General features: G+C 74.7%; 105 protein-coding genes and 3 tRNA genes (2 of these 108 cut by a window edge). 66 read left to right on the top strand and 42 right to left on the bottom strand.

Annotated elements, in window-relative coordinates; all coding sequences use genetic code 11:
- Both O2W15_RS03905 and sepH read right to left on the bottom strand, forming a co-directional pair.
- Window positions 1-1028 carry the 5' portion of an ABC transporter ATP-binding protein gene (locus O2W15_RS03905; protein WP_269178439.1) on the bottom strand. Its footprint begins 796 nt before the window's first position, so 1028 of the gene's 1824 nt are visible here — the first part of the coding sequence; it begins with the start codon at window positions 1026-1028; its stop codon lies beyond the left edge, outside the window.
- A 68-nt stretch (window positions 1029-1096) separates the two neighbouring features.
- Window positions 1097-2113 carry a septation protein SepH gene (gene sepH, locus O2W15_RS03900; RefSeq protein WP_269178438.1) on the bottom strand — a complete coding sequence of 339 codons (1017 nt, stop codon included), beginning with the start codon at window positions 2111-2113 and terminating at the stop codon, window positions 1097-1099.
- A 286-nt stretch (window positions 2114-2399) separates the two neighbouring features.
- Between sepH and O2W15_RS03895 the strand changes: the two genes are divergently transcribed.
- The 3 genes from O2W15_RS03895 (at window position 2400) to O2W15_RS03885 (ending at window position 7650) form a co-directional block, all read left to right on the top strand.
- Window positions 2400-4184 (top strand): N-acetylglutaminylglutamine amidotransferase, encoded by a 1785-nt coding sequence (locus O2W15_RS03895; RefSeq protein WP_269178437.1) that lies wholly within the window; start codon window positions 2400-2402, stop codon window positions 4182-4184.
- Window positions 4185-4322: 138 nt separating this feature from the next.
- Window positions 4323-6179, top strand: a complete 1857-nt coding sequence (locus O2W15_RS03890) for a S9 family peptidase (protein ID WP_269178436.1) — start codon at window positions 4323-4325, stop codon at window positions 6177-6179.
- Between the two features lie 7 nt (window positions 6180-6186).
- Window positions 6187-7650 (top strand): circularly permuted type 2 ATP-grasp protein, encoded by a 1464-nt coding sequence (locus O2W15_RS03885; protein WP_269178435.1) that lies wholly within the window; start codon window positions 6187-6189, stop codon window positions 7648-7650.
- Window positions 7651-7677: 27 nt separating this feature from the next.
- Here O2W15_RS03885 and galE read toward each other — a convergent pair whose 3' ends face one another.
- From galE to O2W15_RS03825, 12 genes are all read right to left on the bottom strand, one after another.
- Window positions 7678-8649 (bottom strand): UDP-glucose 4-epimerase GalE, encoded by a 972-nt coding sequence (galE, locus tag O2W15_RS03880; RefSeq protein WP_269178434.1) that lies wholly within the window; start codon window positions 8647-8649, stop codon window positions 7678-7680.
- Window positions 8646-9356, bottom strand: a complete 711-nt coding sequence (locus O2W15_RS03875) for a PIG-L deacetylase family protein (RefSeq protein ID WP_269178433.1) — start codon at window positions 9354-9356, stop codon at window positions 8646-8648. The genes galE and O2W15_RS03875 overlap by 4 nt, the downstream gene beginning before the upstream one ends.
- Window positions 9356-10564, bottom strand: coding sequence for a glycosyltransferase family 4 protein (locus O2W15_RS03870; RefSeq protein ID WP_269178432.1), 1209 nt, complete (start codon window positions 10562-10564; stop codon window positions 9356-9358). Before O2W15_RS03870 ends, O2W15_RS03875 begins: the two co-directional genes overlap by 1 nt.
- Window positions 10561-11391: a sugar phosphate isomerase/epimerase family protein gene (locus tag O2W15_RS03865; protein WP_269178431.1), complete on the bottom strand. Its 831-nt coding sequence runs from the start codon at window positions 11389-11391 to the stop codon at window positions 10561-10563. The genes O2W15_RS03870 and O2W15_RS03865 overlap by 4 nt, the downstream gene beginning before the upstream one ends.
- Window positions 11388-12845 carry a YcaO-like family protein gene (locus tag O2W15_RS03860; RefSeq protein ID WP_269178430.1) on the bottom strand — a complete coding sequence of 486 codons (1458 nt, stop codon included), beginning with the start codon at window positions 12843-12845 and terminating at the stop codon, window positions 11388-11390. Before O2W15_RS03860 ends, O2W15_RS03865 begins: the two co-directional genes overlap by 4 nt.
- On the bottom strand, window positions 12842-13726 hold the full coding sequence (locus tag O2W15_RS03855; protein WP_269178429.1) for an MBL fold metallo-hydrolase: 885 nt from the start codon (window positions 13724-13726) through the stop codon (window positions 12842-12844). The genes O2W15_RS03860 and O2W15_RS03855 overlap by 4 nt, the downstream gene beginning before the upstream one ends.
- Entirely contained in the window at window positions 13723-14739 is a 1017-nt protein-coding gene (locus O2W15_RS03850) for a Gfo/Idh/MocA family protein (protein ID WP_269178428.1), read from the bottom strand. The genes O2W15_RS03855 and O2W15_RS03850 overlap by 4 nt, the downstream gene beginning before the upstream one ends.
- Entirely contained in the window at window positions 14736-15779 is a 1044-nt protein-coding gene (locus tag O2W15_RS03845; protein WP_269178427.1) for a methyltransferase domain-containing protein, read from the bottom strand. Before O2W15_RS03845 ends, O2W15_RS03850 begins: the two co-directional genes overlap by 4 nt.
- A gap of 13 nt (window positions 15780-15792) precedes the next feature.
- Complete coding sequence (locus O2W15_RS03840) at window positions 15793-16695, bottom strand: hypothetical protein (RefSeq protein ID WP_269178426.1); 903 nt, start codon at window positions 16693-16695, stop codon at window positions 15793-15795.
- Window positions 16692-17942, bottom strand: a complete 1251-nt coding sequence (locus O2W15_RS03835; protein ID WP_269178425.1) for an inositol-3-phosphate synthase — start codon at window positions 17940-17942, stop codon at window positions 16692-16694. The genes O2W15_RS03840 and O2W15_RS03835 overlap by 4 nt, the downstream gene beginning before the upstream one ends.
- A 336-nt stretch (window positions 17943-18278) precedes the next feature.
- A complete protein-coding gene (gene serC / locus O2W15_RS03830) occupies window positions 18279-19394 on the bottom strand; it encodes a phosphoserine transaminase (protein ID WP_269178424.1) in 1116 nt (371 codons plus the stop codon).
- Window positions 19395-19423: 29 nt separating this feature from the next.
- Window positions 19424-20560 carry a citrate synthase 2 gene (locus O2W15_RS03825; protein ID WP_269178423.1) on the bottom strand — a complete coding sequence of 379 codons (1137 nt, stop codon included), beginning with the start codon at window positions 20558-20560 and terminating at the stop codon, window positions 19424-19426.
- Between the two features lie 143 nt (window positions 20561-20703).
- Here O2W15_RS03825 and pdxH point away from each other — a divergent pair, with 143 nt between their 5' ends.
- Genes pdxH through O2W15_RS03810 form a run of 3 tightly spaced genes read left to right on the top strand, consistent with a single transcriptional unit; the run spans window position 20704 to window position 23983 of the window.
- Entirely contained in the window at window positions 20704-21351 is a 648-nt protein-coding gene (gene pdxH, locus O2W15_RS03820; protein ID WP_269178422.1) for a pyridoxamine 5'-phosphate oxidase, read from the top strand.
- Window positions 21348-22772: an MFS transporter gene (locus O2W15_RS03815; protein WP_269178421.1), complete on the top strand. Its 1425-nt coding sequence runs from the start codon at window positions 21348-21350 to the stop codon at window positions 22770-22772. Before pdxH ends, O2W15_RS03815 begins: the two co-directional genes overlap by 4 nt.
- Window positions 22773-22801: 29 nt before the next feature.
- Complete coding sequence (locus O2W15_RS03810; protein ID WP_269178420.1) at window positions 22802-23983, top strand: glucose-1-phosphate adenylyltransferase family protein; 1182 nt, start codon at window positions 22802-22804, stop codon at window positions 23981-23983.
- Window positions 23984-24023: 40 nt separating this feature from the next.
- Here O2W15_RS03810 and O2W15_RS03805 read toward each other — a convergent pair whose 3' ends face one another.
- Window positions 24024-24803 carry a UdgX family uracil-DNA binding protein gene (locus O2W15_RS03805; protein ID WP_269178419.1) on the bottom strand — a complete coding sequence of 260 codons (780 nt, stop codon included), beginning with the start codon at window positions 24801-24803 and terminating at the stop codon, window positions 24024-24026.
- A 50-nt stretch (window positions 24804-24853) separates the two neighbouring features.
- Here O2W15_RS03805 and O2W15_RS03800 point away from each other — a divergent pair, with 50 nt between their 5' ends.
- Both O2W15_RS03800 and O2W15_RS03795 read left to right on the top strand, forming a co-directional pair.
- Window positions 24854-25762 (top strand): ABC transporter ATP-binding protein, encoded by a 909-nt coding sequence (locus O2W15_RS03800; RefSeq protein ID WP_269161527.1) that lies wholly within the window; start codon window positions 24854-24856, stop codon window positions 25760-25762.
- Complete coding sequence (locus tag O2W15_RS03795) at window positions 25759-26961, top strand: ABC transporter permease (protein WP_269178418.1); 1203 nt, start codon at window positions 25759-25761, stop codon at window positions 26959-26961. Before O2W15_RS03800 ends, O2W15_RS03795 begins: the two co-directional genes overlap by 4 nt.
- 66 nt (window positions 26962-27027) lie before the next feature.
- On the opposite strand, the gene O2W15_RS03790 is transcribed toward O2W15_RS03795, so the two are convergent.
- On the bottom strand, window positions 27028-27945 hold the full coding sequence (locus O2W15_RS03790) for an SMP-30/gluconolactonase/LRE family protein (protein WP_269178417.1): 918 nt from the start codon (window positions 27943-27945) through the stop codon (window positions 27028-27030).
- A 55-nt stretch (window positions 27946-28000) separates the two neighbouring features.
- Here O2W15_RS03790 and ppc point away from each other — a divergent pair, with 55 nt between their 5' ends.
- A complete protein-coding gene (gene ppc, locus O2W15_RS03785) occupies window positions 28001-30805 on the top strand; it encodes a phosphoenolpyruvate carboxylase (protein WP_269178416.1) in 2805 nt (934 codons plus the stop codon).
- 52 nt (window positions 30806-30857) lie between these two features.
- Here the strand turns inward: ppc and O2W15_RS03780 are convergent, their stop codons facing one another.
- Entirely contained in the window at window positions 30858-31988 is a 1131-nt protein-coding gene (locus O2W15_RS03780; RefSeq protein WP_269178415.1) for an aminotransferase-like domain-containing protein, read from the bottom strand.
- 34 nt (window positions 31989-32022) lie between these two features.
- Window positions 32023-33420: an FAD-dependent oxidoreductase gene (locus O2W15_RS03775; RefSeq protein ID WP_269178414.1), complete on the bottom strand. Its 1398-nt coding sequence runs from the start codon at window positions 33418-33420 to the stop codon at window positions 32023-32025.
- Window positions 33421-33501: 81 nt separating this feature from the next.
- Here O2W15_RS03775 and O2W15_RS03770 point away from each other — a divergent pair, with 81 nt between their 5' ends.
- Window positions 33502-33810, top strand: coding sequence for a putative quinol monooxygenase (locus O2W15_RS03770; RefSeq protein ID WP_269161533.1), 309 nt, complete (start codon window positions 33502-33504; stop codon window positions 33808-33810).
- A gap of 46 nt (window positions 33811-33856) precedes the next feature.
- Here O2W15_RS03770 and O2W15_RS03765 read toward each other — a convergent pair whose 3' ends face one another.
- A complete protein-coding gene (locus O2W15_RS03765) occupies window positions 33857-34834 on the bottom strand; it encodes an AraC family transcriptional regulator (RefSeq protein WP_269178413.1) in 978 nt (325 codons plus the stop codon).
- A 76-nt stretch (window positions 34835-34910) separates the two neighbouring features.
- On the opposite strand from O2W15_RS03765, the gene O2W15_RS03760 reads away from it, so the two are divergent.
- The gene (locus tag O2W15_RS03760; RefSeq protein ID WP_269178412.1) at window positions 34911-35648 is read left to right on the top strand and encodes an SDR family oxidoreductase; all 738 of its coding nucleotides are present in this window, start codon (window positions 34911-34913) and stop codon (window positions 35646-35648) included.
- 39 nt (window positions 35649-35687) lie between these two features.
- Here the strand turns inward: O2W15_RS03760 and O2W15_RS03755 are convergent, their stop codons facing one another.
- The 3 genes from O2W15_RS03755 to O2W15_RS03745 all read right to left on the bottom strand — a co-directional run bounded on the left by O2W15_RS03755 (window position 35688) and on the right by O2W15_RS03745 (window position 38386).
- On the bottom strand, window positions 35688-36497 hold the full coding sequence (locus O2W15_RS03755; RefSeq protein WP_269178411.1) for an Fpg/Nei family DNA glycosylase: 810 nt from the start codon (window positions 36495-36497) through the stop codon (window positions 35688-35690).
- Window positions 36498-36640: 143 nt separating this feature from the next.
- A complete protein-coding gene (locus tag O2W15_RS03750; protein WP_269178410.1) occupies window positions 36641-38008 on the bottom strand; it encodes a cryptochrome/photolyase family protein in 1368 nt (455 codons plus the stop codon).
- 57 nt (window positions 38009-38065) lie between these two features.
- Window positions 38066-38386 (bottom strand): GNAT family N-acetyltransferase, encoded by a 321-nt coding sequence (locus O2W15_RS03745; RefSeq protein ID WP_269161538.1) that lies wholly within the window; start codon window positions 38384-38386, stop codon window positions 38066-38068.
- A 690-nt stretch (window positions 38387-39076) separates the two neighbouring features.
- Between O2W15_RS03745 and O2W15_RS03740 the strand changes: the two genes are divergently transcribed.
- From O2W15_RS03740 to O2W15_RS03725, 4 genes are all read left to right on the top strand, one after another.
- Window positions 39077-40336: a quaternary amine ABC transporter ATP-binding protein gene (locus O2W15_RS03740; RefSeq protein ID WP_269178409.1), complete on the top strand. Its 1260-nt coding sequence runs from the start codon at window positions 39077-39079 to the stop codon at window positions 40334-40336.
- A complete protein-coding gene (locus tag O2W15_RS03735) occupies window positions 40329-41327 on the top strand; it encodes an ABC transporter permease (protein WP_269178408.1) in 999 nt (332 codons plus the stop codon). Before O2W15_RS03740 ends, O2W15_RS03735 begins: the two co-directional genes overlap by 8 nt.
- Window positions 41328-41426: 99 nt before the next feature.
- Window positions 41427-42353 (top strand): glycine betaine ABC transporter substrate-binding protein, encoded by a 927-nt coding sequence (locus tag O2W15_RS03730; RefSeq protein WP_269178407.1) that lies wholly within the window; start codon window positions 41427-41429, stop codon window positions 42351-42353.
- 149 nt (window positions 42354-42502) lie between these two features.
- Window positions 42503-42578: transfer RNA gene (locus O2W15_RS03725), tRNA-Arg, on the top strand.
- 5 nt (window positions 42579-42583) lie between these two features.
- Here O2W15_RS03725 and O2W15_RS03720 read toward each other — a convergent pair.
- Window positions 42584-43246 (bottom strand): potassium channel family protein, encoded by a 663-nt coding sequence (locus tag O2W15_RS03720; RefSeq protein ID WP_269178406.1) that lies wholly within the window; start codon window positions 43244-43246, stop codon window positions 42584-42586.
- Complete coding sequence (locus O2W15_RS03715; protein WP_269161543.1) at window positions 43239-44609, bottom strand: TrkH family potassium uptake protein; 1371 nt, start codon at window positions 44607-44609, stop codon at window positions 43239-43241. Before O2W15_RS03715 ends, O2W15_RS03720 begins: the two co-directional genes overlap by 8 nt.
- 140 nt (window positions 44610-44749) lie before the next feature.
- Here O2W15_RS03715 and O2W15_RS03710 point away from each other — a divergent pair, with 140 nt between their 5' ends.
- From O2W15_RS03710 to O2W15_RS03665, 10 genes are all read left to right on the top strand, one after another.
- Window positions 44750-45193: a hypothetical protein gene (locus tag O2W15_RS03710; protein ID WP_269161544.1), complete on the top strand. Its 444-nt coding sequence runs from the start codon at window positions 44750-44752 to the stop codon at window positions 45191-45193.
- 29 nt (window positions 45194-45222) lie between these two features.
- Window positions 45223-45516 carry a hypothetical protein gene (locus O2W15_RS03705; protein WP_269178405.1) on the top strand — a complete coding sequence of 98 codons (294 nt, stop codon included), beginning with the start codon at window positions 45223-45225 and terminating at the stop codon, window positions 45514-45516.
- Window positions 45517-45564: 48 nt separating this feature from the next.
- On the top strand, window positions 45565-45903 hold the full coding sequence (locus O2W15_RS03700) for an ArsR/SmtB family transcription factor (protein ID WP_269178404.1): 339 nt from the start codon (window positions 45565-45567) through the stop codon (window positions 45901-45903).
- On the top strand, window positions 45900-46373 hold the full coding sequence (locus tag O2W15_RS03695; RefSeq protein ID WP_269178403.1) for an SRPBCC family protein: 474 nt from the start codon (window positions 45900-45902) through the stop codon (window positions 46371-46373). Before O2W15_RS03700 ends, O2W15_RS03695 begins: the two co-directional genes overlap by 4 nt.
- A gap of 134 nt (window positions 46374-46507) precedes the next feature.
- Window positions 46508-47548, top strand: coding sequence for an ABC transporter substrate-binding protein (locus tag O2W15_RS03690; RefSeq protein ID WP_269178402.1), 1041 nt, complete (start codon window positions 46508-46510; stop codon window positions 47546-47548).
- Window positions 47549-47553: 5 nt separating this feature from the next.
- Window positions 47554-48621: a FecCD family ABC transporter permease gene (locus O2W15_RS03685; protein WP_269178401.1), complete on the top strand. Its 1068-nt coding sequence runs from the start codon at window positions 47554-47556 to the stop codon at window positions 48619-48621.
- A complete protein-coding gene (locus tag O2W15_RS03680) occupies window positions 48618-49433 on the top strand; it encodes an ABC transporter ATP-binding protein (RefSeq protein ID WP_269178400.1) in 816 nt (271 codons plus the stop codon). Before O2W15_RS03685 ends, O2W15_RS03680 begins: the two co-directional genes overlap by 4 nt.
- Window positions 49434-49543: 110 nt before the next feature.
- Window positions 49544-50254, top strand: a complete 711-nt coding sequence (locus O2W15_RS03675; RefSeq protein ID WP_269161551.1) for a response regulator transcription factor — start codon at window positions 49544-49546, stop codon at window positions 50252-50254.
- 51 nt (window positions 50255-50305) lie between these two features.
- A complete protein-coding gene (locus tag O2W15_RS03670; RefSeq protein WP_269161552.1) occupies window positions 50306-50680 on the top strand; it encodes a hypothetical protein in 375 nt (124 codons plus the stop codon).
- 28 nt (window positions 50681-50708) lie between these two features.
- On the top strand, window positions 50709-51155 hold the full coding sequence (locus tag O2W15_RS03665) for an SRPBCC family protein (protein WP_269178399.1): 447 nt from the start codon (window positions 50709-50711) through the stop codon (window positions 51153-51155).
- Window positions 51156-51167: 12 nt separating this feature from the next.
- Here the strand turns inward: O2W15_RS03665 and O2W15_RS03660 are convergent, their stop codons facing one another.
- Window positions 51168-52172, bottom strand: a complete 1005-nt coding sequence (locus O2W15_RS03660; RefSeq protein WP_269178398.1) for an ion channel — start codon at window positions 52170-52172, stop codon at window positions 51168-51170.
- Between the two features lie 178 nt (window positions 52173-52350).
- Here O2W15_RS03660 and O2W15_RS03655 point away from each other — a divergent pair, with 178 nt between their 5' ends.
- From O2W15_RS03655 to O2W15_RS03645, 3 genes are all read left to right on the top strand, one after another.
- A complete protein-coding gene (locus tag O2W15_RS03655; RefSeq protein ID WP_269178397.1) occupies window positions 52351-53196 on the top strand; it encodes an NAD-dependent protein deacetylase in 846 nt (281 codons plus the stop codon).
- Window positions 53193-53492, top strand: coding sequence for a biopolymer transporter Tol (locus tag O2W15_RS03650; RefSeq protein WP_269178396.1), 300 nt, complete (start codon window positions 53193-53195; stop codon window positions 53490-53492). The genes O2W15_RS03655 and O2W15_RS03650 overlap by 4 nt, the downstream gene beginning before the upstream one ends.
- A 77-nt stretch (window positions 53493-53569) precedes the next feature.
- The gene (locus tag O2W15_RS03645) at window positions 53570-54484 is read left to right on the top strand and encodes an MSMEG_6728 family protein (protein ID WP_269178395.1); all 915 of its coding nucleotides are present in this window, start codon (window positions 53570-53572) and stop codon (window positions 54482-54484) included.
- A 32-nt stretch (window positions 54485-54516) separates the two neighbouring features.
- Here the strand turns inward: O2W15_RS03645 and O2W15_RS03640 are convergent, their stop codons facing one another.
- Genes O2W15_RS03640 through O2W15_RS03630 form a run of 3 tightly spaced genes read right to left on the bottom strand, consistent with a single transcriptional unit; the run spans window position 54517 to window position 56143 of the window.
- Window positions 54517-55389, bottom strand: coding sequence for a phosphotransferase (locus O2W15_RS03640; protein ID WP_269178394.1), 873 nt, complete (start codon window positions 55387-55389; stop codon window positions 54517-54519).
- On the bottom strand, window positions 55386-55787 hold the full coding sequence (locus tag O2W15_RS03635) for a PaaI family thioesterase (protein WP_269178393.1): 402 nt from the start codon (window positions 55785-55787) through the stop codon (window positions 55386-55388). Before O2W15_RS03635 ends, O2W15_RS03640 begins: the two co-directional genes overlap by 4 nt.
- Entirely contained in the window at window positions 55784-56143 is a 360-nt protein-coding gene (locus tag O2W15_RS03630) for a VOC family protein (RefSeq protein WP_269178392.1), read from the bottom strand. The genes O2W15_RS03635 and O2W15_RS03630 overlap by 4 nt, the downstream gene beginning before the upstream one ends.
- A 99-nt stretch (window positions 56144-56242) precedes the next feature.
- Between O2W15_RS03630 and O2W15_RS03625 the strand changes: the two genes are divergently transcribed.
- Both O2W15_RS03625 and O2W15_RS03620 read left to right on the top strand, forming a co-directional pair.
- On the top strand, window positions 56243-56800 hold the full coding sequence (locus O2W15_RS03625) for a YbaK/EbsC family protein (RefSeq protein WP_036336221.1): 558 nt from the start codon (window positions 56243-56245) through the stop codon (window positions 56798-56800).
- A 20-nt stretch (window positions 56801-56820) separates the two neighbouring features.
- The gene (locus tag O2W15_RS03620; protein WP_269161561.1) at window positions 56821-56970 is read left to right on the top strand and encodes a hypothetical protein; all 150 of its coding nucleotides are present in this window, start codon (window positions 56821-56823) and stop codon (window positions 56968-56970) included.
- Window positions 56971-57051: 81 nt separating this feature from the next.
- Here O2W15_RS03620 and mscL read toward each other — a convergent pair whose 3' ends face one another.
- The 3 genes from mscL to O2W15_RS03605 form a co-directional block, all read right to left on the bottom strand.
- Complete coding sequence (gene mscL / locus O2W15_RS03615; RefSeq protein ID WP_269161562.1) at window positions 57052-57471, bottom strand: large conductance mechanosensitive channel protein MscL; 420 nt, start codon at window positions 57469-57471, stop codon at window positions 57052-57054.
- Between the two features lie 46 nt (window positions 57472-57517).
- Window positions 57518-58174 carry a Flp pilus assembly protein CpaB gene (cpaB, locus tag O2W15_RS03610; protein WP_269178391.1) on the bottom strand — a complete coding sequence of 219 codons (657 nt, stop codon included), beginning with the start codon at window positions 58172-58174 and terminating at the stop codon, window positions 57518-57520.
- A 110-nt stretch (window positions 58175-58284) separates the two neighbouring features.
- Window positions 58285-58677 carry an FmdB family zinc ribbon protein gene (locus tag O2W15_RS03605; protein ID WP_269178390.1) on the bottom strand — a complete coding sequence of 131 codons (393 nt, stop codon included), beginning with the start codon at window positions 58675-58677 and terminating at the stop codon, window positions 58285-58287.
- A gap of 177 nt (window positions 58678-58854) precedes the next feature.
- Between O2W15_RS03605 and O2W15_RS03600 the strand changes: the two genes are divergently transcribed.
- Both O2W15_RS03600 and O2W15_RS03595 read left to right on the top strand, forming a co-directional pair.
- Window positions 58855-59337 (top strand): MarR family winged helix-turn-helix transcriptional regulator, encoded by a 483-nt coding sequence (locus O2W15_RS03600; protein WP_269161565.1) that lies wholly within the window; start codon window positions 58855-58857, stop codon window positions 59335-59337.
- A 42-nt stretch (window positions 59338-59379) separates the two neighbouring features.
- The gene (locus tag O2W15_RS03595) at window positions 59380-60408 is read left to right on the top strand and encodes an LLM class flavin-dependent oxidoreductase (protein WP_269178389.1); all 1029 of its coding nucleotides are present in this window, start codon (window positions 59380-59382) and stop codon (window positions 60406-60408) included.
- A gap of 43 nt (window positions 60409-60451) precedes the next feature.
- Here O2W15_RS03595 and O2W15_RS03590 read toward each other — a convergent pair whose 3' ends face one another.
- The 5 genes from O2W15_RS03590 to O2W15_RS03570 all read right to left on the bottom strand — a co-directional run bounded on the left by O2W15_RS03590 (window position 60452) and on the right by O2W15_RS03570 (window position 65406).
- Window positions 60452-61036, bottom strand: a complete 585-nt coding sequence (locus O2W15_RS03590; RefSeq protein WP_269178388.1) for a hypothetical protein — start codon at window positions 61034-61036, stop codon at window positions 60452-60454.
- Between the two features lie 115 nt (window positions 61037-61151).
- Window positions 61152-61874, bottom strand: coding sequence for an AAA family ATPase (locus O2W15_RS03585; protein ID WP_269178387.1), 723 nt, complete (start codon window positions 61872-61874; stop codon window positions 61152-61154).
- 133 nt (window positions 61875-62007) lie between these two features.
- Complete coding sequence (locus O2W15_RS03580) at window positions 62008-63525, bottom strand: carboxyl transferase domain-containing protein (protein ID WP_269178386.1); 1518 nt, start codon at window positions 63523-63525, stop codon at window positions 62008-62010.
- Window positions 63522-64763, bottom strand: coding sequence for a CaiB/BaiF CoA transferase family protein (locus O2W15_RS03575; protein ID WP_269178385.1), 1242 nt, complete (start codon window positions 64761-64763; stop codon window positions 63522-63524). The genes O2W15_RS03580 and O2W15_RS03575 overlap by 4 nt, the downstream gene beginning before the upstream one ends.
- A gap of 67 nt (window positions 64764-64830) precedes the next feature.
- On the bottom strand, window positions 64831-65406 hold the full coding sequence (locus O2W15_RS03570; protein ID WP_269178384.1) for a 5-formyltetrahydrofolate cyclo-ligase: 576 nt from the start codon (window positions 65404-65406) through the stop codon (window positions 64831-64833).
- A 27-nt stretch (window positions 65407-65433) separates the two neighbouring features.
- Between O2W15_RS03570 and O2W15_RS03565 the strand changes: the two genes are divergently transcribed.
- The 5 genes from O2W15_RS03565 to O2W15_RS03545 all read left to right on the top strand — a co-directional run bounded on the left by O2W15_RS03565 (window position 65434) and on the right by O2W15_RS03545 (window position 69607).
- A complete protein-coding gene (locus tag O2W15_RS03565; protein ID WP_269161572.1) occupies window positions 65434-66378 on the top strand; it encodes a UTP--glucose-1-phosphate uridylyltransferase in 945 nt (314 codons plus the stop codon).
- Between the two features lie 107 nt (window positions 66379-66485).
- Complete coding sequence (gene glp / locus O2W15_RS03560) at window positions 66486-67973, top strand: molybdotransferase-like divisome protein Glp (RefSeq protein WP_269178383.1); 1488 nt, start codon at window positions 66486-66488, stop codon at window positions 67971-67973.
- A 1-nt stretch (window position 67974) separates the two neighbouring features.
- Window positions 67975-68592 carry a GNAT family N-acetyltransferase gene (locus O2W15_RS03555; protein WP_331253861.1) on the top strand — a complete coding sequence of 206 codons (618 nt, stop codon included), beginning with the start codon at window positions 67975-67977 and terminating at the stop codon, window positions 68590-68592.
- Window positions 68593-68769: 177 nt separating this feature from the next.
- The gene (gene sepX, locus O2W15_RS03550) at window positions 68770-69468 is read left to right on the top strand and encodes a divisome protein SepX/GlpR (RefSeq protein ID WP_269161701.1); all 699 of its coding nucleotides are present in this window, start codon (window positions 68770-68772) and stop codon (window positions 69466-69468) included.
- Between the two features lie 65 nt (window positions 69469-69533).
- A tRNA-Ala gene (locus tag O2W15_RS03545) sits at window positions 69534-69607 on the top strand.
- A gap of 185 nt (window positions 69608-69792) precedes the next feature.
- Here the strand turns inward: O2W15_RS03545 and O2W15_RS03540 are convergent.
- Window positions 69793-71316: a dolichyl-phosphate-mannose--protein mannosyltransferase gene (locus tag O2W15_RS03540; protein WP_269178382.1), complete on the bottom strand. Its 1524-nt coding sequence runs from the start codon at window positions 71314-71316 to the stop codon at window positions 69793-69795.
- 54 nt (window positions 71317-71370) lie between these two features.
- Here O2W15_RS03540 and rsmI point away from each other — a divergent pair, with 54 nt between their 5' ends.
- Window positions 71371-72210, top strand: coding sequence for a 16S rRNA (cytidine(1402)-2'-O)-methyltransferase (gene rsmI, locus O2W15_RS03535; RefSeq protein ID WP_269178381.1), 840 nt, complete (start codon window positions 71371-71373; stop codon window positions 72208-72210).
- 58 nt (window positions 72211-72268) lie between these two features.
- On the opposite strand, the gene O2W15_RS03530 is transcribed toward rsmI, so the two are convergent.
- Window positions 72269-73141: an endonuclease domain-containing protein gene (locus O2W15_RS03530; RefSeq protein WP_269178380.1), complete on the bottom strand. Its 873-nt coding sequence runs from the start codon at window positions 73139-73141 to the stop codon at window positions 72269-72271.
- A gap of 127 nt (window positions 73142-73268) precedes the next feature.
- On the bottom strand, window positions 73269-74378 hold the full coding sequence (locus tag O2W15_RS03525; protein WP_269161577.1) for a magnesium and cobalt transport protein CorA: 1110 nt from the start codon (window positions 74376-74378) through the stop codon (window positions 73269-73271).
- 154 nt (window positions 74379-74532) lie between these two features.
- Between O2W15_RS03525 and O2W15_RS03520 the strand changes: the two genes are divergently transcribed.
- From O2W15_RS03520 to O2W15_RS03425, 20 genes are all read left to right on the top strand, one after another.
- The gene (locus O2W15_RS03520; protein ID WP_269161578.1) at window positions 74533-75189 is read left to right on the top strand and encodes a hypothetical protein; all 657 of its coding nucleotides are present in this window, start codon (window positions 74533-74535) and stop codon (window positions 75187-75189) included.
- A gap of 46 nt (window positions 75190-75235) precedes the next feature.
- The gene (gene metG / locus O2W15_RS03515; protein ID WP_269178379.1) at window positions 75236-77056 is read left to right on the top strand and encodes a methionine--tRNA ligase; all 1821 of its coding nucleotides are present in this window, start codon (window positions 75236-75238) and stop codon (window positions 77054-77056) included.
- A 37-nt stretch (window positions 77057-77093) separates the two neighbouring features.
- Window positions 77094-77966: a TatD family hydrolase gene (locus O2W15_RS03510; RefSeq protein WP_269178378.1), complete on the top strand. Its 873-nt coding sequence runs from the start codon at window positions 77094-77096 to the stop codon at window positions 77964-77966.
- Between the two features lie 48 nt (window positions 77967-78014).
- The gene (locus O2W15_RS03505) at window positions 78015-78848 is read left to right on the top strand and encodes a hypothetical protein (protein ID WP_269178377.1); all 834 of its coding nucleotides are present in this window, start codon (window positions 78015-78017) and stop codon (window positions 78846-78848) included.
- A gap of 346 nt (window positions 78849-79194) precedes the next feature.
- Window positions 79195-80295, top strand: a complete 1101-nt coding sequence (locus O2W15_RS03500) for a resuscitation-promoting factor (protein ID WP_269178376.1) — start codon at window positions 79195-79197, stop codon at window positions 80293-80295.
- The gene (gene rsmA / locus O2W15_RS03495) at window positions 80186-81178 is read left to right on the top strand and encodes a 16S rRNA (adenine(1518)-N(6)/adenine(1519)-N(6))-dimethyltransferase RsmA (RefSeq protein WP_269178375.1); all 993 of its coding nucleotides are present in this window, start codon (window positions 80186-80188) and stop codon (window positions 81176-81178) included. The genes O2W15_RS03500 and rsmA overlap by 110 nt, the downstream gene beginning before the upstream one ends.
- 67 nt (window positions 81179-81245) lie before the next feature.
- The gene (locus tag O2W15_RS03490) at window positions 81246-82214 is read left to right on the top strand and encodes a 4-(cytidine 5'-diphospho)-2-C-methyl-D-erythritol kinase (protein WP_269178374.1); all 969 of its coding nucleotides are present in this window, start codon (window positions 81246-81248) and stop codon (window positions 82212-82214) included.
- A 127-nt stretch (window positions 82215-82341) separates the two neighbouring features.
- A tRNA-Gln gene (locus O2W15_RS03485) sits at window positions 82342-82417 on the top strand.
- Window positions 82418-82468: 51 nt separating this feature from the next.
- Window positions 82469-84004 carry a bifunctional UDP-N-acetylglucosamine diphosphorylase/glucosamine-1-phosphate N-acetyltransferase GlmU gene (glmU, locus tag O2W15_RS03480; protein WP_269178373.1) on the top strand — a complete coding sequence of 512 codons (1536 nt, stop codon included), beginning with the start codon at window positions 82469-82471 and terminating at the stop codon, window positions 84002-84004.
- Entirely contained in the window at window positions 84001-84981 is a 981-nt protein-coding gene (locus O2W15_RS03475; RefSeq protein WP_269161586.1) for a ribose-phosphate diphosphokinase, read from the top strand. Before glmU ends, O2W15_RS03475 begins: the two co-directional genes overlap by 4 nt.
- A 400-nt stretch (window positions 84982-85381) precedes the next feature.
- The gene (locus O2W15_RS03470; protein WP_269161587.1) at window positions 85382-86077 is read left to right on the top strand and encodes a 50S ribosomal protein L25/general stress protein Ctc; all 696 of its coding nucleotides are present in this window, start codon (window positions 85382-85384) and stop codon (window positions 86075-86077) included.
- A gap of 95 nt (window positions 86078-86172) precedes the next feature.
- Entirely contained in the window at window positions 86173-86760 is a 588-nt protein-coding gene (pth, locus tag O2W15_RS03465) for an aminoacyl-tRNA hydrolase (protein WP_269161588.1), read from the top strand.
- A gap of 222 nt (window positions 86761-86982) precedes the next feature.
- Window positions 86983-88488 carry a sugar transferase gene (locus tag O2W15_RS03460; protein ID WP_269178372.1) on the top strand — a complete coding sequence of 502 codons (1506 nt, stop codon included), beginning with the start codon at window positions 86983-86985 and terminating at the stop codon, window positions 88486-88488.
- A gap of 208 nt (window positions 88489-88696) precedes the next feature.
- Window positions 88697-90019 carry a DUF1972 domain-containing protein gene (locus tag O2W15_RS03455; protein ID WP_269178371.1) on the top strand — a complete coding sequence of 441 codons (1323 nt, stop codon included), beginning with the start codon at window positions 88697-88699 and terminating at the stop codon, window positions 90017-90019.
- Complete coding sequence (locus O2W15_RS03450; protein ID WP_269178370.1) at window positions 90019-90774, top strand: CDP-alcohol phosphatidyltransferase family protein; 756 nt, start codon at window positions 90019-90021, stop codon at window positions 90772-90774. Before O2W15_RS03455 ends, O2W15_RS03450 begins: the two co-directional genes overlap by 1 nt.
- Complete coding sequence (locus tag O2W15_RS03445; protein WP_269178369.1) at window positions 90771-91478, top strand: hypothetical protein; 708 nt, start codon at window positions 90771-90773, stop codon at window positions 91476-91478. Before O2W15_RS03450 ends, O2W15_RS03445 begins: the two co-directional genes overlap by 4 nt.
- A gap of 255 nt (window positions 91479-91733) precedes the next feature.
- Window positions 91734-96272, top strand: a complete 4539-nt coding sequence (locus O2W15_RS03440; RefSeq protein WP_269178368.1) for a PKD domain-containing protein — start codon at window positions 91734-91736, stop codon at window positions 96270-96272.
- A gap of 182 nt (window positions 96273-96454) precedes the next feature.
- Window positions 96455-97849 (top strand): oligosaccharide flippase family protein, encoded by a 1395-nt coding sequence (locus tag O2W15_RS03435; RefSeq protein WP_269178367.1) that lies wholly within the window; start codon window positions 96455-96457, stop codon window positions 97847-97849.
- Complete coding sequence (locus O2W15_RS03430) at window positions 97846-99942, top strand: glycosyltransferase (RefSeq protein WP_269178366.1); 2097 nt, start codon at window positions 97846-97848, stop codon at window positions 99940-99942. Before O2W15_RS03435 ends, O2W15_RS03430 begins: the two co-directional genes overlap by 4 nt.
- Window positions 99939-100889 carry a glycosyltransferase family 2 protein gene (locus O2W15_RS03425; protein ID WP_269178365.1) on the top strand — a complete coding sequence of 317 codons (951 nt, stop codon included), beginning with the start codon at window positions 99939-99941 and terminating at the stop codon, window positions 100887-100889. The genes O2W15_RS03430 and O2W15_RS03425 overlap by 4 nt, the downstream gene beginning before the upstream one ends.
- Before the next feature lie 7 nt (window positions 100890-100896).
- Here O2W15_RS03425 and O2W15_RS03420 read toward each other — a convergent pair whose 3' ends face one another.
- A complete protein-coding gene (locus tag O2W15_RS03420; RefSeq protein WP_269178364.1) occupies window positions 100897-101916 on the bottom strand; it encodes a glycosyltransferase in 1020 nt (339 codons plus the stop codon).
- A gap of 68 nt (window positions 101917-101984) precedes the next feature.
- Here O2W15_RS03420 and O2W15_RS03415 point away from each other — a divergent pair, with 68 nt between their 5' ends.
- Entirely contained in the window at window positions 101985-103070 is a 1086-nt protein-coding gene (locus O2W15_RS03415) for a glycosyltransferase family 4 protein (RefSeq protein ID WP_269178363.1), read from the top strand.
- A gap of 45 nt (window positions 103071-103115) precedes the next feature.
- Here the strand turns inward: O2W15_RS03415 and O2W15_RS03410 are convergent, their stop codons facing one another.
- Window positions 103116-104141 carry a glycosyltransferase family 4 protein gene (locus tag O2W15_RS03410; RefSeq protein ID WP_269178362.1) on the bottom strand — a complete coding sequence of 342 codons (1026 nt, stop codon included), beginning with the start codon at window positions 104139-104141 and terminating at the stop codon, window positions 103116-103118.
- Window positions 104138-106495, bottom strand: coding sequence for a hypothetical protein (locus O2W15_RS03405; protein WP_269178361.1), 2358 nt, complete (start codon window positions 106493-106495; stop codon window positions 104138-104140). The genes O2W15_RS03410 and O2W15_RS03405 overlap by 4 nt, the downstream gene beginning before the upstream one ends.
- A gap of 240 nt (window positions 106496-106735) precedes the next feature.
- On the opposite strand from O2W15_RS03405, the gene O2W15_RS03400 reads away from it, so the two are divergent.
- The 7 genes from O2W15_RS03400 to O2W15_RS03370 form a co-directional block, all read left to right on the top strand.
- Window positions 106736-108244 (top strand): polysaccharide biosynthesis tyrosine autokinase, encoded by a 1509-nt coding sequence (locus O2W15_RS03400; protein ID WP_269178360.1) that lies wholly within the window; start codon window positions 106736-106738, stop codon window positions 108242-108244.
- Window positions 108241-108807, top strand: a complete 567-nt coding sequence (locus O2W15_RS03395) for an arsenate reductase/protein-tyrosine-phosphatase family protein (RefSeq protein WP_269178359.1) — start codon at window positions 108241-108243, stop codon at window positions 108805-108807. Before O2W15_RS03400 ends, O2W15_RS03395 begins: the two co-directional genes overlap by 4 nt.
- A gap of 181 nt (window positions 108808-108988) precedes the next feature.
- Entirely contained in the window at window positions 108989-109465 is a 477-nt protein-coding gene (locus O2W15_RS03390) for an adenylyltransferase/cytidyltransferase family protein (RefSeq protein WP_036341044.1), read from the top strand.
- Window positions 109462-110226: a polysaccharide deacetylase family protein gene (locus O2W15_RS03385; protein ID WP_269178358.1), complete on the top strand. Its 765-nt coding sequence runs from the start codon at window positions 109462-109464 to the stop codon at window positions 110224-110226. The genes O2W15_RS03390 and O2W15_RS03385 overlap by 4 nt, the downstream gene beginning before the upstream one ends.
- Before the next feature lie 137 nt (window positions 110227-110363).
- Window positions 110364-113909 (top strand): transcription-repair coupling factor, encoded by a 3546-nt coding sequence (gene mfd, locus O2W15_RS03380; RefSeq protein ID WP_269178357.1) that lies wholly within the window; start codon window positions 110364-110366, stop codon window positions 113907-113909.
- Between the two features lie 59 nt (window positions 113910-113968).
- A complete protein-coding gene (locus tag O2W15_RS03375; RefSeq protein WP_269178356.1) occupies window positions 113969-114961 on the top strand; it encodes a SurA N-terminal domain-containing protein in 993 nt (330 codons plus the stop codon).
- Window positions 114962-114965: 4 nt separating this feature from the next.
- Window positions 114966-115343 carry the 5' portion of a MazG family protein gene (locus O2W15_RS03370; protein ID WP_269178355.1) on the top strand. Its footprint extends 546 nt past the window's final position, so 378 of the gene's 924 nt are visible here — the first part of the coding sequence; the start codon lies at window positions 114966-114968; the stop codon falls past the right edge of the window.

The raw sequence follows: 115343 nt of genomic DNA, 5'->3' as shown, positions 1-115343 counted from the left end.
GCGGCGGGCCGGGCGCCGAGGGAGTCGGTGACGGTCAACGGGGCGTCGAGCAGCTCGCCGATCCGGTCGCAGGCGCTGGCCGTCTCCTGCGCCTGCGCGAGCAGGAAGCCCAGGGAGAGGATCGGCCACAGCAGCACGGTGAACAGCGCGACGAAGCCGATCAGCCCGCCGACGGTCAGGGCGCCGCTGCTGACCGCCAGCGACCCACCCACCAGGATCACCGCAAGGGTGATCTGCGGCTGGAACTCGAACAGGCACCAGATCAGCGCCAGCGTGCGGACCTTGCCCAGTTCCAGGTCGCGCAGCCGCAGGGCCTTGCGGTCGTAGCGGCCGAAGACCATCCCGCTGCGGCCGAGGGACTTGACCACCCGGATGCCCTGGACCGCCTCCTCCACGTCGGTGGCCAGCTCGCCCTGCTCGTCCTGCACCAGCCGCGACTCGGCGTTGTACCGCTTCTCCAGCCGCAGCCCGAAGAAGACCAGCGGCAGGGTCGTGGCCAGCACCGCGACGCCCAGCGGCCAATAGGTGACCACCAGCAGCACGCCGACGACGACGCAGGTGAGCAGGTTGACGATCAGGAAGACGGCGCCGAAGCCGACGAAGCGCCGGATGGTGGAGACGTCGGAGGTGGCCCGGGACAGCAGCTGACCGGAGGACCAGTGGTCGTGGAAGGCGACCGGCAACCGTTGCAGCCGCTGGTACAGGGTGTCGCGGAGGTCGCGCTCGATCTGCAGGCTGCTGATGTTCATCGCCCAGCGGCGCAGGAAGAAGAGGGCTGCCTCGGCGACGCCGAAGAGCAGCGCCAGGGCGAGCAGCGGGATCAGGGCGGAACGGTCGCCACGGGCGATCGGCCCCTCGACGATGGCCGGCGTGAGCAGCGGGACGGCCAGCTGGGCGAGGGTGGCGAGCAGTGCGCCGGTGAAGGTGAGCGCGATGAGCCCGCGGTAGGGACGGGCGAAGGGCAGCAGCCGGGTGAGCGCCGACAGTCGGCCCCGGGTGTCGTCAGCGGGGGCGGCGGTCTCGGTCATGGCCGGGTCAGGCTATGCCGGGGGACCGACAGGGACGAGCCAATTGCGCCGACGGCCTCCCACCTTCGTCAGCGGTTGCGGCGGACCCCGAAGACGATGTCCTCCCAGGCGGGGATGCGGGCGCGCGGGTCCTCGTCCTCGTTGTCGAGCAGCGAGCCCAGCACCGCGGTGTCCTGGCTGTCGGGGTCGACGGCGTCGTAGGCGCTCCGGCGGGGGAGCCCGTCGTCCGGGCCGTCGCCGGACGGGAGCACGTCGGCGTGGAGCACCTCGGCGGGGAGCGCGTCGACCTGGTCGCCGTCGGCCGGTACGGCGTCCCGGGCCTCGTCGTCCTGGGCCTCGTCGGCCGGCCGCTGGTCGTCCGCGTCGCCGTGGTCGCCGTCGGCCGGCTCGGCGTCGGGCTGCGCCTCGTCCTCGCTGTGCTCGTCACCGCGGACCACCGAGATGCCCCGGCGGGAGACCGGTGCGGCGGGCAGACCGGCCGGGACGTCCGGGACGACCCGGACCAGCCGGGTGCCCTCGGCGAAGTCCATCGTCGTGGCGTCGACCGGGGTCACCGTCCGGGCGGGGATGTCGTAGCTCCAGCGGGTGCTGCCGGACTTGTGCCCGGCCTGCCAGTCCGCGCGCACCTGCCAGGTGCCGTCCTCGGCGCGGTGCGCGTCCCAGCCGACGGTCTCCAGGTCGGCGCCCAGCAGCCGCAGCCGCTCGGACATGAACTGCTCCAGCGGCACGCTGGGCGTCCCCTCGGACAGCCGCACCCGCGCGCCGCGGGCCTGCTCGGCGACCCGGGTGCGCTCCTGCAGCACCGGGTGGGCGAAGCGCATGATCCGCTCGACCCGCGTGCCGGAGGCGTGTGCCACCTGCTCGGGGGTCTCGCCGGCCCGGATGCGGGCCTGGATGACCCGCGGGGGCAGGTCGTGGGCCACCTCAGCCGGGGGATGGGCCGGGGCGCCGGCCCGCAGCAGCTGCCGCAGCCGGTCGTCCACGGGCAGCTCGAAGCGCTCGTCGTCGGTCGAGTCGGGCGCGTCCGCGGCGAGCACCAGGTGCGTGCCGTCCTCGGAGAGCGCCACGAGGCGCAGTGAGCGCATGGGAGCGACCTCCAGGAGGGTTCGGTGCGGTTCGCAGACCGACGCAACGCTAACGGCGGACCCTCGGGCCCGCGCCGCCGACACGCCCGGTACGGCGCGTCGGCTCGACAACGGCCCCCGAGACCTCCTCGCGCTCACCGGGAGCCCGGTCGCCGCACCTCGCCGCAACGACCAGAATGGACACCTCGGCAGCCTGCGGACCCGCTCGGCCACGTGCCGAGGGGACGGCGGGACAGCGAGCCGGCGCAGCGCGGCGCCGCACCACAGGAACAGGGGAGGGGCGCACGTGTGCGGCATCTCGGGTGAGGTCCGGTTCGACGGCGGCGTCGCCGACATGGCGGCGGTCAGCGCCATGTGCGACCAGCTGCAGCGACGGGGGCCCGACGGCTCGGGCGGCTGGCAGGCCGGGCCGGTGGCGCTCGGGCACCGGCGGCTGAAGATCATCGACCTGACAGACGCGGGCGCGCAGCCGATGGTGGACGCGGAGCTCGGGCTGACGATGGTCTTCAACGGGATCATCTACAACTACAAGGAGCTGCGCGCCGAGCTGCAGGGCGCCGGGTACCGCTTCTTCTCCACCTCCGACACCGAGGTCGTGCTCAAGGCCTACCACCGCTGGGGCGCGGCCTGCGTCGAGCGGTTCCTGGGGATGTTCGCCTTCGCCGTCGTCGAGCGGGACTCCGGCCGGGTGGTGCTGGCCCGCGACCGCTTCGGGATCAAGCCGCTGTACCTCAGCCGCGGGCCGGGCCGGGTGCGGTTCGCCTCCTCGCTGCCCGCGCTGGTGCGCGCCGGGGGCGTGGACACCAGCATCGACCCGGTCGCGCTGCACCACTACATGTCCTTCCACGCCGTCGTCCCGGCGCCGCGCACGATCCTGGCCGGGGTGGGCAAGCTGCCGCCGGCCACGGTGCGCACCTACGAGCCCGACGGCCGGGAGTCCGACTGGGAGTACTGGCGCCCGGTGCACGAGCGGCGCTCCGAGTTCGCCGGCCTGTCCGCCGTCGAGTGGCAGGAGCGGGTGCTGGAGTCGCTGCGCGTGGCGGTGCGCCGGCGGATGGTCGCCGACGTCCCGGTGGGCGTGCTGCTGTCCGGGGGCATCGACTCCAGCCTCGTCGTCGGGCTGCTGGCCGAGGAGGGGCAGAAGGGCCTGGCCACGTTCTCGATCGGCTTCGAGGCCGTCGGCGAGCGCTCCGGCGACGAGTTCGTCTACTCCGACGTCGTCGCGGAGACCTTCGCGACCGACCACCACCGGCTGATGGTGCCCAGCGCCGACGTGCACGCCGGCCTCGACGGCGCGGTGGCCGCGATGAGCGAGCCGCAGGTCAGCCACGACGCGGTCGCCTTCTACCTGCTCTCCCAGCAGGTCAGCCAGCACGTCAAGGTGGTGCAGAGCGGCCAGGGCGCCGACGAGGTGATGGCCGGCTACGACTGGTACCCGCCGCTGGACGGCGTCCCGGCCGAGCAGGCCGTCGACGCCTACGCGCGGCACTTCGTCGACCGGTCGCACGCCGAGCTGGCCACCCAGCTCGCCGACCGCTGGATGGTGACCGACGACGTCAGCCGGGCGCTGATCGCCGAGCACTTCGGCCGGCCCGGCGCGGAGACGACGCTGGACAAGGCGCTGCGGCTGGACTCGACGATCATGCTGGTCGACGACCCGGTCAAGCGCGTGGACAACATGACGATGGCCTGGGGCCTGGAGGCCCGGGTGCCGTTCCTGGACCACGAGTTCGTGGAGCTGGCCGCCGCCGTCCCGCCGGAGCTCAAGCTCGCCCACGGCGGCAAGGGCGTGCTCAAGGACGCCGCCCGCAAGGTCATCCCCGCCGACGTGATCGACCGGCCGAAGGGCTACTTCCCGGTGCCGGCGATCACCGACCTGCACGGCGACTACCTGGAGACGGTGCGCGCCGCGCTGCACGCACCGGAGGCCCGGGAACGCGGCCTGTTCCGCACCGACTACGTGGAGCGGCTGCTCGCCGACCCGAACAGCCACCGCACGACCCTGGGCGCCAACCAGCTGTGGCAGGTCGGGCTGCTCGAGCTGTGGCTGCAGCGGCACGGCATCCGCTGACCTGACGTGGCCGTGCTCACGGCGCGGCGAGGAACAGCACCACGCCGTCCGTCTGCTCCACTCGGGGCTGACGGACGGCGTGCTGCGGTGTGGCACCCGTCGCGCCGCCCGACCGATCCCCGACCGAGGAGGTGTGCCGTGACCGACGTCCTGCGCAAGACCGGACTGTCCACCGAGGTGCGCCTCGCCGTCGCCGAGATCGCCGGCGCCCCGGGTGCCTGGTGCCCCAGCCTGGCGCCGACGGGGGACCGGGTGGCCTACGTGAGCGACCGCTCCGGCGTCCCCCGGCTGGAGGTCGCGGCGCTGGACCAGCAGACCCCGCCGGCGGTGCTCTCCGGTGCCGAGGAGGAGGTCGTCTCGGTCGCGTGGTCGCCGGACGGCGGGTGGCTGGCCTACCTGGTGAGCCCCGGCGGCTCCATCTGCGCGCAGCTGTGGGCGGTCCGGCCCGACGGCACCGACCGGCACCTGGTCGCCGGGCAGGACCCACGCGCCACCGTCTTCGCCGGCGGGTGGACCGCAGGTGGCCACTACGTCTGCTCGATCGCCCCCGGGGACGGCCCGGGCGCCGACGTCGTCCTGGTCGACGTGGTCAGTGGCGCCCACCGCACCCTGGCCACCGGCGGCTTCCTCGCCGTCACCGCGGTCTCCGCCGACGAGCGGACGGTGCTGGCCCGGCGGGGTCCGCGCGGGCACCGGCACATCGTGCTGGTCGACGTCGCCACCGGCGACCAGCAGCGGGTCATCCCGCTCGACGCCCCGGGTGGCGGCGCCTCCGAGGACGGCCGGTTCGCCCCGGACGGTTCCGCGGTCTTCCTCCGCGCCGCGCTCCCGGCCCGGCCCGGGCTGCCGCGCAGCGACCGCACGGGGCTGGTCCGGGTCCCGGTGGACGCCGGTCGGCAGCCGGGCCCGGCCCAGGTGCTCATCGCCCGGCCCGACGCCGACCTGGACTCCTACGCCGTGCGCGCCGACGGCACGGTGCTGTGCGTCTGGAACGCCGACGGGGTCACCGAGCTGGAGCTCCGGGAACTGGCCGAGGGCGGCCTGCTGCGCACCGTGCCGCTGCCGCAGCCGGTCATGCCCGGCTGGTCGCTGGCGGCCGACGGCGGCACCCTGCTGGCCGAGCTGACCGGCCCCACGTCCCCCCGCTCGCTGTGGTCGGTCCCGCTGGACGTCGACGGGGAGCCGGTGCCGCTGCCCAGCACGCCCCGCCACCCCGACCCGCGCCTGCTGGTCACGCCGGTCCGGCTGCGCTACCCGGCCGCCGACGGCACCGAATTGGACGGCTGGCTGTACACGCCGCCGGGGGTGGCCGGCCCCAACCGCACGGTGGTGAGCTTCCACGGCGGCCCGGAGGGGCAGGAACGCCCGGACTACCACCCGGTGGCGCAGGCGCTGGTCGCGGTCGGGCTGACCGTCTTCGCGCCGAACGTGCGCGGTTCGGGCGGGCAGGGCCGGGCGTTCATGGCCGCCGACGACCTCGCTGCCCGGGAGGCGTCGTTCACCGACGTCGTCGCCACCGTCGAGCACCTGGTGGCCGAGGGGATCGCGCTGCCGGGTCGGGTCGGGTCGCACGGCTGGTCCTACGGCGGCTACCTGACGCTGGTGGCGCTCACCCGCTGGCCGGACCTGTTCGCCGCCGGCGCCACGCTGGCCGGGATGAGCGACCTGCGCACCTTCTTCGCGGGCACCGAGCCGTGGATGGCGGCGGCCTCGGTCACCGAGTACGGCGACCCGGTGACCGACCGGGACATGCTGGCCGCGATCTCCCCGATGACCGTGCTGGACCGGCTCCGGTCCCCGGTGCTGCTCACCCACGGCGACCGGGACACCAACGTGCCGGTGCTGGAGTCGATCCAGGCGCACCAGGAACTGACCGCGCTCGGTGCGCCGGCCGAGTTGCTCCTCCTGCGGGGCGAGGGTCACACGATCGTGGGACGGGAGAACGTGCTGCACCTGTCGGAGCGGGTCGCCGAGTGGTTCGATCGCTGGCTGTGACCCCGCGATGACCGACGCCTCCGGCGTCTTCGCGCGCTACCCGGGCTCGGCGGACGACGAGGCGACGGGTGTGCGGCGGTCGGCCTACCGCCCGGTGCTGCAGGCGCTGGACGACCTCGGTGCCGACGGGATCGGCGCGGTCGTGGACGCGATCGACCGGGAACGCCGGTCGCGCGGGGTGGTGGCCGGCAGCTACGTCGACGGCCGGTTGCACGAGCGGCCGCTCCCGCTCTGCCCGGTGCCCCGCGTCGTCCCGGCCGCCGACTGGGCGCACGTCGCGCGCGGCGCCGAACAGCGGCACCGGGCGCTGAACGCCTTCCTCGCCGACGTCTACCGCCCGGCCGGACGGCGGCGCACCGACCCCGACCGGCACCCGGAGGTGGTCCGCGCCGGCATCGTGCCGGCGTGGGTCGTCGCCGCCAGCCCGGGGCTCCGCGCGTCGGCGGCCGGCCTGGCCGTGCCCGGTCAGCAACGGGCCACCGTCGCGGGTCTGGACCTGCGGCACGGTCCGGGGGGCTGGGTGGCGGTCTCGGACGACCTGCGGACGCCGACGGGCATCGGCTACGCCCTCAGTGACCGGGCCAGCAGCCGGGCGGCGCTGCCGGAGCTGCACGCCGCGGCCGAGGCCGCCGGGCTCGCCGACCCGGGCGAGGCGGTGCCGCTGCTGCGGGCAGCGCTGGCCGAGGCCGCACCGTCGGCGTGCACCGGGACGCCGCAGCTGGCCCTGCTGTCGGAGGGGCCGCGCAGCACCAGCTGGTTCGAGCACCGGCAGCTGGCCGCGGCGATGGACGTCCCGATCGCCACGCCGGACACCCTCTGGCCGACCCGCGGCGGGGGAGTGGCGGTGCAGGTGGACGGGCAGCGGCTGCGGGTCGACGTCCTCCACCTCCGGCTGGACGAGGCCGGGCTGGCCGCGCACCTGACGCCGAGCGGGGCGGCACTGGACGTGCTGCTCGGTGCCGCGGTGCGGGCCGGGGAGCTGGCGCTGGCCAACGTGCCGGGCAACGGCGTGGCCGACGGCGAGGCCACCTACCGGTACGTGCCGGAGCTGATCCGGTTCTACCTCGGTGAGGAGCCGGTGCTGGACACCGTGCGCACCTGGCTGCTGGCTGACGACGCCGAGCTCGCTGAGGTGCGCGACCGGCTGCACGAGCTGGTCGTGACGCCGGTCGACGGGTACGGCGGTCGCGGGGTGGTGGTCGGTCCGCGCTGCTCGGCGGCCGAGCTGGCCGAGCTGTACGCCGAGGTGGCGGCCACCCCGCACCGCTTCACCGCCCAGGAACCGCTCGAGGTCTCCACGGTGCCCACCGTCGTCGACGGCGCGCTGGCGCCCCGCGTCGCCGGGCTGCGGGTGTCCACCGTCGCCGGCGCCACCACCCGGGCACTGCCCGCACCGTGGACCCGGGTGGAGCTGGCCGAGGGCTCCGGCGTGCTGGACGGCAGCAAGGACACCTGGCTGCTGCCCGGCTGACCCGCCGGAGGACCCGGCGCCGACCGGTCAGCCCGGCTGGAGCAGGCGCCACGCGGTCCAGGCGCTGGCGATCATGTCCCGCAGGCCGAGCCGGGCGCGGAAGCCCAGCTCCCGTTCGATCCGGTCGACCGCGGCCACGACGCTGGCCGGGTCCCCGGGCCGGCGGCCGGCGACGGTCGGCGTGGTGTCCGCTCCGGTCACCTCCGCGATGACGCGGAGCACGTCGCGCACGCTGCAGCCGGCTCCGGTGCCCACGTTGTAGGTGCCGCCCGCCGAGCCGGCGCTCAGCGCCCGGGCGGCAGCCAGGTGCGCGGCGGCGACGTCGGACACGTGCACGTAGTCCCGGACGCCGGTGCCGTCGGGGGTGGCGTGGTCGTCGCCGAACACCACCGGCGGCGTGCCGGCGTCCAGGGCGGCGAAGACCATCGGCACCAGGTTGGCCGCACCGGTGTCCCCGAGCCGGGGGTGCGCGGCGCCGGCCACGTTGAAGTAGCGCAGCGAGGTGGCGGCCAGCCCGTGGGCGGTGGCGCAGTCGCGCAGCACCCACTCGCTGACCAGCTTCGTCTGCCCGTAGGGCGAGAGTGGGCGGCACGGGACGTCCTCGGTCACCGGGTCGGTGTCCGGGGCGCCGTAGACGGCAGCGCTGCTGGAGAAGACGAACCGGCCCACGCCCGCGACCTGGCAGCTCTCCAGCAGCGACACCAGCCCCTCGACGTTCTCCGCGAAGTAGCGGAGCGGGTCGGCCACCGACTCGGCGACCGCCTTCTTGCCGGCCACGTGGACCACGCCCTGCACCGCGTGCTCGCCCAGCACCCGGTCCACCAGGGCGCGGTCGCGGACGGTGCCGACGACCAGGGGCACCCCGGGCAGGCGTTCGAGCCGGCCGGGGTCCCCGCTGGACAGGTCGTCGAGCACGACGAGGCGCTCACCGGCCGCGGCCATCGCGTGCACCACGTGCGCCCCGATGTAGCCGGCTCCGCCGGTGACCAGCCAGGTCATGCCCGGACCGCCAGCACGTCCCGCGCCGCCTCCCCGGTCAGCAGCACCTCGGGCAGTTCGGCCAGCGCGGCCCGCATCCCCGCCTCGCCACCGAACTGGAAGCCCAGCTGGCTCCGGTAGCACGCGCAGGCGTCGGCGCGCCGGTCCGGCAGCTGCGGGAGCTGCACGGGGGACAACCCGCCGGGCAGCGCCGCGCCGGGGACCGCATCGGGCCGGCGGAGCACGTAGGGGCTGTCCCGCCACCACAGCGTCGGCCGGTCCAGCGCCGCGACCGCGCGCAGCACCTGCAGGTGGTCGACGTGCGCACCGAGGGCCTGCGGGGCCAGCCAGAGGTCGGCGTCCAGGCCGGTGAGCTGCCCGGCGACCTCGCGCCACACGTCGTCGCCGGGGTGGACGCCGGCGAACAGGTCGGCGGCGCTGGTGTAGCCGCGGTGCGGTGCCTCGGGCAGGTCCAGGTCGACCGCCGTCACGCCGAGCACGGCCGTCGCGGCGGCGTTCTCCGCCCGGCGCAGGGCCAGGTAGTCGACGTCGGGGCCGAGGCCCTTGTCCAGCTGGCAGGCCAGCGCGAAGCCGGTGGGGTCGGGGACGCTGCGGGTGAAGCAGGTGAGCACGGTGACCTCGTGCCCCGCCTCGGCCAGTGCGGCGAGGGTGCCCCCGGCGGAGAAGGCGGCGTCGTCCAGGTGCGGGCTGACCGCGAGCACGCGCATCAGAGCAGGTGCGCCGCGGACCGGAAGCGGCAGCTCTCGTCCACCGTGGTCGGCGACGTCCAGTCCAGGTCCGGCGCCGTGCCGGCCAGCTCGGTGTAGACGTCGTCGATGCTGCGCGCGAGCACCGGCCAGGAGTACAGCCGGCGCACCTCCTCCAGCGCGGTGGTGGCCAGCCGGGTGCGCAGCGCGGCGTCGCCGAGCAGCCGGTCCAGCTCCGTGCGCAGCCCCGCGACGTCGCCGGGGGCGTGCAGCAGCCCGTTCTCCTCGTGCCGCAGGCAGTCCACGACGCCGACGCTGTCGGTGCTCACCGTGGGCAGCCCGCTGGCCATCGCCTCCAGCAGGGTGTTGCTGAACCCCTCGCTGTAGGTGGGGCTGACGAACACGTCGGCGGTCCGGTACACCGCCGGGGCGTCGTCCGGGGGCACGTAGCCGAGGAACGTCGTGCGCCCGTCGGCCCGGGCCCTCGCCTCGTCCAGGTCCGGGCCGATGCCGGAGACGACCAGCCGGACGTCGTCGGGCAGCGCCTCCAGCAGGTCGAGCACGCCCTTGCGCCGGTCGACCCGGCCGTGGAACAGCAGCACCGGCGGGTCGGCCAGGCTGCCCAGCGGCCGGTCGCCCGGGGTGAACCGGCGGGTGTCGGTGGCGCCCGGGACGATCTGGAAGCGCGCCGGGACGGTGCCCAGGTTGCCCACGACCTCGTCCCGGAAGCTGGCGCTGCCGATCAGCACGGCGCCGGCGTGGTCGAGCACGGTGTGCATGGCGTCGGCGTGCGTGCTGCAGCAGGTGCCCACCCAGTGCCCGTCCCCGCCCTGGATGCTCACCAGGTTCGGCACGCCGGTCCGCCGCGAGGCCTCCAGCACCGCCAGGCCCGGGGGGTAGCCGTACTGGGCGTGCAGCACGTCGAAGGGCCGCTGCTCGTGCAGCTCCACGACGGTGCGCACGACCTCCTCGATGTCGCCCTCCCAGTCCGCGGGGACGACGGTCTCGCCGCGGCTGGGCAGGGCGTGCACCTCGACCCCTGCCGGCACCCGGTCGGCCGGCGGCACGCCACCGCCGTAGACCCGGGTGCCGGCCTCGTCGTCCCGGTACTGGCTGACCAGGGTGACCTCGTGGCCCAGCGCGACCAGCTCGCGCAGCAGGTTCTCCGCGTACACGCTCATGCCGCTGACCGCCGGCCAGTACCGGCGGCTGACGAAGCAGATCCTCATGACTCGGCCTTCCGCAGCAGCTCGATGGAGCGGGGCACCATCTGGTGCGCCCGGTGGCCGTCCCGCGAGAGCTCGAGGGTGACCAGGCGCTGGTACTCGCACGCGCGCAGCGCGGCCAGCACGGCCGGCAGGTCGACGTCGCCCTCGTCGAGCGGGAGGTGGTCGTGCACGCCGCGGCGCATCCCCTCCACGGCGACCGTGCCGAGCTGGGCGGCGAAGGCGGCGACCGCCTCCTCCGGGGCGTACCGGCCGCTGACCACGCAGTGCCCGGTGTCCAGGGCGAGGGTCAGCCCCGGCACCTGGGCGGCGAGGGTGGCCCAGTCGTCGGCGTCCTCGACGAGCATCCCCGGCTCCGGCTCGACGGCCAGGGCGTAGGAGCGTCCGCCGTGGCTGTCGACCAGCGCGCGGACGCCGTCGACCAGCCAGCGCCAGGCGTCGTCCCGGTCGACCCCCGGCTGCGGCACGCCGGCCCAGAAGCTCACCGCCTCGGCCTGCAGCACCTCGGCCAGGTCGCAGGCCAGGCGCAGGTAGGCCAGCCGGCGCTCCCGGCCCTCGGGGCTGGGGTTGACCAGCGTGGGCTCGTGCTTGACCCGCGGGTCGAGCAGGAAGCGCGCGCCGGTCTCGACGACCACGCCCAGCCCGAGGGAGTCGCAGCGGGCCCGCACCCGCGCGGCCTGGGCGAACGCGTCCGGGGCGAACGGGTCGAGGTGGTGCACGTCCAGGGTGAGGGCCACCCCCGCGTAGCCGGTGTCGGCCAGGAAGGACAGGGCGTCGTCCAGCCGGTGCGAGGTCAGGCCGTTGGTGTTGTAGGCGTACCGCAGGCTCACGAGGCCACCGCCAGCGCCGCCACGTGCCGGCCGGGTTCGCGGTAGAGCGCGTACAGCTCCCCGACGGCGCGGTCGGCTCCGGCCCGGTCGAACCACGCCGGGCCGCCCAGCCGGTCCTCCGCCTCGGCGGTGAGGTGCACCCGTGCCCAGCCGCCGGGGTCCGCGCCGACCACGGCGAGCCCGGCGCCGGGTGCACCACCTGCCGCCTCGCCGCGGTCCAGCAGCCGGCGCACGCCGCGCTCGCCGATCCGGCCGTAGGACATCGTCTCGGCCTCTAGGCCGGGCACCAGCACCTTCGCCGCGACCGCCTCACCCTGGGAGGGCTGCAGGTCGACCAGCACGTCGAGGCCCTCAGCGGTCAGGGTCGCGACGGGGTCGCCGCTGCGGGTGGGCAGGTCGGTCAGCGCCACGGTGCTGCGCTGGGCGAGCACCGAACCCCGCAGCAGGTCGGTCAGCCGGTCGGTGCCGAGCCGGGTCCACCCGAGCATCGCCTGCAGCGCCCGGTCCTCCTCGACCATCCGCTCCGGCGGGTGGCCGTGCAGCCACTGGTCCAGGTAGCCCGGCGGGGTCGCCGCGGTGACGGCGTCCAGCGGGCCGTGCATGAACGCCTTGCGGCTGCGGGCGGCGGCGAACTCGTACAGCGCCTTGCGGACGGCGGCGTCCCGGTCGGGGGAGGCGGCCTCCCCGCAGGCGGTGACCATCATCGGGGCGGGCTCGGAGCCGTCCCGCGAGCAGCCGACGGCGTACACGTCGACGACGCCGTGCTCGGTGCTGGCCAGCTTGACCAGGACGTCGATGCCCGCGGCGTCGAGCCGGTCGAGCAGCGCCAGGGCGTCGGGGTCGCGCAGCCCGGCCAGGTCGACCACCACGCCCTGGTCCAGCGCCCGGAACGCGGTGGCGTTGCCGTCCCGCTGCAGCAGCTCCAGCACCGCGTGGGTGACCGCCCGGTCCGCGTCGAACGCCGCTCCCTGCCCGTTGGTGATCACCGTGGTGAGCCAGCCGCCGGGCGGCGGGTCGCCGGGCAGCTCCTCGGGGGCGGAGACCACCAGCTCCGCGGGCACGAGCACCTGCTCGCCGTCCCGGGTGCGGCTCATCGGCAGCCACTGCAGCGGCCGGTCGTCGTCATAGGAGCTGCCGGCCTCCAGGCAGAGCGTGCGGGGGTCGGCCACCCGGTCGCGGCCCTCGGTGCGGGCCAGCTCGCGGTAGGAGCCGTGCACCCGGTCGAGCCCGGCGTGCGCGCGGATGGACAGCGCCATCTCCGCCATCTCGCCGAGCGCGCCGGTGCGGGCCTCCTCGCGGGTGGCGCCGTACCCCAGCCCGCTGCCGCCGGGGTGCGCCGGTGACGTGGCGAGGAAGGCGCTGTGCAGCGGCACGTCGAGGACGTCCAGCCCCTCGATCGGGAACTCCTCGATGCCCGGCGGGAACGAGTCCAGGTACCGCTGGGCGGTGCTCACAGCTCGGCCAGCGCGATCGGGGCGGCGTCCGGCCGCCCGGCGAGCAGCCGCTGCACCAGGTGGACGACGTGGTCGGTGGTCACCCCGGGCACCAGCTCGAACGGCGTGGCCACGGCGCCGAACTCCAGCTCGGCGACGACCGCCAGGTACTCCCGCAGCTCGCCGTGCGACAGCGGGATCTGGGCGTGGAACGCCTTGTGTGCACTCAGGCCCACCGGGGTGCCGTCCTCGGCCAGGTCGACCTTCAGCGAGTCGCCGCAGAACAGCACGCCGCGCCGGCTGTCGTGCAGCACGGAGTGGCCGGGGAAGTGCCCGCCGGTGCGGTGCAGGGTCAGGTCGGGGGCCAGCTCCAGGACCTCGTCGGCCGGCCAGGTCACCCGGAAGGCCTTGGTCCACTCCAGGTCGCGCACCCCGACGCAGACGGTGCCCGGCTCCAGCTCCAGCTGCAGCTGCCACAGCGCGCCGTAGCCGTGCACGTGGCTGGACGCCAGGACGTCGAACCCGCCCAGCTCGGTCGCCATCCGGCGCAGCTCGGCCAGCATCTCCGCGGTGTACCAGGGGGCGCACTCGAAGCCGACCAGCCCGATGTCGGTCTCGATCACCCAGCCGCGGCTGTCCAGCCCGAACCGTGGCTCGGTGCCGAACTCGGTGACGCCGGCGACCGCGGTGGGCCGCCAGAACCCGGTCACCAGCTCGTCGGCCTGCTTGGGCGTGACGAACTCGAAGCCGTGCTCGGGCAGCGCGTTGCGCACGTCGGCGCAGACCGGGCACACCTGCGGGCCGGGGGCCGGCCAGCGCTGCCAGTGCCCGCAGTTGGTGCAGGCGAAGGCGGGCAGGTCGGGCAGCAGGCCGCGGTAGGGGTTGGTGGCTGGTGCACTCATGCGGGCAGTTCCTCTCGGGCGGGGCTGGGCAGCGCGGCGCGGTCCAGTGCGGTGACGAGCAGCCGGTGCAGGGCGAGGTCGCGGGCGGCCGGGTGCGGCCAGGGAGCGGTGCCGGCGACGGCGGCACCGAAGGCGGCGAACTGGGCGGTGAACGGGTCGGTCCCGGCGAACGGGACGTCGACCGGCTCGGGGCGGAACAGCGTCAGCGACCCGCCGGCGGTCTGGCCCATCGTGTCGACGGCGACCGCGGTGCCCCGGGTGCCGACGACCTCCAGCCGGCGGCGGGGGAGGGCGTCGGGGCAGTTGTAGGCCACGTGCAGGTCGACCAGCACGCCGCCGGTGGTGCGGCCGATGAGCAGCGCGCCGTCGTCGACCGGGTAGCGCTGCACCCGGCGCTGCAGCAGCGCGGTGAGCTCGACGACGTCCTCGCCGAGCAGGACCCCGGCCAGGTCGAGGCCGTGCGGGGCCAGGTCGATGGCGGCGCCGCCGCCGGCCCGGGACCGGTCGACCCGCCAGTTGTCGTGCGGCCTGCCGTCGGGGGACCAGTCGACCGGCAGCCAGCAGCAGTAGACGACCCGGACGGCGGTGACCGTGCCCAGCTCGGGCACCAGCTCGCGCAGCCGGACGTGGGCGGGGTGCCAGCGCTGGTCGTAGGCGGTGCCGAGCAGCACACCGGCCCGGTCGGCTGCGGCGACCGCGGCCTCGGCGTCGACGACGTCGGCGGCCAGCGGCTTCTCGCACAGGACCGCGACGCCCGCGGCAGCCGCGGCCTCCACGACCTGCCGGTGCGCGGAGTTGGGCACCGCCACGTAGACCGCGTCCAGGCCGGGCGTGGCCAGGAAGGCGGCCAGGTCGGACGTCGCCGGGGCGTCCACGGCCAGCCGCGCCGGGGCGGCGGGGTCGCGGTCGTGCAGGGCCACCACCCGGGCGCCGGGCACCTGGAGGAGACCGGGCAGCGCGTGGTCGCGGGCCACCCAGCCACAGCCGGCCACCCCCCACCCGACGCTGTTCACCACTGCTCCGGCAGGTCGACCAGCAGTCGCCGCCGGGCGGCGTCCGCCGGCAGCGGGTCGGGCCAGCGACCCGGCAGGTGTCCCGAGCGGGGGCCGTACTCGGCGGCGTACCGCTCGCTGGGCCAGTGGAGCTCGCCGTCGACGTAGAGCGGGTTGGGCCGCAGCGGCCCGAGCGGCTCGCCCAGGTCGACCGGTGCCGGGCCGCGGAGGTCACCGGCGACCAGGCCGATCGCCTCGCTGCCGGTCAGCTCCTCGGCCGGGGCGGGGCGGGGCGCACGCCCGGCCAGCAGGGCGGCGGTGAGCTCGGCGTCGTCGTAGAGGACGGTGGCCCCGAGCAGCCGGGCGTACTCGGCCGGGACCAGCGGCTCCCCGGCGGAGACGGTGTCGGCGACGTGGGCGTGCCCGACGACAACGGTGCCGCCCGGGCCGGCCAGCGCGTGCATCGCGGCGGCGGCCGCGGGCTTGTCCCGCAGGAAGTAGAAGGCGTCGTGGCAGGTCACGTACGCCGGGCCGGGCACCTGCAGGTCCGGCGCCGCGGTCAGGTCGGCGCACACGTAGCGGGCGGCGGGGCAGACGAAGCGCTGGGCCAGCCACAGCTTGGACCAGACGACGTCCAGGCCGAGCAGGTCGCGCACCCCGCGGCGGGACAGCTCGCGCAGCTGGGTGCCGATCCCGCAGGCCACGTCGACCACCGGTCGCTCCCCGGGCCAGTGGTTGCCCAGCAGCGCCAGCCCCGCCAGGTGCGTGGGCTCCCACCAGCGGTGCGCGAAGTAGTCGCCCACCCGGCCCATGCCGAGCAGCTCCATCGCCTCGCGCAGGGTGGCCGCCGCGGGCACCCGGGCCAGCTGGTCCGGAGGCGGTGGCGGCTCGGACCACCAGTCGTCGGCGTCGGTGAACAGCGCCACCCGGGCCCGGTCGACCTCGCCGTCGGCGAGCAGCCCGGCGACGCGGTCGCGCAGCTCCGCCCGGCCGGCGCGGGCGAACGGGATGCCGTCGACGACCGGGACGCCGGTCGCGGTGACGCCCGTCGCCGCGTTCACAGGCCGGCCGTGTTCACAGCCCGGCCGCGGCGAGCACGTCGAGGTGGAAGGCCTGCACCGGTCCGGCGTGCACGAGCTCCAGGTCGTCCAGCGCCTGGGCGGCGGTGAACGCCGCGGCCTGCGCGTGGTGGTGCACCTGGAGCACCCGGTCGAGCACGTCGGCGGCGTGGAAGGCCTGCGACTCGGGCGCGACGGCGTCGGCCCGCAGCGCCAGCACCTCGCGCAGCCGGGCCGCCAGCGGTGCCGGGAGGGCGCCGAGCTCGCGCTCTTCCAGCGTGCCGATCACCCGGTCCAGCGCGTCCCCGAGCAGCACCTCCCCGGCGAACCCGGCGTCCGGCAGCACCACGTTGTGCAGGTGGTGGGCCAGGCCGACGAGGAACGGTGGAACCGGGTCCGCACCCAGCTGCGGTGCCAGCAGACAGCCGTAGACGGCGACGGTGAGGCAGTGGTCGCCGTGGCTTTCCGGCGGTTCGACGACGACCCGCGGCTTGCCGGGGCTGGTGGCACCGGCGCGCGGCTGGGCGTTCAGCGAGACCGCCAGGGACGGCGGCGGCCCGGCCGACCGCGGCGCGGACAGGGCCGCCCGCAACTCCCCGGCCAGCTCGCCGTCGACCGCTCCGGCCACCTCGGCGAAGGCCCGTTCCAGCACGGCCCGGGCCTCCTGCTCGGCGAGACCGGCCGCGGTCAGCACCGAGGCGTCGATGCCGGCCAGCCGGACCCGGGCCACGGCGGCCGCGGTCTCGGACAGCGCCACCGTCCGGGCGTCCTCACCGCCGACCAGCCGCGCCCACGCCCGGCCGAACGCCTGCTCGGCGAGCGAGCCCGGCGCGCCGGCGACGTGGACCCGTTTGGCGTCACCGATCCCGACCAGCAGCGGGCGCAGCGCCTCGAGGGAGGACAGCGCCGTCGTCGTCACCGGGAGCCGGGTGCGGCGCCGCTCCCTGCCTGGGCCGCGTCGCCGCTCAGCCAGTCCATCAGCACGGACTCCTGGCGGTGCAGCGCGTGCTCCGGGGTGCTGCCGTCGGCGGTGATCGGGGCCTTGAAGAACCAGCCCAGGTGCCGCTGCACGCCCCCCTCACCGCGCTGCTGGGCGAGGTCGACCAGCCGGACGATCTCGACGGCGAGCGGAGCGGCCAGGATCGAGTCCCGGCACTGGAAGTCGACCTTGATCTGCATCCGCTGGCCCAGGAAGCCGACCAGGTCGATCGCGTCCCAGGCCTCCTTCTGGTCGCCGCGGGGGCGGTAGTAGTCGATCCGGACGACGTGGTCCTCGACCGGGTAGCCGAGGATCGAGTCGAGCACCTTGCCCTTGGTCTGCAGCTTGCTCTCCAGCGACGCCGGGTCGTCCAGCGCCAGCCCGTCCCGGTTGCCCAGGATGTTGGTGGAGTACCAGCCCTCGACGGTCAACGCCCGGCTGCGGAAGGCCGGCGCGAGCACCGTCTTCATCATCGTCTGGCCGGTCTTGCCGTCCTTGCCCGCGATCGGCACGTTGCGCTGCTCGGCCAGCTGGACCAGGGCCGGCACGTCGGCCGACAGCGACGGGGTGAAGTTCGCGTAGCCGACGCCCTCGCAGATCGCTGCGTAGGCGTAGACCATCGAGGGGGTGATCGACCGGTCGTCGGCGTCCAGTCCGGTCTCGAAGGCCTCCGGCGTCTGCAGGGCGGGTGCCGCCGGGTCGGGCCAGCGCTCGGTGGAGGCCAGGTTCATCAGCACCAGGCCGTCGAGCTGCTGCTCCTCGCGGAACCGGCGCAGGTCGGCACGGACGGCGTCGACCTGGGCGCGGCGGCCCTCGGCGAGCACCACGTTGCCGCCGGTGACGTTGCGGCAGAAGTCGGCGTCGCCGGCGGCCGGCCACGGGGTGAGGGTCGACAGCAGCGGCTCCACCTGCTGCAGCTGGCGGGAGTCGAGCACACCGTGCTGCTCGGCCGCCTTGTAGAGGTCGGACCCGTCCAGGTCCCAGCCGCCGACGACGAGGTCGTCGTAGGGCACCAGCCCGGTGGCCTCCTCGACGGGGACGTCACCGACGGTCAGGCCGGCGAGCGGGAGACCGTCGGCGGCGACGACGCCGAGCCGGAGCAGCTCGAGGCCGGCGACCGCGGTGGTCGCGACCGCACCTCCGAGCCCGACGACGGCGATTCCTACGCGGCGTGGGGACTGTGTCACGGGTGCTCCTCGACGCTCAGGGGTCCGGCTGCGTTCCGGAACCTGTGCCGAGCCTCACACGATGAAGCACATTGCGCGACAAGAAGATGACGCACAACCAGGTTGTGATGACCACCCATCTGGCCGCCGCCCGGCTCTCCACGGAGAGGCGCGGACGGCGTGGTCGGCGACCACCTGCAGGTGGCGACCGCGTGTCGTCGAGGCGAGCGGGTACGCCGTCATCGTCTCGCCGCCGGCCGACACGCCGAGCACCCCGGACACGCCCAGGCCCGGGAACCACGGTGGGTCACTGCCGTGCGGACGGGATGGCCGGTCCGAGGGAGCCGGCCACGGGCGTCAGAGGCGCTCGACCACGTGGTCGATGCAGGCGGTCAGCGCCGTCACGTCGTCGGGGTCGACCGCCGGGAACATGCCCACCCGCAGCTGGTTGCGGCCGAGCTTGCGGTACGGCTCGACGTCGACGACGCCGTGGGCGCGCAGCGTCGTGGCGACCAGCGCGGCGTCGACCGACTCGTCGAAGTCGACCGTGCCGACCACGAGGGAGCGCTGTGCGGGGTCGGCGACGAACGGCGAGGTGTAGGAGGTCTTCTCCGCCCACCCGTAGAGCCGGCTCGCGGACTCCTCGCTCCGCGCCACCGCACCGGACAGCCCACCCAGGCCCAGCATCCAGTCGATCTGGTCGGCCAGCAGGAAGAGCGTGGCGACGGCCGGGGTGTTGTAGGTCTGGTCCTTGCCGGAGTTGTCGACGGCGATCGACAGGTCCAGGAAGCCGGGGACCCAGCGGTCGGAGGCCTTGATCTCGGCCACCCGCTCCAGCGCCGCGGCCGACATCAGCGCGATCCACAGGCCGCCGTCGCTGGCGAAGGACTTCTGCGGGGCGAAGTAGTAGACGTCGGTATGCGCGACGTCGACCGGCAGCCCGCCGGCACCGGACGTCGCGTCGATGAGCACCAGGGCGTCGGCGTCGATGCCCGACGGGCGGGTGACCGGCGCCATGACCCCCGTCGAGGTCTCGTTGTGCGCCCAGCAGTAGGCGTCGACCCCGGCCTCGGCCGTCGGCAGCGCCAGCGAGCCGGGCGCGGCCTTGGCGATCACCGGGGCGTCGAGGAACGGTGCCTCGGCGACCCCGGAGGCGAACTTCGCGGAGAACTCGCCGTAGCTGCCGTGCGCGCTGCGCCGGCGGATGAGGCCGATGGTCGCGGCGTCCCAGAACGCCGTCGTCCCGCCGTTGCCGAGCACCACCTCGTAGCCGTCGGGCAGGTCGAAGAGCTGGGACAGGCCCTCCCGGACCCGCTTGACCAGGCCCTTCACCGGCGCCTGCCGGTGCGAGGTGCCCATCAGCCCGGCCCCGTCGGTCGCCAGGGCGCGCAGCGCCTCCGGGCGGACCTTGGAGGGGCCGCACCCGAAGCGGCCGTCCCGGGGGAGCAGGTCGGTGGGGATGGTGATGCTCATGTGCGGTCTGCCTCTCGGATGGTCCTTCGTCAGGCGGGGGCGGGGGCGGGCTCGCCGAGCGACTTGGTCTGGATGGTGTCCCAGCCCTCGACGTCCTCGGGCTTGCGTGGGTCGGGCCCGACGTAGCGCGCCGACGGGCGCACCAGCCGCCCGGTGTTCTTCTGCTCCAGGATGTGCGCGCACCAACCGGCGGTGCGGGCGCAGCTGAACATCGAGGTGAACATGTGGCTGGGCACCTCGGCGAAGTCCAGCACGATCGCGGCCCAGAACTCGACGTTGGTCTCGATCGGGCGGTCCGGACGGCGCTCGCGCAGCTCGGCGAGGGCGGCCTTCTCCAGGGCCAGGGCGGCCTCGAAGCGGGGCGCGCCCAGCTCCTCGGCGGCCCGGCGCAGCACCCGGGCACGGGGGTCCTCGGCGCGGTAGACGCGGTGCCCGAAGCCCATCAGTCGGTCGCCCTTGTCGAGCAGGTCCTTCACGTACTTCACCGCGTCGCCGGAGGCCTCGACGCCGTCCAGCATGTGCAGCACCCGGGAGGGGGCGCCGCCGTGCAGCGGGCCGGACATCGCCCCGATCGCGCCGGACAGCGAGGCGGCGACGTCGGCGCCGGTGGAGGCGATGACCCGGGCGGTGAAGGTCGAGGCGTTCATGCCGTGCTCGGCGGCCGAGGTCCAGTAGGCGTCGACGGCGGCGACGTGCCGCGGGTCGGGCTCGCCGCGCCAGCGGACCATGAACCGCTCGACGATGCTGGAGGCCTCGTCGATCCGCTTCTGCGGCACGGCCGGGATGCCGATGCCCCGCGCCGACTGGGCCACGTAGGACAGCGCCATGACCGCGGCTCGGGCCAGCTCGTCGCGGGCCTCCTCGGCGGAGATGTCCAGCAGCGGGCGGTAGCCCCAGATCGGGGTCAGCATCGCCAGCGCGGCCTGCACGTCGACCCGGACGTCACCGGTGTGCACCGGGATGGGGAACGGCTCGGCCGGGGGCAGGCCGGGGCCGAACTTCCCGTCGACCAGCAGCGCCCAGACGTTGCCGAAGGTGACCTTGCCGACCAGGTCCTCGATGTCGACGCCGCGGTAACGCAGCGCCCCACCGTCCTTGTCCGGCTCCGCGATGGTGGTCTCGAAGGCGATGACGCCCTCCAGGCCCGGTACGAAGTCGTCGGCCATCTCGCATGCTCCTCTGCGCGCGGGTGGGGACGGACGCTGGTCAGCGCACGACGAGCCTCAACTTAGGGGCTGGGCGACCCCGGGGTGCACCCCGGCTCCCGGCCAGCGGGCGGTGCGCACTGCAACGGTGGCAGCATGAGCCGGTGGCCGACCTGATCCGCATGCGCAGGGACTACGACGACAGCGGCTTCGGGGAGGAGGGCCTCGCGGCCACCTGGGTGGAGCAGTTCGACCGCTGGTTCGCCGACGCCGTCGCCGCCGAGCTGCCCGAGCCCAACGCCATGGTGGTGGCCACCGCGGACGCCGACGGCATGCCCGATGCCCGCGTCGTGCTGATGAAGGGCTACGACGTCGACGGGTTCGTCTTCGGCACCAACTACGCCTCGGCCAAGGCCGCCCAGCTGGCCGTCAACCCCCGGGCGGCGCTGGTCTTCCCCTGGCACGCCCAGCAGCGGCAGGTCCGGGTCTCCGGTGCCGTCGAGCGGATCGGGCCGACCGCGTCGGACCTGCTCTGGGACCCGCGGCCCCGCGGCTCGCAGCTTGCCGCGGCCGCCTCGATCCAGTCGACGGTGGTCGAGTCGCGGGAGCTGCTGCGCACCCGGGTGGCCGAGCTGGACGCCCAGACCCCGCCCGGGCAGCTGCCGCGCCCGGAGAACTGGGGCGGCTACCGGGTGCTGCCCCAGCGGGTGGAGTTCTGGCAGGGCGGCCATGACCGCCTGCACGACCGGCTGCTGTTCGTGCGCGATGACGAGGAAGGCGGCGGCTGGGTCGCGCAGCGCCTGGCCCCGTGAAGGACCCGAACCACCCCGACGACCCCGACCACCAAAATGGCCATTTTGATGGTGGCGTGGAGCCGGTCGATCCGGTCGAGGGGGGTCTGCCGGTCGAGCAGCCGCAGCCGGTGACCCGCCGGCGCGGCTGGGCGCTGGACACCACGCCGCTGCGCAACCGCGCCTTCCGCCGGGTCTTCGGTGGTGTCGCGGTGACGATGCTCGGCCAGCAGATGACGCTGGTCGCCGTCCCGTACCAGGTCTACGAGCTGACCGGCTCCTCCCTGATGGTCGGGCTCACCTCGGTCGTCGCGCTGGTTCCGCTGGTCGTCTTCGGCCTGCTCGGCGGCGCGATCGCCGACGCCATGGACCGCCGCGTGCTGATGCTGATCAGCTCCACGGGTGCGGCGGTCACCAGCGCGCTGCTGGCCGTCCAGGCGCTGCTGCCCGGTGACGGGCACATCAGCGTGCTCTGGGTGCTGGCCGCCGCCGTCTCCGGGTTCGCCGCGGTCAACCAGCCCGCCCGCAGCGCGGTGATCCCGGCGCTGGTGGGGCGGGACCAGGTCGCGGCGGCCAACGCGCTGGCGATGACGGTGCGCCAGGCGGGCGTGGTCGTCGGGCCGCTGCTGGCCGGCCTGCTCATCGGCCTGGGCGACCTCTCGATCGTCTACACGATCGACGCCCTCGGCTTCGTCGCCGCTGTCCTGCTGCTGCGTGGGCTGCCCCCGCTGCCGCCGGAGGGTGTCTCCGGGCGGGTGCGGCTCGGCTCGGCGGTGCGCGGGGTGGGGGAGGGCTTCGCCTTCCTGCGCACCCAGCCGCTGCTGCTGATGACCTTCGTCGTCGACCTCATCGCGATGCTCTTCGCCTGGCCGCAGGCGGTCTTCCCCGAGCTGTCCCAGACGGTCTACCGGGGTGATGCCAACAGCCTGGGCTGGTTGTTCGCCGGGGTGTCGATCGGCTCGCTGCTGATGGGCCTGACCTCGGGGTGGGTGAGCCGGGTCGACCGGCAGGGCGCCGTCGTGCTGGCCGCCATCGCGGTGTGGGGCGTGGCGATCATCGGCTTCGGGCTGGCCTCGACGCTGTGGCTGGCGGTGCTCTGCCTCGCCGTCGCGGGCGCCGGCGACATGGTCAGCGCGGTGCTCCGTTCGGCGATGCTGCAGACGGCGGCGCCGGACGAGATGCGCGGCCGGATGCAGGGTGTGTTCATCGTGGTCGTCGCCGGCGGGCCACGGCTGGGCGACCTGCGCGCCGGCCTGATGGCCAGCAGCGTCGGCGTCACCGCGGCGATGGTCTCCGGTGGCGTGGTGATCGTGGTGGCGATGGCCGTGGTCGCCGTCGCGGTCCCGTCGTTCTGGCTGTTCCGGGCGTCCCGGGCCGACGAGGTGGCCCGCGACGCCCGCCGCCGGCTGGCCGAGGGGCACGCCGCACCGCCCGAGGGGTGAGCCGCCCGCGCCCGGGTACGTGGGCGGTCATGGCACTCCCGCGGGTCCTCGTCCTCGTCCTCGCCGGTGGCAAGGGCAGCCGCCTCGAACTGCTGACGGAGACCCGGGCCAAGCCCGCCGTCCCGTTCGCCGGGGTCTACCGGCTCATCGACTTCCCGCTGTCCAACTGCGAGCACTCCCAGCTCCCCGACGTCTGGGTGTCCGAGCAGTACCAGCCGCAGTCGGTGAACGAGCACCTGGCCAACGGCCGCCCGTGGGACCTGGACCGCACCACCGGCGGGCTGATGATGCTGCCGCCGTTCCAGGGCAGCGAGCGGGGCGGCTTCACCATGGGCACCGCCGACGGGCTCTGGCGGCAGTCCCAGCTGATCCGGGACTTCGGCGCCGACGCACTCGTGGTGGTCAGCTCCGACGCGGTCTACAAGCTCGACTACCGCGACGTCGTCGAGGCCCACCTCGGCTCCGGGGCCGAGGTCACCATGGTCACCACCGAGGTCGAGGAGGACGACGCCAGCCGCTACGGCATCGTCCAGGCCGGGGACGACGGCAAGGTCACCGACTACGCCTACAAGCCCGACCAGCCGGCGACGACGACGGCCACCAACGAGGTCTTCGTCTTCTCCCCGAACGAGACCCTGGACCGGCTCGAGGCGATCAGCGACCAGGTCGGCGAGGACGGTCTGGAGGACCTGGGCACCCACCTGCTGCCGGCGCAGACGAAGGACGGGCTGGCCCGGGCGTACCCGCTGAACGGCTACTGGCGGGACGTGGGCACCGTCGAGTCCTACTGGGAGGCCCACCGCGAGTTCCGCTGCGAGGAGCCGCCGATCGACCTGGACGAGCCGAGCTGGCCGATCCACACCCGCGGCGGCCGGCACAGTGCGGCCCGCCTGCTGAGCGGCGCGGTGGTCGAGGACAGCCTGGTGTCCGGGGGTACCCGGGTGGCCGGCGAGGTGCGCGGCTCGGTGCTGTCGCCGGGGGTGATCGTCGAGCCGGGGGCGACCGTCATCGACTCGGTGCTGCTGCCCGGCTCCCGGGTGCGCGCCGGGGCCACCGTCACCCGCACCGTCCTGGACGACGGGGTGACGGTGGGGGAGCGGGCCACCGTCGGTGGGGACGGCGCGATCACCCTGGTCGGCCGCCGGGCGACGGTCGAGGCCGGGACCGAGCTCTCCGCCGGGGCCCGCCACCCCGAACCCGAGGAGGACTGACCCGCGGGGCCAAAAGCGCGACTTTGGCCCCTCCCGGGTGTCAGGCGAGGGCGTGGGCGACGACCCGGAGGTCGGCCACGAGCGCGTCGTAGGCGGCGGCCCGGGCGTCGTCCGGCGTCCGGAGCACGGCGGAGGGGTGCGCCGTGGCGAGCACCCAGGTCTGGTGCGGAGCGTCCTCGTCCTGGTCGGCGTCGGGCAGCGACGCCTCCGCGGCACGGACGCCCGGCGGCGTCCACGGCAGCAGCTGCCCGCGCTCACGGGTGATCCGGAACGACGGCGAGATCAGCGCCTTGGCCGCCACCGCGCCCAGGCAGACCACCACCTCCGGCTGGAGGACGGCGAACTCCGCCTCCAGCCACGGGTGGCAGGCCCGCAGGTGCTCGGCACCCGGGGACTGGTGGATCCGCCGCTTCGGCGTGGGCGTGAACCGGAAGTGCTTCACCGCGTTCGTCACGTAGGCGTCGCGCCGGTCGATGGCGGCGTCGGTCAGCGCGCGGTCCAGCAGCTTGCCGGCCGGGCCGACGAACGGCTCGCCCGCGCGGTCCTCCTGGTCGCCGGGCTGCTCACCGACGAAGACGATCCGGGCGGTCTCCGGGCCCTCGCCGAAGACGGTCTGGGTGGCCGGCTCGCCGAGCTCGCACGCCCGGCAGCCGGCCGCCGCCTCCCGCAGCCCGGCCAGGCCCACGCCGCTGGGCACCTGCGCTGGCTGGTTCTCCGTCATGCCCCGATCCCACCGGACCGAGGGCGCCGGCGCAGCACGAACGGAGGATGCACCGCGCTGTTCACTTGACGGGTTGGAAAGTGATGCGACAGGCTCCACTCGTTGCGGATGGCAAGGGCTGCACGCACACGACGGACACCGGAGGAGCAGTGCTCGAGTTCGACGGCCTGTACAAGGCCTACGACAGCAACCAGGTGCTCGAGGGGGTGAGCTTCACCGTGGCCCCGGGCCAGATGTTCGGCTTCTGCGGATCGAACGGGGCGGGGAAGACCACCACCATGCGGATCGCCATGGGCCTCGCGCGCGCCGATGCCGGGGAGGTGCGCTGGACGGGGCGGCCGGTCGACGAGGTCGTCCGCCGCCGGATCGGCTACATGCCCGAGGAACGCGGCCTCTACCCGAAGATGAAGGTCGGCGAGCAGCTGGCCTACTTCGCCCGGCTGCACGGCCTGGACGCCCGGGCCGCCGGCCGCGCCGCCGAGCACTGGGCCGAGCGGCTCGGGCTGGGGGAGCGGCGCAACGACCGGGTGGAGAAGCTGTCGCTGGGCAACCAGCAGCGCGTCCAGCTGGCCGCCGCCCTGGTCAGCGAGCCCGACGTGCTGATCCTCGACGAGCCGTTCTCCGGGCTGGACCCGGTGGGCGTCGACTCGCTGGCCGAGGCGCTGCTCGAGCAGTGCCGGCGCGGCGTGCCCGTCGTCTTCTCCAGCCACCAGCTGGACCTGGTGGAGCGGCTCTGCGACGCGGTCGGCATCCTCGCCCGCGGCAAGATCGTCGCCAGCGGCACGGTCGACGAGCTGCGCTCCGCGGCCACCGGCCGGCAGCTGCGCGTCGTCGCCCCGGACGCGCCGAACGGCTGGGCCGCCGCCGTCCCCGGCGTGCGAGTGGTCTCCGAGCAGCGCGGCGACACCGTGCTGGAGCTGGCCCCGGGCGCCGACGACCAGCAGGTGCTGGCCGCCGCCCTGGCCACGGGCCGGGTCGCCCACTTCGCCTGGCGCGAACCGACCCTGGTCGAGCTCTTCCGGCACGCCGTCACCGACACCCGGGAGGTGGCGGCATGACCGCGCCTGCATCCACCGACATCAAGCCGCACAGCCCGGCCCAGCTCGTCCGGCTCGTGGCCGGCCGGGAGATCTCCACCCGGATCCGGGACAAGGGCTTCCTGGTCAGCTCCGCGGTGCTGATCGTCCTGATCATCGGCCTGATGCTGTTCCAGGTGCTCCTCGGCGGCGGGGAGTCGACCAGCCGGATCGGCCTGGTCGGCGGCGACCGGACCGTCGAGCAGGTCCTGCAGCAGCAGGGCGAGGCGCTGGGCACCGAGGTGACGGTGGTCGAGCTGGCCGACGAGGCCGCCGCCCGCACCGCCGTCGCGGAGGAGGACGTCGACGCCGCCCTGCTCGACCCGACGGGCAGCCGGCCCGAGCTCCTGGTGCAGTCCGCGGGCGGGAGCACCGAGGACCTCGTGCAGAGCGCACTGGCCGCCCTCTCGGTGGCCGACCAGCTCACCGAGGCCGGGGTGCAGCTCGAGCCCGCCCCCGCGGTCGACGTCGTCGCCCTGGAGGCGGACGAGGAGGACCGCACGCAGGCCACGGTCGTCGCGCTGCTCGGGGTGGGCCTGCTGTACTTCCTCTTCATCCTGTTCGGGCAGTTCGTCGCCCAGGGCGTGGTCGAGGAGAAGTCCAGCCGGGTGGTCGAGCTGCTGCTGGCCACGATGCGCCCGTGGCAGCTGCTGGCCGGGAAGATCATCGGCCTGGGTGCCCTCGGGCTGCTGCAGACCGCGGTGATCGCCGTGGTCGGGGTGGCCGGGGCGCTGGCCTTCGACGTCATCGACCTGCCGGGGCAGCTGATCGGCACCGTGCTGAACGTGCTCGCCTGGTTCGTGATCGGCTACGCGTTCTACGCGGCGGTGTTCGCGGTGGCCGCCTCGCTGGTCAGCCGGCAGGAGGACCTGGGCAGCGTGCTGACGCCGACGACCATCCTGCTCGTGGTCGGGTTCATCGTGGCCGTGCAGGCGGCTCAGGACCCGGGCAGCACGCTGGCCACGGTGACCTCCTACGTGCCGGGGCTGTCGCCGATGGTGATGCCGGTGCGGCAGGCCGCCGGCGAGGCCGCGTGGTGGGAGGTCGGGCTCGCCGTCCTGCTGATGGTCCTGGCGATCGCCGTCATCGTCCGGATCGGTGGGCGGATCTACTCCGGGGCGCTGCTGCGCACCGGCGGTCGGCTCAAGCTGCGCGAGGCCCTGGCCGCCGAGAAGGCCTGACGCCGCTCCCCAGCGGTGATCAGGTCACCTGATCACCGCTGGGGCAGTGCCCGGGGACGACGGCGGTCAGCGCTGGCGGAGGGCACCGAGGGGGCCGCGGTAGGGGTTCGCCGGCGGGCCGCTCACCCCGGGCCGCACGGTGAACAGCCTCCCGGCGTCCGGCTGGGCGGACCGGGCGGCGTCGTCCATGCCGTGCACCGACGTGCTGATCACCAGCAGGTCGCCGACGAACGCGCAGCTGGTGGTGTTCTGGGCGGCGACCTCGACGACCGCGAGCAGTTCGCCGTCGGGGGACCAGCGCCGCACCTGGGCGCCGCCCCACAGCGCCGTCCAGAGGCAGCCCTCGTCATCGACGGTGAGGCCGTCGGCGACGCCGTCGGGGTCGTCGCTGAAGTCCAGCAGCACCCGGCGCTCGCCGAAGGTGCCGGTGTCCAGGTCGTACTCGAACGCCCACACCGTCTTCGCGCCGGAGTCGGAGAGGTACACGGTGCGGTCGTCGGGTGACCAGACCAGCCCGTTGGAGATGGTGAGGCCGTCGAGCACGGTGCTGACCGTGCCGTCGAGGTCGAGCCGGTAGAGGCTGCCGGCGCCGGGTCGCTCGTCGAAGGCCATCGTCCCGGCGAAGAACCGGCCGGCCCGGTCGCAGGCGCCGTCGTTCATCCGGGTGCCGCCCGCGGACTCCGAGCCGCCCTCCCCGGTGAGCTCGATCAGCACCTGCGCGTCACCCTCGCCGGTCAGCCGGGTGATGCCGCCCCCGGCGCCCAGCAGCCAGCCGCCGGCGGCCGCCGGGGCGACGAACCCCACCGTGTCACCGCCGCGGTGCGAGGCCACCGGGACGACGTCGTCCCCGGCGATCGTGCCGCGCCGGACCAGCCCCGCGGTGATGTCCACCCAGAGCAGTTCCTGCGTGGCGGCGTCGAAGACGGGGCCCTCTCCGTGCTCGGCCGGGACGGGGCTGGTCGGTGTCGCCTGCAGTCGGATCACCCGCCCATCCTCCCCGGGACACCCGGCCGTCACACCGGTTGCGGATACTGCCTCCGTGTCCGAAGCCACCGTCGACGTTGCCGACCTGCGCCCCTCCGGGGGTCCCACCGACCCGGACGACCGCACCGACGAGCCCTTGCGGGCCGACATCCGACTGCTGGGCCGAGTGCTCGGGGAGGTGATCGGCGAGCAGGCCGGCGCCGACGTCCTGGAGCTGGTCGAGGCCACCCGGGTCGAGGCCTTCCGGATCCGCCGCTCCGAGGTGGGCCGCTCCGAGCTCGCCGACCGGCTGGCCCAGCTCGACCTGCACGAGGCCAACCACGTCGTCCGGGCGTTCAGCCACTTCTCGCTGCTGGCCAACATCGCCGAGGACGTGCACCACGAGCGCCGCCGCCGGCACCACCGGCGGGAGGGCTCACCCCCGCAGAAGGGGAGCCTGGCGGCGTCGCTGGACCTGCTGGACGAGGCCGGCCTGGACGGCGACACGGTGGCCCGGGAACTGGCCGGTGCGCTCGTCGTCCCGGTGGTCACCGCGCACCCGACCGAGGTGCGCCGCCGCACGATCTCCCAGGTGCAGCAGCAGGTCACCGACCTGATCCGGCAGCGCGACAACGCCGGGCCGTACGGGATCGACGCGCGGGCCTGGTCGGCGCACCTGTCCCGCGAGGTGCTCACCCTCTGGCAGACGGCGCTGCTCCGGCTGTCCCGGCTGCGGCTGGCCGACGAGATCGACGAGGCGCTGCGGTACTACGACCTGTCGCTGTTCGAGGTCGTCCCGGCGATCAACACCGAGCTCCGCCAGGCCCTGCGTGAGCGCTGGCCGGACGCCGACCTGCTGGCCACCCCGATGCTGCAGCCGGGTTCCTGGATCGGCGGGGACCGGGACGGCAACCCGTTCGTCACCGCCGACGCCGTCCGCCGGGCGACCACCCGGCAGGCCGAGACGGCGCTGCGCCACCACCTCGCCGAGCTGATCTGCCTGGCCGACGAGCTGTCGATGTCCGACCGGCTGGTGACGCCCACCGACGAGGTCTACGCGCTGGCCGAGGCCTCCGGCGACGACTCCCCGTTCCGCGGCGACGAGCCCTACCGGCGGGCGCTGCGCGGGGTCTACCGACGGCTGGCCGCGACCGCGCGGCGGGTCCTGGGCTCGGTGCCGGGGGAGGAGCCGGACGTCGAGCTGCCGCCCTACGAGCTGCCCGAGGAGCTGATCGCCGACCTGGCGACGGTCGACGCCTCGCTGCGCAGCCACGGGGCGGGTGCGCTGGCCGACGACCGACTGGCCCGGCTGCGCGACGCGGTGGAGGTCTTCGGCTTCCACCTGTGCGGGCTGGACATGCGGCAGAACTCCGCGGTGCACGAAGAGGTGCTGGGCGAGCTGCTGGCCTGGGCCGGGGTGTGCGACGACTACGCCGCACTCGACGAGGCGGCCCGGGTCGAGCTGCTCACCGGCGAGCTGCAGCTGCGCCGGCCGCTGGTGCGCCCCGGCGCCGCGCTCTCCGAGCTGGCCCGCGGTGAGCTGGACCTGCTGGTGGCGGCCGCCGAGCAGGTGGCGCTGCTCGGCCCGCGGGCGATCCCGAACTACGTGATCAGCATGTGCGAGTCGGTCAGCGACGTGCTGGAGGTCGCCGTCCTGCTCAAGGAGGTCGGGCTGCTCGACCCGGGCGCCGAGGGCGGCCCCACCTGCTCGGTGGGCATCTCCCCGCTGTTCGAGACGATCGGCGACCTCCAGGCCGCCGGCACGATCCTGGGCGCGATGCTGGACCAGCCGCTGTACCGGGCGCTGGTGGCCAACCGCGGCGACGCCCAGGAGGTGATGCTCGGCTACAGCGACAGCAACAAGGACGGCGGCTACCTGGCCGCCAACTGGGCGCTGTACCGGGCCGAGCTGGCGCTGGTCGAGGTCGCCCGCGCCAACGGCATCCGGCTGCGGCTGTTCCACGGTCGCGGCGGCACCGTCGGCCGGGGCGGCGGCCCCAGCTACGAGGCGATCCGGGCCCAGCCGCCCGGCTCGGTCGCCGGGGCGCTGCGGATCACCGAGCAGGGCGAGGTGATCGCGGCCAAGTACGCCTCGCCCGACCTGGCCCGCCGGAACCTGGAGGCGCTGGTCGCCGCCACCCTGGAGTCGACGCTGCTGGACATCGAGGGCCTGGGCACCGACGCGGAGGACGCCTACACGCTGCTCGACGACCTGGCGGCCCGTGCGCAGGGCGCCTACCGGGCGCTGGTGCACGAGACGCCCGGCTTCGTCGAGTGGTTCCGCGCCGCGACCCCGATCCGGGAGCTGGCCGAGCTGAACATCGGCAGCCGGCCGCCGTCCCGCAAGGCCGGCGACAAGATCGCCGACCTGCGGGCGATCCCGTGGGTGTTCAGCTGGTCTCAGGCCCGGATCATGCTGCCCGGCTGGTACGGCACCGGGACGGCGCTGGAGTCATGGGTCGACGGGGACCCCGGCCGGCTGGCCCAGCTGCAGGACCTGCACCAGCGGTGGCCGTTCTTCCGCACCGTGCTGTCCAACATGGGCATGGTGCTGGCCAAGACCGACCTGGAGCTGGCCGCCCGCTACGCCGAGCTGGTGCCCGACGCGGAGCTGCGCGACCGGGTGTTCAGCCAGATCACCGCCGAGCACGAGCGCACGGTGCGGATGCTGCTGGCGGTCACCGGCGATGCGGAGCTGCTGGCCGACAACCCGTCCCTGGCCCGGTCGATCCGCAACCGGTTCCCCTACCTGGAGCCGCTGCACCACCTGCAGGTGGAGATGCTGCGCCGCCGCCGGGAGGGGGACGACGACGAGCTGGTGCGCCGCTGCATCCAGCTGTCGGTCAACGGCGTCGCCACCGCCCTGCGCAACTCCGGCTGATGTGCGCTGACGGCGGGTTCCACCTCCGGAACCCGCCGTCAGTGCACAGTGCTCAGCTGCGGGCGGCCTCGATGGCGGCGGCCAGCCGGCGCACGCCCTCGTCGACGTCGCCGGGCTGCACCGCCGAGTAGGCGAGCCGGAAGCTGTTGCGCCCGCCCTCGAGCAGGAAGTCGGTGCCGGGCACGATCGCCACCCCGCGGGCGGCGGCCTCGGTGGTGATCCGGGCGACGTCGTGGCCCTCGCCCTCGGGCAGCGACACCCACAGGAAGTACCCGCCCTCGGGACGGCGGAAGGTCGCCTGCGGCAGGTGCTCGCGCAGCGCGTCGTCCAGCAGCCCGACCCGCTCGGCCAGCGCCGACTTCACCCGCTCCAGCGCGGCCGGGAACCGCTCGCCCTGCAGGTAGGCGTACACCGTGCCCTGGGCGACCATGTTCGGCGCGATGTAGGTGTTGGTGGCCCGGACCTGGATCTTCTTGATCAGCGCCGGCGGCCCGACCAGGTAGCCCACCCGGATGCCCGGGCAGACCGTCTTGGAGAACGACGAGGCGTAGACGACGTGCTCGCTGGCCGCGCCGCCGTCCAGCTCCAGCATCCGCGGCAGCGGCTCCCCGCTGAACCGGATGTCGACGTACGGGTCGTCCTCGAACAGCACGAAGTCGTGCTCGCGGGCCAGCTCCAGCAGCCGCTCACGCTTGGCCAGCGAGAGCGTGTAGCCGGCCGGGTTCTGGAAGTTGGGGATGACGTGCGCCAGCGTCGGCCGCAGCCCACCGTCCAGCAGCGCGGCGAGCTCGTCGACGGAGATGCCGTCCTCCTCCAGCGTCACCAGGTGCACGTCGGCGCCGCGGTTGCGCAGCCCGAGCAGGGTGCGGTCGTAGGTGGGCCGTTCGGTCACCACCGCGACGCCCGGCGTGGCCAGTTCGTCGAAGAGGAAGGCGTCGGCCTGCATCGAGCCGTTGGTCACCAGCACGTGCTCGACCGGGACGCCGTGCTTCTCGGCGATCCACGTCCGCAGCGGCACGTAGCCGACCGCCGTCCCGTAGCCGGTCATCCCGGCCGGGTCGGAGTCGAACGCGGCGACGGCGGCTTGCTTGAGGCCCTCGACGTCGACGATGTCGGTCGACGGGGCGCCGCGGGCGAAGGAGATCATCGTGGTGGCGGGCGAGGTCTGTGCTGAGCCGGTCACGCGACCGAGTCTGCCGTACCGCGCCACCCCCGGCTCAGCCCTCCTGCGCCGCCGCGGCGGCCCGGACGGCGTCCAGCAGCTGCTGCCGGTCGTGCAGCGTGGTGCGGGCCCGGCCGTGCACCGCGCCCAGGGCGATCTCGGCGGCGTCGATCGCCCGCCAGTCGGCCAGCAGCACCGGGTGCCCGCCCCGGGCGAGCAGGGTGTCGACCCAGTCGTCGTCCCCACCGGGCCGCAGCACCCCGGACGCGACGTCGGCCAGCATCGAGGCGACGGTCTCCCGGGCGTCGTGCTTGTTGGTGCCGACGACGCCGGTCGGCCCGCGTTTGATCCACCCGGCCACGTACTCGCCACGGCTGACCTCGCCGTCCCGGACCACCCGGCCGGCGTCGTGCGGCACCGTGCCGCCGTCCAGCGGCAGGCCGGGCAGCGCGTGCCCGCGGTAACCGACCGAGCGCACCACCAGGTCGGCCGGGACGACGTCGAGCTCGCCGGTGCCCACCGCCCGGCCGTCCGCGTCGACCCGGGTGCGCTCCACCTCCACCGCGATGACCCGGTCGGTGCCGAGCAGCCGCACCGGGCGGGCGTGGAAGCGCAGCCGCACGCTGACCGTGCCGTCCACGGTCTCGTGGCCGGCGTAGTCGGCCAGTGCGGCGAGGTTGCGGGCGACGTGCCGGTCCTCCGCGGCCAGGGCGGCGTCCCCGGCGTCGGTCAGGTCGGCCGGGTCGACGAGCACCGTCGCCGCGGCCAGGTGGCCCAGCTCGCGCAGCTCCTGGGTGGTGAAGCTGGCCTGCGCCGGGCCGCGGCGGCCGAGCACGGTGATCCGCTCGACCGGTGCGGCGGCCAGGGTGTCGAGCACGTGGTGCGGCATGTCGGTGGGGTGCAGCTCGGCGGGGGAGCGGGCCAGCACCCGGGCCACGTCGAGGGCCACGTTGCCCACGCCGACCACCACGACGTCCCGGGCCCGCGCGACCAGCTCCTCGACCCGCGCCCGGTCGGCGTCGGGGTGCCCGCAGTACCAGGCGACGACGTCGGTGGCGGCCAGGCTGCCGGGCAGCTCCTCGCCGGGGATGCCCAGCGCGCGGTCACCGGCCGCGCCGTAGGTGTAGACGACGGCGTCGACGTGGGCGCGCAGGTCCGCCAGCGACAGGTCGGTGCCGATCTCCACGTTGCCGACGAAGCGCACCCGCTCGTGGTCCAGGGTGTGGTGCAGCGTCTCGCGCAGCGCCCGCATCTTCAGGTGGTCCGGGGCGATGCCGTGCCGTACCAGGCCGAACGGGGTGGGCAACCGGTCGATCAGGTCGACGGCGACCGGGACGTCGTCCTGCCCGGCGAGCGCGTCGGCGGCGTAGATGCCGGCCGGGCCTGCCCCCACCACCGCGACGCGCAGCGGTCGTGAGGGCACCGATGGGTTGGGCACCGCTGGTTCGGCCACGCCCGCATCGTCGTCCCGTTGGCGGGTAGGCGCCAGGGTGAACCCGGGCAGCCGTGCCCGGTCACCGCTGAGGAGATCTGCGTGTCCATCACGATCGTCGCCACCATCTCGCCCAAGCCCGGCCGGGCCGACGCCGTCCGGGAGGCGTTCACCGCGGCGATCCCGAAGGTGCACGAGGAGTCCGGCTGCGAGCTCTACGCGCTGCACGAGGACGGCTACGGCTTCGTGATGATCGAGCGCTGGGCCACCCAGGACGACGTCAAGGCCCACGGGGCGGGGGAGACGTTCAACCAGCTCACCGAGAGCGTCAAGGACGACCTGACCGAGCCGATCGGCGTCAGGCTGCTGCAGGCGGTGCCCGCCGGCGACGACGCCAAGGGCGCCCTCTAGGCCGCGTGGCAGCTGGCTGGCACCCCCGGCGGAGGGGTGCCGGCCCTCACGTCCTGAGCGTGCGAACGGCGTCCGTGTGCCGGGCTGCGTCGGTCACGTCCGGCAGCGCAGGCCCGGGGGTGCCTTGGGCGCGCCACGCGCTCGGCGAGGTGCCCATGACCCGCTTGAACGCGTTGGAGAAGGCGGCGTCGGAGCCGTAGCCCCAGGCGGCGCCCACCGCGGACACGGTGGCCGTCCCGCGCTGCAGGTCCCTGCCGGCGGCGTGCATGCGGAGCCGCAGCAGGTGGTCCAGTGGGGGAGCGCCGACCAGCGTGCGGAAGCGGACGGCGAAGGCCGAGCGGGACATCGTCGCCGTCCTGGCCAGTTCCGGCACCGTCCACCGCCGGGCCGGGTCCTCGTGCATGAGCCGGAGCACCGGGCCGATCCGGTCGTCGGCGAGGGCGGCCAGCCAGCCGTGCACGCGGCCGTCCTCGGCGTCCGCCGCGGCGCGCAGGGCCTCGACGAAGACCACCTGGCCGAGCAGCTCGGTGAGCAGTGTCGCCCCGAGCCGCCGGCCCGCGGTCTCATGGGCGAAGAGGTCCAGGGCAGCGCGCAGCGGTGCCGCGTGCTCGCCGTCGCCGTCCACGACCACCAGGGGCGGCAGGACGTCGAGGAGCAACCGGGCGCTGCGGTCGTCGAACACGAAGCGCCCGCCGGTCAGCACGACGTCCTCGCCGGTGCCGACCCGCGCTCGGCCGTCGACCGCCTCGCCGAACACCGGCAGCCCGTCGACCGGCTCCAGCCCCGGCGCGGAGGCCACCGCGTAGCCCGTGCCGGTGGTGAGCACGAAGCAGTCGCCGGCGACGAGGTGCTGCTCGACGCCGTCCGGCCCGACCCGCAACCAGGCCTCGCCACGGTGCACGGCGCCGAACTTCACGTGCCTGACGCCGGGGAACGACAGCGCCCACGTGCCGCCGGCCTCGAGCCGGGACGACACCGCGCTCTGCACGGTGAGCAACTCGATGACGCGGGACAGCGGGTCCATCCATCGAGAGTATCGGGAAAGAAGAAGGGCTGATCTGTCATGGATGCGTCGACCGAGCGGCCCTAGCGTCGTTGGCATGACAGGGATCGACGGCAAGGTCGTGGCCATCACCGGCGCCAGCAGCGGGATCGGGGAGGCGACCGCGTTGCTGCTCGCCGAGCGCGGCGCCCGGGTCGCGCTCGGCGCGCGGCGGGCCGACCGCCTCGCCGAGGTGGCCGGCCGGATCACCCGGGCCGGCGGCGAGGTCGTGCACGTTCCGACCGACGTGCGCAGGCGTGCTGACCTGACCGCCCTGGTCACGGCGGCCGAGGCGCGGTGGGGCCGGCTGGACGTTCTCGTCGCCAATGCGGGTGTCGCGCACGTCGCGCTGCTGGACGACCTCGACGTCGACGGCTGGGAGGAGATGGTCGACGTCAACCTCAAGGGCATGCTCTTCGGTGTCGCGGCGGCGCTGCCGGTCTTCCGTCGGCAGGGCCACGGGCAGTTCGTGACCGTGGTGTCGACGTCCGGGCTCCAGATCACCCCGGCCCAGGCCGTCTACGCCGCGACGAAGAACGCCGTCCGCACCTTCTCCGAGGCGCTGCGGCAGGAGGCCGGTGGTGCGCTGCGGGTCTCGACCGTGTCACCCGGTTTCGTGGACACCGACTTCGCGGCCGCGATGCGGGACCTCGAGATCCGCGAGCAGCTGCTCGCCCGGCGCGACACGATCGCGATCCCGCCGGCGGCCATCGCCCGGGCCATCGCCTACGCCATCGAGCAGCCCGACGACGTGGACGTCAACGAGATCGTCGTCCGCCCCACTGCTCAGGCCTAGCAGAGTGGACCGGTCGACGTCACGTCGCGGACCCGCCGTTCACACCGCCTGGCAGGTGGGGCACCAGAAGAGGTTGCGGCCGACCATGACCTCGGTGCGCACCTCGGTGCCGCAGATCCGGCAGGGCAGCCCGGCGCGCCGGTAGACGTAGTGCGCGTCGTCCCGGAGCGCCGGGCCGCGCCGGCGCTCGCGGTCGGCGCGCTCGGTGGTGACGATCCGCCCGGCCTTGACCCCGGCCTTCATCAGCGTCACCAGGTCGGCCCACAACCGGTCCCAGAGCTCGGCGTCGACGTCCCGGCCCAGCCGGAACGGGCTCAGCCGCTGCCGGAACAGGACCTCCGCCCGGTAGACGTTCCCGACGCCGGCGAGCACGGCCTGGTCCATGAGCAGTTGGCCGATGGTGGTCCGGCTGCGGGAGATGCGGGCGAACGCCTTGGCCGGGTCCGACCGCCTGCGCAGCGGGTCCGGGCCCAGCCGGTCGAGGATCAGCTGCACCTCGCCGTCGGTGATCAGGTCGCAGGCGGTGGCGCCGCGCAGGTCGGTCCACACGCCCTCGCCGTCCTCACCCGGCCCCTCCCAGCGCATCCGCAGGGCGCCGCGGGGAACCGGTGGCAGCCCGGTGCCGGAGGTGAACTTCCCGTACAGGCCCAGGTGCACGTGGACGACGTCCGGCCCGAAGAAGGCGAACAGGTGCTTGCCGTAGGAGGTGACCTCGTCGAGCACCCGGCCGTCGAGCAGCTCGGCCTGCCCGGCGAAGCGGCCCTGCGGACTGGTCACGTGCACCTCGCGGCCGGCGAACGCGGCCTGCTGCTCGCGGGCCAACCGGAACAGGGTGTGGCCCTCAGGCACCGACGATCACGCCGTCCAGCTTCACCCGCGCCGACCTGGTTCGCCACGACGGGCTCAGTGACCCAGCCGACACTGCTTGTCCCGGCCCGCCTGCAGGGGCCCGCTGCGAGCTCGCGAGCAGTGGGGGGCAGGCGGGTCCTTCCTCAGCGGGCGCGGAGGGCGGCGTAGCGGTCCAGGGACACCTGGCGCTCGTGGGCGTGGTCGACGATCGGCTCCGGGTAGCCGGCCGGGACGCCGCCGGGCGCCGTCCACGGCTCGTGCACGTGCTTCGGGTCGAGGTCGCGCAGCTCGGGCACCCAGCGCTTCACGTAGCTCCCGTCCGGGTCGAACTTCTTGCCCTGGGTGATCGGGTTGAACACCCGGTAGTACGGCGAGGCGTCGGTGCCGGTGCCGGCCACCCACTGCCAGCCGTGGTTGTTGCTGGCCAGGTCGCCGTCGACGAGGTGCTGCATGAAGTACCGCGCTCCGTGGGTCCACTCCTGGTGCAGGTCCTTGACCAGGAAGGAGGCGACGATCATCCGCACCCGGTTGTGCACGTAGGCCTCACCGAGCAGCTGCCGCATCCCGGCGTCGACGATCGGGAAGCCGGTGCGGCCGGTCTCCCAGGCGCGCACCAGCTCCTCGGCGTCCGGGCCGGAGTCGTAGCCCATGCCCTGGAGTTCGGGCTTGAGGTACTCGCGGGCGGAGTCGGGCCGGTGCCACAGGACGTCGGCGTAGAAGTCGCGCCAGGCGAGTTCGTCGGTGTAGCGCCGCACCGACTCCGAGCCCTCCTCGGCGGCCAGGTCGGCGAGCAGCGTGCGCGGGTGGATGCAGCCGTACTTCAGGTAGGCCGACAACCGGCTCGTCCCGTTGGTCGCCGGGCGGTCGCGCCCCTCGTCGTAGCCGAGCAGCCGTTCGTCGCGGAACCGGTGCCAGGCCTCCAGGGCCGCGGCCTCGCCGGCGGCGGGCAGCTGGACGTCGTCCAGGGCCGGTCGCGGTGGGCGGTCGTCGGAGCGGACGTCGCGCTGCCACGGGACCTGGTCCGGGCGGACGGCGGGGGAGTGCCAGCCGTGCTCCCGCCAGGCGCGGGCGAACGGGGTGAACACCTGGAACGGCGTGCCGTCCCGCTTGACCACCCGCCCGGGGGCGACCGCGTACGGCGAGCCGGTGCGCACCAGTGGGACGTCGCCCAGCGCCCGTTCGACCGCCTGGTCCCGGCGCCGTCCGTACGGGCCGGCGTCGGCGGTGACGTGCACGCTCACCGCGCCCAGCTCTGCCACCAGCCGGGGGAGGACGGCGGCCGGGTCGCCGGTGCGCGTGACGAGGGCGCCGCCGGTGGCGGTGTCGAGTTCGGCGAGGCAGTCGAGCAGGAACCGCCGGCGCGGCTCGCCCGAGGGGCCGTAGAGCCGGTCGTCGAAGACGAAGACGGGGACGACGCTGCCCTGGGGCCCGGCGGCGTCGGCGGCGGCGAGCAGGGCCGGGTGGTCGTCCAGACGCAGGTCGCGACGGAACCAGAGCAGCGCGATGGGCACCCGACCGAGCCTAGGAAGCCCCGGCCGCTGCCGCTGGGTGATCAGCGGCTGGGCGGCTCAGCTGTGGGCGGGCGCCAGGCCGAAGGTGGGTCGGTCGGCCTCGGCCACGAGGTCGAGCTGCTCGGGGTGGTCGACCAGGTACTTGCGGATGAACGAGCAGTAGGGGAGCACGTGCAGGCCCCGTTCGCGCGCGGCGGTGAGGACGGTGGCCACCAGCTGGGTGCCCAGACCCCGACCGCCCATCGTCGGGTCGATCTCGGTGTGCGGCAGGGTCATCACGCCCTGGTCGACGTGGTAGCTGGCCAGGCCGACGACGCGCTCGCCGTCCCGGATTTCGAAGCGGCCCCGCTCGGGGACGTCGACGACCGTGATCTCCATCTGTGCTCTCCACCTTCCGCGCCTCCGGCGCCGTTGCCGGGGCTCGTGCGTGCCGAGACAAGGTAACGGTTGCGACACCGTGCCGCCCGCATCTCTCCCGACGAGTCGGGGGGCCAGGTCGTTCCCTGGTGCGGCTCCGCCTCGGTCGCCGTCTTGGTGACTGCCCGTGGCCAGCCGCTTCCGAATTGGCCCGATCAGACTGCTGCATGGAGATCTCATGACGATCTCATGACATTCCTGCACTTCACTGGGGGCGGGCTCTGCATGCCCGGTCACACGGACATACCCGCAGCCCAGCGCGGTGACACGTCCAGCAGGACACGGATCTCCGTCGGTTCGCGGAATTGTCTTTGTGCTCTTCGACACCCCGGCGCGTCACGACCCCATAACGGAATTGCACGATCGACTGAATGCGCCATTTCGCCGCCCAATTCACTGTTAGCGTCCTGTTCTGAGATGGGAGCGGGTCCGCCTGCCCCCACCCCGGCTCGCCGCCCGGCGCACTGCAGAGTGCGCGCCGACGCCCCTGGCGTCGTGGACGGCGAGCCGCACCCGCGCCCCGTGGCGCCCGCCCCAGGGGCGGTGCGCCCGGTGGGACGACACGGCCGGTGAGGCTGCTCCTCGGAGCGGCGTGCCCGCGCTCGTCGTGCCGCCCGGCCCGGGGCCGTGTCCGCCGACGAGAGGTTGCCCGTGCCCGCAGTACACGCCGAGGGGTTGTTCAAGGTCTTCGGCCGGCGCACCGCCGAGGCGGTCGACCGGCTCCGGGACGGCGCCTCTGTCGCAGAGGTGCGGGACCGAGGCGCCACCCCAGCCGTCATCGACGTCAGCTTCACCGTCGAGCCGGGCGAGATCTTCGTGGTCATGGGGCTGTCCGGCTCGGGCAAGTCGACGCTGCTGCGGATGCTCAACGGGCTGCTGGAGGTCACTGCCGGCACCGTGCACGTGGGTGAGGCCGAGCTGACCGCGCTGGACGACAAGGCGCTGCGCCGGCTCCGGCAGGAGCAGATGAGCATGGTGTTCCAGCACTTCGCGCTCTTCCCGCACCGCAGCGTGCTGGACAACGCCGCCTACGCCCTCGAGGTCCGCGGCGTCGACCGCGCCACCCGCCGGGCCAAGGCGCAGGAGGCCCTCGCACTCGTCGGCCTGGACCAGTGGGCCGACCAGAAGCCCGGGCAGCTCTCCGGTGGCATGAAGCAGCGGGTCGGCCTGGCCCGCGCGCTGGCCGCCGACACCGACCTGCTGCTGATGGACGAGGCGTTCAGCGCACTGGACCCGCTGATCCGCCGCGAGATGCAGGACCAGCTGCTGGAGCTGCAGGCCTCGCTGGGCAAGACGATCATCTTCATCACCCACGACCTCAACGAGGCCATGCGCCTCGGTGACCGGATCGCGATCATGCGCGACGGCCGCGTCGTGCAGATCGGCACGCCCGACCAGATCCTCGAGACCCCGGCCGACGACTACGTCCGCCAGTTCCTCGCCGACGTCGACCGTGGGCGGGTGTTCACCGCCCGGCACGTGATGGTCGAGGCACCCACCCTGGTCTCCCCGACGGCTGCGCCCGCGCAGGTGCTGCAGGCGATGCAGGACCACCGCTCCGGTTCCGTGCTCGTCGGGGACGGCGACGGCCGGGTGGCCGGCGTGGCCACCGAGGACGCCGTCCGGGCCGCCGTCGCGGCGGGGGCGCCGTCGCTGGCCGGCCTCGCCCTGCTTCCCCCGGTCGACGTCCGGGCGACGACCACGCTGAGCGAGCTGCTCGCCCCCGCCGCCCAGGACGAGGTGCCGGTGACCGTCGTGGACGACGCCGGCCGGCTGCTCGGGGTGGTGCCCCGAGGCGCGGTCCTGGCCGCGCTGGGGGGCGTGCCGCGCCCCGCACCGTCCCTCTCGCGGGCACCGGCCGACCCGGTCGGCGCGACCGCCGTGACGACGAAGGAGACCGTCCGTGGCTGAGACCGTGCTCCGGGCCGCCGAGGACGGCGCCCTGCCGCAGATCCCGGTGGGTGACTGGATCGACACCGGCTTCGACTGGGTCACCGAGAACTTCTCCCCGGTCTTCGACGTGATCAGCGCCGGCACCGAGGCCGGGGTGGAGGGGCTGCGCGACGCGCTGCTGTTCCCCCCGCCGGTCCTGTTCGCCGTGCTGCTGGCCGTGCTCGGCGGCGTGGTGCGGTCGGTGCGCTTCGCCGTCGTCTCCCTGCTGGGCCTGCTGCTGCTGATCAGCATGCGGATGTGGGAGCCGGCCATGGCCACGCTGGCCCTGGTTCTGGTGTCCGCGGTCATCGCGGTCGCGATCGGCATCCCGATCGGGATCGCGGCTGCGAAGAGCGACCGGGTCAGCGCGGCGCTGCGGCCGGTGCTCGACTTCATGCAGACGATGCCGGCCTTCGTCTACCTCGTGCCCGCGGTGACGTTCTTCGGCATCGGCCTCGTCCCGGGCGTCGTCACCACGATCATCTTCGCCATGCCGCCGGGGGTCCGGCTGACCGAGCTGGGCATCCGGCAGGTCGACCCGGAGCTGGTGGAGGCCGGGCACGCGTTCGGCAGCCCGCCCGGCCGGATCCTCCGCGGCATCCAGTTGCCGCTGGCCCTGCCGACGATCATGGCCGGGGTCAACCAGGTGATCATGCTGGCGCTGTCCATGGCGGTCATCGCCGGGCTCATCGGCGCGGCCGGCCTCGGTGGCGTCGTCGTCACCAGCATCTCCCGGCTCGACGTCGGGCTGGGCTTCGAGGGCGGCCTGTCGGTCGTCATCCTCGCCATCTACCTCGACCGGCTGACCAGCGCCTTCGGCCAGCGGCGCGGGCGGCTGTCCGGCATCCCGTCCTTCCTCAGCCGCGGCGGCACGGTCGGCAAGGCCGGCCTGGGCGCCAGCAGCCGGTCCGCCGATGCGGTCATGCCCGTCGGAGCCGACCAGAACTCACCGAACCGACCTGCCCGGTAGCCGACCGGCGCGGCCCTCCCGGGCCGTCGCCGCGGAGCCGGAGCACCAACGGTGCGCGGGGCAGTCGACCGCCGCCAGATGTAGGAGAGGAACGACCGCATGAACAAGCACCTGACCACCCGAGGCGCACGTCTGACCGCCGGCCTCGCCGCCGTCGCACTCACCGCCACCGCCTGCGGTGGGGACGCCGAGGAGGACACCACCGCCGCCGGCGGAGCGTCGGCCGGCGGTGACTGCGAGACCGTCAACCTGGGCTTCATCCCCTCCTGGACCGACGGCCTGAGCATGGCCCACCTGTGGGACGGCGTCCTCGGCGAGCAGGGCATCGAGGTCGAGATGACCGAGATCTCCGAGGCGGCTCCGCTGTACGCCGGCCTGGCCGGGGGCGACGTCGACGTCTACCCGTCCGCCTGGTCCGAGGTCACCCACTCGGCCTACATGGAGGAGTACGGCGACCAGCTCGAGGACCTCGGTGCCTGGTACGAGGGCGCCAAGCTGACCTTCGCCGTCCCGGAGTACACCGACATCGAGTCGATCGCCGACCTGACCGGCAACGCCGAGATGTTCGACGGCCGGATCGTCGGCATCGAGCCCGGTGCCGGCCTCACCGCCACCACCAAGGACAGCGTCATGCCGACCTACGGGCTGGAGGAGGACTACACGCTCGTCGAGTCCTCCACCACCGCGATGCTGGCCGAGCTGCAGGCGGCGACCGACGCCAACGAGGACATCGTCGTCACCCTGTGGCGTCCGTTCTGGGCCAACAGCGAGTTCCCGGTCAAGGACCTCGCCGACCCGGAAGGCGCCCTGGGCGACTCCGAGGGCCTGCACACGCTGGCCCGTGAGGGCTTCGCGGCCGACTGCGCCGACGTGGCGTCGATGATGGAGAACGCGACCCTCACCGACGAGCAGTACGGCTCGCTGGAGAACATGGTCGTCAACGAGTACGGCGAGGGCCGGTACGACGAGGCCGTCGACGCCTGGCTCGAGGAGAACCCGGACTTCATGGAGTCCCTGCAGGCCTGATCGGTGCGCTCCGGCGCTCGCTGAGCGCCGGAGCACACACCCGAGGGGCCCGACGGCGCATGCCGTCGGGCCCCTCGGTCGTCCGATACCCTCTCGTCGGCAACCGGCCCGCGCGCAGCGGCCGGTGGTGGTGCAGCCGCACCGCCGCAGCCCCCGTAGCTCAGGGGATAGAGCATCGGTTTCCTAAACCGTGTGCCGCAGGTTCGAATCCTGCCGGGGGCACCAGCTGGTCACTGCAGTTCGACGAACCGCTCCACGTCGGTCGGCCGGCCGGCGATGACGATCTCGGCGCCGTAGGTCAGCACGGTGTCGTAGTCGGCGTGGGTGTAGCTCGCCGTGTTCTCCGCCTTCACCGACACCACGGTGACGTGGTGCTTCTTCCGCAGGCCGGTCTGGCCGAGCGGGACGCCGACGATCTCCCTCGGCGGCTTGGTCTTGGCGAACACCCACTGCGGGTCCAGTTCCACCCAGTCCAGCAGCCGGCCGGCGACCAGGTGCGCGATGCGCTCGCCCATCTCCTGCTCGGGGAAGACGACGTGGTGGGCGCCGATGCGGCTCAGGATGGTCGCCTGCTGCCGGGTCACGGCCTTGGCCCAGATGGTGGGGATCTCGAGCTCGGACAGCAGCGCGGTGGTGAGGATGCTGGCCTCGAGGTGGCCGCCGATGGCCACGACGACGCGGCTGAAGTCGGCGATGCCGATCTCGCTCAGCGCATCCGCGTCGGTGGTGTCGGCGATGACCACCTGACCCAGCTGTCCGGACAGCCGCTGCACGATGTCGGGCCGGTTGTCCACGGCGAGCACCTCGGTGCCGCCGCGGGCCAGTTCGAGGGCGAGAGCGGTGCCGAACCGACCCAGGCCGAGCACGGCGACGGGGTCCTTGTGGTTAGCCAACGATGGTCCTCTCCTCGGGGAGCTGGTGCCGGCGGGCGCGGTCGCGGAGCGCGAGCCCCGACGCCAGGGTGAGCGGCCCGATCCGGCCGATGTACATGAGCAGCACGAGCAGCACCTGCCCGGCCGGCGGTATGTCGGCGGTGATGCCGGTCGACAGGCCGACGGTGGAGAAGGCCGAGACGACCTCGAAGAGCACCACGTCGAAGCTGAAGTCGGTGAGGGCCTCCATGACGAACGTGGAGACGGCGACCACGCCGATGCCGAGCAGGGCGATCGCGAGCGCCTGGCGCTGGTTGGTGCTCGGCACCCGGCGACGGCCGACCTCGACGTCGGGGTCGCCGCGCATCTCCGCCCACAGGACGTAGGCCAGCAGGCCGAAGGTGGTGACCTTGATGCCGCCGGCGGTCCCGGCGCTGCCGCCGCCGATGAACATGAGCGCGTCGGTGAGCAGCAGCGTCTCGGGCTGGTAGGCGGCGATGTCGAGGTTGTTGAACCCGGCGGTGCGCGGCATCACCGCCGCGGTGAACGCGGCCAGCAACGTCGCGCCGGCGCCCAGTGGGCCGAGGGTCCCGGGGTTGTCGCCCTCGGCGATCAGGAACAGCAGGGTCCCGCCGACGAGCAGGACGACGGTGACGATGACGGTGATCCGGGTGAGCACCGACCAGCTCTTCGGCGACCGCCACTCGCGGACCAGCTCGAAGACCACCGGGAAGCCCAAGCCGCCGATGATGATCGCCACGCAGATGGTCAGGCTGATCCACGGGTCGGCCACGTACTGCACGAGGCTGTCGGCGTTGAGCCCGAAGCCGGCGTTGTTGAACGCCGAGACGGCGTGGAACACACCCGAGTAGGCCGCCGACGACAGCGGCTGGTCGTAGCCGGTGGCGAACCGGATCCCGAGCACGACGGCGACCACGGCCTCGACGCCGAGGCTGAAGAGCACCACCCGGCGGATGACCCGGCGGACGTCCGCGGCGGACAGCGCCTTGGTCTCCGCCTGGGCGATCAGCCGGGCCCGGAGCCCCAGTCGGCGGGACAGCACCACCGCGAGCAGGGTGGCCAGCGTCATGATCCCGAGGCCGCCGGCCTGGATGAGCAGCAGGATCACCGCCTGGCCGAAGCCCGACCAGTAGGTGCCGGTGTCGACGGTGACCAGCCCGGTGACGCACACCGCCGACGTGGCGTGGAACAGCGCGGTGAGGAAGTCGGCACGACCGGGGCCGGCGACGGCGATGGGCAGCGACAACAGCGCGGTGCCGACGGCGACGGCCACGGCGAAGGCGCCGGCGATGACCCGGCCCGGGTGGTGGAAGCCGCGCGCGGGGGTCGGGCGGCCGGCGGGGCTGCGGATGCCCTGCGTCACCGCAGGCCCGTCGGGCGGGCACAGCGGCGGGCGAGCACGGCGACACGGTGCCACACCGCCCCGGCTCTCCGGCTGTGGAAGGCCGAGCCACGCCACCCGCCGGTCGTGTCGCTCGCCGGGGCGCGGGCGACACTGGGGGCATGACCGCTGCTGATGCCGGGCCGCGGGCCGACCAGAGCCCTCGCCCCCTGACCGACGAGGCGCGCGAACTGCTCGACGCCCTCCTCGCCCACGACTTCCTCGGCGTCGCCGAGCTGCGAGCCCAGGTCGGGCGGGCGACCTCGACGCCGGGCTGCCGCTGCGGGTGCGGGACCCTCGACCTGCAGGTGCCCGACGACGTGCCGGCCGCGCCGGCCAGCGGTCCGGCGCCGGTCGAGGGCACCGTCGTCGGTGCCGACGGGTCGCCGGTGGGCGGGGTGCTCCTCTTCGTCGAGGACGGCCGGCTGAGCCGGCTGGACGTCACCTCCCACGGCGACCCGCTCCCACTGCCCTCTCCGGACCAGGTCACCTGGGGCCCCACCCGGTGGGCGCGCGAGGACACCGTGCGACGGCCCGCCCGGTTCCGCCGGGGCCAGCCCGGCTGAGGGCAGCTCCCGCGGGTACCGGGGCCTCCATGGCACGCAGCGCCGCGGTCGCGGCCGCCGACCAGTGGACCGACGCCGATGACGGGATCAGGTACCCCGCCGGTGAGGTGCACGCCTGGCTGCCGGGACGCAACGAGACGGTCTGCGGGTTGTCGCTGAGCAGGTCCCGGCTCGCCCGGTTCCCGCACGTCAGCTGGGCCGACGTGCAGCCGGAGTCCGGCCGGCACGCGGAGGGCGTGCAGGCTGTCTGCCGGCGCTGCCGCGCAGCCCAGGGCGCCCGCCGGGACGACCGCGGCTGGACGCGGAGCAACCCCCGCCCCTGACGGTCGCGGGGCCTTGACTCCGCACTCGGTAAGCCCTAGCTTACGTTCGTGCCTGCTTACCAAGCGCGTGACGGCTGGGAGGCGTTGGGTGACCCCACCCGGCGCGCGATCGTGGCCTCGCTCGCCGAGCGGCCGCAGGCCGTCGGCGAGCTCGCCGACGAGCTGCCGATCAGTCGGCCGGCCGTGTCCCAGCACCTCAGGGTGCTGAAGGACGCCGGGCTCGTCACCGACCGCGCAGTCGGCACCCGCCGGGTCTACCGGCTCAGCCCCGAGGGCCTCGGTGCCCTCCGGGACCAGCTCGACACGTTCTGGCAGCGGGCCCTCGACGGCTACCAGGACGTCGCCGAGCCGGACGTCACCGCACGACCGACACAGGAGCAGCCATGACCGAGACAGCCGCACTCGTGGTCCGCCGGCAGATCGTCGTCCATGCCCCGATCGACCGGGCCTTCGCGACGTTCACCGAGCGGTTCGGCGACTTCAAGCCGCCGGAGCACAACCTGCTCGGGGTGCCGATCGCCCAGACCGTCTTCGACCCGGAGGTCGGCGGCCACATCACCGACCGGGGCGTCGACGGCAGCGAGTGCCGCTGGGCGCGTGTCCTGGCCTTCGACCCGCCGGACCGCGTCGTCTTCAGCTGGGACATCAGCCCGCAGTGGCAGGTGGAGACGGACCCCGAGCACACCAGTGAGGTCGAGGTCCGGTTCATCGCCGAAGGTCCTCAGCTGACCCGGGTGGAGCTGGAGCACCGCCACCTCGACCGGCACGGCGATGGCTGGCAGGCCGTCCGGGACGGGGTGGCCGACGACGCCGGCTGGCCGCTGTACCTGTCCCGGTACGCCGACCTGCTCCGCTGAGGCGGACGGCCGGTTCCCTGTCACCGGCCGGCCGCAGGTAGCTTAGGCAAGCCTCAGCACGCCTCCGGTGTGTGTGCGTCCTCCTGACAGCAGGTCAGGCCGCGCACCCGGACCATCGACAGGGACCCACGATCATGCGCACGTCCTCCAGCCGGGCGGGCCTCGCCATCGCCGCCGTTCTCGCGCTCACCGCCTGTGGCGCCTCCGAGGTGGTCCCGGAGGCCGAGGTCGCGAGCGGGGGCGAGAACGCCACCGACTACCCGCTGGTGGTCGACAACTGCGGCGAGTCGATGACGTTCGAGGCCGCGCCGCAGCGGGTCGTCTCGCTCGACCAGGGCTCGACGGAGATCCTCCTCGCGCTCGGCCTGGGCGACCGGGTGGTCGGCACCGCGTCCTGGACCGACCCGGTCCTGCCCGAGCTCGCCGAGGCCAACGCCTCGGTGCCGCGGCTGGCCGACAACGCGCCCAGCTACGAGGTGCTGCTCGACGCCGATCCCGACTTGGTGACCGCCTCCTTCGCCCGGCACTACCGCACCGGCGGCGTGGTCGAGCGGGAGCGGCTGGGGGAGACCGGCGTCGACGCCTACCTGTCCCCGGCCGACTGCGAGGGCGAGCTGCTCATCAACGGGGGCGGCACCCGCACCCGGCCGCTGGAGATCGACTCCGTGTACCAGGAGATCCGTGAGCTGGCGGAGATCTTCGACGTCTCGTCCCGCGGGGACGAGCTCATCGCCGACCTGCAGGAGCGCGCGGGCGCCGCAACCGACCGGATCGAGGCCAGCGACCGCACGATCGCCTTCTGGTTCGCCGACACCAAGTCCCCCTACGTGGCCGGAGGCCTCGGCGGGGCGAACCTGCTGGCCACCACCGTGGGTGCGGAGAACGTCTTCGCGGACCTGGGCGACGACTGGACCGCGGTCGGGTGGGAGACCGTGGTCGAGCGGGACCCGGACGTGCTGGTCCTGGGCGACCTGCAGCGCGACCGGTTCCCCGGTGACCGGCTGGCGGACAAGAAGGCGTTCCTGGCCTCCGATCCGCTGACCAGCACCATGCAGGCCGTCCAGGAGGAGGACTACATCGCGCTGCACGGTGCCGAGATGAACCCCTCCATCCGCTTCGTCGACGCGCTGGAGAAGCTGGCCGACGGCCTGGACGAGATCGGGCAGGCACCCTGACCGCCGTGACCACCCCCGTCACGGACGGGGTCGGGAGCGGGTCCGGGACGTCCCCCGGGAGCACACTGCGGGTGGTGCTGCTGCTGGTCGGCGGGATCGTCGCGGTGGCCCTGTCGGTGGGTGCCGCGATCACGCTCGGGCCGGCGGACGTCTCGTTGGTGAACGTCCGCGACGTGCTGCTCAACCACCTGAGGCTCGCCGACATCCCGGTCCGGGTGGTCAAGGACGCGATCGTCTGGGAGGAGCGGCTGCCACGCGCGCTCACCGCGGCGGCGGCCGGCGCCGGCCTGGGGATCTGCGGTGCGGTGATGCAGTCGCTGCTGCGCAACCCGCTGGCCGACCCCTTCCTGCTGGGGATCTCCTCCGGCGCCTCCACCGGTGCGGTGGTGATCGGCGTCCTCGGGGTCGGCGGGTCCGTGATCGGCCTGTCCGGCGGGGCCTTCATCGGTGCCCTGCTGGCCTTCGCCCTGGTCATGCTGCTGGCCCGGCTGGCCGGCGGCGGCACCGACCGGGTGATCCTGGCCGGCGTGGCCAGCACGCAGCTGTTCTCCGCGCTGACCTCCTTCGTCATCTTCGCCTTCGCCGACGCCGACGAGACCCGCGGCGTGATGTTCTGGCTGCTGGGGTCGCTGGAGGGCGTCCGCTGGGACGACGTGGCGCTGTGTGCCGTCGTCGTCGCCGTGGGCATCGCGCTGTGCCTGGCCTACTCCCACGCGCTGGACGCCTTCTCCTTCGGCGACGAGATCGCGGCCTCGCTGGGCATCGCGGTGGCCCGCGTGCGGCTCGGCCTGCTGGTGCTCACCGCGCTCATCACCGCGACGCTGGTGAGCGTCACCGGCGCCATCGGCTTCGTCGGCCTGGTGCTCCCGCACGCAGCGCGGTTCCTCTTCGGGCCCCGGCACGCCGGGTTGATCCCGGCCACCGCACTGATCGGCGCCGTCTTCATGGTGTGGGTCGACGCCGTCTCCCGGGTGGCGTTCCAGCCCACGCCGCTGCCGGTCGGGGTCGGGACGGCGCTGGTGGGCGTGCCGGCCTTCGTGCTGATCCTGGTGCGGAAGCGGCGGGGCCAGTGACCCTCCAGGCGGATCGGGTCGTCTGGCACCGCGGCGGCAGGCTCGTCGTCGACGAGGTCACCCTGCGCCCGGCTCCCGGGACGACGATCGGGCTGCTGGGGCCGAACGGCTCGGGCAAGTCCTCCCTGCTCCGGCTGCTCAACGGCACCGCCAAGCCCGAGTCCGGGGTCGTCACCCTCGACGGCGCCGAGCTCAGCTCCCTCGCCCGGCGCGACATCGCCCGGGCCGTGGCCGTGGTCAGCCAGCACGCCGACACCGACGTCGACATCCGCGTCCGGGACGTCGTGCGGCTCGGCCGGATCCCGCACCGCGGCTCCTTCGGCACCGCCTCGGCGACCCGCGACGAGGAGGCCGTCGCCGAGGCGCTGCGGCACACCGGGCTGACCGACAAGGCCGACCAGCGCTGGCACACCCTCTCCGGCGGAGAGCGGCAGCGCGCCCACATCGCCCGCGCGCTGGCCCAGGAACCGCGCGAGCTGCTGCTGGACGAACCGACCAACCACCTGGACATCCGCCACCAGCTGGAGCTGCTGTCGCTGGTCTCGCGGCTGCCGGTCACCAGCGTCATCGCCCTGCACGACCTCAACCTCGCGGCGACCTTCTGCGACGAGGTGATCATCCTGGAGCGCGGTCGGGCGGTGGCCGCCGGCCCGCCGAGGGAGGTGCTCACTGCGGAGCTCATCGCCCGGGTCTACGGCGTGCGGGCCCGGGTGGGCGTGGACGAGCGGGGACGGCTCACCGTGCTGTTCGAGCCCGGCCCGCTCGAGTCCTCGGACGAGCTGACCCCGGAGGACGCACCACCCGCCTGGTGACCCGGCGTCACCGGCCAGAAGATCGTCCACACGAAAGTGCTCAAGCAGTCCGTTCACCCGGTCGATCTACTGGTTGTCAGTCGATGACCCTCAGTGAGCGGAGTCCGAACGTGTCCACCCCCATGGCCAGCACCCCCCGCGGCGTCACCCGCGTCCTGATCCTCGCCGACGCCCCGGTCCTGCGCCGTGGGCTGGTCGGCATGATCAACGAGACCGCCGGCATGCAGGCGGTCGGCACCCCGGGGGAGCCGCGTCGCGCGCTGACCCTGGCCGAGTCCGCTCGGCCGGATGCGGTGGTGGTGGAGCTGGGCACCGGCCGGGCGGCCACGCTGAACGCGGTGCGGGACCTGCGTCGCCGGTTCCCGCAGCTGGCCGTGGTGGCGCTGGCGACGTCGGAGGACCCGGGTGTGGTGAACGAGGCGCTGGCCGCCGGCGTGCGCAGCTACCTGCTGATGAACACCTCCCCGACGCTGCTGGGCTGGGCCGTGCTGGCCGCGCGGGCCGGGCGCACCGTGGTGGACCCGCAGATCCGTCGCGGGGAGGGCTCGGCGGAGCCGGTGTCGCGGGAGCTGACCCCGGAGGTGCCGCTGACCCGTCGTGAGTCCGACGTGCTCGACGAGCTGCTCCAGGGCCAGTCGAACCGGGCGATCGGGAAGAACCTGTTCATCTCCGAGGACACCGTGAAGTCCCACGTCAAGGCCATCCTGCGCAAGCTGGGCGCCCGCGACCGGGCACACGCGGTCTCCCTGGTGCTCTCGGCACGCAACCCCGGCTGCAGCTGCGGCGCCCACCGGCTCACCGAGGCCCCGGCCGACGTCTGACCGCAGGCATCACCCCGGCCGGCGGGCAGATCCAGGACTACCGTTCCGGGCATGGTCGGCATCCTGGCGGCTGCACTCCTGGTCCTCGTGCTGGCCGGACTCGTGGCCTGGGCGATGTCGGTGCCGCAGACCTCGGTGACCGGTGCGGCGGGCTGGCGGCTGCCCCCGCGCGAGCGGGCCCGCCAGCAGTTGGCTCTCGCCGCGGCCCGCTGGACGGTCGGCCACGACGAGGTCGACGGCGTCACCCGCGTGCTCCTGCAGCGCACCTGCATCGGCCTGGACGGGCGGCCCGACGTGCTGGAGGAGCGCGTCTTCGACAGCTTCCCGGCGCACGACCCGTTGTGGGAGGCCCGCTTCACCGAGGCGATGGCCAACGCCCGGTTCCGCGCCCGCTACCTCAACACCGAGGAGGGGCAGCCGGAGTAGCCGGACGGCCGAGGCGGAGGATGGGGCCATGGGTCAGGTCGTCGCCACCGCAGAACAGCTCGTGCACGCACCGGCGGACGTCGTCCGCGCGGCGCTCGCCGACTACGAGGTCACCCGGCCGAAGGTGCTGCCCGAGCAGTACAGCGAGTACCGGGTCGACGCCGGTGGCCAGGGTGCGGGCACGAAGGTGCACTGGCGCCTGCAGGCCACCTCCAAGCGGGTGCGTGAGCAGGACGTCGTCGTCACCTCGGGCGCCGACGGTGCCCTGGTGGAGAGCGACGCGAACTCCAGCATGGTCACCACCTGGACCGTCGACCCGGCCGACGCCGGGTCGAGCACCGTGCGCGCCCGCACCACCTGGACCGGGGCGAGCGGCATCGGCGGCTTCTTCGAGCGCACCTTCGCGCCCAAGGGGCTGGCCCGCATCCAGGGCGCCATGCTGACGCGGCTGGACCAGGAGCTCGCCACCCGCTGACGCGCGGGGCGCTCAGGACGAGGTGCCGGGCCAGTCGTAACTGGCCGCCGTGATCCGCCGCGACAGCTCGTCGCGCAGCTCGGCGCAGTCCGCGGTCTGCTCGGCGAGCCGGGCCCCGTCCACCGCCAGGCCCTGCCGGCCGGCCTCCGCGGCGTCCAGTGCCGGCGCCGGGGGAGCCTGCCCACCGCCGGCCGTGGGGGCGTGGGTGACGTACTGCTGCACGGCGGACAGCACCGACCGGCGGACGCCGGGCGGCGGTCGGTCGGCCGGGTCGGCCGCAGCGGTCAGCACCAGCACCGCGTCGAGCAGCACCGCGACCGCCGGTGCGGTGCCCAGCTCGGGCGACCGCGGGCGGTAGGCGTGCAGCAGGGGATAGGCCCGGTGCTGCTGCCCCACCGTCGTGAGCGTCGAGGACAGCGACGACAGGGACACCACGGCCGGGAACGCCGTCCCGGACGAGGCCAGGCCGGCCGCCATCTCTGCGCCGGTGCTGCCGAATCCGGTGACCTGGGAGGCGAAGCTCCGCTTGCCGACGACTGCGGAGATCACCGCGGTCAGGTACGAGACCGCCAGCGTGATCAGCAGCATCCCGCTGAGCGCGGACGCCATGGTGGCCAGCTGGAAGCCCGCCCCGGCCGGCTGGTAGCCGCCGTTGCCCAGGGTCGCGACGTTGTAGCCGGCGAAGTAGAACCGCTCCCACACCGAGGCCGGCGCACCGGTCGAGGAGCCGACCACCGCCTCGTCGCCGCCGAGGAAGACCAGCGACCAGCCGATCCAGAGCAGGGTGAACCAGGAAGCCAGGGTCGCCCCGATCAGGACCACCCCGGGGCCGCCCACGAAGCGCACCAGGGCCGAGTCCGACACGGCAGGCCGCCGGGTCAGCCGCCACCCGACGCGGGTGAGCAGCTGGGTCAGTGGCCCGGGGCCGCTGGCCACCGCCAGCGTGGTCCGCACCTCGTCGACCACGGCGAACGCCACGATGGCCACGCCGATGACGTCCCACCACCACCCGGTCATCGGGCACCCGGCCGGTGGTCGGCGATCCGGTCAGGCAGGGGTGCGAAGACGGTCGGCCTCCTCGGTCGGGCCCACGGAGGCCGGGCGGACGGGAACTCTGGACGAGAGTGACCGGGCAGGCGGTCGGCTACACACGCCGATCGCGGCGCATCCGCCGCCGGGCAGGGACGATGGAGGAGTGACCGCAGCGACCCCCACCGTCGAGGGCCTCTCCGAGCTCGCCGACCTGCTCGCCGACGGTGGCGCCGTCGTCCTCTCCGGCGCCGGGCTGTCCACCGACTCCGGCATCCCCGACTACCGCGGCGCCACCGGCTCACTGCGCCGGCACACGCCGATGACCTACCAGACCTTCACCCGTGACCCCCGCGGCCGGCACCGCTACTGGGCGCGCAGCTACGTCGGCTGGCGGCAGATCGAGCGGGCCTGCCCCAACGCCGGACACCGCGCGGTCGCAGCGCTGCAGCAGGCCGGGGCGGTCGGCGAGGTGATCACCCAGAACGTCGACGGGCTGCACCAGGCCGGTGGTGCCCGCGCCGTGCTCGAGCTGCACGGCGGGCTGGACCGCACCGTCTGCCTGGCCTGCGGTGACATGGCCTCCCGTGCCGACCTCGACGTCCGGCTGCGGGCGGTCAACCCCGGGTTCCGGCCCGAGCCGACCGACGAGGTCAACCCCGACGGCGACGTCGAGCTGCCCGAGGAGGCGCTCGACGGGTTCGTGATGGTCGACTGCCTGGCCTGTGGCGGGGGGCCGCTCAAGCCCGACGTGGTCTTCTTCGGCGAGACCGTGCCCCGCGACCGCGTCGACGCCTGCTTCGCCCTGGTCGACGATGCCCGGTCGCTGCTGGTGCTCGGCTCGTCGTTGACCGTGATGAGCGGCTACCGGTTCGTCATCGCCGCCGCCAAGCGCGGCATCCCGGTCGCCATCGTCAACTCCGGGGCCACCCGCGGGGACGGGAAGGCCACGCTCAAGGTCGACGCGCCGCTGGGTGCGGTGCTGCCCGAGCTGGCCCGCCGGCTGGCATGACCCGCGAGGTCGAGCACACCGAGGACGGCCGCTGGATCGTCGTCGACGGCCGGCGGTGGCGGACCGCGGACCCCGCGCTGCCGGACGACGTCCGGGCCCGCCTGCTGCACCACCTCGGGGTGGCCCGCTCGGCGGTGCGCACGCACCGGGGCGACGGCGACGCGGTGGCCGCGGCCCGCGCCCGGGTGCAGCTGGCCAAGACCGGGCTCGGCGAGCGCGGCACTGCCTGGTGGGAGCAGGACGACGCCGAGCGCCGGACCCGCTGGGAGACCGCACTGGCACAGCTCGACCCCTGAGGCGCCGAAGTCGCGCTTTTGGCCCCTCGATCGGCTGGGAGGTTGGCCGTCGGCCGGCCCGGGCAGGAAGGGCGGCGATGCAGACGTTCCTGCCGGTCGCCGACTTCACCGAGTCCGCCCGGCTCCTGGACAACCCCCGGTTGGGCAAGCAGCGGGTCGAGTGCCTGCAGGTGCTGCGCGCCCTCGAGCTCCCCGACTACGGCTGGGCCAACCACCCGGTCGTCACCATGTGGCGCGGGCACACCGCTGGGCTGGTCGTCTACTCACTGGCCATGGTGCGGGTCTGGCGCGAACGCGGCTTCGCCGACAGCACCGAGACGCTGATCGCCGAGTTCGCCCCGGACGCCGCCCGGCTGACCCAGGCCGAGGCCGCCGCCGCCGGCCTGCTGCCCAGCTGGGTGGGCCACGAGGAGCTGCACCGCTCCCATCGGTCCAACCTGGTGGCCAAGGACCCGGGGTTCTACCGGTCCCGGTTCCCCGGCGACCCCGACGACCTGCCCTACCTGTGGCCCGGCGCCGACGACGTCCCGCCCGCAGCTGCGCCCGAGGGGGTCCCGGTCTGGGTGGTGCGGCCCCGGGCGCACCCCGAGCTCGGCGCGGCGCTGGCCACCGGCGTGGTCGGGTTGGGCACCCAGTCCGGCATCGACGTCGACGCGACCGGTCAGTCGGCGGCCGAGCTCCGGGCGCTGTCCAAGGAGCTCTCCGGTCGTCGCCCGGCCAAGGACCTGCGCCAGCTGTCGGCGTTCCTGGACGAGGTGGCGCCCGGGGACCTGGTCGGGCTGCCGGTCGAGCACGGCGCCGGGCTGCTGCTCGGTGAGGTCGTGGGTGATTACGCCTTCGCCGGCCGGGAGCTGCTGCCGCACCGCCGTCCGGCCCGGTTCGCGTCCGTGGTGCCGCGGTCGGCGGCGCGGCCGCCGGCCACCCTGCAGGACCCGCGGGCGCTGTTCCGGGTCGTCCTGGACCCCGACGCCGTCCCGGCCGGGCTGCGCTGACCTCCTCGACCGCCGGGGCGGTCGGAGGTCGCTCACCGCAGGCCTGCGCCGACCTCCGAGACCGCCGCGGCCAGCCGCCGCCGCGCCTCGGGGAGGTCGGCCGGTTCTCGGGCGGCGTGCACGAACCACCAGGCGCCGGCGTAGAGGCGCCGGAGCCAGACGAACGGCGCGAGCTCTGCCTCGCTCACCGGGTCGGGCATCGCGTCCAGCGCCGCCCGGCCGTCGAGGCGGGCCGAGCAGCGGAGGCTGGCCAGGTCCCAGGCGCGCGGGCCGCGGGAGGTGTCCTCCAGGTCGGTCCAGCGCAGCCCCTCGCCGGTGACCAGCAGGTTGCCGGGGTGGGTGTCGCCGTGCAGCGTCATCTCCGCGCCGACCAGCCGTGGCCGCAGCGCGGTCACCAGCTCGCCGACCTCGCGGAGCATGGCCGGGGCGGCCCCCAGCTCGGTGCCGGTGTCGCGGAAGACGGCCAGGTCCTCCAGCGGCCGGTCCAGCGGCGAGCCGGTCCACAGCGGCGGCAGCGTGCCGAGCACCTCGTGCAGCTCGGCCAGTGACCGGCCGGCCTGCTCCGCGGTCGGTCGATCCGGCGACACGTCGACATGTCGCCAGAACGACACCGTGAGCCCGTCGTGCTCGTGCGGTCCCGGCGGCAGCAGGTCCGACGGTGGCACGACCGCCGCCCCGGCCGCGGTCAGCGCTGCGGCCAGCGCCAGCTCCCGGGTGAACGGCCGGCGGATCTCCGGACGGAGCAGCGGCGTGTAGACGGCCACCCGGGCCACCACCGGCGCAGGGCGTAGGTGCACCACCGCGTTGACGCCCCAGGACAGCAGCGCCGGGGCCTCGACGGGCAGGCCGTGCCGCCGGGCGACGGCGACAGCCGCGGCGACGGCCTGCTCGATCGAAGCCGTCACGGCCCGGGCAGCGGCACGTTCTGCAGTCGCACCTGCCCGCGGGCCGCGATCTTGCCGTCCTCGCGGGTGAGGGTGACCAGCCACAGCTGCAGCGTCTTCCCCTGCTGCACCGGCTCGGCGAGGACGTCGAGCCGGCCGGCGGTCATCGGGCGCAGGAAGTCGGTGCTGTTGTTCACGCCCACCGCGAACTGGCCGCGCTCGGCGACGGCCGCGCTCGCCCCCACGCTGGCGGCGCCCTCCACGATCGTGCAGTAGACGCCGCCGTGCACGACGCCCCACGGCGTGTGGTGCTCCGGCCCGACCTCGACGTGCCCGATGACCCGGGTGCCCGTGACCTCGGCCAGCTCGAACCCGGTGGCCGCGACGAACGCGCTGGCGGCCGTCAGGTCCGGCGTCACGCGGCGTCCCAGACCAGGCAGAACGGGTGCCCGACCGGGTCGGCGTAGACCCGGAAGTCCCCACCGCCACCGGGCAGCCGGCGGGCGCCCAGCTCCAGCACCTGCGGCTCGGCGGCGTCGACGTCGGCGACCCGGATGTCGAGGTGGAACTGCTGCGGCCGGGCTGGGTCCGGCCAGTCCGGCGGCTGGAGGTCCGGAGCCTGCTGGAAGGCGATGCGGTACCCGGCGCCGGTGACCACCACCCAGTCGTCGCCGGGCTCGCCCTGCACCTCCATGCCGAGCAGGCCGGCGTAGAACGTCGCCAGGGCGTGCGCGTCGGGGGCGTCGATGACCACGGAGTGCAGCTGACCGATCATGGCGGTCATCCTCTCCCGGCCCTGCCCGGGCCCACCACCAGGTGTCCGGCCGGCGACCCCGCGCGCTGGTCAGCGCGGAGCGTGTCGCACGATCAGGGCATGGCCGCACCCGACTCCGCCCCGCAGCTCGGCACGTTGACCTGGCTCCCGGCCGCCGACCACCTGGAGCTGCTCGGCGAGCCCGTCGCCGCGGCGCTGCCGTCGCTGACCGGGCCGGCGTGGGTGGCGTCCATCGACGACGAGGCCGCCGACACCGCGGCGTTCACCGACGTCTACGAGGTCCCGGCCGCCGCCTCGGCCAACTGCGTGGTGGTCGCCGCGCGCCGGTCGGGGGAGACGACGCTGGCCGCCTGCCTGGTGCTGGCCACCACCCGCGCCGACGTGAACGGGCTGGTCCGGCGGCACCTGGGGGCGCGCAAGGCCTCGTTCGCGCCGCAAGACGTCGCGGTCGCGGAGAGCGGGATGGCCTACGGCGGGATCACCCCGGTCGGGCTGCCGGCGTCCTGGCCGGTGCTGGTCGACGCCGCGGTGGCCGCCAGCGAGCTCGTGGTGATCGGTTCGGGCACCCGGGGCAGCAAGCTCGCCGTCTCCGGCGCCGTGCTGGCCGGGCTGCCGGGCGCGGAGGTGCTCGAGGGGCTGGGCCAGCCGATCGGCTGACCGTGCCTACCCTCGGGGGCGTGTCAGAGCGCGATCAGGAACCCGCACCGCCGCGCCCCGAGCGGGCACCCGACGACAGCGACGTCGGCTGGGGGGACCGGCTGACCGACTCCGACGACGACGACCTCCGCTACCTGGAGGACCGCCCGCCGCACTGGGGCAGCGACTAGAAGGACCCCACTGCCCCCCACGCCTCGCGAGCTCGCCGCGGGGCCCTGCAGCGGGGCCGTTCGTGCCCGTCTCAGTGCGGGTCAGGCGCGGTGTCGGGCTTCCGGGCCGGACGCCGGGGGCTGCCCGTGCTGGGCCTGCAGCAGATCGCGGATCTGGACCAGGAGCTCGGTCTGGGTGGGCAGCACCGGCCCGGTCTGCTCGCCCCGCTCCCGGCGCTCGAACAGCGCCTTCATCGGCAGCACGACCACGAAGTAGATGACCGCCGCGGTCAGCACGAAGGTGATCAGCTGGTTGACGAAGTCGCCCCAGGCGAAGGTCTGCCCGTTGACCTCGAACGTCCCGCCCTGCACGCCACCGCCCCCGACCAGGCCGATCAGCGGACGCAGGAACGCCTCGGTGAACGAGCTGACCACGGCGGTGAACGCGGCCCCGATGACCACCGCCACCGCGAGGTCGATGACGTTCCCGCGGAGCAGGAAGTCCTTGAAGCCCTTGAGCACGGACGGCACCTCTCGGTCGCGGGGACCTCGCTGCGGAGCCCCATGATCACGGCCGGCCGAGCGTAACGGTGAGCGTCCCGGTCGCCGCGGCAGCGGCCAGCCGCGCCGCGGTGTCCGGGGAGACCGCCAGCACCAGCAGCCCGCCGCCGGCCGGGGTGCCCACCGTCGGGCCGTCGGTGAGCTCCGGCGCCGGGGCGGTGAGCACGCGGGCGCCGCTGGCGACCACCTCGACGACCGGGGCCGCGGTCGCGCCGGGCGCACCGGCGGCCAGCACGTCGACCCGGTCACCGGCGCGCAGCAGCGTCGCCACCGCGAGGTCGGCCAGCCGCACGGGGGCGGCGACCTGCCCGGCGGGGACCGCCGACCACAGCCCCGGCCCGACCAGCCGGACGTCGGTGACCGGCTCACCGGAGCGCACCGGCGCGGCCAGCAGCTGACCGGTCAACCCGCCGGCGTCGGCCGTGGCCCCGGACGGGAGCAGGCCGCTGGGCAGTTCGGCTGCCGCGAGATCGCCGGCGGTGAGCACCGTGCCGGCCGGGAGGTCGGTCGCGGCGACGACCACCGGGACGGTCTGCTGCCCGCGCACGACCGGAGCCGACGGCGGTGGGCGCAGCGCGAGGACCAGGGCCAGGCACACGAGCGCAGCCGCAGCCACCTGCCGGAGCAGGTGCACGGGGGAGCGCGGACGGCGGAGACGGGGCACACGGCGACGCTAGGAGCAGCGGCGGTGCCCGTCCCGGTGCAGCGCGAGGCTGTGGACCGCGGGCCCGGCTGTGGACCGGCGGCAGCGCGCCGCCGTCGTCCGTGCGCCGGTCAGTTGGCGGCCTTGCCCCCGCTGCTGCTGGACGAGGAGCTGCTCGACGACGACGTCGTGCTGCTGGCCTTGCTGCTGCTGGAGTCCTTGCTGCCGCTGGAGTCCTTGCTCCCGCCGGAGTCCTTGCTGCTGCTGCTGGACTCCTTGCCGCTGGACTCCTTGCTCCCGCCGGAGTCCTTGGCGCCGGAGCCGGCGGACGCGCCCTCGCCCTTGCGGCTGTCGGTCCGGTAGAAGCCCGACCCCTTGAAGACCACGCCGACCGAGCCGTAGACCTTGCGCACCGGCGCCTCGCACTCGGGGCAGGTGGCCACGGCGGGGTCGGTGAACGACTGCACGACCTCGAACTCGTGCTTGACCTCGGGGTTGGTGCAGACGTACTGGTAGGTGGGCACGGTGTGGGAGCTCCTCGTCCGATCCGAGCCGGGCTGGCACTCGGCCCCGGCGACTGCCAATGATGCGCCGTCGGCCTGCCCGGCGTCCACGCCGGTCGGCCGGTGTCGGCCCGCCGGGTGACGAGCGTCTCCCGCTGCGGCCGGACGGCGCCGGCCCGGCCGGTAGCGTGGCCGGGCGTGTCCTCCCCGTGGCTCGACGAGCAGCAGCAGCGCACCTGGCGGGCCTGGCTGGCCGTCGCCGAGCTGCTGCCGCGCACGCTCGACGCCCAGCTCCAGCGGGACGCCGGCCTCACCCACGCGGCCTACGTGGTGCTCGCGATGCTGTCCGAGGCGCCGGGCGGGAACCTGCGGATGAGCGACCTGGCGCGCACCGCGAACCAGTCGCAGAGCCGGCTCTCGCACACCGTGGCCCGGCTGGAGGAGCGGGGGTGGGTGCGCCGCGAGAAGGCCGCCGAGGACCGCCGGGGCAACGTCGCCGTGCTCACCGACGCCGGCCGGGACGTCGTGGAACGGGCCGCGCCCGGGCACGTGGCCGCCGTCCGGGAAGGGGTGTTCGCCGCGCTGACCCCCGCGCAGACGCAGGCGCTGGAGGAGGCGCTCGCCGCCGTCCTCGACCGGCTGGACCCCGACGCCACGCTGCGGGCGCACGAGCCCGGCTGAGCAGCGGGAAGCCCGCCCGCCGGGGCGGTGTTGGCCGCAGTGATGTCCGAGACCCCGCTGCCCCTGTCCGTGCTCGAGCTGGCCACCGTCGGGTCCGGGCAGACCACCGCCGACGCCCTGGCGCACACCGTCGCCGTCGCGCAGGCCGCCGACCGGCTCGGCTACCGGCGGCTGTGGGTGGCCGAGCACCACAACATGCCGGCGGTGGCCAGCACCAACCCGCCGGTGCTCATCGCCCACCTGGCCGCGGTGACCGACCGGATCGCCGTCGGCTCCGGCGGGGTCATGCTGCCCAACCACGCGCCCCTGGTGGTGGCCGAGCAGTTCGCCCTGCTCGAGGCGCTGCACCCGGGGCGGATCGACCTGGGCATCGGCCGGGCCCCGGGCACCGACCAGCACACCGCGCTGGCGCTGCGCCGCGACCCGAAGCTGCTGTCGGCCGAGCAGTTCCCGCAGGACCTGCTGGACCTGCTGGGGCTCTTCGGTGACCAGCGGGTCGAGGGCGGGCTGGCCGAGCGGTTCACCGCCACGCCGGCCGCCGTCTCCGCGCCCCGGGTGGTCCTGCTGGGCTCCAGCAGCTACTCCGCGCAGCTGGCCGGGCAGCTCGGGCTGCCGTTCACCTTCGCCCACCACTTCGGCAGCCCGCACGCCGTCGCCGCGCTGGAGCTCTACCGGGAGTCCTTCCGGCCCTCGGACGCACTGCCCCGGCCGTACGCCGTCGTCACCGCGAGCACGCTGGTCGCCGACTCCGACGAGGAGGCCCGCCGGCTGGCGCTGCCCGGTCAGCTGATGCGGCTGTCCATCCGCACCAACCGGCTGCGCCCGGTGCCCAGCCTCGCGGAGGCGGCCACCGACCCGGAGCGGGCCGCCGCCGAGGGGATGCCGAGCAACGCGGTCGTCGGCGGCCCGGAGCGGGCGGTCACCGAGCTGCGGCAGCTGGCCGCCGACACCGGCGCCGACGAGCTGATGGTCACCGCCTCCACCCACGGCGTGGCCGAGCGGGTGCGCAGCCTGGAGCTGCTCGCCGCGGCCTGGGGGCTCACCCCGGCTGGGCAGGCCACCGCGGCCTGAGGCGCCGGCTGGGATGCCGGCCGCCGCCTCAGGCCGGCCCGCCTCAGGCGGAGCGGAGGACCGCGGCCTTCACGCTGGTCAGGCCCGCGCCGAGGGCCCCGCGCACGGTGGAGCTCGTCCGCTGCTGCTCGCCCTGCTGAGCGGCCAGCACGATGAGCACGCCGGTCAGCGCGGGGTTGACCCACTGCAGCGGCTTCTGCCCCTTCTGCGCGGCGGCGACGTCCGACGGTGTGTTCGGCGCCGGGTCGGTCGCGGTCGCGCTGGGCACCGGCGACTTGGCCCCGATCTTGGCGCCCAGTGCCCCGCTGGCGATCGACGTCCCGATCGCGGCGACGGTCAGCGCGCTCTTGACCACGGTGTTCGCCATCGCCCCCGGCCCGGTGCCCACCCGGCCACGGTCGGCGCGCAGCATGCCCACCGAGCCGATCAGGTGTGCGGCGATCGCGGCACCCTGCACCGGCGCCCAGGCCGCCCAGCCGATCGAGGACAGCCGCGTCCGTTCGGTGCTGTCGCGGGCGTCGGCCGCGGCCTTGTTCAGGCCGACGGCGCCCATCAGGTTGCCGCCGAACCAGGCGGCCAGGCCGAGGTCGTGCATGGAGCGGAGGACGGTGTGCTGGTCGTTCGACATGGGGTCTCCTCGTGTGCCCGGCCGGCGGCCGAGGCGGGGAGCCGGGAGGTCTGACCGGCTCCCTGACAGCCGTGCCCGCTGCGGAGGTCGGCAACCCCGTCGTCGGCGACCGAGTTCACCGCAGGTGACGGAGGTAGGCAGCCGGGTCGCTGAGGAACTGCCGCCAGTTGACGGTGAGCTCCAGCTCGTCCCACTGCGCGGGCCGCATCCCCCAGTCACCGACCTCCACCAGCTGGGCTCCCGGCAGGGCGGCGACGACGGGGGAGTGGGTGGCGACGACGACCTGCGCACCGGACGCCACCAGGTCCAGCAGCACCGTGACCAGCGCCAGACTGCCGCCGAAGGAGAGCGCCGCATCGGGCTCGTCCAGCAGGTAGGTGCCGCCCCCGCCGCCGGCCCGCCGGGTGAGGACCTCGAGGAACGCCTCCCCGTGGGAGAGCTCGTGGTAGCTCGGGTCGGGGCTGCCGATCCCCTCCAGGTGGCTGTACAGGGTGTGCAGCGTCTCGTCGCGGAGGAAACAGCCCCACCGGGACGCGCCGGGGCTGCGCTCGACGACCAGCCCGAGCGACTCCGGCTCGCTGGGCCGGGTGCTGAACCGGGTGTGCACCGTGCCGCCCTCCGGGTTGAGGCCCAGGGTGACGGCGAGCAGCTCCATCACCGTGGACTTGCCCGACCCGTTCTCACCGACCAGCACCAGTGCGCCGTGCGGCAGCTCCAGGCCGGTGTCGAGCAGCTGGGTGACCGCCGGCACGGTCAGCGGCCACTGCGCGCGCTCCTCGCCGGTCGGGGCGGGCCGGCCGGGATCGGGTCGGAAGCGGCGGATCGGTCGGCTGTCCACGCCGGCCATCCTGGCGGGCGGGTGTGACGGGACGGCGGTGTGCCGGGCTCGCGCCCCCACCGCCGCGCTCGCCCTGCAGCGCGAGCCCGGCGACTGCGCCGCGAGCCCGACGGACGGTCAAGGTCGCCAGGCGTCAGCGGCCCAGGTGCCGCCAGCGGCGGGTGCGGGCGCGCATCCGCTCCACGTCGTCCCGACCGAGCAGCCCGGCCAGCTCCTCGGCCAGCACCCGGCCCAGGCGCTGGCAGAACTCCACCGGCTCGTCCGCGGCGTCGGGCCGCTCGGGCACCACCCGGTCGACGATCCCGGCCCGCCACAGGTCGGTGGCCCGCACGCCCTGCGAGGCGGCGAGCTCGTCGGCCCGGTCGACGGTGCGGTGCACGATCGCCGACGCGCCCTCCGGGGGCAGCGGGCCCAGCCAGCCGTTGGCCGCGGCCAGCACCCGGTCGGCTGGCACGAGGGCCAGCGCGCCGCCGCCGGTGCCCTGGCCGAGCAGCACGGCGAGGGTCGGCGCCCGGAGCGTCACCATGTCCTGCAGGCAGCGCGCGATCTCCCCGGCCAGCCCGCCTTCCTCGGCGGCGACCGACAGCGCCGCGCCCGGGGTGTCGATCAGCGTGAGCAGCGGCAGCCGCAGCTCCGCGGCCAGCCGCATGCCGCGCCGGGCCTCGCGCAGCGCACCCGGGCCCAGCGGCGCCGACAGCGACTGGCCGCGCCGGTCCTGGCCCAGCACGACACAGGGGGCGCCGCCGAAGCGGGCCAGCGCGAGCAGCAGCCCGGGGTCGGACTCGCCGGCGCCGGTGCCGTTGAGGGTGACGACGTCGGTCGCCGCCGTCCGCAGCAGCTGGCGGGCCCCCGGGCGCTCCTGCCGCCGGGACGCGGTGACCACCTCCCAGGCGCTGCGGCCGTCCTCCGGGTCGTCGGCGTCCGTGCCGTCGCCCTCGACCGGGCCCTCGACCGAGGCGGTGCGGTGCCACGTCTCCCGGGCGGCGAGCACCCGTAGCGCCCGGTCGGCGACGTCGGCCAGCTCGTCGACCGGGACGACGCCGTCGATCAACCCGCGCGAGGCCATGTTCTCCGACGTCTGCACCCCCGGCGGGAACGGCTCCCCGTACAGCGCCTCGTACACCCGGGGGCCGAGGAAGCCGATCGCCGCGCCCGGCTCGGCGATCGTCACGTGCCCCAGCGAGCCCCAGGAGGCCAGCACCCCGCCGAACGTCGGGCCGCGCAGGTAGACCAGGTAGGGCAGCCCCGCCTCCTTGTGCCGGGCGATCGCCGCGGTGATGCCGATCATCTGCAGGAACGCGACCGTGCCCTCCTGCATCCGGGTCCCCCCGGAGACCGGCGCGGCCAGCAGCGGCAGCCCCTCGTCGGTGGCCCGGTCCACCGCCGCCATCAGCCGCTCCGCGGTGGCGACACCGATCGACCCGGCGAGGAAGCCGAACTCCCCGGCCACGACGGCGACCCGCCGGCCGCGCAGCGTGCCCTCGCCGGTGACGACCGCCTCGTCCTGGCCGCTCTTCTCCGCCGCGCGGGCCAGCTCTGCGGCGTAGCCGTCCTCGACCTCGCGCGGGGGCACGCTGGAGTCCCAGGACCGCCAGGACCCCGGGTCGAGCACGATGTCCCGCAGCGCCCGGGCGTCCAGCCGGGAGCTCACGTGGCGTGCCCGTCCTCGACGTCGGCGCCCTCGCCGTCGGGCTGCGGCACGCCCTCGGTCGGCCCGGACAGCCACCTCCGGATCGCCTCGCCGTCGGCGCCCAGCACCGGCGGCGGGGTGTGGTCGCGACGGGTCGTCTCGGTCTCGCCGTCGGTGCCGGGGGCGAAGAAGCGCAGCGGCGGGCCGGGCAGGGTGAGCGGCCCGGCGGTCGGGTGGTCGACGGAGATCGCCAGTCCCTGGGAGAGGGTCTGCTCCCAGGCGTAGACCTCGTCCAGGGTGCGCACCTTGCCGGCCGGCACGCCGGCCGCGGCCAGCCGGGCCAGCAGTTCCTCGGCCGGGATCTCGGCGAAGGCGGTCTCCAGCAGCTCGATCACCCGGTCGCGGTTGCCCACCCGCTCGCCGTTGGTGGCCAGGCCCTCGGCGTCGGGGTCGAAGCCGAACTCGGTGCACAGCCGGCGCCACAGGCCCTCGCTGCCGCAGGACAGCTGCACGCTCCCGCCCGCGCAGCGGAACAGGCCGTAGGGGGCGATCGAGGGGTGGTGGTTGCCCTGCCCGCGGTTGACCTGGCCGGCGACGGTGTACGCCGTCCCCTGGAAGGCGTGCACGCCGACGACGGCGGCCAGCAGCGAGGTGCGCACCACCTGGCCGACCCCGGTGTGCTCCCGCTCGTACAGCGCCGCGAGCACGCCGTAGGCGCCGTACATGCCGGCCAGCAGGTCACCGATCGGCACGCCGACCTTCTGCGGGTCCTCCGGGCCGGAGCCGGTGAGCGACATCAGCCCGGCCTCGCCCTGGGCGATCTGGTCGTAGCCGGCCCGCTGGCCCTCGGGGCCGTCGTGGCCGAAGCCGCTGATCGACAGCTGCACCAGCCGGGGGTTGAGGTCGGCGAGCACGTCGGTGCTGAAGCCGAGGCGGGCCAGCGTGCCGGGCCGGAAGTTCTCCAGCAGCACGTCGGCGCGGCGCACCAGCTCGGTCAGCACCTGCTTGTCCGCGTCGTCCTTGAGGTCGAGGGTGATCGACTCCTTGTTGCGGTTGGCGGAGAAGAAGTACGTCGACTCCCGGCCCGCGCCGTCGGGCTGGACGAACGGCGGGCCCCAGCCGCGGCTGTCGTCACCGCTGCCCGGGCTCTCCACCTTGATCACCCGGGCGCCGAGGTCGCCGAGCATCATCCCGGCGTGCGGTCCGGCCAGGGCGCGGGTCAGGTCGACGACGAGGACGCCGTCCAGGGGGCCACTCACGAGGGTGGAGTCCTTCCAACGAGACGACGGAGACGTCGGTCACCCTCTCACCGGTCCGCCGCGCGCGTCAGTCGAGCTGCCACCAGCCGGCAGACGGGGTGACGACCGCGGTCACCCGGCGGTCGTGCGGACCGGCCGGCAGCTCGGCCACCAGCTCCTCGTCGAACACCACGGCCACCACCGTCGCGCCGGGGCGGGCGTGCGCCAGCGCGCGGTCGTAGAAGCCGCCGCCGCGACCCAGCCGGGTGCCGTCGGCGGCCACGGCCAGCGCCGGGACGACGACCACGTCGGCCGCGGCCAGCGCACCCGGCGACAGGCGGGGGCCGGTCGGCTCGAGCAGCCCGAAGCGGCCGGGAGCCAGCCGGCCGTCGTGCTCGGCCCAGGACAGCTCCCGCCCGCGCGCCGGCACCACCGGGAGCAGCAGCCGGCCGGGCAGTGCGTCGGGCAGCCGGCCGGCGCCGGGCTCCTCGGCGGCGGGCACGTACGCGGCGACCACGGAGCTCCCGCCGAGCCGCTCGGCGAGCGCCGTGGCGAGCGCCTCGGCCGCCGCGGTACGGGCTGCCGGCGACCGGGCTGCGCGGCCGGCCAGCAGGGACTCCCGCAGCGCGGCCTTCGCGCTCACCACCTCGGGGGAGTCCGCCATGGCGGCAGGCTAGCTACGCTGCCCGGCATGTCGAGTGAGTCCGCCCCGAGCCCGCGCCCGGCCACGAAGTCCGTCATCCCGGTCGCCGGGATGGGAACCCGCTTCCTCCCGGCCACCAAGGCCGTCCCCAAGGAGCTGCTGCCGGTCGTCGACCGGCCGGCCCTGCAGTACATCGTCGAGGAGGCCGCCCGGGCCGGCGTCGGCGAGGTGCTCATGGTGACCGGGCGCAACAAGGGCAGCATCGAGGACTACTTCGACCGGACGCCGGAGCTGGAGACCGCCCTGGAGGCCAAGGGCGACCAGAGCCGGCTCGACGCGGTGCACGAGTCCACCGACGTCGCGCAGGTCTTCTTCGTGCGCCAGGGCGACGCGAAGGGCCTGGGCCACGCCGTCCTGCAGGCCGCGCCCTTCGTCGGCGACGAGCCGTTCGCGGTGCTCCTCGGCGACGACATCATCGACGCCCGCGACCACCTGCTCGAGCAGATGCTCGCCGTGCAGGCCGAGCACGGCGGCGCGGTGATCGCGCTGCTGGACGTCGGGGCCGACAACATCTCCAAGTACGGCGCCGTCGCCGTCGAGGACGCCCACGTCTCCGGGGACGCCGCCGGCGACCAGGTCTTCCGGGTCACCGGCATGGTGGAGAAGCCCCCGGCCGACGAGGCGCCCAGCACGCTGGCGATCATCGGCCGCTACGTGCTGCCCCCGGAGGTCTTCCCGGCGATCCGGGACACCCCGCCCGGCCGCGGCGGCGAGATACAGCTGACCGATGCGCTGCTCAAGCTGGTCGAGGACGGCATGCCCGTCCACGGCGTGGTCTTCTCCGGCCGCCGGTACGACACCGGTGACAAGCTCGACTACCTCAAGGCGGTCGTCCAGCTGGCGGTCGAGCGGGACGACCTGGGCCCCGCCTTCGGCCCGTGGCTGCGCAACTTCGTCGCCGACCTCCCCGCCGAGGGCGCGTCGCCCGCCTGAGCGGCCCCTCCAGAGGGCACCATCGGGCGCAGGTCCGTCATCGGCGCCGTGACCGGTCGATCCGGGCGCGGGGCTGGCCCGATGACGGAGGGACGACGGTGGTGGGGATGAGCGACGACAGCACACGCGGGTGGATCTCCGGCGGAGGCCGGGACACGACCCAGCTGGACCTGACGAGCGGCGGGCTGGTCCCGTCGCCACGGGACAACCGGCTGGTCTCCGGCCCGGCGCCGGTGGTCACCCACGACACCGTGCAGGTCGACCGGTCGGTGTTCTCCTCCGACCGGGTGCCCTCGCCGGCGATCGCCACCGGCGACCGGTCCCCGGACCCGATGGCCGACACCGGCTCGGTCGACGTGTCCGGGGTCCGGCTGCGCGCCGTCGAGCACCACCTGGACGAGATCCTCGGCGCCGTCCCGCAGCCCGACCCGATCGAGCTCGCGGTGCTCGACGCCCAGGGGCTGCTCTGCGCCGAGCTGGTCACCAGCCAGCGCTCGCTGCCCGCCTTCGACCAGGCCGGGCTCGACGGGTACGCCGTCCGCGCGGCCGACATCGCCACCGCGGCCGTCGAGCAGCCCGTCGACCTCGCCGTCGTCGGTGAGACCGCCGCCGGGGACGGGGAGCCGACCTCGATCAGCGCCGGCCTCGCGCAGAAGGTCGCCGTCGGCGCGATGCTGCCGGCCGGTGCCGACGTCGTCGTCCCGGCCGCCTGGACCGACCAGGGCACCGCCCGGGTCCAGGTCTTCGCCGCGCTCGCGCCGGGCAGCTACGTCCGCCGGGTCGGCGACGACGTCGCCACCGGTGACACCGCGGTGGAGATCGGCACCCCCATCGGGCCGGCCCAGATCAGCCTGCTGGCCGCCGTCGGGCGCGAGCGGGTCGCGGTGCGGCCGCGTCCGCGGATCACGGTGCTGTGCGCCGGGAACGAGCTCGTCGACGTCGGCGCGGTCGCCGGCCCCGGCCAGCAGGTCGACGTGAACAGCTACGCGCTGGCCGCCGCGGCGCGGGACGCCGGCGCCGCGGCCTACCGGGCGGGGATCATGCCCAACGACCGGCGGCGGATGGTCGAGCTGCTGGAGGGTCAGATGCTCCGCAGCGACATCGTCCTGGTCGCCGGCACCTTCGCCAACGGCGGTCACGACCTGCTCCAGGAGGCGCTGGACGAACTCGGTGGGGTCACCTTCACCCAGGTGGCCATGCACCCCGGCCCGGTGCACGCCTTCGGCAAGCTCGGGCCCGACGCGGTCCCGGTGATCTGCGTGCCCGGTGAGCCGGTCGCCGCCCTGGTCGCCTTCGAGGTCTTCGTCCGCCCGGCGATCCGGCTGATGCTCGGCAAGCGCCAGCTGTTCCGGCGCACCGTGCAGGCCGTCTCCGCCCAGCAGCTGCTCTCGCCGCTGGGGTACCGGCAGTACCTGCACGGCCAGGTCATGCGCCACCCCGACGGTGGTTACGTCGTCGAGCCGATCGGGGACGGTGACCAGGCCATGCTCGCCCGGATGGCCCGCGCCAACTGCCTGATCGTGGTGGACGAGGACGTCACCGAGGTGTCCGCCGGAGGACTCGTGACCGTCATGCCGATGCTGCTCGGGGGCTGAGCTGGACCCGTCCCTGCACCCGGGCTGGCCGGCCCGGCTGGCCTGGGGGCCGGTCGAACTGCACCCGCTGCGCCGCGACGACGCCCGCGAGTGGGCCCGGCTGCGCACCGCCAACGAGGCGTGGTTGCTGCCCTGGGAGCCCTCCACCGGGCTGACCTGGTCCCAGCGGCACACGCCGGCGGCCTACCGGGCGATGCGCCGGGCGGCGTCCCGGCGCGCCCGGGTCGGGACGTCGCTGCCCTTCACCGTGCGGTACGAGGGGCGGCTGGCCGGGCAGGTGACCGTCGACAACGTCGTCCGGGGGGCGCTGCGCTCCGGGAGCCTGGGCTACTGGGTCGACCAGGCCGTGGCCGGGCGGGGCGCGGCCTCGCTGGCGGTGGCGCTGGTCTGTGACCACGCCTTCGGGCCGGTGGGGCTGCACCGGCTGCAGGCCGACATCCGGCCGGAGAACGGGCCGAGCCGGCGACTGGTCGAGCGGCTGGGCTTCCGCCAGGAGGGGCTGTTCCGCGACTACCTGGACATCGACGGGGCGTGGCGGGACCACCTCGGCTACGCCTTGCTGGCCGGGGAGAACCCCGGTGGTGTGCTGGCCCGGTGGCGCACCCGCGCGCCACGCTGAGCGGCCGGGCGGGACGCCGAGACGCCGGTTGCGCCGGCGACGCGCCGACACACCGGGAGACGTCCCGGGTATCGGCAGTCCGCGGCCTTACCTTGACTCCCGAGTGACGGATGTGACTCGTGTGGCCCCAGGGATGGGGTCGTTCCGCTGGGCCAGGGATGGATCGGGGTGTTCGAGATGGGATCGGGCGTACTGCTGGCCGCTCTCGTCGTGCTGTGGTTCGTGGTCCTGGTGCCGATGGTGGTCACCCGGGGCGACACGCACACGGTGAACGGTGCAGCCAACTCAGGACGGACCCTGCAACGACGGCGGCCCGTGGACCCGGTGGTCCACGCCGAGACCGAGCGGGTGAGCATCGACCGGGCACAGCTGCGCAGCAGCGGTGAGCTGCAGGTCGACGTGCACGCCCGGCGTCGCCGCACGCTGGCCGGGCTCGTCGGCCTCGCCGTGCTGGCGCTGGTCGGTGCGCTGGCCTACCGGTCGTGGCTGTGGGCGCCGCAGGTGCTGCTGGACCTCGCCGTCGTCGGTTACCTGACGGTGACCGCGGCAGCGGCCAAGCGGGAGCGGCGGACCGCCGCCCGCCGTGCGGCCCGGGCCGCCCAGCGTCCGCCGCGCGCCCGCCCCGTGCAGCAGCGTCCGGCCGCTGCTCGCCCGGAGCCGGCGCCCGCACCGGCCCCGGTGGCGGCCGAGGCCGGTCAGGTGCACCCCAGCCTGCCGCTGGCCCCGGTGCACCCGCTGCGCCCCGGACGGGTGGTCGCGGCTCGTACCCCGGCCCCGGCCGGCTGGCAGCAGAGCGCCGTGGTCGGCCTGGACGACGAGGACATCGGCTTCGCCGACATCGACGTCTACGCCCCGAAGCGCGTCGTCAACGGCTGAGGGAGGACCTCCGGCGCTGCCCCCGTGCAGCGCCGGAGGAACCGGACGGTAAGCTCTCCGTCCGAGGGGCTGTGGCGCAGTCCGGTAGCGCACCTCGTTCGCATCGAGGGGGTCAGGGGTTCAATTCCCCTCAGCTCCACCCCGGTCAGGCCGGGCCCACCAGGGCCCGGCCTGACGCATTTCCCGGCTCTCTCAGCCCCCTGGCCTCGGGGCGTCGTCCAGCAGTGACCGGACGCCACCGGGCTCGTCCGGTCCGGCCACCGGACGTCGGCTCGACTGCTCCGGGAGCTGCGCCGTCCGGCTCGACGGGCTGACGTCCCCCGCTCAGAACCAGGAGGGGAGCCACATCCGCTGCAGCCACTCCGCGTTCGACAGCGGCTGGCCGGTGAGCACCGGGTGGAAGAAGGCGAACGTCACCACGACCACCGCCACGTACAGGCAGACGACGGCCAGCCCCACCTGGCGGCGCAGCGCGGAGGCGGCCGGTGGGCCCAGCACGTCCTGCAGCACGAACACGATCGCCAGCACGAAGAACGGCAGGGCCGGGGCCATGTAGAAGATGAACATCGTCCGGTCGAGGTTGAGGAACCAGGTGCCCCAGCCGGCGGCGATGCCGGTCGCGGCGACCACCGCCGCCGGGTCGTGCCGAGCGACGATCCGCCAGCCGAGCCACAGCAGCGCCGGGGTGAAGAGCCACCACAGCGTCGGCGTGCCCAGCATGATCATGTACCGGACGACCTGGTCACCCGCAGCGTCGGTGAGCCCCTGCGGGTTCCACAGCAGGATCGGCCGGCCGTCGACCAGCCACGACCACGGGCTGGACTCCCACGGGTGCGGGCTCGACAGCCCGCTGTGGAAGTCCAGCCACTCGCCGTGCATGTGCCACAGCGAGCGCAGCGCGTCCGGCACGAAGCCGAACGAGGTGTCCGGGTTCTCCGCGGCCCAGTGCCGGCCCTGCGCGTTCTCTCCGCGGAACCAGCCGGCGAAGGAGGCCAGGTAGGCCAGCACCGGGACGACGGCGAACGCCCAGGTCGCCCCGGGCAGGCCGCGGCGCAGCGCCGTCCAGGTGGGCCGGGGGACCCCCGCCTCCCGCCAGGCTGCCCGGTCCCAGAAGAGCGAGAGCACCGCGAACAGGGCCAGGAACCAGACCCCGCTCCACTTCACCGCGCAGGCGCAGCCGAACAGCACCCCGGCGGCGATCCGCCAGCCCCGCGGGCCGAGCCGGAACCCGGTCGCGGTCACCCGGTCGGCGCCGTCCCGGACCCGTTGCCGCACCCGGTCCCGGTCGACCACCAGGCAGGCGACCGCGCTGACCACGAAGACCTGGAGGAAGACGTCCAGCAGCCCGATCCGGCCGAGGGTGAAGGAGAAGCCGTCGACCGCCAGGAGCAGGCCGGCGAGCAGGCCCAGCAGCGTCGAGCCGGTCAGCCGGCGCGCCAACCGGGTCAGCACGACGACCGCCACCGTCCCGGCCACCGCGCTCGGCACCCGCCAGCCCAGCGGCCCGTACCCGAACAGCTGCTCGCCCGCCGCGATCAGCCACTTGCCCAGCGGCGGGTGGACGATGAACGTGTAGCCGCGGTTGTACTCGTAGCCGAGCTCCAGCATCTCGGCGCCCTCGGGCGGGTAGTACGCCTCGTCGAACACGAGCTCGGTCGGGTAGCCGATGTCCCAGAGCCGGGCCACCAGGGTCACCAGCCCCAGCACGGCGGTGAGCACCGCGGCCAGCACCCGGTCGGTCGGCAGCGGCGGGGTGCCCTGCCGGCGGGGCCGGGGGAGCGGCGGGAAACGGCGGGAGACGGGTGCCCCGGGGGCTGACTCCGTGCGTTCCGGGACCAGCACCGCCATGCCGGCCAGGGTATGTGGCCGAGCTGGGCGAGCCGGCGTGACAGGCTCGGCCGCATGACCGGACGACTCGTGCTGGGCGGGGCACCGCTGGGACAGCCCGGCGACGTCGGCCCGCGGCTGCGGCAGGCGATGGCCGACGCCGACGTCCTGGCGGTCGAGGACACCCGGCGGCTGCACCGGCTGGCCAAGGACCTCGAGGTGACCCTCACCGGCAAGGTGGTCACCTTCCACGAGACCGTGGAGCGGTCGCGGCTGCCCGGGCTGGTGGCGGCGATGACCGAGGGCCGCACCGTGCTGCTGATCACCGACGCGGGCATGCCGTCGGTATCCGACCCCGGCTACACGCTGGTGCGGGCAGCGATCGAGGCGGGCATCGAGGTGACGTCGGTGCCCGGGCCGTCGGCCGTCGTCACGGCGCTGGCCGTCTCGGGGCTGCCATGTGACCGGTTCACCTTCGAGGGGTTCCTGCCGCGCAAGGGCGGGGAACGGCGGTCGGCACTGACGGCGCTGGCCGCCGAGCCGCGCACGATGGTGTTCTACGAGTCGCCGCACCGGCTGGCCGACGCCCTGACCGACGCGGCCGGAGCGCTCGGCGCCGACCGGCCCGCCGCGGTCTGCCGGGAGCTGACCAAGACCCACGAGGAGGTCCGCCGCGGTTCGCTGGCCTCGCTGGCCGAGTGGGCCGCCGAGGGCGTGCGCGGCGAGATCACCCTGGTGGTCGCCGGCGCGGTCGCCGGCCCGGCCACCCTGACGCCCGCCGAACTGGCCGCCGAGGTCGCCGCGGAGGAGGCCGCCGGCGCCGACCGCAAGGAGGCGATCCGCACCGTGATGACCCGCACCGGCCTCCCGAGACGAGACGTCTACAACGCCGTCCTGTCCGCAAAGCGCCCCTGACCCGCGCCGTCGTCGCGGTTGTGCACCGGACGTCGGTCGTGGGTCGACCGACCGGCGGTCAGCGCACAACGCCGAGCGCGGCGGCGATCCGTGCGACCAGTCGACCTGGCTGGTGCAGGTCAGCCGCCGTCACGAAGAGCACGCGCCAGCCAGCCGCCGTCAGCCGGTTGAGCCGTTGCCGGTCGCGGGCGAACTGGCCGGGCTCCGCGTGCCAGAGCCCGTCGTACTCCAGCGCCAGCTGCTGCTCGGGCCAGCCGAGGTCCACCCGGGCGACGAACCGGCCGCCGTCCAGCACCTGGAACTGGGCGACCGGTGCCGGGAGACCGCTGTCACCGACCAGCAGGCGCAACCGGGACTCCTGCGGGGACTCGGCGAGTCCGTCGGCCAGGGCCACGGCACGGCGGGCGCGCCGACTGCCCGGTCCGAGGGCGGTGTCGGCCAGCCAGCGCACCTCCTCGAGGTCGGCGCCGGCGAGCACCACCAGCTGATCGACGGCGGCCACGGCCTCGACCAGGGGCAGCGCCGAGGCCAGCCGCACCGCGGTCGCCTCGGGTGTCGTCAGGTGCACGCCCCGGTGCCGGACGACGGTGCGTGCCTCCATGTCCGCGCGCCGGACCCGTAGTCCGGGGACCCGCACGGGATGACCGCCCGGCCAGCGGGTGACCTCCACGTCGTCCTCCGCCGAGGCGAGGGGGACTCCCCACAGCGCGGCCGCGCTCACCCCGGTGACCACGTCGTCCGGCAGCAGCAGACGCCCCGCAGCCATCGCCCGCAGCTCGTGCGTGACCGGGACCTCGCGGTGCACGTAGACGTCGGGGAACAGTCGTCGCCAGCAGTGCCTGCGCAGCTGGGCCGTCGTCAGCGCGCCGTCCCGGACGGCGTCGGACCCCCGGAACGGCGTGTGGCAGAGGTCGTCGGGCACGGCGAGCACACGCGCACCCTGCCGTCCCGGCCGCACACTCCGCGCCCGTCGTCCACAGGCTCCGCCGTTGTGCACTCATCGTCGGTCGGGCGGGCCTGAACCGACGACGAGCGCACAACGGCGGGCGGGAGGCGGGCTAGAGCCAGCCGGTGCGCTTGAAGCCGCGGTGCAGAGCCAGGCAGGCGAAGAGCATCAGCAGCAGCGCGGCCGGGTACGCCCAGGGCTCGTCGAGCTCGGGCATGTAGTCGAAGTTCATCCCGTAGATGCCGGCGATGGCGGTGGGCAGCGCGATGATGCCGGCCCACGCCGAGATCTTCCGCATGTCCTCGTTGTCGGCCAGCGAGGTGCGGGCCAGCGACGCCTGCAGGATCGAGGTCAGCAGCTCGTCCAGGCCGGTCACCTGGTCACGCACCCGCAGCGCGTGGTCTTGGACGTCCCGGAAGTAGGAGCGCATCGCCTCGGGCACCAGCTCGTTCGGCCGGTCGACCAGCGTGGCCAGGGGCAGCTCCAGCGGCAGGACCGCCCGGCGCAGCTGCATCAGCTCCCGCTTGAGCTGGTAGATGCGGCCGCTGTCGTCGGTGCGGCTCGGGCTGAACACCGAGGTCTCCACCTCCTCGACGTCCACCTCCACCTCGCCGGCGACCTCCAGGAAGTCGTCGACGACGTGGTCGGCGATCGCGTAGAGGACGGCGGAGGGGCCGTTGCACAGCAGGTCCGGCTGCTCCTCCAGCTGGGTGCGCAGCTTCCCCAGTTCCCCGTGCGTGCCGTGCCGGACGGTGATCACGTGATCGCGGCCGATGAAGACCATGATCTCCCCGGTGATCACCACCTCGCTGGTGGCGGTCAGCTGGTCGTGCTCGACGTAGCTCGCCGTCTTGAGCACCATGAACATCGCCTCGTCGTAGCGCTCCAGCTTGGGCCGCTGGTGGGCGTAGACGGCGTCCTCGACGGCGAGCGGGTGGAGCCCGTAGTGCTCCCCGATCGCGGTGAGCTCGGCCTCGGAGGGCTCGTAGAGCCCCAGCCAGACGAATCCGCCCCGGTCGCGGGCCACCTGCAGCGCCTCGGACGGCGCGACGTCCAGCCGCTCGCCCTGCACGTAGACGGCGCAGTCGACGACCGGGTCGTCGGTGTCCCGCTCGGGTTGCTTCTCCCGGGGCGCGCCCGCCGGGCGGGGGCGCAGCGTCTGCGGGAGCTCGGCAGGCGTCCCGGGGGTGCGCCTGCTGGTCGTGCTGTCGGTGTCGGTCACCGGTCCTCCCTCGGGTCTGTCGGGGTCCAGCATCCCCGGCCCACCACCCGCGGGTCTCACCCCGGCGGGTGAGACGTGCGTCGCGGGCGCTGCGGTCGGCCTCCGGAACGCCCGACCTGATCCGGGACACCCGTTCCTCGGTCAGGAGACCCCCGTGCCCAGCGCCGTCCTCGACGCCCCCCGCGCCACCCCCGCCGTCGCCCCGGCGACCGTGCGCCCGGTGCGGCTGCCGGCGACCGTCGCCGCCGCCGGGGGGCTCTCCGTGCTGGAGGCCCTGGCGCTGCTCGCCTTCGGGCTGACCAGCCTGGAGGGCGTCTTCGGTTCCGGGGTGCGCCCCTCCGGCTGGCTCGTCGCCGTCACCCTGCTGCTGCTCGCCGCGTGGGTCGTGCTGTGCGCCGGCGGCGGGGCCGGCCTCGTCGACGGAGCCGGTCGGATGCTGCTGGTCGCCGTGGCCGTCGGGGAGATCGCCCTGCTGGTCGTGCTCTGCGCGGTGGGACTGGTCGGTGCGAACGGGGTCCTGCTGGTGGCGATCGGCCCGATCGGCGGCCTGCCGGTGCCCGCGCTTGCGCTGCTGGGCCTCGCCGTCCCCACCGGGAAGCTGCTGCTGGCCAGCGCGCCGTCCGCGCTCGCCTGGGTCGCCGCCGGAGGGCGCCCCCGGCCGGCCCGCCGGGCACCCGTGGTCGAGCACCGCGTGCTGCGGGGCGTCACCCTGGCCGGCATCGGGCTGGCGCTGGCCGCCGTCGCGCTGGTGGGCGTCCCCGCCGAGGACCTCTCCGCACCGAGCACCGTCGCGGTCACCGACGCCCCCTGAGGACGCGCCGGTCAACCCGGTCGACGCCGGTCACTACCCTCAGGCCGTGACAGATCGGCACATCCTCACCGCCGTCGCCTGGCCCTACGCCAACGGCCCGCGGCACATCGGACACGTCTCCGGGTTCGGCGTCCCCTCCGACGTCTTCAGCCGGTTCCACCGGATGTCCGGCGACAAGGTGCTGATGGTGAGCGGCACCGACGAGCACGGGACGCCGATCACGGTCGCCGCCGACGCCGAGGGCATCACCCCGCGGCAGATCGCCGACCGCAACAACCGGGTCATCGTCGACGACCTGGCCAGCCTCGGGCTCAGCTACGACCTGTTCACCCGGACGACGACGGCCAACCACCGCGCGGTGAGCCAGGAGATCTTCCTCGGCCTGCTGAAGAACGGCTACGTCTTCCCGCAGACCACGCTGGGCGCGATCAGCCCGTCGACCGGCCGCACGCTGCCCGACCGCTACATCGAGGGCACCTGCCCGATCTGCGGCTACGACGGCGCCCGGGGCGACCAGTGCGACAACTGCGGCAACCAGCTGGACCCGATCGACCTGGTGAACCCGGTCAGCCGGATCAACGGCGAGACGCCGAAGTTCGTCGAGGAGGAGCACTACTTCCTGGACCTGCCGGCGTTCACCCGGGCACTGGGCGACTGGCTGGGCACCCGGGGGAACTGGCGCCCCAACGTCCTGAACTTCAGCGTCAACCTGCTCGAGGACCTCAAGCCGCGCAGCTACACCCGGGACATCGACTGGGGCGTTCCGGTGCCGCTGGACGGCTGGCGGGACCGGCCGGACAAGCGCATCTACGTCTGGTTCGACGCCGTGGTGGGCTACCTGTCGGCGTCCATCGAGTGGGCCCGCCGCTCCGGTGACCCGGAGGCCTGGCGGCAGTGGTGGCAGACCCCGGACTCCGACGCCTACTACTTCATGGGCAAGGACAACATCGTCTTCCACTCCGAGATCTGGCCGGCCCAGCTTCTCGGGTACAACGGGGCGGGCGACAAGGGCGGGACACCGGGCTCCTACGGTGCGCTGAACCTGCCCACCGAGGTGGTGTCGAGCGAGTTCCTGACCATGGAGGGGCGGAAGTTCTCCTCCTCGCGCAACGTGGTCATCTACGTCCGCGACTTCCTGGCCCGCTACGACGCCGACGCGCTGCGCTACTTCATCGCCGTGGCCGGCCCGGAGAACCAGGACACCGACTTCACCTGGGCGGAGTTCCTGCGCCGCAACAACGACGAGCTGGTCGCCGGGTGGGGCAACCTGGTCAACCGCTCGGTGTCGATGGCCGCCAAGAACGTCGGCGCCGTCCCGACCCCGGGTGAGCTGACCGACGCCGACCGGGCGCTGCTGGCCACCACCTCCGGGGCCTTCACCGCCGTGGGCGACCTGCTGTCGCGCAACCGGCAGAAGGCGGCGGCGACCGAGGCGATGCGGGTCGTCGGTGAGGCGAACAAGTACCTGTCGGACCAGGCGCCGTGGAAGCTCAAGGAGGACCCGGCCCGCCGGGACACCGTGCTGCACACCGCGCTGCAGGCGATCAAGGACTGCAACGCCCTGCTGACGCCGTTCCTGCCGCACTCCTCGCAGCAGGTGCACGAGCTGCTGGGCGGCACCGGCGTGTGGTCGGTCGCCCCGCAGGTGGTCGAGACCGAGGACCTGGACGACGGCTCGCCGTACCCGATCATCACCGGGCCCTACGACCAGGGGCAGGCCGTCTGGGCGTCCACGCCGCTGCCGCCGCCGGGCACGCCGCTCGCCCCGCCGAAGCCGGTGTTCACCAAGCTCGACTCCTCGATCGTGGAGGAGGAGCTGCGTCGGCTGGAGGAGGGCGGCCAGAGCGGGTCGGGCGGCGAGGCGTGACCTCGCAGACCACCAAGATGGCCATCTTGGTGGAGGCGTGAGCCGGTCGGCGTCCTCGCGGGCGAACCGGCGGGGGGAGCCGCCGCCGTCCCCGGAGCCGCTGCCGTCCCCGGCGGTCGACAGCCACACGCACTTCGACATCGCCGTGGGCGGCGAGGACCGGGAGCCCACCGACGCGGAGGTCGACGAGGCGATCGCGGCCGCCGTGGCCGTCGGCGTCCCGCGGTTGGTGCAGGTCGGGGTGGACGTCGGGTCCTCGCGCTGGTCCGCCGCGCTCGCGGCCCGGCACCCGAACGTGCTGGCGGCGGTGGCGCTGCACCCCAACGAGGCGGGGGCCGGGGCGGCGACCGAGACGGCGCTGGCCGAGATCGACCGGCTCGCCGCGCTGCCCCGGGTGCGGGCGGTGGGGGAGACCGGCCTGGACCGCTACCGCACCGGCCCCGAGGGCTGGGCCGCCCAGGAGGCCTCCTTCCGGGCGCACATCGACATCGCCAAGCGGCACGGGATCGCCCTGGTCATCCACGACCGCGACGCCCACGACGAGGTGCTCCGGGTGCTGGACGACGAGGGTGCGCCCGAGCACACCGTCTTCCACTGCTTCTCCGGCGACGCCGGGTTCGCCCGGGCCTGCCTCGAGCGTGGCCACGTGCTGTCCTTCGCCGGCACGGTCACCTTCTCCAGCGCCGGCGCCCTGCGCGAGGCAGCGGCGCTGACCCCGCTGGACCAGCTGCTCGTCGAGACCGACGCCCCGTTCCTGACCCCGGCCCCGCTGCGCGGACGCCCGAACTCCGCCCGGTTGGTACCGCACACGGTCCGGGCGCTGGCCGAGGTCACCGGGGTGCCGCTGGACCAGCTGTGCGGCGCCCTCACCGCCACCGCGGAGCGCGTCTTCGGCCGCTGGGACGACTGAGGCGGGTGGGCCGCCCCCCGGCCAGCTGAACCGGGGCACACTGGGGGAGTGGGCCGCCTCATCGCCGTCGTGCTCTTCATCGCCTTGATGGTCCCGGCCGCCATGCTGGCCCGGGGCTGGTCACTCGCGTCCGGTCGCCGGGCCGTCGCCTCCGCCGGTGTCGAGTTCGTCCCGGTGACGCCGGAGGCGACCGCGCAACTGGCCCGTCAGGCCACCCACGCCCACCGGGTGCGGCTCCTCGGGCTGCTGCTCGGGCTGGCGTTGGTGGTCAGCACGGTGGTGCTGTTCGCCGAGGCGTCGGTCTTCCTCTGGGTGCCCGCCCTCGCCGTGGGCCTGCTGGCCGGCGTGCTGCTGGCCGAGGCGACCCGGCCGCGGCCGCGCTGGGCGACGGCCAGCCCGGCGCGCCGACCGCGGCGGTCGGAGCAGATCTCGCTCTGGCTGCTGTGGACCATGCGCGCCGCGGTCGCGGGGGTGGTGCTCACCGCCCTGCTGCAGGTCGAGGACCTGGCGTCGCCGGTCGTCGCGACCGCGACGGCGGTGCCGCTGGCCGGTTGGCTGCTGGCCGAGGCCGCCCTGCTGCGGGTGTGGCTGCGCCCGCTCCCCGCCGAGGGTGCCGACGTGCCGGTCGACGAGGCGCAGCGCACCTGGACCGCGCACCTGTCGGTCGCCGCGGCCAGCGTGCTCGCCCTGCTGCCGCTGGGGGCGCTGCTGCTCCGCGCCGCGATCGAGCTCGGCGACCAGGTGAGCTCCGACGGCGCCGGGCTGCTGCCGGTGGCCCTCGTCGCGGGCGGGTTCTCCGCGATCATCGCCGGACTGGTGGTGGCCGGCTTCCTGGTGACCTGGTTGCGCCCGGTGCGGCAGACCTCGCCCGCGCTGGCCTGAGGCGCTTCGGGCGCACGGCCGGCTGTGGCCTTGCGCACGGCCACGATCGTGTCGACTCCGCACTCTCATGGCGCGTTCTCACTCACCGTGTCGGCGCGCCTGCAGAGGGCTGAGTCGACATGGTGGTTTCTTGATCTCGCACCGTTCTCTTCCGTCAGGCGTTCGTTATCGTGCCGTGACCGACAAGCCGGGGTGGGGAACACCTGGGCGCTCGTTCCTGCCCGGGTGACCGTTCCCGGTCCCGGAGCTCGTCGGGCCGCACGGTGATGGGCGCCGCCCCCCGGGTCAGGTCCGTCGGCTGTCGCCCTCGTTCCCCTGCCCGGGCCCCGTGACCCGTGGATGTGTTGTGCACCGATCGCTGAAGTCGATTCTCTTCACCCTGGTCCTGCTGGGCCTGGTGGGGGGTTCCGCTGCCTACTTCGCTGCCCAGAAGACGGTGACCCTGACCGTCGACGGCCAGTCGCGCGAGGTGCGCACCTATGCCGGCACGGCCGCTGAGGTGCTGGCCGACGAGGGCCTGGAGCCCGCGTCGCAGGACGTCGTCCTGCCCGACCCCGGCGACGCGATCGGCGACGGCGCCACGATCGTGCTCAACCGCGCCCGGCCACTGACGCTGACCGTCGACGGGGTGCGCACCGACGTCTACACGACGGCCCTCTCGGTCGACGGCGCGCTCGCCGAGCTCGGGTACCGCACTGACGAGCTGGTGCTCTCCGCCAGCCGCAGCCAGCGCCTGCCGCTGGACGGCATGGACCTCGCCATCACCACGAACAAGGACGTCACGCTGATCGCGGACGGCCAGCAGCGCGTGGTCACCACCACCGCGGCGACCGCCGGTGACCTGCTGGCCGAGCAGGGCATCGCCCTGTCGGCCACCGACCGCACCTCGATCTACCCGCAGCAGCCCCTGCTGGACGCGATGGTCCTGCGGGTCACCCGGGTCGTCGTCACCGACGTGACCGAGGTCCAGCCGCTGGACTACGCGACCGTCGAGACGCCGGACCCGAACGCCTTCCAGGGGCAGCGCACGGTCACCCAGCCGGGGGTCGAGGGCGCGCAGACGGTCACCTGGCGGGTCACCGTCACCGACGGGGTCGAGACCGGCCGCGAGCAGCTGGGTGTCGAGGTCAGCACGCCGGCGGTCGACCAGCAGGTGGCCGTCGGCACCAAGGAGAAGCCGGCTGCACCGGCCGCCGTCGTCAGCGCCGACGGCCTGAACTGGGGCGCGCTGGCCGCCTGCGAGTCCGGTGGCCGGCCCACCGCGGTGAGCGGCACCGGCAAGTACCGCGGCATGTACCAGTTCTCCACGGGCACCTGGGCCGCCGTCGGGGGCAGCGGTGACCCGGCCGCCGCGTCGGCCGAGGAGCAGACCATGCGGGCGCAGATGCTGTACGCCCGTTCCGGCGCGGGGCAGTGGCCGCACTGCGGCCCCCGCCTGTTCGGGTGAGCCGGACCTGAGCGACACCCCGGAGCGGGCCGACGCGCTGCTGGGCCCCGCGGCCATCCGCGAGCTGGCCCAGCAGCTGGACCTGCGACCGACCAAGACCCTCGGGCAGAACTTCCTGCACGACGCCAACACGATCCGCAAGATCGTCCGGACGGCCGACCTGCAGGACGACGACGTCGTCTGCGAGGTCGGGCCGGGCCTCGGGTCGCTGACCCTCGGGCTGCTGCCCGCCTGCGCGCACGTGACCGCCGTGGAGATCGACCCCCGGCTGGCCGACCAGCTGCCGGTGACCGTCGCCCAGCGGGCCCCGGACGTGGCCGGGCGGCTCACCGTGGTGACCGCGGACGCCCTCCGGGTGCAGGAGCTGCCCGGGCCCCCGCCCACGGCCCTGGTGGCCAACCTGCCCTACAACATCGCCGTCCCGGTGCTGCTGCACCTGTTGGAGCTGGTGCCCACCATCCGCACCTCGCTGGTGCTGGTGCAGGCCGAGGTCGCCGACCGGCTCGCCGCCGCGCCCGGCACACCCGCCTACGGGGTGCCCAGCGTCAAGGCCGCCTGGTACGCCGACGTCCGGAGGGCCGGCAACGTCCCGCGGCCGGTCTTCTGGCCGGTGCCCAACGTCGACTCCGGGCTGGTCGCGCTGACCCGCCGACCGGCTCCGGACGGCGACCGGGCGGCCACCTTCGCCGTCATCGACGCGGCCTTCGCCACCCGTCGCAAGGGCCTGCGCGCGGCGCTGGCCCGCTGGGCCGGCAGCCCGGCCGCCGCCGAGGTCCGGCTGCGCGCCGCCGGCATCGACCCGACCACGCGGGGGGAGCAGCTGTCGGTCACCGACTTCGCCCGGCTGGCGGCCACCGACCCGGTCGCCGCGGAGGAGCGGTAGCGCGTGCCGCGGCCGGGAGGCAGGGTGCACCGGTGGACGACGGTGGACCGGCGGGCAGGATGACCCGGTGAGCAACGCGACCGCAGGCGGCCCCGGCCGGCTCGCCGGCAACGGCGCCGTCACGGCGCGGGCGCCGGCGAAGGTCAACGTGCACCTCGGCGTGGGGCCGCTGCGGGCCGACGGCTTCCACGAGCTGGAGACGGTCTTCCTCGCCGTGTCGTTGTTCGACACGGTCACCGTCCGCCGCGCCGAGGGGCTCTCGCTCACCGTCCGCGGCGAGGGCACGGGGAGCAGCGCCGGCCCGGCGAGCGTGCCCATCGACCGGCGCAACCTCGTCTGGCAGGCCGCCGAGCTGCTCGCCCGGCACGCCGGGGTGGCGGCCGACGCGCACCTGACCGTCGACAAGTCGATCCCGGCCGCGGCCGGGCTCGCGGGAGGCAGCGCCGACGCCGCGGCCACGCTGGTGGCGCTCGACGCACTGTGGGGGACCCGGGCGACCCGCGGCGACCTGGCCGCGCTCGCCGCAGTGCTGGGCAGCGACGTCCCCTTCAGCCTGCTCGGCGGGGTGGCGCTGGGCACCGGGCGCGGCGAGCGGCTGACGCCGGTGCTGGCCCGCCGGCGCTGGGACTGGGTGCTCGGCATCGCCGGGGAGGGGCTGTCGACCCCCACCGTGTACGGCGAGCTGGACGCCCAGCGGGCAGCCGGCACGCTGCCGGACGGCGAGCTGATGGCCGCCACCGGGCCGGTGCTCGCCGCGCTGCACAGCGGTCCGGCGTCGGCGCTGGCGGCCGCGCTGCACAACGACCTGCAGGCGCCGGCGCTCCGGCTGCGCCCGGAGCTGGACCGGGCGATGCGGGTCGCTACCGAGGCCGGCGCCCGGGCGGCGCTGGTCAGCGGCTCCGGCCCGACGGTGGCCGCGCTGGCCGAGGACGAGGACGGGGCCGTCCGGCTGGCCGACGAGCTCGCCGGTGCCGGGGTGTTCCGGACCGTGCGGGCCGTGCACGGCCCGGTCCACGGCGCCCGCCTGGTGGGCTGATCCCCGGCCGACCGGGTCCGTCCAGCCGCCGTCCGACGTCCCGGGTGGCGGGCCTGGGTGCCCGCTCCCGACCTCGGCCCTAGGCTCAGGGTGGGCCGCCGTGGTTCTGCCCCGGCGGGCCGGTTGATGGGGGATGGGGTAATCGGCAGCCCGCCGGCCTTTGGAGCCGTGCAGTCTCGGTTCGAGTCCGAGTCCCCCAGCCAGTCAGCGCCCACGCGCGCCGCCAACCGTCGCCATCGCGAGGAGTTCGTTCCGTGACCCTGCAGGACACCCCCACCACGGACGGCGCCGTCGGCGCCGTCGTCGTCCTCGCCGCCGGGCAGGGGACGCGGATGCGCTCGCGCATGCCCAAGGTGCTGCACCCGATCGGCGGCCGCTCGCTGCTGGGGCACGTGCTGGCGGCGGCCGCCCCGCTGCGGGCCACCCAGACCGTCGTCGTCGTCGGATCCGGGCGGGAGGCGGTGGCCGAGCACCTCAGCGCGGTCGCGCCGGGGGCGCTGCCGGTCGTGCAGGAGGAGCAGCTGGGCTCCGGGCACGCCGCAGCGGTCGCGCTGGACGCGCTCACGGAGGTGACCGGTGCGGTGCTGATCCTCAACGGGGACGCGCCGCTGCTGCGCGAGGAGACGCTGACCGCACTGGTCCGGGCGCACCAGCAGGCCGGCGACGTGCTCACCGTGCTCACTGCCGAGGTGGCCGACCCGACCGGCCTGGGGCGGATCGTCCGGGACTCCGGCGGCGCGGTGCGGGCGATCGTCGAGGAGCGGGACGCCGACGACGCCCAGCGGGCGATCCGGGAGGTCAACGCCGGGGTGTACATCGGCGATGCCGCCGCCGTCCGGGAGGCGCTGACCAGGGTCGGGGCCGCCAACGACCAGGGCGAGCAGTACCTGACCGACGTCCTCGGTCTGCTGGTGGCCGACGGCGCCCCGGTCGGCGGGCACCGGGCGGCCGACCCCGACGACACCCTGGGCTGCAACGACCAGCGTGAGCTGGCCGCCCGGCGCCGCACGATGAACGACCGGGTGCTCGACGACCTCATGCGGGCCGGGGTGGTCGTGGTGGACCCGCAGACCACCTGGGTCGACGTGACCGTCGAGGTGGCGGCGGAGGTCGTCGTGCACCCCGGCACGCAACTGCTCGGCGCGACCACCATCGCTGCCGGCGCGGTCGTCGGGCCGGACACGACGCTGACCGACACCGAGGTGGGGGAGGGGGCGTCGGTGGTCCGGTCGCACGTCCAGCTGGCCGAGATCGGCCCGGCGGTGACCGTCGGCCCGTTCAGCTACCTCCGCCCGGGCACGCGGCTGGGGCGCGGGGCGAAGGTGGGGGCCTACGTCGAGACCAAGAACGTCGAGCTCGGTGAGGGCTCCAAGGTGCCGCACCTGTCCTACGTCGGCGACGCGACCATCGGGGAGCACAGCAACATCGGTGCAGCGACGGTGTTCGTCAACTACGACGGCGTCGACAAGCACCGCACCACGGTCGGCGACCACGTGCGGATCGGGTCGGACACCATGCTCGTGGCGCCGGTCACCGTGGGGGACGGCGCCTACACCGCAGCCGGTTCCGTGATCACCACCGACGTCCCGCCCGGGGCCATGGCCGTCGCCCGGGCCCGCCAGCGCAATGTGGCAGGCTGGGTCGCGCGGCGCCGTCCGGGCACCCCCGGCGCAGAGGCAGCAGCAGCGGCCGACGACGCAGCGGCCGCCGCAGCCACCGACACACGGACCACCGAGTCCGCGGACCGGCCCCCGGCCGCTACGGACGACGACCAGCAGGGGCGATCATGAGCGCGATCAGGCAGACCACCAACAAGAGCCTGATGCTCTTCTCCGGCCGGGCATACCCCGAGCTGACGATGGAGATCGCCGGGCACCTCGGCGTCACCCCCACCCCCACCTCGTCCTACGAGTTCGCCAACGGTGAGCTGTTCGTGCGGTTCGAGGAGTCGGTGCGCGGCTGCGACGCCTTCGTGGTGCAGAGCCACACCGCACCCATCAACACCTGGCTCATGGAGCAGTTGATCATGGTCGACGCGTTGAAGCGCGCCTCGGCCAAGCGGATCACCGTCGTCGCCCCGTTCTTCCCCTACGCCCGGCAGGACAAGAAGCACCGCGGCCGCGAACCGATCTCCGCCCGCCTGGTCGCCGACATGTACAAGACCGCCGGCGCCGACCGGCTGATGACCGTCGACCTGCACACCGCCCAGATCCAGGGCTTCTTCGACGGGCCCGTCGACCACCTCTTCGCCATGGACCTCCTCATCGAGGAGGTCAAGCGCAAGTGGGGCCACTGCGACCTCACCGTCGTCTCCCCGGACTCCGGCCGGGTCCGCGTCTCCGAGCGGTGGAGCGACAAGCTCGGCGGCACCCCGCTGGCCTTCATCCACAAGACCCGCGACGTCACCCGGCCCAACGAGGTCGTCGCCAACCGGGTCGTCGGTGAGGTCGAAGGGCGCGTCTGCATCCTGGTCGACGACATGATCGACACCGGCGGCACGATCGCCAAGGCCGCCGAGACGCTGTTCGAGGCCGGCGCCGCCGACGTCATCATCGCCGCCACCCACGGGGTGCTCTCCGGCCCCGCGGTCGACCGCCTGAAGAACAGCCGGGTCAGCGAGGTGATCATCACCAACACGCTGCCCATCGAGCCCGAGCGTCGCTTCGACAAGCTGACCGTGCTCTCCATCGCCCCCCTGCTCGGCCGGGCGATCAAGGAGGTCTTCGAGGACGGCTCGGTGACGAGCTTGTTCGGTGGGGCGAGTTAATTTGCGACCCTCCGGGCCGCAACGCGGCCAGGAGGCGTTCCCGACGTGAGTTGAGCCGTTGCCCGCGGCGTCGGCAGGGACCCTCCGGGCCCCGTGCCGGCGTCGCGGACGGACCCACCTGCCGATCCCGGCGGGAGCCTGCGGCCCCGCGCCGGGATCGGCAGACGCCCTTCGGGCGATGGGTCCGGGGTCCGCCCGCTGGTGGCGCTGGGATCGTCCGCTGGTGGCGTTGGTACGTCCCCGTCTCGGGGGGCACTTGCGCTCAGGTACGCTCGTGGAGTTGCCCGGCGAGGGAGCGGTTCTCCGACTCCGTGATCGACGTGCGTCTGCCCTCCAGGGGTGTGCCGCGCTCGTGCGCTGAGCACACAGACCCGATCCACCTGTTGAGGAGCACACCACCGTGGCTGAATTCCGCCTCGCCGCCGAGACCCGCACCGAGTTCGGCAAGGGCAGTGCCCGCCGGACCCGCCGCGCGGGCCGCGTCCCCGCCGTCCTGTACGGGCACGGCCAGGACGTCGTCCACCTGTCGCTGCCGGCCCGCGAGTTCGCCGCGGCCCTGCGCAACGGCGGCACCAACGTGCTGCTGACCATCGAGATGGACGGCAAGGACCAGCTGGCGCTGACCAAGGCGATCCAGCGGGACCCGATCACCCGCATCCACGAGCACGTCGACCTGCTGCTGGTCCGCCGCGGTGAGAAGACCACCGTCGAGGTCCGCGTCCTGATCGTCGGCGAGCCGGCCCCGGACACGATCAGCAACCACCAGCTGAACAGCGTCCTCGTCGAGGCCGACGCCACCGACCTGCCGGAGACGATCGAGGTCGACATCACCGGCCGCACCGCGGGCAACGGCATCACCGCCGGCGACCTGCCGCTGCCGGCCGGCGCGGCGCTGATCACCGACCCGGAGGCGCTGGTCATCGGCTTCCTGGGTGCCCCGACCGCCGCCGAGCTGGAGGCCGAGCTGGAAGAGGCCGAGGCCGAGGCCGGCATCGAGCGCGACGAGTCCGACGCCGACGGCGACGTCGTCCCGGAGCCGCAGGACCAGGGCAGCGGCGAGTCGATGGACTCCGCCGAGAAGTCCAGCGACGCCTGACCGGTCCGCTGACCGAGAGCACGACCCGCAGGGGCGCCGGCACCGCCGGCGCCCCTGCGGCGTCTCCCGCGCCCGCCCCCGCCCCCGCACCCCCGGTGTCGGAGGGGCCGTTCCTGGTCGTCGGGCTGGGCAACCCCGGCCCCGGCTACGCCGGCAACCGGCACAACGTCGGGGCGATGGTGCTGGCCGAGCTGGCCGCCCGGGCCGGCGTCCGGTTGTCACCCGGCAAGGGGCCCCGTGCCCGGTCGCTGTCCGGTGAGGGCCGGCTCGCCGGCCGGCGGGTGGTGCTGGCGGTGCCCTCCACGTACATGAACGAGTCCGGCGGCCCGGTCCGCGGGCTGCTCGACTACCACCACCTGCCCGCCACCGACCTGGTCGTGGTGCACGACGAGCTCGACCTCGACTACGAGGTGGTGCGGCTCAAGCGCGGTGGCGGCGAGGGCGGGCACAACGGCCTGCGCTCCATCTCCCGCTCCACCGGCACCCGCGACTACCTGCGGGTCCGAGCGGGGATCGGCCGGCCGCCCGGTCGGCAGGACCCCGCCGACTACGTCCTCAAGGACTTCTCGGCGACCGAGCGCAAGACGCTCGAGCTGTTCATCGGCGAGGCCGCCGACGCCACCGAGCTGCTGCTCGAGCGCGGCCTGGAGGCTGCGCAGAACGTCGTCCACCCCCGCAGCTGACCACCGTCGGTACGCACCGTCGCCCGGACGGGTGGTCGCGGCCGTCGTCCCGGTCCCAACGGGTGAAGCACCCCCGCCCCCGTTGCCCCTGCTCGTCACCGCCTGTGATGGTTGCTGAGCGTCACCAGTGCAGCGGCTGGTCCGGGTCCTCCCCGGACGTGTGCCCCTCCTGCGTGCCGCAAGCGGACTGTGCGTGATCACTGCGGAGAACCTGGGGGCCCCATGCTGCTCGAACGTGCGGAACTGACCGACATCGTCGGTGGCGCACCGTCGGCGGCGGTCCCGTCCACCGCGACCGTGCGGCGGCTGCCCGCCGCGGGTGCCCACGCCCGGGGGACCGCCCGCTGGGTCCGGCGGCACCGCGCCGGCCTGGTCCTCGGTGAGGCACTGATCGCGGCGTCGGCGGCGGCCGTGGTGCTCCTCGCCCACGACGGGCCGGTCGTGGGCAGCGTCCTGTTCTGGGCCGGGCTGAGCCTGGTCGCCGCCTGGCCGGCGCTGCTCGCCGTCACCGGCGCCTACGAGGAGCGCTGGTTCGGGGTGGGCAGCGACGAGTTCCGTCGCGTCGGCCGGGCCGGCCTGCTGCTGCTCGCCGGGATGGGCTTCGTCAGCTACGCCGCCCAGCTCGACCTCAGCCGCGCGCTGGTGGTCCTCGCCGTCCCGGCGCTCACCGGCGCGACGCTGGTCGAGCGGTACGCCGCCCGGCGCGTGCTGCACCGCCAGCGGATGGCCGGGCGCTGCGTCAAGCGCGTCGTGGTCGTCGGCCGCGGCGGCGCGGTCATGGACCTGGTCGACCGGCTGCACCGCACCCGGCACGCCGGACTGGACGTCGTCGGCGTCTGCGTGACGCCGGACGACCGCAGCCGGGTCGCGCGGGTGACCGACCTGCCGGTGGCGGGCCTGGACGACGTCGTCGAGCTCGCCGGTCGGGTCGGGGCCGAGACCATCGCCGTCACCTCCGCCAGTGAGACGGCGTCCCAGTACCTGCGCGCCCTGTCCTGGCAGCTCGAAGGCACCGGGCTGGAGCTGCTCGTGGCCCCCGGGCTGGTCGAGGTGGCCGGGCCCCGGCTGCACATCCGGCCCTTCGACGGGCTGCCCCTCCTCTCCGTCGAACAGCCCCGGTTCGAGGGCTGGCGCCGGGTGGTCAAGGGGGCCCTCGACCGGTCGGTCGCCTCCCTCGCCCTGCTCCTCCTCGCGCCGGTCCTGGTCGCGCTCGCCCTGGCGGTCCGGCTGTCGAGCCCCGGCCCGGTCCTCTACCGCCAGCAGCGGGTGGGGCTCGGTGGCAAGCACTTCACGATGCTCAAGTTCCGCAGCATGGTGGTGGGCGCCGACCAGCAGGTCGCCGGGCTGTCGGAGGGCAACGAGGCCGACGGGCTGCTGTTCAAGATCCGGCAGGACCCACGGGTGACGCCGGTCGGCCGCTGGATGCGCCGGCTCTCCCTCGACGAGCTGCCCCAGCTGGTCAACGTGCTCACCGGCGGCATGTCGCTCGTCGGGCCGCGTCCGCCGCTGCCCGACGAGGTCGCCCGCTACGACACCTCGGTCAGCCGCCGGTTGCTGGTGAAGCCGGGTCTGACCGGGCTGTGGCAGATCTCCGGCCGCAGCGACCTGCCGTGGGAGGAGGCCGTCCGGCTGGACCTCCGCTACGTGGAGAACTGGTCGCTCGCCCTGGACGTGCAGATCCTCTGGAAGACCGCCCGCGCGGTCGTCTCGGCCTCCGGCGCCTACTGAGCCGAGGCCGCGCAACGGGCTGCCACGGACGTGCTCCGGCGTCCTCCCTCCGGGTGACTGCACCACTGCAAAGCGCGACGGCGCTCCGCGATGGGGGGAGGGTCGGTGGTGGACGGCCGGCACGGCTCGTCCAGCACGTGCAGGTCGGTCGGCCGCCGCTCCCTCGTCCCGAGGCCGGCGCCGACTCCGAGGAACGGAGCCAGAGGCCATGCCACCCAGGAGGTCGGGCGCCCTTCGCATCGCCCTGGTCGGGACGCGTGGCGTGCCGGCGCGGTACGGCGGCTTCGAGACCGCCGTCGAGGAGGTCGGCCGGCGCCTGGTGGAGGCCGGCCACGACGTCGTCGTCTACTGCCGCACCACCACCGGCGGACCCCGGCCGGCGACGCACCTGGGCATGCGGCTGGTGCACCTGCCGGCGCTGCGCCGCCGGTCGCTGGAGACGCTGAGCCACACCGGTCTCTCGGTCGCGCACCTGCTCACCCACCGGGTCGACGCCGCGATCGTGTTCAACGCGGCCAACGCGCCCTGGCTGCCGCTGCTGCGGGCGGCCTGCATCCCGGTGGCCACCCACGTCGACGGCCTGGAGTGGAAGCGCGCCAAGTGGGGTGGGATCGGCAAGCGGTACTACCGCGTCGTCGAGGCGCTGTCGGTCCGCTGGTCCGACGCCCTGATCGCCGACGCGCAGGGCATCGCCGACTACTACCGCGACGAGTTCGCGGCCCCGACCGAGCAGATCGCCTACGGCGCACCGAGGACCGACGGCGCCGGGTCCGACCGGCTGTCGGCCGTGGACCTGACGCCGGGCGGCTACCACCTCGTCGTCGCCCGCTTTGAGCCGGAGAACCACGTCGACGTGATCGTCGACGGCTACCGGCGCAGCGACGCCGAGCTGCCGCTCGTGGTGGTCGGGTCGGCGCCCTACGCCGACGACTACACCCGCCGGGTGCACGCGCTCGCCGACGACCGGGTCCGGTTCCTCGGCGGCGTCTGGGACCAAGAGCTCCTCGACCAGCTGTACGTGCACTGCGCGACGTACCTGCACGGGCACTCCGTGGGCGGGACCAACCCCTCCCTGCTGCGGGCGCTCGGCGCGGGCGCGGCGACGATCGCCTACGACGTCTCCTTCAACCGGGAGGTGCTGGAGTCCAGCGGCCGCTACTTCCGGACGCCGGACGACGTCACCTCCGCACTGCACGAGGCCGAGCGCGAGCCCGAGAAGCTCCGCCGTCGGGGCAAGCGGGCACGGCTGCTCGCCGCCCGCTACGACTGGGACCACGTGGCGTCCCGCTACGAGGAGCTGTGCCGGGCGCTCGCTGCCCGGGAGTTCCCGCGTTCCCGCCCGAGCGGCCGGCGGCTGCGGCTCGGCCCGGCTGCCGGCACCCGGACCAGCGAGTGGCCACTGGTCCAGCCCGCCTCCGCTCCTCGGGGTGGCGATGCCCCGGCGCCTCGCCGGGCACCCGGCCGACCGGCCGCGCGGCCCGCGGCCGCCGGGTCGAGCGACGTCCCGTCGGCGCGGACGGCGCAGTCGTGATGACGATGCAGGCCTCGGTGGCCCGTCCGGAGGGCACGGTCGCCGACACGGTCCGCCGGCTGGCCGGTGCGCAGAAGGGCGCGCAGGGCGCCCCCGCCTACTCCCGGTTCGTGAACCGGAAGCTGGGGCGGGTGCTCGCGGCCCTGGCCTTCCACGCCCGGCTCACCCCGAACGCGGTCACCGGGATCAGCGCCGTGTGCACGTTCACCGGCATCGCCGTGCTCGCCCTGGTGCCGCCGTCCTGGCCGATGGGCCTGACCGTCGCGCTCCTGCTGGCCCTCGGGTACGCCCTCGACTCCGCCGACGGCCAGCTGGCCCGGCTGCGGGGCGGCGGCTCCCCGGCCGGTGAGTGGCTGGACCACATGGTGGACGCGCTCAAGATCGCCAGCCTGCACCTCGCGTTGCTGATCGGCCTCTACCGCTCCGAGACGGTGGACGCCGTGTGGCTGCTGCTGCCCTTGGCGTTCTCCGTGGTCGACGTCGTCCACTTCTTCGTCACCCTGCTGAACGACGCACTGCGTGCCGCCCACGGCGGGACCAGCCGGGCTGCGCGGACGTCCGGGCAGCGGCCGAGCGTGCTGCGCTCCCTCCTGGTGCTGCCGACCGACTACGGCCTGCTGTGCCTGGTGTTCGTCCTGCTCGGTGCGCCGCAGGTGTTCCTGGCGGCGTACGGACTGATGTTCCTCGGCACGGCCGGCTACCTCGCCGTCGCGTCGGTCAAGTGGTATCGAGAGATGGGCAGGTTGAGCGCGTGAACACCGACGTCCCCTCCGGGGCCGCACGCTGGTCGCGGCGGCGGACCTGGTCCCTCCTGGCGGCCCTGGTCGTGGTCGTGGCGGTCGCATCGGCGTTCCTGGCGCTCGGTGACCGCAGGGCACCGGGTGACGTGACGTCGCCGGTGGCCGGCAGCACCGCCGCGACGACCGCCGGCCCGGCTCCCGGCGCCACCGATCCGGCGTCCGGCGCCACCGACCCGAGCGCCCCGTCCAGCGACACGGCCGCTCCGGCCGGTGGGCCCCCGGCCTCGGCTGCGGACCCGGTGACGATCGCGCAGGAGCTCCCCCCGGACCTGCCGGCGGTCGCGCTGGAGGAGCCGGTCCCCGTGGACGGTCTGACCATCGAGGTCGCCTCGATCGAGGGCATCGACGGTCAGGCCACCGGGCCGGGCAACATCGCCGGTCCGGCCGTCCGGGTGACCGTCCGGGTCACCAACGACTCGTCGGCGGACGTGTCGCTCGACGCCGTGGTGGTGAACCTGTTCCACGGCCCGGAGGCGACGCCGGCCTCACCGCTCGAGGACCCCTCGCAGGAGCCCTTCTCCGGGGCCCTCCGGCCGGGGGCGAGTGCCGACGGCGTGTACGTCTTCACCCTGGCGACCGGCGACCGGGACTCGGTCACGGTGCAGGTCGGGCACGCTCCCGGTGCCTCCTACGCGGTGTTCACCGGCGCGGCCAGCTGACGTCCCGCCACGTCCTCCGTCCAGCCAGGCCCCCTCGACCGCCCCTGCGGTCGAGGGGGCCTGGTGCGTGGTGGAGCCGCACTGGCGCACATGCGTGATCCGACGCTGACACAGCGTGATGACGAGGCTCGCGTTCACCCGTTGAGCACGCTGCGTCACCGGTACGGGGGATGTCGCCCCGCACTTCGTCACGCTTAGTGTCCGAACGTCGGCCGGATGACTGGCCAGGCAAGCGATCGGACGAGCGGGGAAACGATGTCTGCACGGATGGTGGCGTCCAGGGCGATCCTGGCCTCGCTGCTCAGTCTGCTCCTGCTCGCGGGGGCCCTCGGCGGACTGTTCGCCGGTACGGCGCACGCGGACTCGGCGCCGCTGGACCCGGCGGACCCGGCCACGCCGGCGACGGTCACCGCTGACCCCCTGCCCACCGTGCAGATCGACGGGGTGGTCTGGTCGCAGGTGGTGGTCGGGAACACCGTCTACGCCGCCGGCAAGTTCACGTCCGTCCGGCCCGCGGGCGCGCCCCGCGGCACCCAGGAGACCGTCCGCAACAACCTGCTCGCCTACGACGTCCGCACCGGTGAGCTGATCACCAGCTTCGCGCCCGACCTGAACGCGCAGGCCCGCGTCGTGGTGGCGTCCCCGGACGGCTCGCGCATCTTCGTGGGCGGCGACTTCACCGCCGCCGACGGCCAGCCGCGGTACCGCTTCGCGGCCTACGACACCGCGACCGGTGCGCTGGACACCACGTTCCGGCCCGGCTTCCCCTCGCAGGTCCGGGCCATCACCGCGACGGACACCACCGTCTACGTGGGCGGCACCTTCGAGTCCGTGGGCTCCGCGGCCCGCACCCGGCTGGCCGCCTTCTCCTACCCGACGGGTGCGCTGCTGCCCTGGGCGCCCGTGGCCAACGGCCAGGTGAACGCCCTCGCCGTGGCCCCGAGCGGTCCCGGCGTCGTCGTCGGCGGGTCGTTCGACACGCTGGCCGGCTCCCGGGCCCAGGGGCTCGGCGCGGTGCACGGCACGACCGGTGCCGCGCTCCCCTTCGCCGCCGGCACCGTGGTCGACAACACCGGCAGCACCGCGGCGATCATGAGCCTGTCGGTCGACAGCGACACCGTCTACGCCGCCGGCTACACCTTCGGCCGGGGGAACCTGGAGGGGGTCGTCGCCGCCGACGCGGACACCGGCGCAGTGCGGTGGATCAACGACTGCCGCGGCGACACGTACTCCGTGTGGGCCTCGGGCACCGCTTCCTACATCGCCGGTCACCCGCACGCCTGCAGCAACATCGGCGGGTTCCCCGAGTCCGACCCGCAGAGCTTCTACCGGGCCATCGCGTTCAGCAAGGCGGCGACCGGGACCGTCGGCACCGAGACGGGCAACTTCGCCGGGCAGCCGGCCCCGAGCCTGCTCACCTGGTTCCCCGACCTGGCCATGGGCACCTACACCGGGCAGAACCAGGGCCCGTGGAGCGTCGCGGGGAACAGCCAGTACGTCGTCTACGCCGGTGAGTTCCCGACGGTCAACGGGATCGCCCAGCAGGGGCTCGTGCGCTTCGCCGTCCCGGAGCTCGCACCGAACCAGGTCGGCCCCCGTGGCAACGAGCAGCTCATCCCCACGGTGACCTCGCTCGGCCCGGGCACCGCCCGCGTCGGCTGGCAGACCACGTGGGACATGGACAACGAGAACCTCACCTACCGGGTGTACCGGGACGGCGACACCAGCACCCCGGTGCGCGAGGTGGTGCAGGCCAGCACGTTCTGGCTGCGGCCGACCCTGGCCTACACCGACACCGGGCTCAGCGCCGGGACGCACCGGTACCGGATCACCGTCACCGACCCGGCCGGCAACCAGGTGACGACCGCCTGGACGAGCGTCGAGGTCGCCGCAGGCACGACGGTGCGCCGTCCCTACGCCGACACCGTGCTCGCCGACGGCGCCCAGCACCACTGGCCGGTCGGCGAGCCCTCGGGCGCCACCGCCTACGACCACGCCAGTGCGATGGACGCGACACTGGGCAGCGGGGTGACGCTCGCGCAGGCGGGCGCGATCGAGGGCGATGCCGACACCGCCGCGCGCTTCAACGGCACGAGCACCGGACTGCTCGCCACCCAGACCCTGGTCCCCGGCCCGCAGACCTTCAGCATCGAGACCTGGTTCCAGACCACGTCCAGGAGCGGCGGCAAGCTCGTCGGCTTCGGGAACAGGAACACCGGGAGCAGCACCAGCTACGACCGGCACGTGTTCCTGGACGGCTCCGGACGGGTGTACTTCGGGGTCTACCCGGGTGCCCAGCGGACCGTCAACAGCAAGGCCGGGTACAACGACGGTCAGTGGCACCACGTGGTCGCGACGCTGGGCAAGGGCGGCATGGCCGTGTACGTCGACGGCGAGCTGGCCGCCTCGCGTAGCGACGTCACCTCCGCGCAGAGCTACCGCGGCTACTGGCGGGCCGGTGGGGACAGCAGCTGGAACAACACGGCGCAGTACCTCAACGGCCGGCTCGACGAGGTCGCCGTCTACCCGACGGCGCTGACCGCGGACCGGGTCCGGAACCACTTCACGCTGGGGTCCACCGGGGAGACCACGAACGTCGCCCCGACGGCGTCCTTCACCAGCACCACGGCGGACCTGACCGCGACCTTCGACGCGTCGGGCTCCACGGACCCCGACGGCACCATCGCGTCCTACACGTGGGACCTCGGCGAGGGCGTCAGCCTGACCGGGGCGACGGTGGCCCACACGTACGCGGCGGCCGGCACCTACCCCGTCACCCTCACGGTGACCGACGACGACGGGGCGACCGCCCAGCGCGCCGGCTCGGTGACCGTCACCGCTCCGGTGCCCAACACGCCGCCGTCGGGGGCCTTCACCTCGCAGGTGTCCGGGCTCGAGGTGTCGCTGGACGCGTCGTCGTCCCGGGACGACGACGGCACGGTCGTCGGCTGGGACTGGGACTTCGGGGACGGCTCCACCGGCGCCGGTGCCACGGCCTCGCACACCTACGCCGAGGCCGGCAGCTACCCGGTGACGCTCACGGTGACCGACGACGACGGCGCCACGGCGAGCGCCGAGGAGACGGTCACGGTGGCCGCGCCGGTGCCCCCGACGGTCCACGCACGTGACGCCTTCGAGCGTTCGGCGGCGACCGGGCTGGGGACGGCCGACCTCGGTGGGGCCTGGTCGGTCCCGGCGGCGTCCTCGTCGGTGTCGGCGGGAACGGGTCACCTGACGGTCAAGTCCGCCGGGTCCTCGACCTGGGCGACGCTCAACGCGGTGTCCCAGACGGACGTGGCGATGCAGATGTCGCTGGCGCTGGACTCGAAGCCCACCGGTGGTGGGACCTACGTCTACCTGCTGTCCCGGCACGTGGGGAACAGCGACTACCGGGCGATGGTGCGGTTCGTCAACGACGGCCGGGTGCAGCTGTCGGTGGCCCGGGCGGTGAACGGTGCGGACACCTCGCTGCGCACCGTGACGCTGCCGGGGATCACCTACACGCCGGGCACCGTGCTGCAGGTGCGCTTCGACACCAGCGGGGCCGGCAGCACCACGCTGCAGGCCAAGGGCTGGGTCGACGGGACCCCGGAGCCGGCGGACTGGCAGGTCACCGCGACCGACGGCACCGAGGCCCTGCAGCGGCCGGGGTCGGTCGGGGTGGCGGCCTACGTCTCGGGTTCGGCCACGGCCACCCCGGTCGTGCTCGACCTCGACGACGTGTGGGTGGGCAACGCGGGCACGGTGCCGTCGCCGGACGGTGCGCAGCCGGTGAACGCCGAGCCGACGGCCGTCTTCGACGCCGCGCCCACCGACCTCACGGTCGCCGTGGACGGTTTGCGCTCGACCGACGCCGACGGCACGGTCGTCCGCTGGGACTGGGCGTTCGGGGACGGAGCGACCGGCTCGGGATCGACCGCCGGGCACACCTACGTCGCAGCCGGCACCTACCAGGTCACCCTGACGATCACCGATGACGCGGGTGCCACCCACTCGGTGACCCAGCCGGTGACGGTCACGGCACCGGTGACCCAGGAGCCGGCCCCGCAGCCGGAGCCCGAGCCGCAGCCGGAGCCCGAGCCCGAGCCGCAGCCCGAGCCGCAGCCCGAGCCCGAGCCGCAGCCCGAGCCGCAGCCGGAGCTCGGCGCGCCGTTCGCTCTCGACACCTTCGAGCGGACCTCGGCCGCCGGGCTGGGCGAGGCCGACGCGGGTGGTGCATGGTCGGTCCCGGCGGCGTCGTCGTCGGTCTCCGAGGGCGTCGGCCGGTTGGTGGTGACGACCCCCGGGTCGTCGACCTGGGCGACGATGAACGCGGTGTCGGAGACCGACACGGCCGTGGAGGTGTCCCTCTCGCTGGACACGACGGCGACCGGCGGCGGTACCTACGCCTACGTGCTCTCCCGGCACGTCGGCAACAGCAACTACCGGGCGATGGTCCGCTACGCCCCCGACGGCCGGGTCCAGTTGTCGCTGCAGCGAGCGGTGTCCGGGGCCGAGACCACGCTGCGCGCGATGACGCTGCCGGGCGTGACGTACAGCCCGGGGACGGTGCTGCACGTGCGCTTCGACACGAGCGGGGTGGGCACCACCACGCTGAAGGCGATGGCGTGGACCGAGGGCTCGCCCGAGCCGACGGACTGGCAGGTCACCGCGACCGACACCACCGAGGCCCTGCAGCGCGCCGGCGGCATCGGGGTGGCGGCCTACGTGTCCGGCTCGGCCACGAAGGTCCCGGTCACCCTGGGCGTCGACGACGTCTGGGCCGGTGCAGCCGGCACCCGGCCCCAGGGCTGACTCGGCCCCGCTGCACCGCCACGGCCGGCGGTCACCCCTTGGGGTGGCCGCCGGCCGTGGCCGTCCGCCGGGCGGTCCTCCCGGTGGCACGCTGGTCCGGTGCGCCGCCGCCATGCCTCCCCGCCGTCCGGAGACGCGTCGTGGCCGGCAGGCACGGCGGGCCACCGAGGGCGAGGACCGGCGTGAGCGCGGTCGCCGCACCGACGCCAGGGACAGCGAAACGGGCGCCCTCGGCGGAGCAGGACACCCGGGCGGTCTGGCGCGGGGTCTTCCGCAGCGGCGGCGTGCGGATGCTGGTGCTGCCGGTCTCGGCGGTGCTCGGCATCCTGGTGACCCGGCTGGTCATCGACAACTACGGCCTGGCGGCCTTCGCCCAGTACGGCCTGCTGGTCGGCATCGGCACCCTGCTGCCCTTCGCCGACCTCGGCATGGCCGCCGCTGTGGTCAACGCCGTCGCCGCGTCCCCCGACGTCCGCGCCGACGACGACCTCCGGCGGGTCGTGGTCACCGCCGTCCGCATCCTGCTCTGCTCGGCCGCGGTGCTCACCGCCGTGGCGGTCGGCATCACCGCGGCGGGCCTCTGGCCGGTCCTGCTCGGCTCGGGGCTGCTGCCGGGCTCGGGCCCGCTGGTGGCCATGGCCTGCGTCGTGCTGATCGCCGTGGGACTGCCCGTGGGCATCGGCCAGCGGGTGCTGGCCGGGCTCGGCCGCAACCACGTGGCGATCGCCGTCCTCGGCCTGCAGACCCCCCTGGTGCTCGGGACGCTGGTCCTCTTCCTCGCCACCGGGGTGCCGGGCGGCTCGCTGATCGCCGCGGTGCCGTTCGCCGTCACCCTCGCCCTGTCCGTGGTCTGCACGGTCATCGCGGCGCGGCAGCTTCGGCCGACGTTGGGCCGCGCCCTGCGCGACGTGTTCCGGCTGCGGTCCGTCCGTGGCGCCCGGGTCTTCGACGTCGCCTGGCCGATGCTGGTCCAGATGATCGCCCTGCCGCTGGCGATGCAGACCGACCGGCTCGTGCTGAGCCACCTCGTCGGTCCGGGTGAGCTGGGGGAGTACAACCTCGCATCGCAGATGTTCACGCCGATCTGGGCGGTCGTGAACGCGGCCGGCTTCACGCTCTGGCCGGTCTTCGCGCGGGCGCGTGCTCGCGGGGCGGAGAGCTCCCCGTTGCCGATGGCCGCCGCGTTCGGCGCCCTGGCGGCAGTCATGACCCTGGTCGTGGCGGTGGCCTCGCCGTGGCTCGCCGACCTGGCCTCCGGCGGGGTGATCACCCTGGGGCCGGCGCTGGTGATCGCCTTCGGTGTGCTGATGGTGCTGCAGGCCGTCAAGTACCCGATGGGCATGTTCCTGACCGACGCGCCGGGTCTGCGCTACCAGGCCTACATGATCGTCGCGATGCTCCCGGTGAACCTCGGGCTGTCCTGGGTCTTCGCCTCCTGGTGGGGGGCGGTCGGGCCGGTGGTCGGGTCGGTCGTCGGCGTGCTGCTGTTCCAGGTGCTGGGCACGCTGGTGTACGTCCGTCGTCGGCTGGCCGCTGCCCAGGCGGAGCCCGCGCCGTACGTGGCGGGCGCCCGATGACCGGCTCCCCGGGTGCGGCCGGCGTGCTGGGCGTCGTCGTCGTGAACTACGCCTCGGCCGCCCTCATCGACGCCAACCTGGGTGCCCTGGACCTGACCGGTCGGCCGGTCCGCGTCGTCATCGTGGACAACCACTCCTCAGCCGCTGAGGCCGAGGCCGTACGGGCACTCACCACCCGGCACGGGTGGGAGCTGGTCGCGCTGCCGGACAACCGCGGCTTCGGTCCGGCGTGCAACGCCGGCGCCGCAGCGGCACGCCGACTGGGCTGCAGCACCTTCCTCTTCCTCAACCCCGATGCCGTGGTCACACTGCCGGTGCTGGAGGAGCTCCGGGTGCACAGTCTCCGTGAGCCGATGGCCCTGATCAGCCCGCGGCTCCTCGACTCGACCGGCGCGGTGGTGTTCCGCGGTTCGTGGTGGCACGAGGCCGATGGCCGCATCCGCGGCGCCGCCCGCGGGGTGGACTGGCAGCCCGACGCCCCGCCGGTGCCCGGTGCCCGTCCCTGGCTCACGGCCGCCTGCCTGATCGTGCACGCAGACCTGTTCGAGCGGGTGGGGGGCTTCGCCGAGGCCTACTTCCTGTACTGGGAGGACGTCGACCTCAGCCACCGCTGCCTGGAGGCGGGCGCCTCGCTGGTGCTCCGGGAGGACCTGGTGGCCGTGCACGACGAGGGCGGCACGCAGGACGGACAGCGAGGACGGGGCAAGTCACCGGCCTACTACCGGTGGAACTGTCGGAACCGGTTGCTGTTCGCGGTGCGCAACCTCGGTCGCGCCGCCGTGCTCCGCTGGCTGCTGGCGACCCCGCGGGTCAGCTGGGAGATCCTGCTGCGCGGCGGCCGGCGCCAGCTGGTCGAGTCCCCGCGGCCGGCGACGGCTGCGCTGCGCGGGGCGCTGGCCGGGGTCGGCCTGGCTGCCGTGACCCTCCTCCGGCCGGCCCCGGCCGCGCGTCGCGCCCGCCGGCTGCCGGTCCTGGTGGTGACCCCGGGAGCGGAGCTCTACGGGGCGGACCGCGTCCTCCTGGAGTCGGTGATCGGCCTGCTGGCGGTCGGCCGGGCGGTGACCGTGGTCGTGCCCGGCGACGGTCCGCTGGTCCGGCAGCTCACCGACCGTGGCGCCCAGGTGGTGACCTGTCGGATGCCGGTGCTGCGCAAGGACGCCCTGCGACCGGCAGGCGCCTGGCGGCTCGGTCGGGACGCCGTGGCCGGGCTGTGGCCGGCGGTGCGGCTGATCCGGGCCGCGGACCGGGTCTACGTCAACACGCTGACCCTGCCCTCCTGGATCGTCCTCGCCCGGCTGCTGCGCCGTCGGGTGACCTGTCACGTGCACGAGGCCGAGCGTTCGGTGCCGTTGCCGGTGCGGCGGTTGCTGAGCCTGCCGGTGACGTTCGCCGATCAGGTCGTGGTCAACAGCGACGTGACCCGGCGGGTGCTGGAGGAGGTCGTGCCGTGGGTGCGGGGCCGCGCGGTCGTCGTGCACAACGGCGTCCCCGGGCCGGCTGAGCCGTCGCCGCCGCGGACCACCCTGGTCGGCCCGGTGCGCCTGCTGTTCATCGGCCGACTGTCACCGCGCAAGGGACCTCAGGTGGCGGTCGCGGCCGTGGAACTGCTGCGGGCCAGAGGCGTGGACGCCTGCCTGGACCTGGTCGGCTCGGTGTTCCCCGGCTACGAGTGGTTCGAGGAGGAGCTCCGCGCCACGGTCGAGCGGGCCGGGCTCGGCGACCGGGTGCACCTCCGGGGCTTCTCCGCCGACGTCTGGCCACAGCTCGCCGCTGCCGACGTCGTGCTCGTGCCCTCGGTGCTCGACGAGTCCTTCGGCAACACGGCCGCGGAGGCCGTGCTCGCCGCGCGTCCGCTGGTCGTCAGCGCGCAGGACGGCCTCCGGGAAGCCGTCGCCGGCTTCACCTCGGTGCAGGTCGTGACGCCCGACGACCCGGCCGCACTGGCCGACGCGGTGCAGGGCGTGGTCGCGGAGTGGGACGGGTGGGCCGGCCGCGCGGTCGCCGACTCCGCCGAGGCCCGACTGCGCTTCGCGCCCGAGCGCTACCGCCGCCAGATCGCAGCCCAGCTCGGGCAGGCCGGGCGCCGGCGATGAGCACGGCGGCTCCGCGCACCGTCACCATCGGGGTGCTGACGTTCCGTCGGCCGGCCGACCTGGCCGCGCTGCTCCCGATGCTCGCCGAGCAGGTCGCCCGGGCCGCGGCGACGGGCCACCGGGCCGAGGTCCTCGTCGTCGACAACGACCCCGCGGGCAGTGGGCGTGCGGTGGTCGCCGCGGCCGGCTGCCCCGTGGTGCGCTACGTGCTCGAACCCGAGCCCGGCATCGCCGCCGCCCGCAACCGGGTGCTGGCCGAGTCGCACGACCGGGACGTGCTGGTCTTCATCGACGACGACGAACGCCCGCGGGACGACTGGCTGGCCCAGCTGCTGGGCACGCACCGGCGCACCGGGGCTGCCGCGGTCGCCGGCGCAGTGGTGTCGGACTTCAGCGGACCGGTGGACCCCTGGCTCGTCGAGGGCGGCTTCTTCGTCCGCCGGCGCCTCCCGACCGGGACCCCGATCGACGTGGCGGCCACCAACAACCTGCTGCTCGACCTCCGGCAGCTCCGCCCCACGGGTCTGCGGTTCGACGTGGCCTTCGGCGCCAGCGGGGGAGAGGACACGCTCTTCACGCGCGGGATCGCCCAGCGTGGCCTGACCATGGTCTGGTGCGACGAGGCCGTGGTGACCGACGTCGTCCCGGTGGACCGGGCCACCCGCAGCTGGGTGCTGCGCCGGGCGTTCAGCTCCGGCAACTCGGTCAGTCGGGTGCACCTGGCGCTGGCCGGGTCCGCGGCCGCCCGGCTGCGGGTCCGACTGAGCTGCACCGGCCGGGGCCTGCCGCGGCTGACGGCCGGCCTGGGCCGGTGGGCGCTGGGTGCGGTGACCGGATCGGTCCGGCACCGCGCCCGCGGCCTGCGCACCGCGGCCCGCGGCGCCGGGATGGTGGCCGGGGCGGCCGGGCACGTCTACCAGGAGTACGGCCGGCCGGGACCGGTCTGACCGCCGGTCAGCGGCGGGACCGGGCGGCCCGGGCGGTGCGGTAGGCGTCCAGGTGGGCACGGCCGGCGGCCGACCACTCACGCGCGCTGAGGTCGGGGCGCGCTGCTGCACCACCTGCCCGCCGGGCGGTGACGGCGGCGACCAGGTCCTCCCCGGTCAGCGGACCGTCGTAGCGGAACACCCAGCCGGGGCCGACCTCATCGGCGAGCAGGCGGTTGACCTCGTTGTCCGGGACCAGGACCGGGCGGTCGAGGGAGAGGGCGGCCAGTGCACCACCGGAGTTGTGCATCTCCCGGTAGGGCAGCACGACGAGCTCGGCCCGGCCGATCTCCTGGACCAGCTCGGCGTCGTCGAGGAACTCCAGGTGGAGCGAGACCCGGGGATCGGCGGCCGCGGCCTCGTGCAGCTCGGCGGCCAGCTCGTCGGTCGAGGGCCGGCCGGCCACCCGCAGCGTCCACCCCGGTTGTCCGGTGGCGGTCTCCGCGAACGCGTCGAGCAGGCCGGTCACGCCCTTGTAGCGGCGCACCAGGCCGACGAAGGCGAGGTGGCCGGGCTGCGGCGCCGGCTCCGGGTGGCGGAGGAACCAGTCCCGGTAGTGGCCGTGGACGATGGTGACCGAACTGGTCCCCGGGGGGGCCGGCGTGGTCGCGTTGAGCTTGACCCACAGGGTCGTCCAGCGCTCGGCCAGCCGCAGCAGCACCACCTCCCGACGCGAGATCCCCTCCGGCAGGTGGAGGTTGTGCAGGGTGCGGACCAGCGGGGTGCGGAGCAGGCGCAGCCGCAGGAGCAGGAGCACGAACAGCAGTTGGCGCACGGCCTTCTTCAGCGGCGAGTGACCCGACACCAGGATCTCGGGCCAGTGCACGTGGAAGACGTCGTACCGCGACAGCAGCGCACGTCGCCAGCTGAAGGTGCGCAGCCGGGCGCCGGGCTGGGCGGTGATGCTGGCAGCGAGGAGGACCAGGTACGGGTTGGTCGTCGGCCGTGGGGTCGGGAAGGACTGCAGCACGACCAGGGGACGGGTCACGCGTGGGGCTCCTCTTGTCTGCTGGGCTGCCCGAGCGGGTGCAGCCCAGGGCGATAGTGTCCGGGATCGTGAGACGGGCCCGGTACGACTGCGTCCGGCTGTACGACAGCATCCGGACGGCGCACCTGGAACGGGCGCACGAGCAGGTGCCGGCGACCATCGTGTTCCGCACCCGTCGCTACGACTTCGACGCCGGGCTCGCGCAGGGCCTCGACCTGGTGCCCGGTGGCGCGTTGTCCATGGCGGTCACGCTGGCGCGCTCGCGGGTGTCGGTCCTCGAGGTCAACGAGCCGCTCATGCAGTCGGGGCTGGCTCGCTCGGCGCTGGCGGTCCTCACGGTGCGTGCGGCGGCGGCGGTGCGACGTCGACCGGTGCGGGTGGTCAGCTACGCGATCGAGAACCGGGACCCCTTCACCGGCCCGCCCCCGGGCGGACGGCTGCGCAGCCGGGTGCGCCGCTGGGCGGAGGTGCGCGCGTCCCGGTTCGTGGCCGGTCGACTGGACCGGCTGGCCTTCGGCACCGCCGACGCGCAGACGCTGTACGAGTCCGTCCTGGGCCACCGGCTGGCCGGCACGGCGACGCGGCTCGTGCCGGCGCTCCCGGCACCGTGCGGCTGCACCGCGGCGGACCGGGAGCCCGACGGGGTGCTGTTCCTGGGTGCCCTCGACGAGCGCAAGGGCGTGCCGCTGCTGCTGGCGGCCTGGCCGCACGTCGTCCGCGCGCACCCCTCGGCGCGGCTCACCGTCGTCGGCAAGGGCCCGCTGGAGCCGGCGGTCCGGGAGCTGGCGGGAGCCGACGACCGGGTCCGGCTGGTCGTGGACCCGCCGCGTCCCGAGGTGCACGCGGCCCTGCGCCGGGCGGCGGTGCTGGTGCTGCTCTCCCAGCCGCGGCCGACCTGGCGTGAGCAGGTGGGCCTGCCGCTGGTGGAGGCCCTGGCCCACGGGGTCGCGGTGGTCGCCACCGAGGAGACCGGTCTGCGCAGCTGGCTGTCCGGGCACGGGCACACCGTGCTGCCCCCCGGGGCGTCGCCCGCCGAGGTCGCTGCGGCGCTCGCCGGTGCACTGGTGGCCGGGCGCTCCACGGCCTCCGTGCTGGCCGACCTGCCGGCCGTGGACGGCCGGCTCGCCGCCGACCGCTGGCTCACCGGCGACTGAGCGACCGGCCCGCCCGTGCGGGTGTCCGGTGGGTCGGGGCACGGATCAGCCCACCAGGTCGGTGAGGTGGCGGCACATCGTCGTGGTGGTGAACCCGGCCAGCACGTGCCGGCGCGCCGCCCGACCCATCTCGGCGGCCCGCTCCCGGTCCTCCAGCAGGTCGAGCACGGCAGCGGCCATCTCCTCGGGGCGCTGCGGTGGCACCAGGAGGCCGGTCACGCCGTCACGTACGTAGTCCGCCATCCCCGGCGTGGCGCAGGCGACGACCGGGCGGCCGACCGACATCCCCTCCAGGGCGACGGTCATGCCCGACGCGTGCAGGTTGGGCCGCGTGGCCACGGCGACCAGGCTGGCCGAGGCGTACAGGTCGCGGGCCTGGGCGTGCGGGATGAAGTCGACCTTCCGGACGCCGGCCGGCGGGGTCAGCGTGCTGCGGGACTGCACGATGCACTCCACATCCGGCCGGCTGCGACGGACGAGCTCCAGCGCGGCGAACAGGGTGGCCGGGTCCCGGTCCCGGTCACCGCCCACGCTGACCACGCGGGGCACGGCGGGAGGCGGGGCGTCCGAGCGGTAGAACTGCTCGTCGATCCCGAACGGCAGGAAGTGCACCGGTGGGCCGTCGGCGCCGATCCAGTCGCGCACCGCGTCGACCTGCGGGCGGCTGAGGCACCAGAGCCCGTCCAGCGCGCGCAGCACCCGGCGCTGCCGGGCCAGGACGGCGGAGGCCGGGTCGCACGCGAGCTGGTCGGTGGCCCAGATGACCCCGCTGAACAGCCGGCGGCCGGGGCGCCCGGCCAGCAGGTGCGCGGCGGTCACCTCGTCCCAGCTCAGGGCCACGTCGGCCGTCCCCCGGCGACGGGTCGCCGGCAGGCCCAGCCGGAGCAGCCCGCGCTGCCAGCGGGAGGGTCCGGGCAGGTCGAGCGCCTCGGCGTCCCGGTCGCCGCTGCGCAGGTGCTCCAGCCCGTAGGGCCAGTCGCCGGGGACGGGGCTCTCCCGGTCCCGCTCCGCCCAGCGGGCGACACCGCGGCCCTCGGGGAAGGCGACCACGAGTCGCCCGGTGCTGGTCACGCGCGTGCCGCCGCGAGGACGGGCCGCGGCGTGGCGGCGGCACCGGCCGGTCCACGGGACGGCGGCCGGGCGCGGTCGACGGCGGGCAGGAGGAGGAGTCCCACGGTCAGTGCCACCTCGGGGATGTTGGAGGGGAGTGGGCCGAAGGCCAGGTCCCACAGGCTGAGCAGGGCCAGGAAGCACAGCAGCGCCGGTGCCCGGCGGCGGCTGAGGGCGACGGTCAGGCCGGCGACGACCGCGACTCCCAGGGCGAGCCCGAGGAGAAGGCCGGGGACGCCGAGGTTGGTCCACAGGTCGGCGACGATGGAGTGCAGCTCGAACCGGCCGGCCAGGAGGTAGTTCTCGATGTAGTTGCCGGCGCTGGGGACGTGCGCCACGGCGAACCCCTCCTTGACGGTGAGCACGTCCCCGCCGGTCGGGACGACGCCCAGCCCGAAGCCGAGCGGCTCGTCGCGCATCAGCGCCCAGGTGCCGGTCCACTCCGGTCGCCCACCGATCAGCAGCGAGCCGCTCTCCTGCACCTGGGTGACCGAGCGGGCCTGCACCTCGGCGCCGAGCGCGCCCGAGGTGAGCAGCCGCGTGGCCACCTGGTAGCCGCCCACGCCCAGCACGGTCAGCGCGACGGCGGTGAGCACCGGACGGCCCGCGCGTCCGGGTGCGCCCGGCGGCCGGTCGGTGAACAGCTGCCAGGCCACCAGTGCCATCGCGGCCGCGCAGAAGCCGAACGCGCTGCGGGCATCGTGGGTGATGTCGACGGCGGCCAGCACGAGGAGCCCGGCCAGGCCGAGCGCGTGCCGCCCGGAGGCGAGGGCCAGGGAGAGCACCAGGATGGTCAGCGGGAGGGCGAGCTCGAACTTCCAGGCGTTGGGGGACTCGGCCGCGCGGGCGAGCCCGGAGGCGAGCATGCCGCTGCCGAACGCGGCGCCCAGCCAGGGCAGTGGGAGGACCGTCCGGGCCCAGGCGACGAGGCCGATCGTGCCGGCGGCGCCGAGGACCATCGTCGAGCTGATCAGCGCCTCGCGGCCGTCGATCGCGTGGTCGAGGGACGACCGGGCGGCCAGCAGGGCACCGGAGGCGACCGCGACCAGCGTGAGCCCGCCCAGCGCGGTGGCCCCCCGGTACTGCCGCAGCGCAGGCAGCCAGACCGGCAGCAGCAGCAGGGTGACCAGGAAGCTCATCGTGACCCCGGTGGGCAGCGCGGGATCGAGTCCGCACAGCGCCAGCGCGCCCACGGCGGTCGCCCGGGCGAAGGCCGTCCCGGACGACGGCCCGCCGCCACCGGCGCGCCAGACCGGGCCGGGGCGCAGCACGTCCCAGAGCCGGCCGAGCTGCCCGGGTGTGCGGCCGGGCAGCTCGTCGAGGACGACGCCGAGCAGCCGGGCCGGGGAGCGGTCGACCCGGTCGGCGACCTCGTCGAACCGGTCGCGGGAGGCCCGGCGGACGTCGAGCAGGACGACGACGGCGTCCGCCGCGGTTGCCCCGGCCAGATCGTCCGGACCGTCGGCGGCAACGGCCGGCACCCCCGCCGCCACGAGTTCAGCGGCCAGCCCTCGAGCAGCGGAGTCCACCGGACCGGGTCGTGCGGTGCCGGCGACCAGCAACCGGGCGCCGGGGGGCAGCGGGGCGGACACCAGCCAGCCGAGGCGCTCGACCTCGCGCTGCCGCCGCGCCGCCGACGCGGCGGAGGGACGGCGCCTGCGGTGACCGAGCCGGCCCAGCACGGGCACCGGGCCCAGGTCGCCCGGTCCGCGGACCGGGCGACGGGCGAGCGAGCCGAGGCCGATGGCCAGGGTGGCGGCCGTGCTGCCGGCCAGCAGGCCGAGGGCGGCGCGGTACCTGGTGTCCGGGGAGGAGGCGAACCGCGGCTCGACGGCCGGCGTGACGGTGGTGAGGGAGAGCGTGCCGGCAGGACCGCTCCCGCCGGTCAGCTCGCCCGCCGCCGCCTGGAGGGAGGCCCCGACGGCCGCGGTGACCCGGCGAGCGGTCCCGGGGTCGCCGGCGGAGACCGTGACCGTGAGGGTCGCCGCGTCCTCGGGGACGGTCACCGAGACGTCCCGGGCGAGCGCTCCAGGCGTCGTCGGCAGGTCGAGCTCTGCGATCACCGGCTGCAGGACGACGGCGGAGCGGGCGAGCTGGACCAGGGAGGGCAGCACCTCCTGGCGGACCAGGGATCCCGTCGCGAGGTCACCGCTGTCGACGGCCCGGGTCACTCCCACGAAGAGCACCGTCCGGGCCTCGAACCGCGGGGCAGCGGTCATCGCCACGGCGACCGACAGCAGGGCGCCGACCAGTCCTGCGGCAGCCACCCAGTGCCAGCGCCGCAGTACGGCAGCGAGGTGGTCGCTGGGGTCCACGGGGCGGTCTCCTCGATCGGGTTGCGCCCATCGTGCCTGCTCAGCGGCCGGAGACCGCCCCTGCGCGGGCAGATCGGGGGCAGCCGTGACCCGTTCGGGTGGGGGCACCCGCCGGCCGGCCACCGGAGGCCGACGGGTCGGTGAGACTGGCTGCACGGGGCGCCGCTGCCTCGGGGCGGGACCGATCGCCGTCCGGGTGCGGACGGCGGTCGGCCCGGACACCACCGAGAGAGGACGGCGATGGGGCTCCGCGCGAACATCGACACCGCACGCAGGCGCTGGCGCTGGGTGGTCGGACTGTCGCTCGCCGGGGTCCTGGTCGCGGCAGCTCTGGTGTCCACCTCGGCGCCCACCTACCGGGCCAGCGCCAGCGTCTTCTTCTCCCTGGACTTCGGCGGCTCGGCCAGCGACCTGGTGCAGGGCTCCACCTATGCGCAGAACCAGGTCACCTCCTTCGCCGCCCTCGCGACGACACCGGCCGTGCTGCAGTCGGTCGTCGACGAGCTGGACCTGGGCACCACCGCCACGGCCCTGGCGACCCGGGTCTCGGCGCAGGCCCCGACCGACACGGTGCTGGTCGAGGTCACGGCGACCGACGGGTCCGCGGCCGGCGCGGCGCGGATCGCCAACGCCGTCGCCGAGTCCCTCGGCCGCCAGGTGGAGGCGTTGGCCCCCACCGGCGCGGACGGCGAACCGAACATCGAGGCGACGACCGTGACGCCCGCCGAGGCCCCGGCCTCCGCCGCCACCCCGCAGGTGGTCCTCACCCTCGTGGCCGGGCTGCTGGCCGGGCTGCTGCTCGGCATCGGCTGCGCCTTCGCCCGTGAGGCGCTCGACAACCGGGTGCGGGACGTCGCCACGCTGGCCCGGGTGACCCCGCTGCCGGTGCTCGGGCTGATCGGCCGGCGTCGCGCCGGGGACGGTCGGCCGGTCGTCGTCGAGGCCGCTCCGCTGGACCCGCAGGCGGAGTTCTACCGACAGCTGCGCACCAACCTGGGCTTCCTCGAGGTGTCCGCCGAGCGGGAGCCCGGTGATCGACGGCTCTCGGTCATCGCGGTGACCTCCTCGGTGCCCGGCGAGGGCAAGTCCACCGTGACCGCCAACCTCGCAGCGGCGCTCGCCGAAGGCGGGGCCCGGGTGCTCCTCGTCGACGCCGACCTCCGCCGTCCGACCCAGGCGGCCGTGCTGGGCCTGGAAGGCGCAGCCGGGCTGACCACCGTGCTGCGGGGCGGGGCCGAGCTGGCGGACGTCGTCCAGGACTGGGGCAGCTCGGGGCTGCAGGTGCTGGCCTCCGGGCCCTGCCCGCCGAACCCCGGTGAGCTGCTCAGCTCCCCGGCGATGGGCCGGTTCCTGGCCCAGCAGCGGGCGGCCTGGGACTTCGTCGTCATCGACACACCGCCGCTGCTGCCCGTGGCAGACGCGGCGATCCTGTCGCGGCTGGTCGACGGCACCCTCGTGGTCGCCAATGCCCGGCTGGTGCGCCGGCACCAGCTGGCAGAGGCACTGACCGGACTGACCCAGGTCGGTGCGCACCAGCTCGGGATCGTGCTGAACATGGTGGACCGCGAGGACTCCGCCTATGACTACCGGACCGATCGGCTGCCGGGCCAGGCCCGCCGGCGGCCCTGGCGGCGCCGTCCCCGGGCCGTCCCGCCGACCGCCGCGGCCCGGCAGGCGCCGCCCACCCGAGTCCTGGCGCGCGACGAGGTGCCGGCGCCGCGCGGGGTGCCGAGCCGCAGCGCCCGATGACCGCCCCGCCCCGGCCGTGGGCCGTGCTGGTGGTCTGCACCGGCAACATCTGCCGTTCCCCGGCGGCGGAGGCGCTGCTCACCGCTGCCTGGCGGGACACCCCGGGGGTGGCCGCCTCCAGCGCGGGGTTGCACGCCCGGGTGGGGGAGCCGATGGCGGCGCCGATGGCCGAGCTGCTCGACGTCCCGTTGCCCGGCTCCCGCGCCCGCCAGCTCACCCCCTCGATCGTCCGGCAGTCGGACCTGGTGCTCACCATGACCCGCGACCAGCGGGCCCGGGTGGTCACGGCGGAGCCCTCGGCGGTACGCCGCACCTTCACGCTGCGTGAGTTCGTCGAGCTCGCGGAGCTGGCGGTGGTCGACCTGGACCCCGCGCTGGACGGTGCGGACGTGCAGCGGTGGACGGCGCTCGTCCGGGCGGCGCCGCGGTTCCGGGGTCGGCGCACCGCCGGCCCGGAGGACGACATCGCCGACCCCTACGGGCGCGACGGGAAGGCCTACGAGGCGGCGATGTCCGAGGTCGACGAGGCGATCGGCCGGTTGGTGCGGGCCTTCGGCGGCTGACTCGGAGCCGTGCTCGGCGACGGGTCGACGGCCGTGGGCCGCGCGTCCTGCAGACCGTCAGGACGCCGCTGCGCGATCGGGGGAAGCTCGCTCCCCGACCGGGTGAACCACCCTGGCGATCGTCACTCTCCGCGCTCGCCGCGCCGTAGCGTCGTCCTCGCCATCACCTAGGGGGAACACAGTGACTGTCATCGGCTACGCACCGGGTGCCTACGACCTCTTCCACATCGGGCACCTCAACATCCTCAAGCACGCTGCGGCGCACTGCGACCGGCTCATCGCCGGCGTCGTCTCCGACGAGATGCTGGTGCTGACCAAGGGCCGTGCCCCGGTGGTCCCGCTCACCGAGCGGATGGAGATCGTGCGCAACCTGAGCATGGTCGACGGGGTGCACGCCGAGGTGCTCCCCGAGAAGCTGGACACCTGGCGCGAGGTCGGCTTCGACGTGATCTTCAAGGGCGACGACTGGCGTGGCACCGAGAAGGGACGCCGGCTGGAGTCGGACTTCGCCGCGGTCGGTGTGGAGGTGCGCTACTTCCCTTACACGGCGCACACCTCCAGCACGATCCTCCGCCGCGCCCTGTCGGTGATCGAGGGTCAGAGCCGGCAGGCGGAACGCGACACGTCGCCGGTCCGCCGGGTCGGCGTCGGCCGATGACCGCGGCCGACCGCCTGCGCGCCGGCGCACCGCCTGCCTCCGCGCGCCTCCCGCTGCCCCCCGTGCTGATGTACCACTCGATCAGCCCGTCGACCGAGCCCGACCCGTTCCGGCTGCGGGTGCACCCCGACCACCTGGACCAGCACCTGCGGCTGCTGCGCCGGCTCGGGTTGCGTGGGGTGCCGCTCGCGACCCTGGTCGAGGCGCACGCGCGGGGAGAGTCCGCCGGGCTGGTGGGCCTCACCTTCGACGACGGCTACCGGGACTTCGTCGAGCACGCCGCGCCGGTCCTCGCGCGCCACGACGTGGCCGGGACCGTCTACGTCGTCGCCGGTCGGCTGGGCGGCACCAACGACTGGGACACCGGTCCGCAGTTCCCGCTGCTGAGCGCCGCTGAGGTCCGCACGGTCGCCGCAGCCGGGCACGAGATCGGCAGCCACACGCTCGGCCACGTCCGGCTCGGCACTGCTGACGCCCGCACGCTCCACGAGGAGACCGTGGGCAGCAAGCGGGTGCTCGAAGACCTGGTCCAGGCCGAGGTCACCGGGTTCTGCTACCCCTACGGCAGCGCGGGTCCGGCCGCTGCGGAGGCCGTTCGCGCGGCGGGCTACGACCACGCCTGCGTCATCGGTGACTACTCCTCCCTGGACAGGTTCACGATCCCGCGCTGCTACATCGGGCCCGGGCACCGCGGCGGGCACCTGCTGGCCAAGCTGGTCCGGCACCACGTGCGCACGTGGAACGGCATGCGCAGCTCCTGAGCCCGGGAGAGGCGTCGGCGTCCGGTCGCCCGTCCCGGGACGCGCGGCGCCCCGAGCACGCGGACTAACCTGGGAACAGGGCCCCCGTGCGCACCCGGCGCGCTGGGTGTGGCCCCCCGGAACCAGGAGTGACCCCCGTGAGCTTGCGCGGCGTGCTCGACGTCGTCCTGTCCGACGCCGGCGTTGCCTCGGTGGTGGGCAGGGCGGGTGCGGCCGACCTGGCCGTCACCGCCCCGCCGTCGGTCCAGCCGCTGGTGGCCGCCGCGCTGGCGGCCCCGGCGCCCGGCGCGGACGTGCCGGTGCTGGTGGTCACCGCGGGGGAGCGGGACGCCGACGCGCTGGCGGGGGTGCTGCGCTGCTTCCTCCCCGACCGGCGGGTGGAGGTCTTCCCGGCCTGGGAGACGCTGCCGCACGAGCGGCTCAGCCCCCGCGCGGACACCGTCGGCCGCCGGCTGGCCGTGCTGCGCGACCTGACCCACCCCGGGGAGAACGGCACGGTCGACGTGCTGGTCGCCCCGGTGCGCAGCGTGCTGCAGCCGCTGGCCCCCGGGCTGGGCGACCTGGTGCCGGTGGAGCTGGCGCCGGGACAGAGCGCCGAGCTCGAGGCGGTCTCCCAGGCGCTGGCGGAGGCGGCCTACACCCGGGTGGAGCTGGTCGAGAAGCGCGGGGAGTTCGCCGTCCGCGGCGGCCTGCTCGACGTCTTCCCGCCCACCGAGCCGCACCCGGTGCGGGTGGAGTTCTGGGGCGACGAGGTCGACGAGCTGCGGTACTTCTCCGCCGCCGACCAGCGTTCGCTGGACGAGCGGCCCGACCGGCTGTGGGCCCCGCCGTGCCGCGAGCTGCTGCTCACCGCCGAGGTCCGGGCCCGCGCGGTCCAGCTGGGGGTCGACCACCCGGAGCTGGCCGAGGTGGCCGGCAAGCTGGCCGAGGGCATCGCCGTGGAGGGCATGGAGTCGCTGATCCCGGCGCTCATCGGCGGGCACCAGATGCAGCTGCTGACCGACCTGGTGGCCCCGGGCACGCACGTGCTGGTCTGCGACCCCGAGCGGGTGCGCAGCCGGTCCGCGGACCTGGTGCGCACCGCCGAGGAGTTCCTCGCCGCCTCCTGGCAGACCGCGGCCGAGGCCGGCCAGGCGCCGATCGACCTGGGGGCCTCCTCCTTCCGCGACCTCGCCGACGTCCAGGACGCCGCCCGGGCCCGGGCCCTGCCCTGGTGGACGACGGGCGCCTTCACGCTCCAGCCCGACGACGACGACCAGCACGTCACCCTGGACGCCACCGGGGTCGAGCGCTTCCACGGCGACCAGGCACGCGCCTTCGACCAGCTGCGCAGCTGGGGCCGCGACGGCTGGCGGGTCGCCCTGACCTTCGCCGGCCCCGGCCCCGCCCAGCGCGCGGCCGACCAGCTCACCGAGGCCGACCTGGGGGCCCGGCTGGTGCCCGGCATCGAGGCCGCTCCCACGGCGGGGCCGACGCTGATCACCCAGGGCAACCTGGAGGCCGGCTTCACCTTCCCGGCCGTGGGCCTGGCGCTGGTCACCGAGGGCGACCTCACCGGCCAGCGCGGCACCTCGATGAAGGACGCCACCAAGATGCCGGCCCGCCGGCGCAACGCCGTCGACCTGGTGCAGCTGCAGCCGGGCGACCTGGTGGTGCACGAGCAGCACGGCGTCGGCCGCTACGTGGAGATGGTCAGCCGCACCGTGCACGGCGGGCAGCGCGACTACCTGATCGTCGAGTACGCACCGGGCAAGCGGAACCAGCCGCCGGACCGGCTGTTCGTGCCCACCGACTCCCTGGACCAGCTGACCCGCTACGTCGGCGGCGAGGCGCCCGCGCTGTCCAAGCTCGGCGGCGCCGACTGGCAGAAGACGAAGAACCAGGCCCGCAAGGCGGTCAAGCAGATCGCCGCGGAGCTCATCCGGCTGTACTCGGCGCGGATGGCGTCCAAGGGCCACGCCTTCGGGCCGGACACCGTCTGGCAGCGCGAGCTGGAGGACGCCTTCCCCTTCACCGAGACGCCCGACCAGCTGGCCGCGATCGACGAGGTCAAGGCGGACATGGCCCAGCCGGTGCCGATGGACCGGATCATCTGCGGCGACGTCGGCTACGGGAAGACCGAGATCGCGGTGCGGGCGGCGTTCAAGGCGGTGCAGGACGGCAAGCAGGTCGGCATCCTGGTGCCGACGACGCTGCTGGCCAACCAGCACTTCAAGACCTTCTCCGAGCGGTTCGCCCAGTTCCCGGTGACGGTGGCGGTGCTCTCCCGGTTCCAGTCGAAGACCGAGTCCGACGAGGTGCTGCGCAAGCTGGCCGACGGCGAGATCGACGTCCTGGTCGGCACCCACCGGCTGCTGCAGCCCACCACCCGGTTCAAGGACCTGGGGCTGGTCATCGTGGACGAGGAGCAGCGCTTCGGCGTCGAGCACAAGGAGTACCTGAAGAGCGTGCGGACGGCGGTCGACGTGCTGTCGATGTCGGCCACCCCGATCCCGCGCACCCTGGAGATGAGCCTCACCGGCATCCGCGAGATGTCCACGATCCTCACGCCGCCGGAGGAGCGGCACCCGGTGCTGACCTACGTCGGCGCCTGGGAGGACAAGCAGATGGCCGCCGCGATCCGCCGCGAGCTGCTCCGCGACGGCCAGGTGTTCGTGATCCACAACCGGGTGCAGTCGATCGACAAGGCGGCGGCGAAGATCCGCAACCTGGTGCCCGAGGCCCGGGTGGCGGTCGGCCACGGCCAGATGAAGGAGCACGAGCTCGAACGGATCATGGTCGGCTTCTGGGAGAAGGAGTACGACGTCCTGGTCGCGACCACGATCGTCGAGTCCGGGCTGGACATCCCGAACGCCAACACCCTGATCGTCGACCGGGCCGACACCTTCGGCCTCTCCCAGCTGCACCAGATCCGCGGCCGGGTCGGCCGTGGCCGGGAGCGGGCCTATGCCTACTTCACCTACGACCCGTCCCGGCCGCTCACCGAGACCTCGGTCGACCGGCTGACCACCATCGCGCACAACACCGATCTCGGGGCCGGGATGGCGGTGGCGATGAAGGACCTGGAGATCCGCGGCTCGGGCAACCTGCTCGGCGGCGAACAGTCCGGGCACATCGCCGGGGTCGGCTTCGACCTCTACGTCCGGCTGGTCGGCGAGGCGGTCAGCGACTACCGGGCCCAGGCGACGGGGGAGTCCCCGGCCGTGGAGCCGGCCGAGGTCCGGGTCGACCTGCCGGTCGACGCGCACCTGCCGCACGACTACGTGCCCGGCGAGCGGCTCCGGATGGAGGCCTACCGCAAGGTCGCCTCGGTGCAGGACGACGACCAGGCACAGGCCGTGCTCGACGAGCTCACCGACCGCTACGGCGCGGCCCCGGCCCCGGTGCTCAACCTGCTGGCGGTGGCCCGGTTCCGCGCGGCCATGCGCCACCTCGGGGTCACCGAGGTGTCGATGCAGGGGCGCAACGTCCGGGTCGGGCCGGTGGAGCTGCGCGAGTCCCAGGTGATGAAGCTGTCCCGGCTGGCCGAGGGGGCCACCTACAAGGAGGCCGTGCGCACCGTGTCGATCAAGGTGCCGCTGGGCCCGGACCGGCGGACGCCGCTGCGGGACGTCGCCCTGCTGGAGAAGCTGCACGCGCTGCTGACCTCGGTCCTCGAACAGCCCGTCGCCGTCGCCTCCTGACCCACGTCGGACCGCGCGGGGTGCGGCGTGGCTCACACCGGGTGTGGCACGCTCGCGCCGTGCCGCGCCGCAGACTCCTCGCCGTCCTGCTCGTGGGTGCCGCCGGGGTGGGGAGCCTGGCCGGGTGCCGCACCGACCCGGACGTCGCCGCCTATGTCGGTGACGAGCAGGTGACCGTCGCCGAGCTGGACGAGGCGGTCGACACCCGGCTCGCCGACCCCGACATCGCCGCCTACGCCGCCGGGAACGAGGTGGGCTACACCCGCCAGGTGCTGAGCCTGCGGGTGGGCGAGGAGCTCCACGACGAGGTGGCCCGGCGCTGGGGTGTCGAGGTGTCCGACGCCGACGTGCGGGCGCGGATCGTCGAGCTGCTCGGCGGCGCCGACCCGGAGGTGGTCTTCACCCAGGTGGCCCAGCAGCAGGGCGCCAGCGAGGCCGACGTGGTGGAGAACGTCCGCCAGCAGCTGGTCCGCCAGCGCGCCGCGGTCGCCGCCGGGCTGGTCGAGCCCTCCGAGGCGGCGCTGCGCGAGCGCTACGAGCAGGTGGCCCCCGGCCTCGCGCAGGTCGAGCTCGGTCTGGTGACGGTCCCCGACCAGGCCACCGCCGACGCCGTGCTGGCCCAGCTGACCGCCGACCCGGCCGGCTACCCGGCCGTCGCCGCCCAGTACGCCGGGCCGAACACGCTGCCGCAGATCGAGCCCCGGGCACCGGCGGACCTGCCCGCGGTGCTGGCCGAGCCGATCGCGGCCACGCCCCCCGGTCAGGGCTTCACCCTGGCGCTGCCGGAGGCCGGCGGGGTGGTGGTCGGCTTCGTCAGCGACGTCGTCGTCCCGACGTTCGAGCAGCTGCGCCCGCAGCTGGCCGACCAGGCCGCGGCCGAGGCGGCGGAGGCCGGCGCCGCGCTGGTGGCCCGGGTGCGGGACGACCTCGACCTGGTGGTCAACCCGCGCTTCGGCACGCTGGAGGGCGGGCAGGTGGTCGCCGCGGACGGCGGCGTGGTGCAGCTCCTCGAGGACGCCGGTGAGGACGCCGCCGGGCTTGCCGGAGACTGACCGGGTGCCCGTCGCGCTCCTCGTCATCGTCAGCCCCCGCCTGCCCGGACTGCTCGCTGCCGCCGGCTGGCGGGCGGTCACCACCGCCCCGGCCGTGCTCGCGCTGCCCGGCGCCGCCGCCACCGCCGCGGCGCTGCGGGCGGAGGGGATCGCGGTGACCGACGTCCCCGACCCGGCCTCGGCCGCCGCGGCGGGCCCCGGCGCCGTCCTGCTGGCCATCCCCGAGGAGGTCGCCGGCTGGGAGGGCGTCCCGCGGGTCGAGGGTGCGCCGGAGCCGCCCGGCGCGCGGCTGCTGGACGTCGTCGGCGTGATGGACCGGCTGCGCTCGCCCGGCGGCTGCCCCTGGGACGCCGAGCAGACCCACGCCACGCTCCGCGGCTAC

This window comes from Modestobacter sp. VKM Ac-2979 (assembly GCF_026967995.1).
Classification (GTDB): domain Bacteria; phylum Actinomycetota; class Actinomycetes; order Mycobacteriales; family Geodermatophilaceae; genus Modestobacter.
Note: the sequence above shows the minus strand (reverse complement) of the source record. Positions and strands in the feature narration are given on the sequence as shown.

Coding starts and splice junctions, on each gene's coding strand:
- sepH (WP_269178438.1), bottom strand. CDS start 2,113: ATGCGCTCACTGCGCCTCGTGGCGCTCTCCGAGGACGGCACGCACCTG.
- O2W15_RS03885 (WP_269178435.1), top strand. CDS start 6,187: ATGACCGACGCCTCCGGCGTCTTCGCGCGCTACCCGGGCTCGGCGGAC.
- galE (WP_269178434.1), bottom strand. CDS start 8,649: ATGACCTGGCTGGTCACCGGCGGAGCCGGCTACATCGGGGCGCACGTG.
- O2W15_RS03875 (WP_269178433.1), bottom strand. CDS start 9,356: ATGCGCGTGCTCGCGGTCAGCCCGCACCTGGACGACGCCGCCTTCTCC.
- O2W15_RS03870 (WP_269178432.1), bottom strand. CDS start 10,564: ATGAGGATCTGCTTCGTCAGCCGCCGGTACTGGCCGGCGGTCAGCGGC.
- O2W15_RS03855 (WP_269178429.1), bottom strand. CDS start 13,726: ATGAGTGCACCAGCCACCAACCCCTACCGCGGCCTGCTGCCCGACCTG.
- serC (WP_269178424.1), bottom strand. CDS start 19,394: ATGAGCATCACCATCCCCACCGACCTGCTCCCCCGGGACGGCCGCTTC.
- O2W15_RS03825 (WP_269178423.1), bottom strand. CDS start 20,560: ATGGCCGACGACTTCGTACCGGGCCTGGAGGGCGTCATCGCCTTCGAG.
- O2W15_RS03810 (WP_269178420.1), top strand. CDS start 22,802: ATGGCACTCCCGCGGGTCCTCGTCCTCGTCCTCGCCGGTGGCAAGGGC.
- O2W15_RS03795 (WP_269178418.1), top strand. CDS start 25,759: ATGACCGCGCCTGCATCCACCGACATCAAGCCGCACAGCCCGGCCCAG.
- O2W15_RS03765 (WP_269178413.1), bottom strand. CDS start 34,834: ATGGACCCGCTGTCCCGCGTCATCGAGTTGCTCACCGTGCAGAGCGCG.
- O2W15_RS03760 (WP_269178412.1), top strand. CDS start 34,911: ATGACAGGGATCGACGGCAAGGTCGTGGCCATCACCGGCGCCAGCAGC.
- O2W15_RS03745 (WP_269161538.1), bottom strand. CDS start 38,386: ATGGAGATCACGGTCGTCGACGTCCCCGAGCGGGGCCGCTTCGAAATC.
- O2W15_RS03730 (WP_269178407.1), top strand. CDS start 41,427: ATGAACAAGCACCTGACCACCCGAGGCGCACGTCTGACCGCCGGCCTC.
- O2W15_RS03710 (WP_269161544.1), top strand. CDS start 44,750: ATGACCGCTGCTGATGCCGGGCCGCGGGCCGACCAGAGCCCTCGCCCC.
- O2W15_RS03705 (WP_269178405.1), top strand. CDS start 45,223: ATGGCACGCAGCGCCGCGGTCGCGGCCGCCGACCAGTGGACCGACGCC.
- O2W15_RS03695 (WP_269178403.1), top strand. CDS start 45,900: ATGACCGAGACAGCCGCACTCGTGGTCCGCCGGCAGATCGTCGTCCAT.
- O2W15_RS03690 (WP_269178402.1), top strand. CDS start 46,508: ATGCGCACGTCCTCCAGCCGGGCGGGCCTCGCCATCGCCGCCGTTCTC.
- O2W15_RS03670 (WP_269161552.1), top strand. CDS start 50,306: ATGGTCGGCATCCTGGCGGCTGCACTCCTGGTCCTCGTGCTGGCCGGA.
- O2W15_RS03665 (WP_269178399.1), top strand. CDS start 50,709: ATGGGTCAGGTCGTCGCCACCGCAGAACAGCTCGTGCACGCACCGGCG.
- O2W15_RS03660 (WP_269178398.1), bottom strand. CDS start 52,172: ATGACCGGGTGGTGGTGGGACGTCATCGGCGTGGCCATCGTGGCGTTC.
- O2W15_RS03650 (WP_269178396.1), top strand. CDS start 53,193: ATGACCCGCGAGGTCGAGCACACCGAGGACGGCCGCTGGATCGTCGTC.
- O2W15_RS03645 (WP_269178395.1), top strand. CDS start 53,570: ATGCAGACGTTCCTGCCGGTCGCCGACTTCACCGAGTCCGCCCGGCTC.
- O2W15_RS03630 (WP_269178392.1), bottom strand. CDS start 56,143: ATGATCGGTCAGCTGCACTCCGTGGTCATCGACGCCCCCGACGCGCAC.
- O2W15_RS03625 (WP_036336221.1), top strand. CDS start 56,243: ATGGCCGCACCCGACTCCGCCCCGCAGCTCGGCACGTTGACCTGGCTC.
- O2W15_RS03595 (WP_269178389.1), top strand. CDS start 59,380: ATGTCCGAGACCCCGCTGCCCCTGTCCGTGCTCGAGCTGGCCACCGTC.
- O2W15_RS03590 (WP_269178388.1), bottom strand. CDS start 61,036: ATGTCGAACGACCAGCACACCGTCCTCCGCTCCATGCACGACCTCGGC.
- O2W15_RS03570 (WP_269178384.1), bottom strand. CDS start 65,406: ATGGCGGACTCCCCCGAGGTGGTGAGCGCGAAGGCCGCGCTGCGGGAG.
- O2W15_RS03565 (WP_269161572.1), top strand. CDS start 65,434: ATGTCGAGTGAGTCCGCCCCGAGCCCGCGCCCGGCCACGAAGTCCGTC.
- glp (WP_269178383.1), top strand. CDS start 66,486: ATGAGCGACGACAGCACACGCGGGTGGATCTCCGGCGGAGGCCGGGAC.
- sepX (WP_269161701.1), top strand. CDS start 68,770: ATGGGATCGGGCGTACTGCTGGCCGCTCTCGTCGTGCTGTGGTTCGTG.
- O2W15_RS03540 (WP_269178382.1), bottom strand. CDS start 71,316: ATGGCGGTGCTGGTCCCGGAACGCACGGAGTCAGCCCCCGGGGCACCC.
- rsmI (WP_269178381.1), top strand. CDS start 71,371: ATGACCGGACGACTCGTGCTGGGCGGGGCACCGCTGGGACAGCCCGGC.
- O2W15_RS03475 (WP_269161586.1), top strand. CDS start 84,001: ATGAGCGCGATCAGGCAGACCACCAACAAGAGCCTGATGCTCTTCTCC.
- O2W15_RS03460 (WP_269178372.1), top strand. CDS start 86,983: ATGCTGCTCGAACGTGCGGAACTGACCGACATCGTCGGTGGCGCACCG.
- O2W15_RS03455 (WP_269178371.1), top strand. CDS start 88,697: ATGCCACCCAGGAGGTCGGGCGCCCTTCGCATCGCCCTGGTCGGGACG.
- O2W15_RS03450 (WP_269178370.1), top strand. CDS start 90,019: ATGACGATGCAGGCCTCGGTGGCCCGTCCGGAGGGCACGGTCGCCGAC.
- O2W15_RS03440 (WP_269178368.1), top strand. CDS start 91,734: ATGTCTGCACGGATGGTGGCGTCCAGGGCGATCCTGGCCTCGCTGCTC.
- O2W15_RS03430 (WP_269178366.1), top strand. CDS start 97,846: ATGACCGGCTCCCCGGGTGCGGCCGGCGTGCTGGGCGTCGTCGTCGTG.
- O2W15_RS03425 (WP_269178365.1), top strand. CDS start 99,939: ATGAGCACGGCGGCTCCGCGCACCGTCACCATCGGGGTGCTGACGTTC.
- O2W15_RS03400 (WP_269178360.1), top strand. CDS start 106,736: ATGGGGCTCCGCGCGAACATCGACACCGCACGCAGGCGCTGGCGCTGG.
- O2W15_RS03395 (WP_269178359.1), top strand. CDS start 108,241: ATGACCGCCCCGCCCCGGCCGTGGGCCGTGCTGGTGGTCTGCACCGGC.
- O2W15_RS03385 (WP_269178358.1), top strand. CDS start 109,462: ATGACCGCGGCCGACCGCCTGCGCGCCGGCGCACCGCCTGCCTCCGCG.